Genomic DNA, 115,343 nt, shown 5'->3' on the forward strand with positions numbered 1-115,343 from the left:
CAGCGGAAGGAGGTGCAGCGAAGCAAACCGTAGCCGCTGCGCCCGGATCGATCCCGGAGCGAAGGGACCCGAGCTTGCGAGGGCCGTACGTAGGAGCAAAGCCTTTTGGGTTCCTTTTTGGCGTCTGAAAAAGGGACTCGCCGTAAGGGCGAAACCGCCAGCCGCAACCCCCGAAGCAACGGATATTCACCCAAAACCCCAAGAGCCTGGTCGGCCCAAAGGCCGCCAAGTCAAAAAGCCAAAAAAAAGGGGAGCACATGCCCCCCCGAGGTTTAAACCATTACATCGAAGCGCTAACTCACCCTTCGATCTCAATCAAAATCTCACCCGGATTCACCCGATCACCCTTGACCACATGAATCGCCGCCACCTTGCCGGCAATCGCTGCCTGAACCTCGGTCTCCATCTTCATCGCCTCGGTAATCAGCACCGCCTGACCCGCCTTCACAGTGTCGCCCTCCTTGACCAGCACATCGACGATATTGCCCGGCATGGTCGTGCTGACATGCCCCGGCGCCGACGCCTGCTTGCGCTTGCTGCTGCCACCACTGACAAACTCGTTGAGCGGCTCGAACACCACCTCTTCCGGCATGCCATCGATTGACAGATAGAAGTGCCGCTTGCCCTCGGCCTTGACGCCCACACCGGTGATATCGACGCGGTAGGTTTCGCCGTGCACATCGATAACGAACTCGGTCGGCACGCCCTCACCACCCGCAGAGGCAACAGCGCCCGCCTCAGGAATCGGCAAAAGCACTTCCGGCGTCAGGGTGCCGGCGGCACGTTCCTCAAGGAATTTGCGACCAATGTCCGGGAACATGGCGAAGGTCAGCACGTCTTCTTCCGAGGTCGCCAGAGCACCGATATCGGCACGCAGCTTGGTCATTTCCGGCTTGAGCAGATCGGCCGGACGTACGTCGATGACGTCTTCGCTGCCGATCGCCTGACGGCGCAGTTTTTCGTTGACCACACCCGGCGCCTTGCCATAACCGCCTTGCAGGTAAAGCTTCACTTCATTGGTGATGGTCTTGTAACGCTCGCCCGCCAGCACGTTGAAAAACGCCTGGGTACCGACGATCTGCGAAGTCGGCGTTACCAGTGGCGGGAAGCCGAGGTCTTCACGCACCCGCGGAATTTCCGCCAGCACTTCGCCCATGCGGTTCAACGCGCCCTGCTCTTTCAACTGATTGGCCAGGTTGGAAATCATCCCGCCCGGCACCTGGTTGACTTGCACACGGGTGTCTACCGCGGTGAATTCGCTTTCAAACTGGTGGTACTTCTTGCGTACGGCGTAGAAGTACAGGCCGATCTCTTGCAGCAATTCGAGATTCAGGCCGGTATCGAACTCGGTGCCCTTGAGCGCTGCGACCATCGACTCGGTGCCCGGGTGGCTGGTACCGGAGGCGAAGCTGGAGATCGCGGTGTCGATGTGATCGGCGCCGTTTTCAATGGCCTTGAGCTGACACATGGCCGCCAGGCCTGCGGTGTCGTGGGAGTGGATGAACACCGGCAGCGACTGTTCGGCTTTCAGTGCGCGGACCAGTTCGCCCGTGGCGTACGGAGTCAGTAGACCGGCCATGTCCTTGATCGCCACCGAGTCACAACCCATGGCTTCCATTTGCCTGGCCTGGGCGACGAAAGCCTCAATGGTGTGCACCGGACTGGTGGTGTAAGCGATGGTGCCTTGCGCATGTTTGCCGGCAGCCTTCACCGCTTCGATGGCCACGCGCAAGTTACGCACGTCGTTCATCGCGTCGAAGATACGGAATACGTCGATGCCGTTTTCTGCGGCTTTGGCGACGAAGGCCTGAACCACATCGTCGCTGTAATGGCGGTAGCCCAGCAGGTTCTGCCCGCGCAACAGCATTTGCAGACGCGTGTTGGGCAGCGCCGCGCGCAGTTGGCGCAGACGCTCCCACGGATCTTCTTTCAAAAAGCGTACACAGGCGTCGAACGTCGCACCGCCCCAGCATTCCAGCGACCAGTAGCCGACTTTGTCGAGCTTGTCGCAGATCGGCAGCATGTCCTCGGTGCGCATGCGGGTGGCGAGCAGCGATTGGTGAGCGTCGCGCAGGATGGTGTCGGTAACGAAGATCTTCTTGGTCATTGGTATCTCCTCATAGCGGCAAGCTTCAAGCGAAAAGCTGCAAGAAAAAGCCAATCTGCTCTTACTTGCCGCTTGCAGCTAAAAGCTCGCAGCTGTTTCATTCATAGGCCTGCGTGGGCGGCGATGGCGGCGGCGATGGCCAGGGCCAGCTCTTCGGGTTTGCGCTTGATCGAGTAGTTGGTCAGTTCCGGGTGGCTTTCAACGAAGCTGGTATTGAACTGGCCGCTGCGGAATTCCGGGTTGCGCAGGATTTCCTGGTAGTAGGCAGCTGTGGTCTTCACCCCTTGCAGACGCATGTCGTCCAGAGCGCGCAAGCCACGGTCCATAGCCTCTTCCCAGGTCAATGCCCAGACCACCAGTTTCAGGCACATCGAGTCGTAGAACGGCGGAATGGTGTAGCCGGTGTAGATCGCCGTGTCGGTGCGCACGCCCGGACCACCGGGCGCGTAGTAACGGGTGATCTTGCCGAAGCTTGGCAGAAAGTTGTTCTTCGGATCTTCGGCGTTGATGCGGAACTGCAAGGCGAACCCGCGGTGCTGGATGTCTTCCTGCTTCACCGAAAGCGGCAAGCCGGAGGCGATGCGGATCTGCTCGCGAACGATATCGATACCGGTGATTTCTTCGGTGATGGTGTGTTCCACCTGCACACGGGTGTTCATCTCCATGAAGTACACCTCGCCCTCGGCGAGCAGGAACTCCACAGTGCCGGCGTTCTCGTATCCCACCGCCTTGGCTGCGCGTACCGAAAGATCGCCGATGTAGGCGCGCTGTTCCGGAGTCAGTTGCGGGCTGGGGGCGATCTCGATGAGCTTCTGGTTGCGGCGCTGGATCGAGCAGTCACGCTCGAACAGGTGCACGACGTTGCCGAAGCTGTCGCCAAGAATCTGCGCTTCGATGTGCTTGGGATTGACGATGCATTTTTCCAGGAACACTTCCGCCGAGCCGAAGGCCTTGGTGGCTTCGGAAATGACCCGGGGGAAATTCTGTTCGAGTTCTTCGCGGCTGTTGCAGCGACGGATACCGCGACCGCCACCCCCGGAAGTGGCCTTGAGCATGACCGGGTAACCGATGCGGTCACCTTCGGCCAGGGCTTCTTCGATGCCCGAAACGTTGCCTTCGGTGCCCGGCGTGACCGGCACCCCGGCCTTGATCATGCTGCGGCGCGCTTCGGTCTTGTCGCCCATGCGCCGGATGACTTCCGCCGACGGGCCGATGAATTTGATTCCGCGTTCGGCGCAGATCTCCGCCAGTTCGGCATTTTCCGAGAGGAAGCCATAGCCGGGATGCAGCGCATCGCAGCCGGTTTCCACAGCCAGGTTCACCAGCTTGCGCGGGTTGAGGTAACCGGCCAATGGCTCGGCGCCAATGCTGTGAGCTTCATCCGCACGCTTCACATGCAAGGCATGGCGGTCGGCGTCGGAAAAAATCGCTACAGAGCGAATGCCCATCTCGGCGCAGGCTCGTACGATTCGTACGGCAATCTCACCACGGTTGGCGATCAGGATCTTTGTTATCACTTGGAGGTTCCCTTGAGCCGGTGGCACCACGACCTGCTAGACCCAGGTCGACGCGTGACCAAATGTTTCAATTCGGTCGCAGGTCCACACTAGCGCTCACAAGGGATTAACAAAAATGAATAAAAATTGGGTCATGCATAAGTAAAGACTTATAGTTGAAACATCGACCACACTTCAGAGCCTGCGAAAATGCGTAAGTCCTTGATGCGTATGACATTGCGTCAGTTGCAGATCTTCAACGAAGTGTGCGATCTGCGTTCCTATAGCCGCGCAGCTGACGAAATGTCCCTCACACAACCGGCCGTCAGCCTACAGATTCGTCAGCTTGAAGAGCTGATCGGCCAGCCTTTGTTCGATTATGTCGGCAAGAAACTCTACATGACCGAGGCCGCCGAAGCGCTGCAGCGTGCCAGTCGCGACATTTTCGGACGCCTGGAAAACCTCGACATGCAACTGTCGGACATGCAGGGCTCGCTGCAAGGTCAACTGAAACTGGCGGTGGAATCCAGCGCCAAATATTTCGTCCCGCACTTGTTTGCGGCGTTCAAGCGCCAGCACCCTGAGGTCAATCTGCAACTGACCGTGGTCAACCGCGGTCAGGTTATTCGACGGCTGTCAGACAACCGCGACGACCTGGTGATCATGTCGATGGTGCCGCAGGACATGGGCCTCGAATTTCTGCCGTTCCTGAACAATCCGATTGTTGCGGTCGCACGTCCCGATCACCCGTTGGCGCATCTGGGCCCGTTACGCCTGCAGGATCTTGAACCCTATACATTGCTGATTCGCGAGCAGGGCTCGGGCACGCGACTGGCGTGCGAAGAGTATTTCAAAGAGAAACGCGTTCACTTCACCCAGACTCAGGAAGTGGCCTCGGCCGAGGCTCAGCGCGAATGTGTGCTGGCGGGTCTGGGCGTGGCGCTGTTGACGCGTCACGCCCTGAACCTGGAGCTGGCGACCGGCGGGCTGGTCGAGTTGCCGGTCGAGGAATTGCCGCTGCTGCGTAGCTGGTGCCTGGTGCAGGCCAAAGCCAAACGTCTGTCACCGGTAGCGCACGCCTTCCTGGCGTTCATCCGCAGCGAGCGTGCGCAGATCAGCGCGCTGGTTGAGCGTTTCGACGGGAAGCTGCGGGTGCTGCCTGCCAAAGATTAACCTCGGGAAAATCGCCGATCTCGGCCTGAAGCTGGCGAAGTTCGAAACGATCTTCGATGGCGCGACGGAATTCCATGCGGCGCTGGTCTTCTTGCTGACGACGGGTTTTCGCGGCGCTGTTGCGTTCTTCGTAGGGCTGAGCCATTTCGATTCTCCCAAGGCGAGTACGGGAGTTTCACGATAGGCGTGGGGGATGACGGTTTGGCTGCGCGGGGATGACAGTGCGATGAAACTTGCTCAGGGTTGCGGTGCTTTTCAGGACGCCATCGCGAGCAGGCTCACTCCTACAAGGGATCTACAGCAACACAAATTGTGCGTCGCACCGAAATCCAATGAGCGAGCCTGCTCGCGATCAAGGTCGGAACGACCTTGGATCACTTCAGTCATCAAGGGCTTTCACGGCCTTGGGCGACAAGCGCAAGCTGCGCAAACTGCGCTTCACGCTCTTGAGGTGATTGACCAGGCTCGGCCCGCGCGCCATGGCCACGCCCATTGCCAGCACATCGATCACCACCAGGTGGGCGATACGCGAGGTCAGCGGCGTGTAGATTTCCGTGTCTTCGTGCACATCGATCGCCAGATTGACCGTCGACAGCTCGGCCAGCGGTGTCTGGCTCGGGCACAGGGTGATCAACGAGGCGCCGCTTTCGCGAACGAGGTTGGCGGTGATCAGCAGATCCTTGGAACGCCCCGACTGGGAAATGCAGATCGCCACATCGGTCGGTTTCAGGGTCACCGCCGACATCGCCTGCATGTGCGGGTCGGAATACGCCGCCGCGGTCAGCAGCAGACGGAAGAACTTGTGCTGGGCATCCGCCGCCACTGCACCGGACGCGCCAAAGCCATAGAACTCGACGCGCTGCGCCTGGGACATCAACGTGACCGCACGCTGCAATTCCACCGGATCGAGCTTCTCGCGAACCTCCATCAGCGTGTGCAGGGTGGTGTCGAAAATCTTCAGGCTGTAATCGGCGACCGAGTCATCTTCGTGGATCGCAAACTGGCCGAAACTGGCACCGGCGGCCAGGCTTTGCGCCAGTTTCAGTTTCAGGTCCTGAAAACCGGAACAACCGATGGCGCGGCAGAAGCGCACGATCGTCGGTTCACTGATGCCGACGCTGTGGGCCAGATCGGCCATGGAACTGTGCATCACCGCCGCAGGGTCAAGCAGCACGTGGTCGGCGACCTTGAGCTCCGACTTGCGTAACAGGTGACGTGACTGGGCGATGTGTTGCAGCAGATTCAAGGGGCTGGACTCTTCTTATGGGCAAGGATGTAGCACGCTTGTAGTTATACTACATGAATTGGCATTTTGCCTGCTCAATGCGTAACTCGATGTCCCGCTAGCTGGCGCGATGGCCTGCATGTAGCCCTTAAAGCGGTTTTCCCTGTTCGCGCAAAAGCCCGGCCAGCGCGCCGGCGTCAACCGGACGACTGATCAGATAACCCTGCACTTCATCACAACCTTCGCTGCGCAAGAACTCCAGTTGATCCGGGCACTCGACGCCCTCGGCGACGACTTTCAGCGACAAGCCATGGGCCATGGCGATGATCGCGCGCGTAATCGCCGCGTCTTCGCTGCCCTCATCCAAAGCGCGAATGAACGCCTGATCGATCTTCACGTAATCCACCGGAATGCGCTTGAGATAACTCAGCGACGAATAGCCGGTACCGAAATCGTCAATCGCCAGTTTTACCCCCAGATCGCGCAGTTGCTGGAACGTCGCGATGATGTGCTCGACGCTGTCGAGCAACTGGCTTTCGGTGAGCTCCAGTTCCAGGCAATGCGGCGCCAGTCCCGTCTCCTCCAGCACCTGCCGCACCAGACTGACCAGTTTGCCTTGGCGCAGCTGGTGCACCGACAGGTTCACCGACACGCGGATCGGCGCCAGGCCCTGCCGCTGCCATTCGCAAGCCTGCCAGCAAGCCTGACGCAGGACGAACTCGCCAATCGGCCCGATCAGCCCGGTTTCCTCGGCCAGTCCGATGAAGTCGGCCGGCGGCACCTGACCCATGCTCGGATGCTCCCAGCGCACCAGCGCTTCCGCCGCGTTCAGGCGGCCGGTTTGCAGGCACAGTTTGGGTTGATAGAAAACACTGAGCTGCTGCTCTTCGATGGCCCGGCGCAGATGGTTTTCCAACTGCAGGCGCTCGAGGGTGCTGGCCTGCAAACTGTCGGTGTAGAACTGGAAGTTGTCGCCGCCCAGATGCTTGGCGTGCTGCATGGCCATGTTCGATTGGCTGACCAGCGTGGAAATCTCCCGGGCGTTGTCCGGCAGCAGACTGATGCCCATCGACGCGCTAACCACCAGCTCGTGCCCCTCCACCGTCAGCGGCAAGCGCAGCTTCGATGACAAGCGCGTGGCAACGCGGGCCAGACTCGACAGGTTGCCGTAGGCATCGAACAGCACCGCAAATTCATCACCGGACAAGCGCGCAATCGTGTCGGCTTCCGGCAAGGCGTTGACCAGCCGCCGCGCCATTTTTTGCAGCAACTGGTCCGCCACCTCATGCCCGAGGCTGTCGTTGAGCAACTTGAAACGGTCCAGATTGATGTGCAGCAGGGCCAGACTGCGCCGGCTCTGCCGTGAGCGCTGATGCGCTTCGTGCAAGCGTTCGCGAAACAGCGAGCGGTTGGCCAGACCGGTGAGTTCGTCATAGTGAGTCAGATAACGCATGCGCTCTTCAGATTCGCGCCGCGCCGACAGATCGGCGAAGAAGCCGACGATATGGCTGACATTGCCGCGATTGTCGCGCACCGCATTCAATTGCAGCCATTGCGGATACAGCTCGCCGTTCTTGCGCGTTTCCACCAGTTCGCCCTGCCAACTGCCGTGCTGTTCCAGCGCGTGACGGATCGCCACGTAATGGCGGCGGGCATCGCGGCTGCACGGCAACTCAACGACATTGCGCCCGAGCATGTCGTCGATGTCATAACCGGTGACCCGGCTGAAGGCTTGGTTGATCGCGATCAGCGCGTAGTTCGGGTCGAGAATCACAATGCCTTCACTGGCCGCTTCGAACACCGTCGCCGCGAGCCGTTGCTGTTCTTCCAGACTTTTGCTGGCGCTGATGTCGCGACGGGTACCGACCATGCGGATCACTCGCCCGCTGTCGCTGCGCTCTACAGCGCGGCCACGGTCTTCGATCCAGACCCAATGGCCGTCGCCGTGACGCACACGATATTCAATCTGGTAGTCCTCGCTGCGCCCCTTCAAATGCTCGATCAACGCGTACTTGAGCGTCGGCAGATCCTCGGGATGCAAACGTGGCTTGAGATCGCGCAGCAGCGCAGTAACATATTCCGGAGCGAGGCCGAACAGCTCCTGAAGTTGCGTGTGGTGAACTTCATCGGTCTGCAGGTTCCAGTCCCACAGCCCCAGCTCGCTGGCCTTCAACGCCAGCGCCAGACGCGCCTCGCTTTTGCTCAGGGCCTGATTGGCCGCGTCCAGTTCGCGGCTGCGCTGGGCGACGCGGTCCTCCAGTTCGACCTGAGCCTCGCGCAGCTTGCCCTCGGCACAGCGACGCTGCTCGATTTCCCTGGCCAGTTCCTGGTTGAGCTGCTCGCCGCGCAGTTGGGTCCGCTGCAAGTGTTCGATCAGGTGCTGATTCTGGAAGCGCCGCAGCAAACCACGATCGATCAATCGATTGACCTGCCAGGCGACCACGCTCAGCGAGCCGAGCAGGATCAAGCCGAGCCAGCCCCAACCTCGCGCCTGCTCATCGCCACCCCAGAACAGGTAGCCGATCGCTGGCAGCAGGCAGGGCAAGGTGAACGACAGGAATGCCGGCAGGCTCACGGCGTAGGCGACGCTGGCTGACAGGGTCGCCGCGCCGATCAGGCCGAACACCCAGGCTTGTTGCATGAAGTTGTCGGCGGGCACCAGCGCGATGCCGGCACCGGCGAGGGTCAGGCCGGTCATGGTCGAACCGAGCAGAAACATGCGCCGCCAGATCGGCTGGGCCTGACGATCCGGTATCGCCGAATCGAACGCCGCGACCTGAATCACCCGCAACGCCACCAGCGACAACAGCCACACCAGCCAGACGCTGACCACGAAGTAACGCTGCGGGCTCCAGAGCAATGCCGCGCAGACCAGGCCGTTGATCAACATGAACAGCGTCGGCAGCAACGAGCCCTGATACAGCAGACGTGTGCGCTCGACCGCCATTTCGACGGCGTAGTGCTTGCGGATGACCCGGGGTTCCACGGAAGGTCCCGACAGTTCGGCGCTGAGGATCATGGGCTACGTTCTTGTTCTTATAAGGGGGGCGTGCGCCCGAAACGTCGACGGAGCATACACAAGCCGCTCCGGTTGCCAAACTGCTGCAGGTCAGAATTGCAGCGAAATTTGCGCGTGTCCCGGCACCGTCGCAACCGCTCAAGCGAGACGGGCCGAAGCCTGCAGCGGTGACCGACCGGTCGTCATCGGCAGCACTTTCATCGGCTAATGCAACGCGCGGTTTGCCCGGGCCTGCGGCGCACCCTAGAATGCCCCGATGCGCGATGATCTCTCCCTTCTGCTGAACTCTCTCAACGATGCCCAACGCCAGGCCGTAGCGGCCCCTGTTGGCCGTCAGTTGGTCCTGGCCGGTGCCGGCTCCGGTAAAACCCGAGTGCTGGTGCACCGTATCGCCTGGTTGATCCAGGTCGAAAACGCCTCGCCCCACTCCATTCTGTCGGTGACCTTCACCAACAAGGCCGCTGCCGAGATGCGTCACCGCATCGAGCAGTTGCTGGGCATCAACCCGGCTGGCATGTGGGTCGGCACCTTCCACGGCCTGGCGCACCGCTTGCTGCGGGCGCACTGGCAGGAAGCAGGCCTGAGCCAGACCTTCCAGATTCTCGACAGCGACGACCAGCAACGCTTGGTCAAGCGGGTGATCCGCGAGCTGGGTCTGGACGAACAACGCTGGCCGGCGCGTCAGGCGCAGTGGTTCATCAATGGGCAGAAAGACGAAGGTCTGCGGCCGCAACACATCCAGGCCAGCGGCGATCTGTACCTGGCGACCATGCGGGGCATTTACGAGGCCTACGAGGCTGCGTGCCAGCGCGCCGGGGTCATCGATTTCTCCGAATTGCTGCTGCGCGCCCTCGACCTGTGGCGCGATCATCCGGGTCTGCTGGCGCACTATCAGAAGCGCTTCCGGCACATTCTGGTCGACGAGTTCCAGGACACCAACGCCGTGCAGTACGCCTGGTTGCGTCTGCTCGGCAAGGGCGGCGACAGCCTGATGGTGGTCGGCGACGACGACCAGTCGATTTATGGCTGGCGCGGCGCGAAAATCGAAAATATCCACCAGTATTCTTCCGACTTCCCGGATTCCCAGACCATCCGTCTGGAGCAGAACTACCGCTCCACCGCCGGCATCCTCAAGGCGGCCAACGCGCTGATTGCCAACAACACCGGGCGCCTGGGCAAAGAGCTGTGGACCGATGGCGGCGACGGCGAAGCGATCAATCTGTACGCCGCGTTCAACGAACACGACGAAGCACGCTACGTTGTCGAAACCATCGAAAGTGCGCTGAAAACCGGCCTGGCACGCAGCGAGATCGCAATCCTGTACCGCTCCAACGCCCAGTCGCGGGTGCTCGAAGAGGCCTTGTTGCGCGAACGGATTCCGTACCGCATCTACGGCGGCCAGCGTTTCTTCGAACGCGCCGAAATCAAGAACGCCATGGCCTACCTGCGCTTGCTCGAAGGTCGCGGCAACGATGCGGCATTGGAGCGGGTGATCAACGTGCCGGCCCGCGGCATCGGTGAGAAAACCGTCGAAGCGATTCGTGAGCACGCCCGGCACAGCGATGTGTCGATGTGGGAAGCGATGCGCCAACTGGTTGCCAACAAAGGCCTGACTGGCCGCGCGGCCAGCGCACTGGGTGCGTTTATCGAGTTGATCGAAAACCTTGCCGCCAAGTGCTCCGAGATGCCGTTGCACTTGATGACCCAGACCGTCATCGAGCAGTCCGGCCTGATCGCCTATCACGAAGCGGAAAAAGGCGAAAAAGGCCAGGCGCGGGTAGAAAACCTTGAGGAACTGGTCAGCGCCGCGCGCAACTTCGAAAACACCGAAGAAGACGAAGAGCTCACGCCACTGGCGGCGTTCCTCGGCCACGCTTCGCTGGAGGCCGGCGACACCCAGGCCGACGAGCACGAAGACAGCATCCAACTGATGACGCTGCACAGCGCCAAAGGCCTGGAATTCCCTTACGTGTTCCTTGTGGGCATGGAAGAAGGCCTGTTCCCGCACAAGATGAGCCTCGAAGAACCGGGGCGTCTGGAAGAGGAACGGCGTCTGGCCTATGTGGGTATCACTCGGGCGATGCAGAATCTGGTGATGACTTACGCGGAAACTCGCCGCCTGTACGGTAGCGAGACCTACAACAAGGTGTCGCGTTTCGTCCGCGAGGTGCCGAAAGGTCTGATTCAGGAAGTGCGTTTGTCGAACAGCGTCAGCCGACCCTTCGGCGGCAACCAGTCGATGAGCGGCAGCAACCTGTTCAGCGGCAGCGAGATACCGGAGACCGGTTTCGTCCTCGGCCAGGCCGTGCGCCATTCAATTTTCGGCGAAGGCGTAATCCTCAACTTCGAAGGCTCCGGCGCGCAGGCCCGGGTGCAGGTGAACTTCGGCGAAGGCAGCAAGTGGCTGATGCTCGGTTACGCCAAGCTCGAGGCCATCTAACGCTGGTTTCGCTTGCTTTCTGTAGGAGTGAGCCTGCTCGCGATAGCAGTCTGTCAGTCATCAATGTGTTGACTGACACACCCTCGTCGCGAGCAGGCTCACTCCTACAAGAGACCCAAATCCCTCTGAACCTATCGCCTTTTCCTACACACAAAAGTACATCGGCTGATTGCCTCGCCAAGCTGAACGCAACCTGTCAGGCAAAAGCCGGAAACACTCTCTCGCTAGCCAGTAACACTTCAGCTGTGCAACATGGCGCGCGTGTCTCCACAAAACGGGAATACCCTTTATGAAACGTTTTCTTAGCATCGCCATGGCGTTGTGCATCGGCCTGACGATGAGCCTCGACGCCAACGCCAAGCGCTTTGGTGGTGGCAAAAGCGCCGGCGCTGCGCCGACGCACCAGACCAGCCAGATGGCTCCTTCTTCTCCAGGCGCGGGCGGCGCAGCTGCAACCGCTGGCGCTGCCGGTGCTGCGGGCGCTGCGGCCAAGGCCGGTGGTGCTTCCAAGTGGCTCGGCCCTCTGGCCGGTATCGCCGCCGGTGGCCTGCTCGCGTCCATGTTCATGGGCGGCGGCTTCCAGGGCATGCAGATCTTCGACATCCTGATCATGGCGCTGATCGCGTTCGTGATCTTCCGCTTCATCGCCGCCCGTCGTCGCAAGCAGCAGGAGCAGTTCGCTCCGGCCGGCGCGCCGATGCAGCGTGAAGTGTTCGAGCAGAAACCTGCTGCCATGGGTTCGATTTTCGGTGGTTCGGCCGCTCCGGCTGCTGCCCGCCCGGTGATCAACGCACCGGCCTGGTTCAACGAACAGCGCTTCCTCGAAGCTGCGCGCAGCCACTTCCAGTCGCTGCAGCAGCACTGGGACGCGAATGAAATGGACAAGATCGCCGAGTTCGTGACTCCGCAAATGCTTGAATTCCTCAAGCGTGAGCGCGCCGACCTGGGTGATGGCTTCCAGTCGACCTACATCGACAACCTGCAAGTGCAACTGGACGGCGTCGATGATCGCGCCGACAAGACCATCGCCACCCTGACCTTCACCGGCGTATCGAAGACCTCGCGCTTCGACCAGGGCGAAGTGTTCAGCGAAAGCTGGAACATGGAGCGTCCGCAGGGCGACAACCAGCCTTGGCTGGTCGCCGGTATCCGCCAGAACGGCTGATTGCCTGCTGCGCTCCACTTGCGGTAATAAAAAAACCCCAGCCTCGGCTGGGGTTTTCTATTTCGCAGTTGCATCTATAGCGAGCTACTGTATAAACCGGCCCCTATAAACCGCGCCATTCAAGCAAGAGGATCCCCGGACGTGGAAGAAATCATCGAACAACTACGCGAAGCCAACGAACCCGTACCGGTTCCCCTGGAGTTGCCTGACGAAGACCTGCTGGTCGAAATCGAAGAACAACTGTTCATCGACATTCCCTTTGTCTTCCGGGAATTTTTGCTGACCGTCAGCGATGTGGTCTATGGCAGTCTCGAACCCGTCACCGTCACCGACCCGCAATCCCACACCTATCTGCCGGATGTCGCGGCAAACGCATGGGATGCAGGAGTTGATCGCAGCCTGATCCCGATCTGTCAGGACGGCGATGACTACTACTGCGTCGAAGAAGACGGCACCGTGGTGCTTTGGCAGGCCGAAGAAGAACTGATTGCCGAAGAAACCTGGGAATCGGTGTGGCACTGGGCGCGGGACGTCTGGCTGGAAAGCTGATCGGCCAGCCGCCCCGGCAGCTTAGTGCCCTGACGACTCCTTGTGATTGTCGAGGGTTTCCAGCAACGCTACCTGCATCCGCGTGTGCACGCGGATGAACCAGCGCCAGAGCAGCGCCGCCACCGCGGCCGCCACCACGGCGATCAGCACCAGCAACTTGTTGGTCGGCAGAATACTGGCCGACAAGGCTGCCAGCAGCAGGAAAATCACCAGCAGCGAGATAATCGGGATCACCTCGGCGATCACCCGGCGCACTCGCTGCGTGTGTCGCCCGGCCATCTCCGGCTTGACGCCCATCTCCGCGAGCAACATCGACAGCGCCTTGAGCTTGCGATAAGCAGCGATCAGGAACGGCAGCGACACCAGTAACGCGCCGCCCCAGATCAACGCCTTCTGCCAGCTCGGATCACCGATCCAGTCCTGCAGCCACACCGACAGGCGTTCGGCGAAATAAGCCCCGGCGATGAAGATGGCAATCACCAGCGCCAGGTTGACCCCGACCTGCAACAGAATCCGCCGGATCATCGACGCCAGCATCGCGCCCTCGCCTTGCGGCTGGATGCTGCGCAGCCATTCACCGTACATGCCCAGTACCCGGCCGAGACGTTTGGGCATGGCGGCGGACAACTTGATCGACAGCGGATCGGCCGCGCGAATCAGATACGGTGTCAGCAACGTGGTAATCACCGATACCGCCACGGCGACCGGGTAGAGAAAATGGCTGGTGACCTGCAAGGTCATGCCCAGCGCGGCGATGATGAAGGAAAATTCGCCGATCTGTGACAGGCCCATCCCCACGCGCAGTGAGGTACGTCCGTCATTGCCGGCGATAAACGCACCGAGGCCGCAGGACAACATCTTGCCCAGCACCACGGCCACGGTGATCACCGCAATCGGCCAGGCGTATTCGAGCAGGATCATCGGGTCGAGCATCAGTCCGATGGCGACGAAGAAGATTGCGCTGAACAGATCACGCACCGGCTCGACCAGCCGTTCGATCTTCAGCAATTGCCGCGACTCGGCCATGATCGCGCCAATCAGGAAGGCGCCGAGGACCATGCTGTATTCAAGTTTCACCACCAGCAGGCAGAAGCCGAAACACAAGCCCAGCACGGTGATCAGGAGCATCTCGTTGCTGTCGAATTTCGCCACGTAGGCCAGCAGGCGCGGCACCAGCAGGATGCCGATGACCAGCGCAACGATCATGAACAGCGACAGCTTGCCGACGGTGGAAAACACTTCGCCGGAACTGACCGTGCCGCTGACCGCAATGCTCGACAGCAGCGCAATGATGCCGATGCCGAGGATGTCCTCGACGATCAGTACGCCGAAGATCAACTGCGCGAAGCGCTCGTTCTTCATCTTCAGATCATTGAGGGCTTTGACGATGATGGTGGTCGAGGAAATCGCCAGGATCGCGCCGAGGAACAGCGAGTCCATGGTGTTCCAGTCGAACCAGCGGCCGATTTCGTAACCGATCCAGATCATCAGGATGATTTCCAGAAACGCCGCGATAAACGCTGTGGCGCCGACCTTGAACAGCTTGCGCAGGCTGAACTCCAGCCCGAGGCAGAACATCAGGAAGATCACCCCCAGCTCGGCGAGGGTCTTGATGGTGTCTTCGTCGTGGATCAGGCCGAACGGTGGCGTATGCGGGCCGATGATGAAGCCGGCAACGATGTAGCCAAGTACCACCGGTTGCTTGAAACGGTGAAACAGCACGGTCACCACACCTGCAACCAACATGATCACTGCCAGATCCTGAATGAAGCTGATGGCATGCATGGTGTGGGGCTCCTTGATGACGAGGCCGCGGACAGACGTCAGAAGCATCTGCGCAGGCTGGGTAAAAATCCGCTTCGGCTGTAGGAATTGCCCTTGGGCAGGGCTTTTGCAGGTTAACACCGCGACTTCTTTCTGAAAGCCGGTGCAATATAAGGAAACAGATCGATTCCGGCGTGACGGCGAGCCTGCGCCCGGCGTCCCGATATCGGTGCTTTTGAAAAGCGACCAGGCACCCGCAGAGGTGCTTTCAGCCATCCGCCTTGACCCGTGAGAACGTTATGGAACCCGGAAACGCCCAGCTGTCGATGACGGTACTGATGACCCCCGACATGGCCAACTTCTCTGGCAATGTCCACGGCGGTACGCTGCTCAAATACCTCGACGAAGTGGCCTACGCCTGCGCCAGCCGGTATGCCGGCCGCTACGTGGTGACCCTGTCGGTGGATCAGGTGATTTTCCGTGAGCCGATCCATGTCGGCGAGCTGGTGACCTTCCTCGCGTCGGTCAACTACACCGGCAATACCTCGATGGAGGTCGGTATCAAAGTGGTCACCGAGAACATCCGCGAGCGCTCGGTGCGCCACACCAATAGCTGTTTCTTCACCATGGTGGCCGTGGACGACCAGCGCAAACCCGCCGCCGTTCCGCCGCTGCAACCACAGAATAGCGAAGACAAGCGTCGTTTCATGCAGGCGCAGCAACGTCGGCAGATTCGTCAGGAGCTGGAAAAGCGTTATCAGGAGATCAAGGGCGACGCTTGAGATTTGTAGCGTTAAGAAATCGCTATCGCGAGCAGGCTCACTCCTAGATTGAAATGCGTTTCCCTGTAGGAGTGAGCCTGCTCGCGATTGGATTTAACGCGGTATTACAAACTGATCGCCGTCGCCTCGAACTTTACCCGCGGATGCGCAATCCGGTCCTGCGCCCGCACCAGTTGCAACTCGTAACTGGCACACGCCTGGGTCTCCAGCAGCACCTCATGCACTGCCGCCGCGGTGAACTCGAACGCGGCCAGCAGACTGTCGCCCAATAGCACTCGCGCCAGGAACAGCCCCGAGGTCAGGTCACCGACACCCACCGGCTGACGCGGAAACGCCAGCAGTGGACGGCGCAAATGCCAACTGCCCTCAGCCGTCACCAGCAACATCTCGAAGCCATCGGCCGGTTTGCCTGGATAGTCCAGATGCTTGACCAGCACCGCTTTCGGCCCGCGTGCCAGCAGTGCCCGCGCCATCGCCAGGCAATCGAACAGCGATTGCGGCTTGCGCCCGGAAAAGCTGTCCAGCTCCAACTGGTTCGGGCACATGATGTCTGCCACTGCTGCCGCCTCATCCAACAGGAAGTCGCTGACTTCGGTCGGCACGCTGCAGCCTTTCTCCGGATGCCCCATCACCGGGTCACACAGATACAGCATCTTCGGATTGACCGCTTTGATGCGCGCCACACCGCTGAGAATCGCACGGCCCTGCGCGGCACTGCCGAGGTAGCCGGACAGCACCGCGTCGCAGTTGCCCAGCTCACCAATGGCGGCAATCCCTTCGATCAGCGCGGGAATCTGCTGCGGCGCCAGCACTTCACCCGCCCACTGACCGTATTGGGTGTGGTTGGAAAACTGCACGGTGTTGAGCGGCCAGACGTTGACGCCGACCCGCTGCATCGGAAAAACCGCGGCGCTGTTGCCGGCGTGGCCGAACACCACGTGGGACTGGATGGCGAGCAGATGAGGCGTGCGTTTCATTCGGGTCATTCCGTAAAACGATTGAAATTCAAGCCGCGCAGTATGCGACGAAACACAGCCTGTACGACAGACCGGCGACGCAGTTAAGCTGACGCCATCTTTTGGAGTTCGATGTTGATGCTGACCCTGGAAAACATCTTCGTGCTGATGCTGTTCGCCGCTGCCGGCGCCTGGTTGTGGCATAACCACGGCTTGCGCGAGCGCGCGCTGGAGCGGGTCAAGCAGCACTGCACCAACGTCGGCGTCGAATTGCTCGACGGCAACGTCGCGTTAAAGAAGATCGGCCTAATCAAGGATGCCAACGGTCGGCGGCGCCTGGCGCGGGTCTACAACTTCGAGTTCACCGTGACCGGCGAAACCCGGCACAACGGCACCATCACTCAGTTCGGTGCGCACAGTGCGCAGATCGAACTGGCGCCCTACCCCGCACCGTTTGACGATACCCCGCCAGTGGTGGAAGTCAGCAAGCCGCGCGCCGAAGTGATCGAGCTGAGTCAATGGCGTCAGGAGCATACCAAGTGGAAGCCTTGAGCTGACTTACGGCAGCCGACACCGCGCAAGTCCTGCCTGCAATTCATCAATATTTTGTGGCTCAGCAAAGATCAGCTCGATTCGCGAGTCTTTGCGCCATTCGCTGGTTTGCCATTCCAGACTGGCGTTATCCAGCGCATTCGTCGACACCCAGCCATCCGGGCTGTGGATCACCATTTTTGCCCGCCTCCACTGAAGCGCTTTAAGCCAGTCCGCGATGTCCTGTTTGCCGAACGTCTGGTCGGGATGCCAACGCCAACCGATGCTCCAGCCGCCCTCCTGCGCCTGACTCAGGCAGATCGGCGCGGTCGGATCGCTCCAGACTGCTGGAAGCCGCGCAGGTCCCCTGGGTATGAGCAGATTATCTGCGCCACTCATCGCTTGCGCGGCCAAGCCCGGCAGATCACCCAAAGACAATTGCGCCTGGCTGGTCCAGATCAGCCTGACCGGCGGCAATTGTCTGGCGATTGTCTGCCGTTGCTCCTCATCGAGGCCTTCGGCTTTGTTCATCAAGACCAGTCCGGTGCTGCTCAACGCCTGTTGTTGCGCTGCTGGCAATGCTTGTCTCGCATGCAGTGCCTGGGCATCGAGCACCAGCACACTCGGCTGCACCGCCAGCACGCCCTGCCAAGGCGCCTCGCGCAGTTGCTTGAGCAACTGCAGCGGATGGCCCAGCCCGGACGGTTCGATGAACAAGCGATCCGGCTTCGCTTTGCGCAGCAACCGGGCGAGGCCGATCTGGAATGGCGCGCCGTTGACGCAACACAGACAGCCGCCGGCGACTTCGGCCAAGTCGGTACCCGCTGCGTCGCGGCTCAGCAACGCGGCATCCAGGCCGATCTGGCCGAATTCATTGATCAGCACCGCCCAACGCTCACCTGCTGGACGCTGGGCCATGAGCTGGCGAATCAGACTGGTTTTGCCAGCGCCCAAAGGGCCAGCAATGACATGGGTGGGAATGTTCTGCAACATGGCGGCAAGCTTTTGGGAGATTCGAAGATGCGTTGGATGGGATGGTCGTTGCTGTTGGCGCTGGTGTCGAGCGAAGCGTGGGCTCAGGCCTGTGTGGTGCACAGTCAGGGCGAGCGGCTCGACGTCAAAGTCTGCCAGCAAAACCGTAATATCCCCGAGAAACTGTTCAATGACGGCTTTTGCCAGCCGACCCTGGTCGGGCAAAAAGTCGAAGTGCAATATGTCGATCAGTGCCCGAGCGGTGCGTTTGGCGTATGCAGCAACGCGCAAGTCGCCAATATGCCCTATCGCCAGGACATCCACTATTACGGTGTGGCCACTGATGCGGCGTACCTGAAGCCGTATTGTGAAGCTCAGAGCCAGGGGTCATGGCTCAGGCCTTGAAGCATCAGCCGAGCCAGTCGAGGGTCAGAATCAAGCGGCGCTCGCCCACTAACGGTTGCGGCGAGCGGTGGATCAAGCCGAAACCTTCGTTGCCATGCCATTTTTCGCCCTTCAACAACGCAACCTCGCCGCTGCTGAGTTGCTGAATATCCGCGTGGGGTTCGGCGTCGGCCTGGCCGAGTTGACGGCGATCCATCGCACCTTCCGCGAGCCATTGGCTGCCGACGCCGGCGTAGGTCGTGATCAGCCGCACCGGTACGTGATCAACGTGGAAGCGCGGACACATGGCTTTGTCCAGCGCCCGCAGGCGCAGGCCGATCCGCCGCGCACCGAGCAAGCAGGCAAAGGCGCTGACCAGCCATTTCAAATCGGCCGTAAAGCTTTCGTAACCCAGCACGTCGCCATACTCCGCGGCCAGCCCTGTGAGATCCGGCTCGGCGTCCTCTTCGGGCAACTCCAGACACAGCGACTGCGCCAAAGGCTGGTTGAGCGACAGCAGCACATCGGCAAACTCGCTGATGTGCAGTGGCAACTGTCGCTGCCAGACGGCCAGATTCACCTCGTCTTCGAAAATGCGCGTCAGTGCCTGTGGGGTCGGGCCTTGATGCTGTTGGCGGGTTTGGTTTCCCGGCAATTGGAGTGCAGGCATCAGGCGGCCTCTTCGTGCCAAGGACCAAATGGGTCCGCGAGCATTCGCCAGCCCTCGGCACCGAGCGCCATTTCATCATCAGTGAGCAGGCAGGCATCCAATTCAGCAGTGAGTTGTAGGAAATCGATGTTCTGGCCGATGAACACCAGCTCCTGGCGGCAATCTCCTACGCTCGGCGTCCAGTTTTCCAGGATGGCTGCGCTGCTTTCCTGATCCTGTGGCCATTGGTCTTTCGGTACGAACCGCCACCAGCGCCCGGCAAAACCGTGACGCATCAAGCCACCGGCCTGCGACCAGCTCCCGGCGTCGGTGGGCTTGCTCGCCAGCCAGAAAAAACCTTTGGAGCGCAGCAGTTTGCCGTTCAACCATGGGCGGTTGATGAAGTCGAAGAAGCGTTGCGGGTGAAAGGGCCGCCGCGCGCGGTATGCCGTCGAGGCGATGCCGTACTCATCGGTTTCCGGAACGTGCTCACCGCGAAGCTCCTTGAGCCAACCTGGCGCTTGCGCGGCTTTGTCAAAGTCGAAACGGCCGGTGTTCAGGAGTTTTTCCAACGGCACCTCGCCCATCACCATCGAAATGATTTCGGCCTGCGCGTTCAGGCGCTTGAGGATGGCGATCAGTTCTTCACGTTCTGGCTGGCTGATCAGGTCGATTTTGCTGATCAACAGCACGTCGGCGAATTCGATTTGTTCGATCAACAGATCGGTGATCGAACGTTCGTCTTCCTCCCCCAGGATTTCACCGCGAGAGGCGAGGCTTTCTGCCGCCTGGTAATCGGGGAGGAAATTCACGCCGTCGACTACCGTCACCATGGTGTCGAGACGGGCAATATCGCTCAGGCTTTGGCCGTTTTCGTCGCGGAATGTGAAGGTTTCCGCGACGGGAAGCGGCTCGGCAATGCCGGTGGACTCGATGAGCAGATAATCGAAGCGGTTTTCGCGGGCAAGCTTGCTGACTTCTTCAAGCAGGTCCTCGCGTAACGTACAGCAGATACAGCCGTTGCTCATTTCGATTATTTTTTCTTCAGCGCGACTAAGGCTGACATCACGCTGCACTTCGCTGCCATCAATGTTGATCTCGCTCATATCATTCACGATGACGGCTACGCGCATTCCGCTTCGATTACGTAGTACGTAATTCAAAAGCGTACTTTTTCCGGCGCCCAGAAATCCGGAAAGAACGGTTACGGGCAGTTTTTCTGACATTGGATAATCCTGTCTTTGAGCCAGCAATGGGCGAATTCCTCAGTGCCATGCATCCCATCGCTGCGTTGAGCCAACGCAGGAATCTGAAAAAGCAAAATCATGGGTCTGAGGCCGGGTCATTTTTATGTTATGTTATAACCCTAAAAACATACCAGCTTTTGTTTCGCCCTGAGGTGCTCGCTTGAAACGGTCCATGACGAAAAACGCCCTGCGCGGGGTTGTGCTGAGCTGTGCTCTGCTGCCCCTCGTAAGCATTCTGGCGCAGCCGGGCACAGCGGCAACCTGTACGCGCAGTGCGAATCTCTTGGCCTGCGCGGACGCCGTTGGCAACAGCTACAGCGTGAACACCGTGGGCAACACGCTTTATTTACGCGGCTTTGAAAAAGACGGGCATCGCTATTGGGCGCAAACCAACAGCCGCTTCGGTCAGCTCACCTTTTTCACAGGTATCGCTTCGAACGGAGAGGCCTGGGTGGGTTACACCCGTCGGGTGGGCTGGACCACGATCAACCGTTTTTCGAGCTCTGGCGGAGGTAGCGCGAAATTCACCTGTAGCCGAATGACCGGGTGCTAAGCAGTCCCGCGTCTCGCTTGGTAAAAATTCATTCATGAAACAAGCAACAGCGTGCGCATTGTTATACTGTAACATCCGATTCGTTCAAATCGACGGTTACAACCATGAACTCACTGACACTGCCGGATATTGCCGCAGAGGCGCTGCGCGAAAATGTGCCGCTTGAATGGGTAGGCATGCAGGGCATCGCTTTGCCGATCCACCTGCTAGGAAAGCCTCTGAGTGCCAAGGCAGACGCTGGGGTGAGCCTTGATGATGGCGAAGCGCGGGGCATACATATGTCGCGCCTGTACCTGGCGTTGGACGCACTGGAACAGAAGGAGCTTTCGCCTTCTTTACTGCGTCGTGTACTCAGCCAATTTCTCGACAGTCATGAGGGCTTATCCAGCTGCGCTTATCTCAATCTGCACACTGAATTACTGCTGAAACGCCCCGCGCTGGTCAGCCCTTTGGCCGGCTGGAAAGCCTATCCCGTGTGCATTTCTGCCACGCTGAAAAAGCAAATGTTCCACGTGGAACTAAAACTAGAGTTGCCCTATTCCTCGACCTGCCCCTGTTCAGCGGCGTTAGCCAGACAACTGATCCAGCAACAATTCATCGATGACTTCGCCAACCAAGCGTTGCAACACGCCGATGTGCTGGCATGGCTCGGCTCTTCCCGCGGCGTCGTCGCCACGCCTCACAGCCAGCGCAGTACTGCAAAACTGCATTTTCATCTTGAAGAATCCATCGATGAGTTACCGCTGAATACACTCATCAACGCTGCCGAAGCTGCGCTCGGCACAGCCGTGCAGACCGCCGTGAAGCGCGCCGACGAGCAAGCCTTCGCCCTCGCCAATGGGCAGAATCTGATGTTTTGTGAAGACGCTGCACGCCGCTTGAATCTGGCGCTGCGCCGCATCCCAGGGGTCAGCGCTTTCCACCTGCGCGTTGTTCACGCCGAAAGCCTGCACGCGCACGACGCTGTTGCCGAAAGCCAATGGCAGCGGGAGCCGGCATGATTCGTTGCCATTCATTGAGCTGGGGAGCCCCGGGCCAACCGCTGACATCGCCGCTGAACCTGCAACTCGACTGCGGCTCACTCACAGCAATTATCGGTGCCAATGGCTGCGGCAAAAGCAGCCTGCTGAAAGTCATCGCCGGCCTCCAGAAGCCACTCGCGGGCAAAGTCTCTCTCGGTGTTCCACGGCAAAGCGGATTGTCCTTTCTTCCGCAACAGCAGCATCTCGATCGGCAGTTTCCGATCAACCTGCAAGAGCTGGTTGCCGCCGGATTCTGGGGGCGCCGGTTATCAACGCAACTGCGCGCGCAACGGTTGCATGCCGCGCTGGAGAACTGGCACTTGCACGGACTCGAACAGCGCCCGTTGATGGCACTGTCCGGCGGCGAGTTGCAACGCGCTCTGCTCGCCCGTTTAAGCCTGACCGATGCGCCCGTGCTGCTGCTCGATGAACCCCACGCGGCACTCGATGAACTCGGTCAACAACTGCTCTGGCAGCATATCCATGCATGGCACGGCGAAGGCCGGACACTCGTCGTGGTGTGTCATGACCTCGCTGCGGTACGCCAGCACATTCCCAGCACATTGCTGATCAAGCATCGCGAGTGCCGCTTGGCGGCGAGCGCGGAGCTGATTGCACAAACTCCACACACGCAGGTGGCCTGATGCTCGCCGTCAGCCAACTATGGCAGCCGTTTCAGGAATTCATGTTCATGCGTCGCGCCCTGTTCGGCGGTTTGGTCCTGGCCTGCAGCACGGCGCCACTTGGGGTGTTTTTGATCCTGCGGCGTATGAGCCTGATCGGCGATGCGGTCGCCCATGGAATCCTGCCCGGTGCTGCACTGGGCTTCTGGTTCGCCGGGCTCAGTTTGCCGGCACTGACCTTCGGCGGCCTCGGTGCAGGCCTGGGCATGGCTGGACTGGCGGCCTGGATTACTCGGCGCACAGGCCTGCGCGAGGACGCCAGCCTCGCCGCGATCTATCCGATCTCGCTGGCCAGCGGCGTACTGATACTGGGTATCGCCGGAAAGCGCCTGGACCTTCTGCATCTGCTGTTCGGTTCAGCCTTGGCCGTCGACGGACCCACCTTGCAAGGCATGCTGTGGGTCTCGGCGTGCAGCCTGATCGCCATGGTGCTGATCTATAAACCGCTGGTACTCGACACCCTCGATCCACTTTTCCTGAGAACCGTCAGCCGTCTCGGCCCGCTGGCCCACGGTGTATTCCTGACCTTGGTGGTGCTGAATCTGGTCATCGGCTTCCAGGCCATCGGCGCCTTGATGGTGGTCGGCCTGATGATGCTGCCCGCTGCGGCTTCGCGATTCTGGAGCCGACGCCTGCCTGTGCTGATTGCCGTTGCGGCAGCAATCGGTTGCCTGTCGGTGTGGTTCGGATTGCTGCTGTCGTTCTATTACTCGCTGCCCAGCGGTCCGGCAATCGTGCTGGTCGCCGGCGCCGGTTATCTGTTGTCGGTGATCGTCGGGCCGGTCCATGGTCTGCTGCGCCGCCCGCCTTTGCTCACATCCCAATGAGGTGTTTCCCGATGCGCGCTCTACTCGTGCTGTTCAGCTTGTTGCTGTCGATGTCATTGTCGGCGGCGGAAAAAATGCCGGTGGTCACCAGCTTCAGCATCCTCGCCGACATGGTTCACCAGATCGGCGGCACCCATGTGCAGATCACCAGCATGGTCGGCCCGGACGCCGACGCGCACACTTACGAGCCAACGCCGGACGATGCCAAAGCCCTGCTCAAAGCCAGACTGATCATTAAAAACGGACTGGGCTTCGAGCCATGGCTGGATCGCCTGGTCAGCAGCACCGCCACTCAGGCAACGGTGATCAATGCCAGCCGCGGGGTGATTCCCCGATCTCTGGATGAGGATGGCGAAACCGTGCCCGATCCACACGCCTGGCACAATCTGGCCAACGCCGAGCTGTACGTCGCCAACATCACCAAGGCGTTGATTACGGCTGATCCGTCGAACAAGACCGACTACGAGCGCAACAGCCAAATCTATCTGAAGCAGATCTACGCCCTGCTCGCCGAGGCCAAAACCAGACTGGGTTCACTGCCTGCGGGCAACCGCAAGATCGTCACCAGTCACGATGCGTTCGGTTATCTCGGTCAGGCTTACGGCATCGACTTCATCGCGCCCCAGGGTTTGTCCACCGAGCGCGAGCCGTCAGCCGCCGAAGTTGCCGCGCTGATTACGCAGATCCGTCAGGCCAAGGTCAAAGCGGTGTTCATGGAAAACATCAAGGACGCGCGCCTGCTCAAGCAGATCGCCGATGAGAGCGGCGCGCATATCGGCGGCACGTTGTACTCGGACGCGCTCGCCGCGAGCGGACCGGCGAGCACGTTCACCGGCCTGTTCGAGTACAACCTCAACACGCTGTACAAGGCGTTGAGCCAGCCATGACGTGAAGCATCAAGCGCGGGGCTTCACCGTCCCGCAATCCTGACCCAACCACACCGCGCGGGTTTCCAGACTACCCTTCTGATTAATCCCGATGGCGTTGAACGTGCCGTTGGCGACGGTGGTGAACTCGCGATCACTGAGGAAGGTCGCGACCCCGGTGCCCTGCGCTTTCGGGCAGCTAAAACGGAATTTCCACTGGTTGCCGGTGCGCTCGGTGATCTGCTGTTTGCAGCCCGATTGCGGATCGGCCAGCGGGATATCGTTGGTCGCCACTTGCTGCGGTGTGAGGCAGGCACGAATGCCCTTGCCGCCGATGTTGATGCCGTTCTTCTCCAGCGCCGCGCGCTGTTGCGGCGTGATCTGGCCTTGAATCTGGCCGAGGATCGATTGCACATCCATCGCCTGATCGTCGACTTTCAAATTGCTCGAGGTCATTTCCCACAGCCCCGGCTGCAGCATCTGCGCTTGCGCAATCACCGGCAATGCCAAACCCAGGCCCAGCGCCAAACCCAGCAGACGAACGTTCATCGACAAACTCCTGATCAGTAGTGGCCGTTAGACGCCGGCCGCTTGCTTCGGTTCATGACCAATTAAATAGCGACATTCGCCGCCGAACATGGTCTGTTAAGCATTGCATCTTCCGGAGCAAGGCTGCCCCATGGATTATTTTGGACCGCACATTTTCGGTTATCTGATCGCGCTGATTCACACCCTCGGATCGATCGCCGCAATACATGCGGTACTCACCGTGCGCACTGCGCAGGGTTCGATTGCCTGGGCATTGTCGCTGATCTTCATTCCCTATCTCACGCTGATTCCCTATCTGGTCTTCGGCCGCAGCACCTTCGACGGTTACATCAAGGCGCGGCGCCAGGCCAACGAACAGATGCGCGTGGCCATCTCCGAGCTGAACTGGCGCCCGTGGGTCGAGGAAGCACTCGCCGCCCGCGCTTCCAACGCTTATGCCTCGTTGCGTGCGATGCCAAAACTTGGGCGGATGCCGTGCCTGGCCAATAATGAAGTGCAGCTATTGATAAACGGTGCGGCGACGTTCGAGGCGATCTTCAGTGCGATCGAGCAGGCCAAAGAAGCCGTGCTGGTGCAGTTTTTCATCATCCACGACGACCGCCTCGGGCAACGCTTGCGTGATCTGCTGCTGAAAAAAGCCGCGGAAGGCGTGACGATTCACTTGCTGTACGACCGCATCGGCAGCCACGCCCTGCCCCATAGCTATGTGCAGGCATTGCGCGACGGCGGTGTTGCGGTGAAAGCATTTGCCACGCGCAGTGGCTGGCTCAACCGCTTCCAGGTCAACTTTCGTAACCACCGCAAGATTGTCGTGGTCGACGGCATCGTCGGGTTTGTCGGTGGGCACAACGTCGGCGACGAGTACATGGGCGAGAAACCACCGCTGGCACCGTGGCGCGATACCCATGTACAAGTCCGTGGCCCAGTCGTCGCGAGCATGCAGGAATCCTTCGCCGAAGACTGGTTCTGGGCGGCACGCTCCCTGCCGCCGCTGATCCTGCCGGATGCTTATCCGGACGATGGCGTACTTTGCCAGTTGCTCGCCAGCGGCCCGGCCGATGCCTATGAAACCTGCTCGCTGTTTTTCGTCGAGGCGATCCACGCCGCCACCGAGCGGGTGTGGATCACCAGCCCGTATTTCATTCCGGATGAAGCGGTATTTGCCGCGCTGCGACTGGCCGTGCTGCGCGGCGTCGATGTGCGCTTACTGCTGCCGTCGCGCGCGGACCATCGCATCGTCTACGCCGCTTCCAGTCTGTATGCGTTCGAGGCGGTGCGCGCCGGGGTGCGAGTGTTCCGTTACGAGCCCGGGTTCCTGCATCAGAAAGTGGTGTTGATCGACAGCGAGATCAGCGCGATCGGCAGCGCCAACCTCGACAACCGCTCGTTCCGTTTGAATTTCGAGGTCATGCTGCTGACCGTCGACAGTGCCTTTGCCGCCAGCGTGGAACACATGCTCGAAGCAGACTTCGCCCAGGCTTACGAAGTCGCCAAGGAAGAGAGCCGGGAAATCCACCGCCTGCAACAGGTCGGCATGCGGATCGCCCGGCTGATATCACCGATCCTGTAAGGCGTCCCGTGAAGACGCCTGCGATCACGGGTTATAAATGTCGTCGCGGGTCCAGGGCAATTCATGGCTGCCGTCGGGATGCGCCTTCACCGCAAGGATCTGGTGCAGATTGATCCAGCCACGGGCAAACGCATAGGCGCAGCCGGCCAGATACAGGCGCCAGATACGCAACGCCTGTTCCGGTACCAGTTTGCCAGCGGCTTCGAGGTTGTCCTCAAGTCGCTCGCTCCAATGGTCCAGCGTACGCGCGTAATGCAGGCGCAGGCTTTCCACGTCGACAATCTCCAGCCCGGCTTCACTGATCTGCGCCGAGATCATGGAAAGGTGCGGCAACTCGCCGTTAGGGAAAACGTATTTCTCAATGAAGTCGCCCGCACCACGCCCGACCGGCCGGCCATCGGTATGCTTGGCAGTGATGCCGTGGTTCATCACCAGGCCACCCTCCTTCACCGCGCCAAACAGGGTTTTGCAGTATTCGGCGAGATTGGCATGGCCGACGTGTTCGAACATGCCGACACTGACCACCTTGTCGAAGCGCCCGTCCTGAGGCAGATCGCGGTAGTCGAGCAATTGCAGTTCTATCTGATCTTCCAGCCCCTCAGCCTTGACCCGCTCACGTGCCAGCTTCAGTTGCTCCTGACTCAGCGTGATGCCGAAGACCCTGGCGCCGAATTCCCGTGCGGCGAATCGCGCCAGCCCACCCCAGCCGCAGCCGACATCCAGCAAATACTCGCCCGGCTGCAAGCGCAGCTTGCGGCACAGATGGCGGAATTTGGCCTGTTGCGCCTGCTCGAGGGTTTCGCTGCCGGTCTCGAAATACGCGCAGGAATAGACCATGTCGCTGTCGAGCCACAGCTGGTAGAAGGCATTGGAAAGGTCGTAATGGTACGAGATGGCCTTGGCGTCGGTTTCCTTGTCATGCACGGAACGCACCGGCTGACTGCCTTCGTCTTCGTCGAGCAAGGCGCTGCTCAGTTCATCGCAGACGCGGATGACCTCGCTGATCGAGCCCTCCAGTTCAAGTTTACCTTCAACGAACGCCGCTCCCAGCGCATCGAGGCTTGGGTGAGTGAACTGGGTGACCATCTGTGGGTCCTTGACCACGATGGTGACGCTGGGCGTCGGCCCCAGATTGAATTCATGGCCGTCCCAGAGTCGCAGGCGAAGCGGAAGCTGCAGGTTCTGTAAGGCCGGTGGAAGTTGCGCGAGCATGGAAATTCCCCCCTTGTTTCAGACGTCAGATCTGAGGGTAGACCATCGCGGAAAAATAGCAGGCTATCGAATTGATTAGCCGAAGCTATCGTCGCAGACGCTCCAACAGGCCATCCTGCACCCACGTCTTCCAGCCGATGACGGCTTGAAATGGAGCGCCCTCTCTACCAATGACTGCTAACTTCGCCGGCAGTTCGTTACAAATCGTTTCGAAGCTCATCATCCATTTTCGCCAATGGTTCCTGAAACCGCAGCAAGCGCCCAGCATTACCGAGCACTAGCAAGGTGCTGAGGTTGTGCAGCAGCGCAGCGATCATCGCCCCGGCTACACCGAGCCAGCCAAATGCTGCAAAGACGACGATTGCCAGCGTCCACCCCAATCCGATGATCACGTTGACCTGCAAGGTCTTGCGGCACTGGCGGCTGAGTCGCACACAGGTGCCGAGCCGGCGCAGGTCGCTACCGATCAACACGATATCGGCCGAGGCCAGCGCGATGTCCGCGCCGCCCGCGCCCATCGCCACGCCAACTACGCCAGCCTTAAGTGCGAGCGAGTCATTGATTCCGTCGCCAACCACCATTGGTCGGAAGCCGCTGTCGATTTCCTTGAGCACGCGATTGAGTTTGTCTTCGGGCAAGGCCTGCGCTTCGACCTCGTGCAAGCCGACCTCCTGGGCCAGCGAGTTTGCGACGCTCTGACGATCGCCGGTCAACAAAAGCTGCCGGCCGAGACCCAACTCACGCAATTCACTGAGGGCAAAGCGAGCCTCCGGTTTCACGCTGTCGGCCAACAGTAGCCAGGCAAGAAACTCACCGCTCAAGGCCAGCCCGGCAATCGGCCCATCGTGCTCTGGGACGGGCGTGGTGCTGATGCCCAACTGCGCGAACAGCTCCGGGCGCCCGAGTGCCGCTTCGCCCTGCGCGGTCATGGCAACAACGCCGAGACCCTGCCGCTCCTGAATATCGCTCAAAGGCAGATAATCTTGCGCAGTGACGAGGCCGGCCAGGGCGCGGCTGACCGGATGACTGCTGGCGGCGCCGAGGCTGGCCGCCAAGGTCTTCGCCGCCGCATGATCCGCTGCTGCGCCGGTGATCGATTGCAGACGCAAAGTGCCGTAGGTCAGCGTTCCGGTCTTGTCGACCACCAAGGACGTCAGATCCGCCAGTTCCTCAAGGAACGCCGAGCTGCGGATCAATATGCCGTGACGCGCCGCTACTGCGACGCCGGCAATCGCTGTGGCAGGTGCCGACAACACCAGTGCGCATGGGCAAGCGGCAACCAGCACTGCAAGCATCGCCTGTGCATCGTTGGTGATGAACCAGGTCACAGCGGCCAGCAGCAATACCAGGATCATGTAGCTGCCAGCGTAACGTTCAAGCAGTCGAGTGATCGGCGGTTTCGAGCGTTCGGCGTTCTGCATCAGTGCGATGACTTTGCCCAAGGTCGACTCGTCACCGGTGCGCGTCACCTCGATACGCAGTAATCCGTCGAGGTTGATCGCGCCACCAAACACGCTCATGCCGACGCCCGCCTCGACCGGCACCGATTCGCCAGTGATCGACGCGGTATCGAGACTGGCCTGACCGGAGAGAACCCGACCATCCGCTGGAACGCGATCACCGGCCCGCACCTCAACGGTATCGCCGGGCTTGAGGGTGCCGTTGTCGACTTCGATGACCGAGCCGTCTGCCTGGATTTTGCGCGCATGGCTGCGCGTCAGTTGCCCTAGCGCGTGAATCGCTTCCTGCGAACCAATGACGCTGCGTTCCTCCAGCACATGGCCGAAGATCATGATGATCGGCAACAACGCCGCCGTGAGCAGATCGCCTGTTGCCCAAGCGCCAAGCATGGCCAGCGCAATCAATTGATCGGTAATGCCATGCAGGCTCGGATAGCGCAGGCTGTACCACGCCGAGCGCATCACCGACACCCCGACCATCAATGACGCAAAGCCCAACAGCAATTGGCTGACCCCGGTTTGCTCCGGCAACCACCAACGCCAGATCAGGCCGAGCCCGAGCAAACCGAGCGCAAGCATGGCCAGGGTCAGTTGTCGTGCGGCGCGGCGTTGTTCGGCCGAGGACAACAGGCTCGGCGTGGCGGTGGTCGCAGTCATTGGCTGGCTCCCTGAATGATCAGGCGGGAATCGTCTTTCGGGTTAACCGTGGTCACCGAACCGGCCTGGCCGAGAATCTTCGACATGCGCTCGCGATACAGACGCAAGAGCAACTGCGGGTCGGCACTTTTGGCCAGGCTCGCAACCGTGGCGGTATCTGCCGACGCCTTGGCCAAGCGCTCGCCGGCCTGGGCGTGGGCAATCTGCAGCGTACGGTCGGCTTGTTCGTTGGCGGTCTGGGTGAGTTTTTCCGCCTCGGTGCGCGCGTTGGCAACGGCTTTGTCAGCTTGCTGGCTGGCGGTCAGGACCGCATTGAAAGCGCTCACCGCCGGCTCCGGCAAGCTCGATTGCACATCGACCCGCGCCGCTTCGACACCAATCCCCTGCCCGCTCGCTTTCAGTTCAGCCAGGCGCTGATTGATCGCTCTAACCAGATCACCGCGCAACCGCTCACGGCGCTCGGCGGCCTGGCTGTCCGCACCGATCAGCTCCGGACGCGCAACCAGAATGGTGTCCAGATCGCGCGCGGCGGTCAGTGCCAACGCACTACGAGTCACCAGCCGATCCAGTGCCGGCAAGACATGATCGCCTTGCAGAACGAAATCATACGGGTCGCTGACTTTGTAAAACACCCGCACATCCAGCTGTACGACACCGGCATCACCGGTCAATAAATAACCAGAGCCCGCCAGCGCATCGCTCAACGGCGTGGCAAACGAAGCGACCCGATCTGCCTTTAAGGCCTCATCGCTGCGCAACAGGTTTTCCACGCGCCGTTCGATCACCCGATCCGCTGCCGGCAGCAGGATCACCTGTTCGAACGGCCGTGGCCAAGCCAATAGCAGGCCGGCATTCTGAATGCGATCCAGCGCCCCGAAATGCAAAACCACCGCGCGATTTTGCGGGTCGATCTGCCGCACATTGGAAAACACCCAAGCCAGCGCAGCCAGCACCGTCACCGCGTACAAGGCAAGAAATGCCAGGCGCCCAGCCTGAATCCATGGACTGTTCAATGTTTGTGTTCCACGTGGAACGTCATCAGTCATGGCTGTAATCCGGCTTTATTGTCGAGTGCCGGCGGCCCGTCGACTAACACGCGAAACGGCGCCGCATCGGTCCGCAAAATCAGTTTGGTTTCTGGCGTGACGATCGTTCCAAGGGTGTCGAGCGAGCGCAGCAAGTTGTAGAGCTGCGGTGAACTGGCGTAGGCGCGGCCATAAATCTGCGCTGCTTCGACGCGGGATTGCGCTTCGATGTCGGCGGCTTTCACCGTCGCATCAGCCTGTACGATGCGTGCGTCGCGTTCGGCGGCGGAACGGATTTGCGCGGCTTCACGTTTACCGATCGCTGTGCGTTCGGTGGCAATCGTTTCACGCTCCGCACGCATGCGATCGACCGTGGCGGTGAGTGTGACGGATGGCAAGGTCAAACGCTCGATGCCGACTTGCACGACGCGCACGCCGTAAGTAGCGAGTAGCTGCTGATCGATCTGTTGGCGCAACTGCGCCTCGAAATCGGCGATGCGCACCTGGCTGGCATCGGTGTTGACCAGACTCGCCAAGTCAAAGCTGCTGGCAGTGGTTTCCAGCGCCGAGCCGACAAAAGTGCGAATTTGTCGCGCGGCTTCATCCGGCTGGTTTTGCACGGCGCGCATGAAACGCTGCACATTGTCCGCGTCGCCCTGCACCTGCCACGCCACGTAAGCCTGAACGATGATGCGCAAGCCGTCACGGGTACCGACATCCTGCAAACCGCTGGACGTAGTACGCAAACGCAGATCCACCGGAATGGCCGCCTCGAAGGGTGCCGGCCAGCGCCAGCTCAGGCCGGGATCCAGCAACACTCGCGCTGGATTGCCGAAGCGTGTGATGACTGTGGCTTCGCCGGAGCGCACTTGCACAAGGCTCGCCGCTGCAACCGCAAACGCGACCAACAACGCTGCCCAGCCCATGCGCCGCCACGGAAACGGTCCAGCCTCTCGCGGCGCGCCGTGGTGGTGATGGTGATGCCCGTGATGCTGGTGATGCCCGTCATGGCCGTGATCGTGGCCGCTGTGGTCATGCGAATCGTGAGTAGGCGACTGGCTCAATGGGCAACTCCTGGTTGAGCGTTGGTGCGTGCGGGCGTCGGGTCAGCCGGCAACGTGAAATGACGCAGGTCGATGGTTGGGGCGTTGGTGGTGCCGCCCAGTCGGTGATCAAGGATCAGCAGCGGCGCTTTACTGAGACCTTGGCTGAGCTGACTGAGATATTGCTCGAGCACAAAGGCTTGGCCGGCATTCGCGAAGGCCTTCCGTTCGGCGCCGAATTTCAAATCCGCTGCCTGCGCTGTGGCACTGGTTTCCCGCGCGTTGGCAGTGGCTAGATCGCGCGCCAGGCTGGCCTGCAATTGCGCCTGGTTGCTTGCTTCGGCGGCGGCACCCCGCTCGCGGGCAATCAACGCCTGCGCGCCGATTTGTGCGGCTTGCACGCTGTGATAGGCATTCGCTGCACCGGCCGGCGGATGAATCGCTTCGACCACCGTGGCGAGCATTTCTACGCCGCTGTTGAGTGAATCCAGATCGCTTTGCACCGCGCGACCGATCTCCTCGGCCAGGTCGACGCGGTCCTCACCGAGCAAACCGTCCAGCGTGCGCGAGGCAAAGTCGTGCACCAGAATCCGGCTGGCGGTGCTGCGAATCAGCGTCGGCACGTCGGCGCTGTTATAGGTAGCGGCCAACGCGGCCTGATCGCTCAGGCCGATGCGATAGACGAAACGCACATCCATGTTGACGATCTGGAAGCTTTGCTGCTCACCGCGACGGCTGGCGATGACTTGCGACTTGTCATTGACGTGACTGGCGTCCCACAAACGGTTGGCTGTCGCCGGTGCCGGGCCTTCGGCAGGGTCGGCCTGCAGCGGTGCGGGGTTCTCGCCGACGCTGGTCGCCAGTTCATGAACCACGCCGTTTTCAACGCTCAACACGCGCCCCAGCGGCCAAGGCAACCCCACCTGTAAACCGGGGCCGAACACCTGCACAGGTTTGCCGAAACGTTCGTAGATACCCCGGCCCTGCAAGGGAATTTCATGAATGCCGGTAAGCAACCAACCCACCACCGCCACCAGGGCCAACACCGGAAACAATGCCCGGCGCATGAAACTGAACGCCCAGATCTGCCGCAGATCGATGCCAAATCGGTTGTGCAACTCATGCTGCAAAGCGAGCAAGGGTTGCGGCGGCCAGCGCAGCATATCGGCGACGAAACTGCGCGCCAGCAGCGTCGGTTCGAGCTGCTCGCGGCGTGGGCTGAACAGCGAAAGCACCGCACGCAACAAAAATTCAACAGCAACGAGACCCGGCAAGAGCCCGCTCAGCACGGCGACACGCACCGGCCAGACCGCATTTTCTCCAGCGAACAACAAACACAGCGCGCTCAATATCAGCGTGATGATCGTTACCCGCGTCAGTTGCGCCAACGACCCTGCTTCCGGCCATTGCGCCGGGTTCTCCTGGGCCAGTTGCCGTTCGAACACCAGCAAACCGAACGCCAACAGCAACCCTAGCGCTGCCGCCACGGTGGCAGACAGGCCCACCGCCACGCTCGGCAATTTCAAATTCCACGCTTGTTCAACGCTGAGCAGCGTCAGCAACGCCCAGCCGGATAACCACAACGTCGCTGCGCCAATCTGGCCGAGCAGATGCAGACCGCGCTGGCTCAGGCGATCGAGCAATCGCTCGTACCAGCCATCTGCTGGTGAAACTCCTTCGTCTGCAAGCGCAGTCGAGGGCGTTGGATTGATCGCTCGTGCACGCCATTGCGTCAGCCACCACGCCGATTGCAACCCCGCGACCAACACCAGCAACGCGGCACTTTGATTGAGCAATAACGGTTGCCACAAGGACTGTGGCGCGAACAACCCGACAAACAGCGCCAGCACCACGCCCGCCCCTGCCAACCCGCCAAGACCCAACGCCCAACGTCGTAGCCGCCGGCCCTGTACGGCTGCCTGCTGGAACCGTGGCAGTCCGGCCACTTGCGTGCCCTCAACCTGCAGATCGACCTGCATATCACCCCAAACTGATTGGCCCGCGTTCGTGTCGTTACGATATAACGAAAAGCGTGAAATATTCGTCCACAATTGCGTTCATTCAAAGACGCCAGACCTGTCGCTTGCCTGAAGCCTTGACCGAAATGTCAGAACGCGCACATATTACGCCCGTAATTTTATTTCATGACTAACGTCAACGATCCTTATCCATCGGGCAGGAGCAAACGCATGAGCAACTATGACGTAGTGATTCTGGGCGGCGGTCCCGGCGGATATAACGCAGCGATTCGTGCTGGCCAGCTGGGTCTCAGGGCCGCTTGCGTGGAGGGGCGCGCAACGCTCGGCGGCACCTGCCTTAATGTCGGCTGCATGCCGTCAAAAGCCTTGCTGCACGCCTCGGAACTGTACGACGCGGCGATGGGTGCGGAATTCGCCAACCTCGGCATTGAGGTCAAACCGACGCTGAACCTCGCGCAGATGATGAAACAGAAAGACGAAAGCGTCGCTGGCCTGACCAAGGGCATCGAGTTTCTCTTTCGCAAAAACAAAGTCGACTGGATCAAGGGCTGGGGCCACATCGACGGCCCTGGCAAAGTCAGCGTGACTGATCATCAGGGCAACAAGGTCGAACTGACCGCCAAAGACATCATTATTGCCACCGGCTCAGAGCCCACTCCCCTGCCCGGCGTCGAGATCGACAACCAGCGCATCCTCGATTCCACCGGCGCGTTGTCCTTGAGTGAAGTGCCCCGCCATCTGGTGGTCATCGGTGCCGGCGTGATCGGTCTGGAACTCGGATCTGTCTGGCGACGCCTCGGCGCGCAGGTAACGGTGATCGAATACCTCGACCGCATCTGCCCCGGTGTCGACGCTGAGGCCGGTAAAACCCTACAACGCGCGCTGAGCAAGCAGGGCATCAGCTTCAAACTGGGCTCGAAAGTCACCGGCGCCACGCCCTCCGCCAGCGGCGTGCAACTCACTGTCGAGCCCGCCGCCGGCGGCAGCGCCGAGTCGCTGGAGGCCGATTACGTGTTGGTGTCCATCGGTCGTCGCCCCTACACGCACGGTCTGGGCCTGGAAAACGTCGGCTTGAGCACCGACAAGCGCGGCATGCTCACCAACAAACAACACCGCACCGAAGCGCCCGGTGTCTGGGTGATCGGCGACGTGACGTCCGGGCCGATGCTCGCGCACAAGGCCGAAGACGAAGCCATGGCCTGTATCGAGCAAATCCACGGCAAGGCCGGCGAGGTCAATTACGAGCTGATCCCCAACGTGATCTACACCCGGCCGGAACTGGCCAGCGTCGGCAAGACCGAAGAGCAACTGAAAGCTGAAGGTCGCGCCTACAAGGTCGGCAAATTCCCCTTCACCGCCAACAGCCGGGCGAAGATCAATCACGAAACCGAGGGCTTTGCCAAAGTCCTCGCCGACGAGCGCACCGATGAAGTGCTTGGCGTACATCTGGTCGGCCCGAGCGTCAGCGAGATGATTGGCGAGTTTTGCGTGGCGATGGAATTCAGCGCCTCGGCTGAAGACATTGCCCTGACCTGTCACCCGCATCCGACCCGCTCAGAGGCGTTACGCCAGGCGGCAATGAATGTTGAGGGGATGGCGACACAGATGTAAGCGTTGAACGGCTATCGCCATCGCCAGCACGCTGGCTCCCACAGTGGTTATCAAGCGAACAGCCATTTTGTGGTTGACCGAAACCTGTGGGAGCTAGCTGTGCTAGCGATGAAGGCACCCCGTTCTCAGGCCGGCAGATGCCCCAGCGGTAAAGGCCCGGGCGTCTTCACCGTATGAATAGCGAAGTTGCTGCGAATGTCACTGACTCCCGGCAGTTTCAGCAGATGACTGCTGACAAAACGGTCGTAGGCTCGCAGGTCCGGCACCACCACCTGCAACAGAAAATCCGACTCGCCCGACACCAGAAACGCCGAAATCACTTCAGGCAATGCGGTGACGGCGGCATAGAACGCATTGGCCCGTTCTTCGTTGTGCCGCTCGACCTTGACCCCGACAAACACCGTCAGCCCCAGGCCGACTTCATCGCGATCAACATTGGCCTGGTAACCACGAATCACCCCTGCCTCTTCCAGCATGCGCACCCGACGCAGGCACGGCGAGGCTGACAGGCCGATTTCCTCCGCCAGTTCGACATTGCTCAGCCGGCCGTTGCGTTGCAGCGCGGCGAGAATCTTGCGATCGAAAGCGTCAAGTTTCATGGTTGGCAGATCCCGATTGTTATAGCGTAGAAAATCAGCAGATTATGCCAACGCACGCTGATTTTGAAGTGAACTACGCAACCACCTGCGCCAGTCTTCGGCCCTAGAATTGGCCGATCGAATCAACTGCGCAAGGGCTGCAACATGACAAACCTCTGGCTGTTTTTCCTGGCTCTGGCTGTGGTTCTTTTACTGCCCGGCCCGGACATGATTCTGTTGCTGCAGACCGGCGCCCGTCAGGGTCGCGGGCCGGCGCTGGCCACCGCCATCGGTCTGGGCATCGCTCGCGCTTGCCATGTAGCGCTCGCCGCATTGGGACTGGCGGCGTTGTTCAAGGCAGCACCGTGGACCTTCGAGGTGGTGCGCCTGGCCGGCGCGGCGTATCTGCTATGGATCGGCCTGCAATGCCTGCGCAGCACCTTGCTGCCGCCGCTGAACACTGAAGCAGGCGCCGATCGAAACGGGCAGTGGCGCACGGCCATTCGCCGAGGCCTGCTGACCAACCTGCTCAACCCCAAGGCGCTGCTGTTCTGCTCGGTGCTGTTGCCGCAATTCATCGTCAATGACGGTACGCCGGTGCTCAGCCAGTTCGCCGTGCTTGGCGCATTGCTGGTCGGCATCGGCTTCATGTTCGATAGCGCGTATGCCCTGACCGGAGCTGCACTGGGTCGTTGGTTACAACATCATCCAACGGCCCAGCGCGTACAGCAGTGGCTGTTCGGCAGCCTGTTGATCGGCTTCGCCGTACGCCTGACCTTTGTCCAGCAAGCCTAGCCTTTGCCTGCCTTGCGCCGGCGGCGACTGATCAGCAGCAACGCCGCAGCGACAACGAGCCCCAGCGCGCCGATCTGCACTGGCCACTTGTACGGCCGCAGCGACGCGCGTACGGCATCGGTAAACTGCGTCACGTAACGCTTGTCGGCGTTCTCGAAATCCGGGTACGGGCATTGATTGCCGAAATCCACCGCCCACGGCACGTACGGGCCTTGCCTGACGTAACGCTGATACAGCGCGCTCTGGTCTTCCAGGCTGCTGTTCCAGCCGGCCGCATTGCACAACACCGCGGCAAAGGCCTGACTGGTATGCGGCAGGTTATCGGCGGCGCGGCCAGCCAGTTCGGTGGCGACAAAACGATAGTGGTAACGCTGATCCGGCTGCGCAGCGCTGGCCTGCTGGCGTTGCACTTCTGCTTCGGAAACCAGCGGCCCGACCTTCAGCTCGGCGCGTTCCAGGCTGTAATTGCCGCCGAACGTGGCGTAGTCCGGGGCCATTTCGTAGCCGAGAATGTCCATGCCCCATTCGCGGGCCGTCCACGCGGCGTTGTACAAGGCACTCGCGCGTTTGGTCGGCCACCACGCGGCGTCGGCCTTGAGGCGTTGTTCGCCGTAAAGACGCGCCTTGTTCTGCAGGTCCGGGTTGTCGAAATAAGCCACCGCCTCCTGGTAATGGCCTTCGCGCAGCAGGCGCCGACCGAGCAGATTGCGCAGGCTGGCCGCCACCGGCAGCGGCACATAGTTGTCGCGCTCCTGCTGGGTCAACACGGGCGGCGCAGGGACGTTGTCATCGACGTAGCGTTTCAGCTCATCGACCGTCAGCACGCGCTCGGCCACAGTGGCCGCGTCGAACCAATAGACACTGTTGCTGCGATACAACTGCACGAACGCTTGCAGGTACTCGCCGCGTTGCAACGCCAGGATCGCGCTCTCGCCCTCAACCCGGCACTTCGGCTGCACGGTTTCATAGGCCCAGTCCGGTGTGCGCCGGTAACCCCAATCCTCAGTCTGCGGAAAGGCTTGCGCGGCTTTCGAATACGCTGCGGCAGCGGCCGTTTTATCGCCGTCACGCACGGCCAGTTTGGCTCTTAACCACCACGCGAGCCCCCCGTCTCCAGCATTCACCAGAAAGGCTTTGGCGCTTGCGTAATCACCCTGTTGATAACTCATCGCCGCCAGACGATCGGCATTGTCCAGGCTGCCTCGGGTGCTGTTTTGCAACAGCGTCACCAGTTTCTTTTCGTTCGGTGGCTGATCGCCAAATGACCAACCCTGACGGCTGACCAGCGATGCCGTGACCAGTTGCTGCACCGCTTTATGCTCGAGCAGTTTCGCCAGCTCAGCCTCGGGCAGCTCCGCCAGTTCATTCATCAATTGTTTCAGCGAGGTGTAACCCACCGCCGAGCCGTGCAGGTTCTGCGCTTCGTACAATTCGATGGCGCCGCTCCAGTCACCGGCGCTGCGCAGCACCCGTGCTTCCTCGCCGAGGCTGGCCACGCCCAGTTCCAGCGGATCACTGAAGCCATCGACGCTCAGTTGCCGTGTCTGGCGGTACGCCGCACGCGCCTGCTCCAGTGCGGAGATTGCATCAGTGGCCTCGGCGCTCGCCGCCAGCCATGTGCGGCCCAGCGAATAGGCCGCCCAGGTGCTGCGCAGCGGACGCTGATCGGCTGGCAGCGCCAGCACTTTGTTGAAATACTCGACAGCCTGTTGATGCTCACCGGTCGCAAAGGCTACGGCACCAGCAACGTACCAACGGATTTCCGCGGGCAGACTGGCGCCCTGTGCTTCGACCTGGCGCGCATCGGTCAGACCGCGCAGTCGTTTGACCAAGGCTTGCTGCTCGGCGCTCAGGCCTGCCTGCTCGGCTTGTTCCCGAGCAATGGCGGCAGCGTTTTCTTCGCCGTACATATCGTTGGGATTGTGCGTGATAGCGGTCGCGTTTTTCAGCCCGGCGATGGTTTTACCCAGACGACTGAGCTCGAAATTGAAGTTGCCTTCGGGCAGATCGGCCAAGGTCTGACCGCGATCGTCGAGCAGGCGCATCGGAAAATCCGGCCCGCAGGCCAGCGCCGAACCCAGCGGCAGGCTGAGGCTCAGGCAAAGCAGATGACGCGGCCAGTTACGGGACAACATGCGAACCTCCTTGATCAATATTGGCGCAACGCGCCCAACCGATGGCGCGTTGTCCGCCCGCCGGCAAGCGGCCGTCGCGCAGGCGGGTGAAGGTAAGCAGATCGGCACTTTGTTGCAACGAGTAACCAACGAGCGCATCGGCGCCTTCGCAGTTTTTTGCCTTCAGGGTAATTTGCGCAGGCCAGGCACTGTCGAGATTGCCCGAGTTGACGAGCTGGATGTCGTAGAGGCCGGCGTGTTCGCTGAGCGTCACGCTGAGCCGACTGTTCAGTTGATTGCCACGGGCAACCGCCGCCAGCGTAGTCAGGCTCCAGGCGCGACGGTCATTGGCCAGCGGCAGGCGGAACCAGATCAGCCCGGCCAGGTGCTTCGGCGGATCATCGCGTAATGTTTGGCCGAGCCGGCTGAGTTGCAGCGGATCGGCAAGCAGTTCCCGACGCTGACCGCCCCGCTCCAGTCGTACTTCGCTTTCCACCACCGGTGCCCCACCGTCATCCGCCAACAACGCCACGCCATAGGCGGGCAGTGCCAGATAGAACTGCTTGTCAGTGATGCGCGCCCAGGCCCTGGTCCACTTCAGCGCTTGCTCGGGATCGAACAGACCGCGCCGAGGATCGCTGACTGCGTGCACTTGCAGCACGCTGCTGTCGACCTTTTGCAGCAGCGCCGGCAGTTGAAGGCTGTCGAGCCAGGCCGGCAGCGCGGTGATGCTCAGCTGTAACGTCGCCGGCAATGCCGAGCGCAGCTGTTGGAGGAATTCAGCGTAGGCCGGCAAGCGCGCGTTGCCGGCATCGTGATCGATCTCGATGCCGCTCAATGTCAGGCCCTGCGCCTGCCAATCGGCGAGCACGTGCAGAATCTGTGCGGTGACCTGTTGCTGATCCAGCGCCTTGAGCTGGCCGTCGAGGCGCACTACCGCAATCAACGCCCGGCCATCGGCCTTCAGCAACGGCGCATCGACCCGCGCCCGGCTCCAGCCTGCGTTCGGGAAGGCTTGCAGCGCCAGCACCCGCAGCGTGGAAAAATCCGCGCGGCTGTCACGCAGCGCCGCCTCGTGGGCGGCCGTCCACTGGCGTTGCCAGACATACAGTTGCTGGTCGAGGGGCGGGGCATCCTGCGGTTTGCAGGCACACAGCAGCATCAAAATACATAGACCGACGAGACGCCGCATACCTTGCAGATCCTGGAGAACGAGGCCGCAAGGTTACACAAAACCCCTGGAGCGAGCCTGCTCGCGATAGCGGTGCGTCAGTTAAAACTGTTTCGACTGACTCAACGCTATCGCGAGCAGGCTCACTCCTACAGGAATGTGTCAGGGCTTGCGCGCGATGATGACCTGACTTTTCGCTACGACCGCATCCAGCGCCTGCTTGATCTGTGCGCCACGCGGCGAATCCAGCAGCGCTTGCCAGGTTTCGGCCCAGTGGTTGAGCAACGGATGGTCCGGATTGCTGAAATCGACTTTGGCTTCCCAGAACAGCAGCATCCACATCGACCAGTAAAAACCGTACTGGCTGTGACTGATGATCTCCAGCCCGGCGTCGCTGACCAGCGTCTTGAACTGCTCTTCGCTGAGGATGCGGATGTGGTTGGGCTTCTGGAAATACTCGGCGGCGGCGATGTCTTTTTGCAGGTCTTCAGAGCTGGGATGCGGCACGCTCAACAGGTACAACGCACCCGGTTTGCCGACGCGCACCAGCTCGGCGAGAAACTGCGCCGGGTCGTCGACGTGTTCGATCACCTCGGTAGACACCACGCGCGTGGCCGTCGCATCGGCAATCGGCAGCGGGTTGCAATCGGTGACGTGGCATTCGACGTCCCGCGCCGGAGTATCGCTCAGGCGTTGACGGGTAGCTTCGACCTTGGCCGCGTCGATGTCAGCGATGATGATCCTGGCCCCGCGCATACCGCAGAAATGCACGTTGCCGCCGTCGCCACAGCCGACGTCGAGCAAGGTGTCTTCGGCGGACACCACGAAGCCTTTGAACAGCTCGTTGGTCTCCTGGTTGAACCAGCCACTGAGCTTGGCATCGTACAAGCCAAGCATGTACGGATCGACTTTGCTGGCGGCTGGCGCAACCGGTTGCGTCGACGCCGGGGCTGGCGTGGCCGCCGTGAGTTTTTTCAACAGGCTCAACATGAGGTGGCTCCAGTGGCAGGGGCGGCGGATCGCGCGGTACCGAGGCGTCGCAGCAGTGCGGCACCGCGGTTGCGCATGGGCATTTCGACCAGACGGTAATTCAGTTCACTGAGCAGCACGATCAGGCCGAAGGCGATCAGCAGCGTCAGGATCGGGTGGCCGGCGGAGCTGGGCAGACCGGCGCTTTGCAAGCGAAAGATCAGCTCTCGCACCAGTTGATAGGCCGGGATGTGGATCAGATAGATGCCGTAGGAACGGCTGCCGACCCATCCCAGCAGGCGCTGCACCGCACCGGCCGGCATTAGATAGTTTTGATCGTACGAAGCGATCCACACCAAAATGGCGCTGAGAACGGCGATCGAACCGATGCGATACCAGGCGAAGGTGAAGCGGTCGGTGGCCATGAAACTCAGCAGCGCAGCGATCAGGATCAGCGCGCCGATTCCCAGCCAGGGCCGGCGCAAAACATCCGGTCGCCAGCGTTGATAGCCCGGCTGCGCACTCCACATCGCCAGCAGCACGCCGAGGGCCAGCGCATCGGTACGCACCACCATCAGCAACGGCGTACGCAGCGTAAAAATCTGCACCGCGATCAGCGCCAGCAGCACCCACACCAGATGCTTGCGACAGAGCACGATCAGCAGCGGAAACAGCAGGTAGAACTGCTCCTCCAACGCCAGACTCCAGTAGACGAAACTGCTGCCATATTCATAGCGGAAGAAGCTGTCGGCGAAGCGAAAGTTGGCGTACTGAAAGACCCCGGCAAGGGTCGCTTGCCAGTTGGCCGACAGCGTACCGAACGCTCCCGAACGGTTGACGAACAGGCACGCCAGCAACATCAGCGCCAGCCACAGCCAGGCCGAAGGCAACAAGCGAAAGGCGCGGCGCAGCCAGAAATTGCGCGTCTGCTGCCAGTATTGCTGGCGACTGGTGCAGTCTTGCAAGGCCGGGATCAGGCTGCGCGCGATGACAAAACCGGAAATGGCGAAAAACAGGTCGACGCCCCACCACGGCTGCGCCCAGGCATGGATTTCTGTCAGCAGCGGCACAGCATCGGTGAACAGGCTGCCTTGCAAGTGGTGAAACAGCACGCCCAAAACCGCGATGGCGCGCAGCACTTCGATGTCCATGATGCGTTTGCCGCTCATGGCGCATCCCCGGCATCGAGTGGCTTTCGAGCGATGATCACCTGGCTCTTGGGCAGGAAGCTGTCGAGGGTTTGTTTGATCGCCAGTCCGCCAGGCTGCGTGAGCAAGTCCTGCCAGGTTCGCGCCCAGCTCTCCATTAACGGCATGAACGGCGGCTGAATGCGGTCCCGCACCGCGCCGCCCGGATCACGTCCGGCGGCGCGTTCGCCGGCCCAGAAAAAGATCATGCCCATCACCCAGAAGAAGCCGCTGGCCTGACGATGCTCGATCACCAGGCCCGCCTCCTCCACCAACGCGGCGAAGCGCTCTGCGCTGAAAATCTGCACATGGTTGGGTGACTGGTAGTAGCTGGCCGGGGCGATGCCTTTCTGCAGATGTTCACCGGCAGGTGCCGGGACGCTGAGCAGATACTGCGCGCCGGGACGTCCCATGCGCACCAGCTCGGCCATGAACGGCTCGGGTTCGGCGATGTGCTCCAGCACTTCCATGCACACCACCTTGCTCGCGCAGCCGTCCGCCAGCGGCAACGGCAAACTGTTGCTGACCAGACCAAGACTGGCTTTTGCGCCGTGTGCCTCGACTTGCCGCGCAAGGTCACGCACCTTGTCGTGCTCGCTGTCGGTGAAGATCACCGAAGCCCCCTGACGCACGGCGAACAGCGTCGCCACGCCTTCGCCGCAACCGACGTCAAGCACACTGTCGTCGGCGGTTATCGCAAAGCCCTTGAGCAACTCGCCGCTGTCGTTGAGGAACCAGCCGTCGAGCACCGCGTCGTGTAAACCGACATCGCGCGGCGACAGCGTTGCCGGCGGTTCCGCCACAGGTTGCGCGGCAGGTGCCGGCAGCCATCGCGCGAGCAGTCGCCGTATCATGCGAGCGACGCTTGCGCAGGCACCGGCGCGACCGCGGGCAACGGCGACTCGAGAAAGGCGCGCAAGCGCTGCTCGGTGCTGGCCTGGCTGCAGAAGCGTTGCAGGCTTTGCACCGCTGCGGCGGACATGGCGGCGTAACGCTGCGGATCGTCTTTCGCCACCGCGTAGCTGTCGCGATAGGCCACGCACAATGAATCCCAATCGGTCATGTAACGCAAGGTTCGGTAGGCGGCGCGCGGGTCGTGCGGCCAGGCCGTGAGTTCTTCAGTGAAGTCGACCAGAAAGGCGTTGTCGCCGCTGACGTAATCGGCCATCGCCGTGTTGACCGGGGCAATCGCCGGTTTGCCGCAGGACATGAATTCCATCAGCGGCAAGCACTGGCCTTCGCCATAGGAACTGTTGACCACATAACTGGTGGCCTGAACCAGCGCCTCGTAGTCGGCATCGGCCAGATAGCCGTGGATCAGCACGATCCGGCACTGATAAAACTGGTTCTTGTACAAGTGATGGAGCATGTCGGTCAGTGCATTGGCGATGTCGTGATGCGTCAGTTTCAGCACCAGCGTCGCATCGCTGACCTCGCGAAACGTGGTGCAGAACGCACTGATCATGTCCTGCCAGTTCTTGCGTCCGTCGTAAGGGTTGAACACCGAGGTGTAGACCACGCCGTCCAACTGCAACGGGCAATCCTGCGCCGGTGCGTCAAACGATATGGGCGTGCCCTCGCACAGCCCCGGTGGGCCATACGGACGCAGATCCGTCTCGCGACTGTCGATCAGCAATCCGCGCAGATTGAGCGTTACGCCCTCCACCACCGGTCGCTTGAGCAATGCCTCACCGCGCGCGGCAAAACGGTCCCACACCGGCGCGGGAATCGCGCACACCGGATAGTCGGCCCCCATCACATCGCGCACCGCGTTGACGGTGAACATCGAATGGGTGATCGCCCGGCCGCACGCCTGCAAGACCACCCTCCAGTCATGCCGTGGTTCACCCTGCCAGCTCTCGGTGGGGATGGTGCTGAACTCCCAGGCGAACACTGGAATGGTCGGGCATGCGTAATGAATCGGCGTGCGATGCGGTGGCGAGAACGACAGAAAAACGCAGTCTTCGCCGCGACTCTGGCAGTCGAAATACAAGCGGTCGACCAGTTCGTCAGGGTTGCTGACTTCGATCACCTGACCAATCCGCTCCAGCACCGGGCGGAACTCCTTGAGCACGAAGTAATAGCTGTACTCGGGCCGTCCGAGGTTCTGCTGGATGTTGCTCTTGTTGGTTTCCGAATGAATGATGATCAGCATGAGGCCGCCCCGCTCTTGATTGCTACGGGCGTAATTTCACCTGGCGCCTGCAGGTCGAAAAACGTTTTTACGCGCTGCTGCACCGGCGCGAAACCGCAATATTCACGCATGCGTTCACTGGCCGCGGCCGCCATTGCCTGATAGGCCTCTGGTTGCTGTTTGGCCATGGCATAGCTGTTTTCATAAGCGGCTTTCAATGAGCCCCAATCAGGGCGATGGCGCAGGGTGCGATAGAGAATGCGCAGGTCTTCCGGCCAGATGGTCGGCTCGCGGCTAGATTTGACGATGAAGCCGACACGTTCGTCGATGTAATCGCCCATGGCGGTGTGGTCAGGCGCAATCACCGGTCGTGCGCAGGACATGAATTCCATCAACGGCAGGCACAACCCTTCGCAGCGCGATGCGTTGACGTAAAAACTGGCGGCGCCATACAGGCGGGCAAACTCCTCGTCCTCGAGATAGCCGTGCATCACCACCACCCGGCAGGCAAACGGCGACAGTTGCGAAAGCAACGTGATCAGATGAATGTAGTAACTCGACAGATCGTTCTGGGTGATTTTCAGCACCAGCGTGGCGTCTTCGACATCGCGCATGGCCCAGCAGAACGCGGTGATCAGGTGATGCCAGTTCTTGCGTCCGTCCTCGGGGTTGAACACGCTGACATACACCACACCGCTGACGTCGACCTGCACCTGAGTGTCGGTGTCGGGCAGTACGGCTTGCGGGTGTTCGGTCTGCTCTTGCGCTTGTTCCACCGTGATGGGCAAGCAATCGACAGCAGGCGTGGGCGCATCGGCGAGCGCCTGCCGGTCAGCCCTGGTGAATAGATCACTGAGCGCTTCGCGATACCACTGCAACAGGTTGTGCTTGAGCAGAAACAGCGGCCGGTGCTCGGAAGGCGTCGTCAGTGCCCGGTAGCCCTCACGCAAATAATGCTTGCTGATCAAAAGCCTTCGCCGCAGGGTCAGCTCGGGCGGGGGTTCCGGCTCGGGCGGCGGCTCATCGGCTGGTTCCGCGAGGCCCCGGATCTCCAGCTCCTGTTCATTGTGAATCGGTGCGATCAAGCCATCGGCCGACAGGCCCAATGCGCGGCTGTCGATGATGCAGCCCTTGATCTGCAAGGTACTGCCGGGGTTTACCGGGACACTGGGGTAGTCCTGGCGCACTTGAGCGAAGCGCTCCCATAGCGGCGTGGGCAATACCAGTACCGGGAAATCTGCACCGAGGCTGCGGCGAATGGCCTGCGCGGTGTGGGTGGACAAGGTGATTACCCGGCCATGGCGTGCGAGCATCGGGCGCCAGTCCTGGCGTTCATCGCCGGCGGCGAATTCGCTGGGGATCGAGTCATACTCCCAGGCAATCACGCAGACCATCGGGCATTGCAGCCCGGTCGGGGTTTTGTGTGGCGGCGCAAACGACAGGAACAGGCAGTCTTCACCGGCCTGACGCAATTGCAGATACAACGGATCGACGTCGTCAGGCGAGGCCACCATATGCACCTGGCCAAGGCTTTCCAGCACCGGGCGATAGGCCTTGAGTACGAAATAGTAACTGTATTCCGGCCGCCCCAGACTTTGACTAATGGAGCGATCGTTGACGTCCGAGTAAAGAATGAAATTCATGGCATCCCACGATGAAGCAGCCGTCCCGGCAACCTCATGCTGTGACGGCCGGGCACGGGTTTCAGCCGGCATTGCCGCTGCTGATCCCCAACTACCTCAGACACGTCTTCGTTCTTGTTTTAGTGGTCGGTTTCACCCTGTTGCGCAATACCCGCAGCGAACCTGGGGAATGGCGACGAGGGCCATTCTAAACACATCCATCGCAGCTCCGGGAACCGCCCGCCGAGAATAAATCCGGCTACGCTGACGAGAACTGACCGGTCACGGTTTGCCCTGTTGAAATTGCCGCGCAATTGGCACAGATTGGGCACAAACAACTACAACAACGGACTTCGCCCGTCTTTCAACCGGTTTTTCCATCGGTCTGACAGACCTCTCCTTAAACTCTGTGGGAAAGTGCGCAAGTTCAAGACCAAGGGGTCGCTGCTTGAAAAAACGTCTGTTCGTCACGGGCCTTACCGGTTTCGTGGGACAACATCTTCAGTCTCGTCTGGCCTCGCCTGATTCGACATGGGAGTTGCTGCCTGCCGCAGCGCCCTACGACCTGACGGATGCCGAGAGCCTCAGTGATCTGTGGCCGCAAATGCCCGACGCGGTGATTCATCTGGCCGGACAAACTTTCGTTCCTGAAGCCTTCCGCGATCCGGCACGCACCCTCGCCATCAATCTGTTCGGCACCCTCAATCTGTTGCAGGCGCTCAAGGCCCGTGGCTTCACTGGCACGTTTCTGTATGTCAGCTCCGGCGATGTCTACGGACAGGTCGGCGAAAGCGCTTTGCCAATTACCGAACAGCATCCGCCCTGCCCGCGCAACCCGTATGCCGTAAGCAAATTGTCCGCCGAGTTTCTCAGCCTGCAATGGGGCCTGAGCGAAGGCTGGCCGGTGCTGGTCGCGCGGCCGTTCAATCACATCGGCAGCGGGCAGAAAGACAGCTTTGTCATCGCCAGTGCCGCGCGCCAGATCAACCGCATCAAACTTGGCCTGCAAGGGCCACAACTGGAAGTCGGCGACATCGACGTCACCCGTGATTTTCTCGATGTCGGCGATGTGATCTCGGCCTATCTGGCGCTGCTTGAAAGCGGTACGGCCGGGCAGGTCTACAACATTTGTTCAGGCCGCGAGCAAAGCATTCGCAGCCTGATCGAACAGCTGGGCGACCTTGCCGAGGTCGAGTTGCAACTGGTTCAGGACCCGGCGCGGATGCGCCGTGCCGATCAGCGTCGCGTTTGCGGCAACCACGCAAAACTGGCCACAGCCACCGGATGGGCGCCGGCCATCACCACACAACAATCCCTGCGGACGATCCTGTCCGACTGGGAGACGCGAGTACGACAAGAATGACCAAAAGTGCACTGATCACAGGGATCACCGGCCAGGACGGCGCGTATCTGGCCAAATTGTTGCTCGACAAGGGCTACACGGTTTACGGCTTCGTCGCCCGACGCAGCAGCGATTCACGCTGGCGTCTGCGCGAAATGGGCGTCGAAGCCGACATTGTCTATCTGGACGGTGATATGGCCGATGCGTGCTCGGTACAGCGTGCAGTCATTCAAGCCAAACCCGACGAAATCTATAACCTCGCCGCGCAAAGCTTCGTCGCCGCCTCGTGGAATCAGCCGGTGACCACCGGCATCGTCGACGGCCTGGGGGTCACCCATCTGCTCGAAGCGATCCGCCAGTTCAGTCCGCACACGCGCTTTTATCAGGCCTCGACCAGCGAAATGTTCGGCTTGATCCAGGCGGAGCAGCAGGACGAAAACACCCCGTTCTACCCACGCAGTCCGTATGGCGTGGCCAAGCTCTACGGCCACTGGATCACCGTCAATTACCGCGAAAGTTTCAACCTGCACGCCAGCAGCGGCATTCTGTTCAACCATGAATCACCGCTGCGGGGCATTGAGTTCGTAACGCGCAAGGTTACTGACGCCGCAGCACGCATCAAGCAGGGCAAACAGCAGGAGCTGGCTCTGGGCAACATCGATGCGAAACGCGATTGGGGCTTTGCCGGTGATTACGTCGAAGCCATGTGGTTGATGCTGCAACAGGACAAGCCCGACGATTTCGTGGTCGCCACCGGCGTCACCACCACGGTGCGGGAAATGTGCCGGATCGCCTTCGATCACGTCGGCCTCGACTACCGCGACTTTGTGAAGATCGACCCGGCGTTCTTCCGCCCGGCCGAAGTCGAAGTGCTGCTCGGCAATCCGGCCAAGGCTCAGCGGGTGCTGGGCTGGAAGCCGAAAACCGACCTGGATACCTTGATCCGCATGATGATGGATGCGGACATGAAACGCGTCGCCAAGGAGTAGGCCATGCTGATCCCCGTGATTCTGTCCGGCGGTGCCGGCACCCGTTTGTGGCCGGTGTCCCGCGAGGGTCACCCGAAGCCGTTCATGACCCTGCCCGACGGTCAGTCGCTGCTGGGCAAGACCTACCAGCGTGCGGCCGCGTTGCTGGACGGCTGGGGCGATATCGTCACGGTGACCAACCGCGAATACTACTTCCAGAGCAAGGATCACTATTGCGCCGCGCAGGTGTCGCGCCATCGCGGGCATTTCCTGCTGGAGCCGAGCGGGCGCAACACGGCGCCGGCCATCGCCGCTGCCGCACTGGCCCTGCAGGCACTGCACGGTGACGAGGCAATCATGGTGGTGATGCCCGCCGACCATCTGATCGTCAATCAGGACGCACTGAAAAGCGCGGTCGAACACGCCGTGAACCTGGCGAAGGACGGCTATCTGGTGACTTTCGGCGTGGTGCCGACCGCGCCCGAAACTGGCTTCGGCTATATCGAAACCGGCGCACCACTGGACGCCAAAGGCGCCGCCAAGGTGCAGCGCTTCGTCGAAAAGCCCGATCTACAGACTGCCACGCACTATCTGGAAAGCGGCAATTTCCTCTGGAACTCAGGCATGTTCTGTTTCACCACCGCCGCGGTGATTGCCGAATTGCAGCTGCACGCACCAGAGTTGCTGGAACAGACTCGCGCCTGCATGGCCGCCAGCGCCCCGGTGGAAACCGTCGGCGGCCTGCAACAGGAACTGTCGCCAGCCCTGTTCGCCGAGATCACCGACATCTCTATCGACTACGCGCTGATGGAGCGCTCGGAAAAAGTTGCGGTTGTACCGGCCGGTTTCGACTGGAGCGACATCGGTTCGTGGAGCGCCGTCGCCGCGCTGATTCCGGCCGATGCCGACAACAACCGCGCCAGCGGCGAAGCAATCTTCGTCGACAGCCACAACAACTTTGTCCAAAGCGAAGGCCGCCTGGTGGCGGCCGTCGGTGTGGATAACCTGATCGTCGTCGATACCGCCGACGCCGTGCTGATCGCCCATGCCGACCGTGCGCAGGACGTGCGGCGCGTGGCCAGACAGTTGAAAGACAAAGCCCACGAAGCCTATCGCCTGCACCGCACCGTCAGCCGGCCGTGGGGCACCTACACCGTGCTCGAGGAAGGCCCGCGCTTCAAGATCAAGCGCATCGTGGTCAAGCCCGGCGGCAAGTTGTCATTGCAGATGCACCACCACCGCAACGAGCACTGGGTGGTGGTCGAAGGCATGGCCAAGGTCACCAACAACGGTACGGGCACCCATCTGGTGGCGAAAAACGAATCGACCTTCATCGCTGCCGGCCACCGCCATCGCCTGGAAAACCCGGGGGTGATCGATCTGGTCATCATCGAGGTGCAAAGCGGCGAGTACCTGGGCGAGGACGATATCGTCCGCTTCGAAGACCAATACGGCAGGACCGTTTGAATGCTGCTTTCCCTGTACCGCTCGATGCGCAGCTACCGTGGATTCATCCTCGGCAGCGTCAAGCGCGAGTTTCAGTCGCGCTATCGCAACTCGCTGTTCGGCGCCCTGTGGACGGTGCTCAATCCGTTGTCGATGATCGTGGTCTACACGGTGATCTTTTCGCAGATCATGCGCGCGCGCTTGCCGGGGGTGGAGGATGGTCTGGCGTACAGCGTTTATCTGTGTGCCGGCCTGTTGACCTGGGGCCTGTTCGCCGAAATCACCACGCGCAGCCAGAGCATGTTTCTGGAAAACGCCAACCTGCTGAAGAAAATCAGCTTCCCGCGCATCTGCCTGCCGGTGATTACCCTGCTCAATGCCGGGATCAACTTCGCGATCATTCTCGGGCTGTTCTTCGGCTTCCTGCTGATCAGCGGGCGCCTGCCCGGCATGGCCTTGCTGGCACTGATACCGCTGCTCGTCGTGCAAGTGATTTTCGCCGCCGGACTGGGGATGCTGCTGGGCATGCTCAATGTGTTCTTTCGCGATGTCGGGCAAATGTTCGGCATCTGCCTGCAGTTCTGGTTCTGGCTGACGCCCATCGTTTATCCGTTGTCGATCCTGCCACCGGGCATTCAGCACATCATCAGTCTCAACCCGATGACCGCGCTGATGACCAGCTATCAGAACGTCTTCCTTTACAACCAATGGCCGCACTGGCCTGCCCTGCTGCCGTTACTGATCATCGGACTGCTGCTCTGCGCCATGGCATTGCGCCTGTTCCGTCAGCGAGTCGGTGAAATGGTGGACGAACTCTGATGGGACACCTACGCGTCACCGGGCTGGCCAAAGCCTACAAGCAATACCCGAACCGCTGGAGCCGCCTGCTGGAATGGCTGGTGCCGTTCTCCCGCGCTCGACACAACCTGCACTGGGTACTGCGCGACGTCGACTTCGAGATCCAGCCCGGAGAAGCCGTGGGCATCGTCGGCGTCAACGGTGCGGGCAAGAGCACCCTGCTGAAGATGATCACCGGCACCACCCAACCGACCTGCGGGCAGATCCATCTGCAGGGCCGCGTGGCTGCGCTGCTGGAGTTGGGCATGGGCTTTCATCCGGACTTCACCGGGCGGCAGAACGCCGTGATGGCCGGGCAACTGCTGGGCATGCAGGTCGAAGAGATCGCCGCGCTGATGCCGCAGATCGAGAGTTTTGCCGAAATTGGCGAGGCCATCGATCACCCGGTGCGCACCTACTCCAGCGGCATGCAGATGCGCCTGGCGTTCAGCGTCGCAACGGCGCGGCGCCCGGACATTCTGATTGTCGACGAAGCGCTGTCGGTCGGCGACGCCTATTTCCAGCACAAGAGCTTCGAACGCATTCGCAGCTTCCGCAAGGCCGGCACCACCCTGCTGATCGTCTCCCATGACCGCTCGGCCATCCAGTCGATCTGCGACACAGCGATCCTGCTGGAAAACGGCCGGCTGGCGATGCGCGGCAAACCCGAAGAAGTCATGGACTACTACAACGCCATGCTCGCTCAGCGCGAAGGCCAGATCGTGCGCCAGGAGATGCTTGCCAACGGTCAGGTACAGACCATTTCCGGTACCGGCGAAGCTGGGATTCTCAGCGTGCGCCTGCTCGATGCACAGGGGCGCAGCCTCGAAGTCGCCGAGGTCGGTCAACCGGTGGTGCTGGAGGTGCAGACCGAAATCCGCGAAGACATCGAACGGTTGATTCTCGGCTTCATGATCAAGGACCGCCTCGGTCAGGCGATCTATGGCATCAACACCCATCGGCTGGATAAAGCCGTCACCGATTTGCGCGCGGGCGAGCGCGTGACGTTCCGTTTCGCCTTCGACATGCGCCTGGGCAAGGGCAACTATTCGGTGGCCCTGAGCCTGTCCCGGCTGGACTCGCACCTGGATCGCAACTTCGAATGGCGCGACTACGGCTTGATCTTCCATGTGATCAACAACCGTCAGGAGGACTTCGTCGGCTGCTCCTGGTTGCAGGCGCAGACCGACATCACCCGTTCCAGCGAAAAACTCGTCCAGTTGCCTGACACGGAGAGCCTGCGATGACCCGCCTGTTGGTCGAATGCACCTACGTTTTTGAACACCCGGACGCCAATTCGGGGATTCAACGGGTGGTGCGCAATGTCATTCAGCAATTGCCGGCTGCTGACGAAAACATTGAATGCATCCCGGTGGTGATGATCGACGGCGGCCTCTATGAAGTGAAAAGCCTGGCGCCGCTGAAATCACTCAAGCTCGACTTGATCGGCCTGCGGGTGAAACTGGAGCAATGGGCCAATGCGTTCTGGCTGCGTCATCGTGCGGTGGAACGGCGCTGGCCGTTCAACCGCTCGCATTTCACCCGCAGGGTTCTTTACGTTGGCTGCCGACTCACGGCGTTCGCCTGTTTCAGCTTGCCGATGCGCCTGCTGGAACGCGCGCTGAAGGGCAAACACATACCCGAGCGCTGCGTGCCGCTGGCGCACCGCGCTGGCGATCAACTGGTGCTGCTCGACTCCTCATGGCACGCCAATTTCTTTCCCCTCGCCGAACAACTCAAGCGTGACGGCGTGGGCATTGTTTCGGTGATCTACGACCTGATCCCGCTGACCCATCCGCAGTTTTGCGACGCCGGGCTGGTCAAGGTCTTCAACGACTGGTTCGACTGGATCGCGCGGACTGCCGACGGCTATGTGGCGATCTCGACGACCATCCGCGATCAGGTGCGCGAGGAAATGCAGCGCCGGATCGGCTCACACCAGGTCGGTCAACGCTGGTTCGACTATTTCCATCTGGGCTCCGAACTGGACCTGAGCGAAGCCAATGCTGAGGTTGATCGCGGCTTGCAGCAATTGTTCATATCGGCCGAACCGGTGTTCCTCATGGTCAGTACCATCGAGCCGCGCAAGAACCATGCTTACCTGCTCGATGCCTTCGAACGCGCCTGGGCCGGCGGTTCGAAAGCCCGGTTGTGCATCGTCGGCAAGATCGGCTGGAAGTACGAGGCATTGATCGAACGCATCCGCAAACACCCCGAGCTGAACCGGCGCTTGTTCATGTACAACGCGCTGTCCGACAAAAGCCTTGAACACGCTTACTCCCATGCCACCGCGCTGGTGTTTCCGTCCTACGTTGAAGGTTTCGGTCTGCCGCTGGTGGAAGCCATGCAACGCGGACTGCCGGCCATGGCCAGCGACATCCCGGTATTCCGTGAAATCGGTGGGGATTACATGGCCTATTTCGATCTGGCGAACCCGCAGAGCCTGACTGACCTGGTGACCGGCCTGGAGCACTCCGGTGTGTTCCCGGCAGCGCTGAGCCTTGAACACTGGCGTTGGCTGAGCTGGCGCGAGGCGAGCGCGCAACTGGTCGAACGCATCTCGCGCCATCTGGATGCATCCCTCCTGCCTGCCCCCGAGAGTCAGCATGCGCATTGCTCTTAACGCGCGCATTCTGCAGGCACCGCGCACCGGCATCGGCCATTACGTGGCTGAGCTGGTCAGCGCCTTGCGGCTCGAACCCGATGTCGAACTGACGCTGTTTCACGGCTGGGGCTGGAGCTCTGCGTTGCCGCAGGCCGCCTTGCCCGGTTACTCACGTCTGACTCCGTTACTGCGGCAGATCCCCGGCGCGTATCAGGCGCGACGCTGGCTGGAGCAGAAGCGCTTTGATCAGGGCCGCGCGCAAGGCATCGACCTTTATCACGAGCCGAGCCTGTGGCCGCTGGTGTTCGACGGTCCGACGGTCATCACTCTGCATGACCTGACGCATCTGCATTTTCCCGATACCCAGCCAGCGGCGCGGATCAAGGAAATCGAGCGCCGACTGGAAACCGGGGTGCAACAGGCGCGTTTGATCCTCACCGACTCCCAGGCGATTGCAGACGAAGCCCAGGCGTATTTCGGCCTGCCTGCGGAGCGCTTTGTCGTGGCGCCACTGGGCGTCGCCGAGCGTTTCTATCCGCGCGAGGCGAGCGCCATCGACGCCGTGCTCAAAGCCCACGGCGTCGAAGCACGTCAGTATTTTCTGTGTGTCGGCACGCTGGAGCCGCGCAAGAACCTGAGTCTGGCCTTGCGCGCGCATGCCTTGCTGCCGCAGGCCCTGCGCGAACGCTTCCCGCTGCTGATCGTCGGCATGGCCGGCTGGCAGCGCGAGCAGTTGAGCGACGAGCTGCGCCAGGCGCTGGCCAGCGGGCATGTGTGTTTGCTCGGCTATCTGCCGGACGAGGATGTCGCGCAATTACTGGCGGGCGCACGGGCGCTGATTTTCCCTTCGCGTTATGAAGGTTTCGGGTTGCCGGTACTGGAGGCGATGGCCAGTGGCACGCCAGTCGTGATTACGCGGTCTTCGGCGATGCCGGAAGTCGCTGGCGCTGCCGGCAACTATATTGAAGCTGACGATGCACCAGGCCTGCGCGATGCAATGAGCCTTCTGATCGACGATCAAACGCATTGGCAGGAATGCCGAGCGGCCGGCCTGCAGCAGGCACGGCTTTTTTCCTGGCAACGTTGTGCACAGGCTACGGCCGGTGCCTACCGCCAGGCCATGGGAGGTTGAATGCGCGTTCTTCATTTTTTCAAGACGTACCTGCCTGACTCGGTCGGCGGCATCGAGCAAGTGATCTACCAGCTCTGCGAAAGTGGTGCGCAACATGGCATCGACGGGCAGGTGCTGACACTCAGTGCCGACCCGACACCGCCCGTGGTTCAACTCGGCCGGCACGAAGTGCACCGGGCCCGACTGGACATTCAGTTCGCCTCCACCGGTTTTTCCTGGAGCGTGTTCAAACAGTTCCGCGAACTGGCCGCCGAGGCAGACGTGGTCAATTACCACTTCCCGTGGCCGTTCATGGACCTGGTGCACTTCGCCAGCGCGCTGAACAAACCGAGCGTGGTCACCTACCACTCCGACATCATTCGCCAGAAGCACCTGCTCAAACTCTACCGGCCGCTGATGAACCGCTTCCTCGCCAGCGCCGACCGCATCGTCGCCGCTTCGCCCAACTACCTGCACACCAGCGATGTGCTGCAGCGGTTTCAGGACAAGACCCGGGTCATCCCCTACGGCTTGAACAAGGCCGGTTATCCACAGGCCGACAGCGAGCGCATGAATCGCTGGCGCCAGCAGCTTGGGGATAAGTTTTTCCTGTTCGTCGGGGTGATGCGCTACTACAAGGGCCTGCATATTCTGCTCGATGCCCTCAAAGACGTGGACTATCCGGTGGTGATCGTCGGTGCCGGGCCACTGGAGCTGGAACTGCATGCACAGGCGCAGGCATTGGGCCTGCGCAACATTCATTTCCTCGGGCGCCTCAGCGATGAAGACAAAGTCGCCCTGCTGCAACTGAGCTACGCGATTGTCTTCCCCTCCCACCTGCGCTCCGAAGCCTTTGGCATTTCGCTGCTCGAGGGCGCGATGTACGGCAAACCGATGATTTCCAGCGAGATCGGCACCGGCACCAGTTACATCAATATCCACAACGAAACCGGGCTGGTGGTGCCACCGAGTCAGCCGCTGGCGTTTCGCGAGGCCATGCGCACGCTCTGGGACGATCCGCAACGTGCGGCGGCCATGGGCGTCAAGGCCGAAGCGCGCTATCGGCAGCTGTTCACCGCCGATGACATGGGTCGCAAGTGGACGAAGCTGTATCAGGAACTGCTGGAGGAAAAGGCCCTGTCCTACGCCTGATTCGGATTCACCCGAATCCGAATCAGGCGTGAGCCTGCTCGCGATAGCGTCAGAACAGCCTACCCTGTGCCAACTGAGAAATTGCCATCGCGAGCAGGCTCACTCCTGCAGGGTGCGTTTTAGAGATCCAGCACCAGCGGCTGCGCACTCTGCGCCGGCACCGCACAGCAAATCAGCACATGCCCTGCTTCGGGAATTTCGGCCGGCGCCTGTGGATAATTTACCGCGCCACTGACCAGGCGGGTCTTGCAGGTGCCACAGGAACCGCCGCGGCAGCTGAATTCCGGGCGCAATCCGCGGCTCTCCGCCAGTTCCAGCAGACTGCCGCCCTCTGGCTGCCAACGCGCCTCTTTGGCCGAGCGTTCGAACACCACCGCCACCGAACTGGTCGCCGCTGGCGGTTGTTCGATGACGATCGCATCCGCATCCGCTTGGCGTTTCAAGGTCGATGGGCCGAAGGTTTCCGCATGAATCTGTGCGTCCCGCACATCCAGTTCACGCAGGCTGTCGTACAGCCCCTGAGTGAAGCCGCCGGGGCCACAGAGCACGAAGTCGATCTGGTCGAAATCGTCGACGTCGAGCAGATTGCGCAACACGGCGCCATCGATGCGCCCGGTCAGATCGAAATCCTCGCCCGCGCGCGCATCGGCCTCCGGTTGGCTGAGCAAGCGCAGGACCCGCACGGCCTCACCGGAGCGCTTGAGCAAGCGGTCCAGCTCCTGACGAAACGGCTGGTCGGCGAGGCTACGCGAACTTTGCAGCAATAATGTCGGGCGGATGCCGCGCGTGCGCAGCCCTTGATAGACCACCTCGCGCAACATCGACAGCAACGGCGTGATGCCAACACCCGCGGCCAACAACACCAATGGCCTGCGCGCCAGTGGCGCCACGGTGAAATGCCCTTGCGGCGCCCGCGCTTCCAGCACATCGCCGACCCGTATCTGCTGATGCAGGTGCGATGAAATCAGGCCTTCGCGCTTGACGCTGATGCGGTAGAAACCGTCCGACGGCGCACTGGACAAGCTATAGGTGCGGATATGCACCTCGCCATCGAGGGTAAAACGCAACGGCAAATGCTGGCCGGCAAGAAATACCGGCAGCCCGGCGCCATCGACCGGCTCCAGATAGATCGAACGAATGTGACGGCTCTCCGCTTCGATCTTCGCCACGCGCAACGGCCGCCACTGATTGCCCAGTGCCTGGGCCTGCAGACGCGCATCAGCCTCAGCCCAATTGCCGGTGAGCAGGCTGGTCGGCGACATGCCGTCGAAGCGCCAGCGCAACGCCAACGCCGCCGGACGTCGCACGACCTGTTCCACCTCGAATGTCCACAGCCGCTCCGCACCTTGAAACGCTTCGATCTGCGGGTCTTCGAGAAGGATCTCGGTTCGCCCGCTCAGGTGCAGCAGATCGCCTGTGGAAAAGTCGATGAACAGCAAGCCAGCCTTGGGGTTGAGCAGCAGATTGCCCAAGGTGTTGAAGTGCAGATTGCCGGCGAAATCCGGGATGGTCAGGCGATTGCCTTCTAACCGCACGAATCCGGGCTGACCGCCGCGATGGGACACATCCACCGAACGCTGACCGTCGAAATCGACGTAACTGGCGACGAAAAACGTATCGGCACTCGTGATCAGTGCGCTGGCCGCCTCATCGAGACTGTTCAGGTGCTGAGCCGGGCGCGTTTGCGGATCGCTCAGCGGTACACGCTGAAACTGGCGCAACTGAATGTATTGCGGGCAGTTGCCGAACGCTTGGTCGACGCTCAGCTCGAAACCATCAGCCGTGAGGTTGGCAACGTGCCCATTGAGGCGATTGCGCCGCCGCGTGTGCAGTTCGATACCGAGCAGACCGACCGGCTCGCCGTCGCGCAGTTGCGCCGGGTCGTCAGCGGCCGGCTGGCTGGTGAAATGCAGATGCTCGGGGTCCGGCGAATCGGCAAAACCCGGCTCGCCCTCCAGCACACTGGCCCACGGCCGCCCCTGCGCATCGACCGCGCCGAGCAGCATGAATGGCAATTGCCGGTAGAATTCGCGGTGCTGATCCGGCATCCAGTTGCGAATGACTTTGCGCCCGAACGCTTCCATGCGTTCAGCCACCCCTACGTGGGCCTGCAACTGTTGTTCGCCGGCGTGCCAAGGTGAACGTTCCATCACGATTCTCCCCTGCGCCAGCGGCGCAGTCTGGTTGCGCCTGTCAGGCTGAAGTTTGCAGACCGGCAATCGTGCGCGGCATGCCGACGAAACCGGGCAAGGCTTCGACCCGGGCCAGCCATGCGCGAACGTTGCCATAGTCGTCCAGCGAGACATTGCCCTCCGGCGCGTGAGCGATATAGCTGTAGGCGGACACGTCGGCAATGCTCGGTTCGGCGCCGGCCAGGAAAGCGCTTTGGCCCAACTCGACATCCATGACCTTGAGCAGGTTGTGCGCACGAGCGATCGCTTCTTCAGCGTTCAACTGGGCGCCAAACACTGTCACCAATCGCGCGGCCGCGGGGCCGAAGGCAATCGGGCCGGCGGCGGCGGACAACCAGCGCTGCACGCGCGCCGCGCCGACCGGGTCAGCCGGCAACCAACGCCCGTTGCCGTATTTTTGCGCCAGGTACACCAGAATCGCGTTGGAGTCGGCGAGCACCACGCCGCCGTCATCGATGGCCGGTACCTGGCCAAAACTGTTGATCGCCAGATACGCCGGCTGCTTGTGCTCACCTTTGGCCAGATCGACGAAAATCAGCTCGGTCGGCAGCTGCAACAGGGACAACATCAGCTCGACACGGTGGGCATGGCCGGAGCGTGGAAAGTTGTAGAGTTTGATCGCTTGCATGGTCGACTCCGCTGAATGAGGGTGTCGTCCGAATTGACGTCACCGATGGCAGCGATCTTCCACGGATATGCAAAACAACAGAATAACCAGCAAACGCAATCAATTATTTCACTAGGTGCAATAACGCTGCGTTCTGCAGGGCCGGATGCTCGCGCAAGGCCTGCACGGTGAAGTCGACAAAACTGCGCACCCGCGCCGCTGCCTTGCGCCCGCCCTGATACACCACGTGAATGGGCAATGCCGGCAGTTCGAACTCGGCGAGGACGATCTCCAGTTCGCCGGCCGCGACCTTGCTCGCCACTTGATACGACAGCACCCGCGTCAATCCGAGGCCGAGACTGGCGGCCGTGATCGCCGCCTGATTGGCGGTCACCACCAGTCGCGGCTCGGGGCGCACGAACAACGGTTCGCCGTGTTCCTGAAACGGCCAGTTGCGTGGCTGCCAGGCAGCAGAAGTTGCCACCACCGGCATTGCGGACAGCGCCTGCGGATGTTGCGGCCGGCCATGTTGCGCCAGGTATTGCGGCGAACCACACACCACGCGCCGCACCTCGCCGACGCGGATCGCGTGCTGGCTGCTGTCCGGCAGTTCACCGATGCGCACCGCGACATCAATGCCCTCCTCGACCATGCTCACCACCCGATCAAGCAACAGCGCATTGATCTTAACGTCCGGATACTGCGTCAGATACGCCGCCATCAGCGGCGTCACGAACAACTCGCCGAACAACACCGGCGCCGTGACCGTCAACTGCCCACGCGGCTGCGCATGACTGCCCGCCGCCGAATCCTCAGCCTCCTGCACCTCCAGCAGAATCCGCCGACAGTCGTCCAGATAACGCTGACCGGCTTCGGTCAGATGCACGCTGCGCGTGGTCCGCACCAGCAACTGCGTACCGATCCGCTGCTCCAGCGCCGCCACCGCCCGCGTCACACTCGCCGCCGACAACCCCAGCCGCCGCGCAGCGGCAGAGAAGCCCTGCTCTTGGGCGATGGTGGTGAAGATGTGCATTTCCTGGAAGCGGTCCATGAAATTCCCCGGTTCGGATATCGGAAGGCAGATACCAAAATCGCAGCCGAAGCTGCGATTTCCTTGTGCTGGATTACACGATAAGAGCGTTCGCGGCAAACAGCCTGTTACTCAGGCTTTAGCCGATGCTGATACTACTGCCAGACTCAGCGATAGACCGGAAAACGACGGCACAGCGCGACAACCTGTTCGCGCACGTGGTGCCCGACCTTGTCGCTGCTTCCGTTTTCCAGGGCGTCCAGTATGTCGCATAACCAGCCGGCCACTTGCTCGCAGGCTTCCACGCCAAACCCGCGGGTGGTCACTGCCGGTGTACCAATACGAAGGCCGGATGTCACAAACGGTGAGCGCGGGTCATTCGGTACCGAGTTTTTGTTGGCGGTGATATAGGCATTGCTCAGGGCCGCGTCTGCCTCCTTGCCGGTGTAGGGCTTGTCGGACAGGTCGATCAGCATCATGTGGTTGTCGGTGCCGCCCGAGACGATTTTGTACCCGCGCTTTTGCAACACCCCGGCCATGGCCCGGGCGTTGATGACCACTTGGGTCTGATAGATGCTGAACTCAGGCGCAAGCGCTTCCTTGAACGCCACGGCCTTGGCTGCGATCTGGTGCATCAGCGGCCCGCCCTGCACGCCGGGAAACACAGCGGAATCGAGCTTTTTGTAGAAGGCTTCATCCTGCCCCTTGGACAAAATCAAACCGCCGCGTGGCCCGCGCAGGGTTTTGTGTGTGGTGCTGGTGACCACATGCGCATGGGGCAGCGGGTCTGGGTATTCGCCTGCGGCAACCAGCCCGGCGACGTGGGCCATATCGACCCAGAAAATAGCCCCGACCTTGTCGGCAATGCTGCGCATGCGTGCCCAATCCTTGTACCGCGAATACGCGGAGAAACCACCGATCAACATTTTTGGGCGTGTCTGCAGTGCGATTCGCTCCATCTCGTCATAGTCGAGAAAGCCGGTTTTCGGGTCCAGTCCGTAAGGCACGATGGTGTAGTGACGCCCCGAAAAGTTGGCCGGGTTGCCGTGGGTCAAGTGACCGCCCTGGGCCAGGTTCATGCCCATCACCGTATCACCGGGATTGATCAGTGCGAGGAAGACCGCCGCGTTGGCCTGGGCACCCGCATGGGGTTGTACGTTGGCGTAGTCGCAGTCGAACAGGGCCTTGACCCGCTTGATGGCCAGCCGCTCGGCTACATCGACGTACTCGCAACCGCTGTAATAGCGCTTGCCGGGGTAGCCTTCGGCGTACTTGTTGGTGAGTACCGTGCTCTGGGTTTTCATGACCAGCGGGCTGGCATAGTTTTCCGAGGCGATCAGCTCGATATGGTCTTCCTGGCGATGCTCTTCGTTGTGAATCGATTCATACAGCTCAGGATCGAAAGCGTTGAGGGTCAGCGTCGAGTCGTACATGGGCAAAGTGTCCTTGGTCAAGAATTCAAGCGGCGGGTGACAGCAGGCGGGTGATGCGCGCGGCGATGTCGTCGATCTGTGCGTCATCGCAAATCAGCGGCGGCAACAGGCGCACGGTGTTGCCCCGTGTGACGGTGATCAGCAGGCGTTGTTCTTCACGGGCCCGACCGACCAGTTCGGCGCATGGGCCATTGAGCTCAATGCCGATCATCAAGCCGATGCCGCGAACGGACACCACCTCGGGATGGTTGCCCAGCGCCAGCTTCAAGGCCGCCAACAAGCGGCGGCCCGAGGCAGCGGCGCGTTGCGGTATGTGATCGCGCTGCATGATGTCGAGCACTGTGCAGCCGACGCGGCAAGCCAGCGGGTTACCGCCGAACGTGGACGCATGGTGGCCGGGGGAAAACAGCTGGGCGGCCTTGCCCCGCGCCAGGCATGCGCCGATGGGGAAACCGTTGCCCAGCGCTTTGGCCAGGGTAATGACGTCCGGCTTGATGTCCGCATGCTCAAAGCCAAACCAGGTACCGGTGCGGCCCAGCCCGGTCTGCACTTCATCGATCATCATCAGCCAGTCGTGTTCATCACACACTTGGCGCAGGGCCTGCAGGTAGCCGGCAGAGGCGGCGTGCACGCCCCCCTCACCCTGCACCGGCTCGACGAGCACCGCGACGATATCGGGAGACTGCGCCGCGACCTGGCGAATCGCCTCGATGTTGTCGAAAGGCACCCGCACAAAGCCCGGCATCAGCGGCTCGAAGCCGCGATGCACGGCGGGGTTGCCGGTGGCGGCGAGAGTGGCCAGGGTGCGCCCGTGAAAACTGTTTTCCATCACCAATACTTGCGGCTGGGCCACCTGCCGAGTGTTGGCATGCAGGCGGGCCAGTTTGAGCGCCGCCTCGTTGGCCTCCGCTCCGGAGTTGCAGAAAAACGCCCGTTGCATGCCCGATAACAGGCACAGTCGTTCGCCCAATTGCTCCTGCCATGGGATGCGAAACATGTTGGTCGTGTGCAGTAACACCGAGGCCTGTTCGGCGATGGCCGCGGCAATTTCGGGGTTGGCATGGCCCAGGCTCGTCACCGCCACACCGGCGATGGCATCCAGATATTCAACACCCTCGGTGTCCCACAACGAGGCGCCCTGGCCTCGGCTGAACGAAACCGGTTGGCGGGCTGAGGTGTGCATGAGGTAAGCGGGTGCAGCGGACATTGCGGGCCTCCTGTAGAGGGGGATCAGCGGCTGGGTGTGATCGACAACAACGTGTCTTCAATGAGAGGGCGGACATCGGCGGTCGGCCAGTAATACGCATCCGGCATGGCTCGGGCACCGAAGATCGCCTGCCCGACGCGCACCACGGTCGAGCCCTCTTCGATGGCGACTTCAAAGTCACCCGACATGCCCATCGACAGCTCTTGCAGCGACACCCCGTCAGGGGCGCAATGACGCAAGCGATCGCGCAATTCACGCAGCCGGACGAAGCAAGGGCGTACGCGCAGCGCGTCGGCCGAGAACAGCGCCAGCGTCATCAATCCGCGGACCCGCAGTGTCGGGAATGCTGGCATTGCCTCGAGGAAAGCCGCCACGTCATCGGGCGCCAGCCCGTACTTGCTGGCTTCGCCGGAGGTATTGACCTGGACGAACACGTCCATCTGCCGATCCAGAATGCGCAGGCGACGGTCCAGCGCCTCGGCCACCCGCAGGCTGTCCAGGGCCTGGAACTCACTGGCGAAGCGTGCAACCTGCTTGGCCTTGTTGGTCTGCAAGTGGCCGATCACCGACCATTGCAGGTCTTGCAGGTCGGTCATGGCTTCCCACTTGCGCTGGGCTTCCTGCACCTTGTTCTCGCCCAACAGGCGGCAACCGGCGGCATAGGCCAGACGCAGATGAGGTTCATCAAAGGTTTTGCTGACCGGCAGCAAGCGCACACCGGCCGGGTCTCGCCCAACCCGATGGCACGCCTCGACAATGCGTTGCTGCACGGCGGCCAGGTTGCGGCGAAAGTCTTCGACACTGTCGGCCTGTGGGTAACGACCATGGCGCGCATGCAGGATGAGGTCTTCGGTTTGAGCAGGCATCAGTTGGCCGCTCCCTTGGTGGGCACTGCAACCGGTTCGGCCTGTGGGCCTGCAGACTTTTCACGACGCGGCAACTGCCCATTGAGTACGACATAGGCGGCCAGGCCGATGACCAGGCCCCAGAACGCGCCACCGATGCCCAGCAAGGTGATATTGGCTGCGCAGGCGAGGAATGTGATCAACGACGCTTCGCGCGATTTCACGTCCGCCATGGCATTGGCCAGGCTCGCGCCGAGTGTGCCCAACAGGGCCAGCCCCGCCAGGGTGGTGATGAAGGTCGCCGGGAAAGCCATGAACACCGCCGCCAGGGTCACGCCGAAGATCCCCACCAGGATGTAGAAGATGCCCGCAGCCACGCCCGCGATCCAGCGCTTGGACGGGTCTTCCGACGCTTCCTTGCCCGTGCAGATGGCGGCGGTGATGGCCGCGATGTTGAAGGCATGGGAACCGAACGGCGCCATCAGCAGAGAACCCAGCCCGGTCACGCTGAGGATCGGGTTGGCGCTGGTGTTGAAGCCATCACTGCGCAGCACCAGCATGCCCGGCATGTACTGCCCGGTGAGGGTGATCAGAAACAGCGGCAATGCCACGCTCAACAACGCATTGACCGAGAACTCCGGGCGGGTGAACACCGGCGTCGCAAACTCCAGCGTCAGCCCCGTGAAATCCACGCGTCCCTGCATCAGCAGAAAGCCAAGCCCCAGCACCAGAATGCCGACCACCGCGTAGCGCGCACTCAAACGCTTGAACAGGATGTAGGCACCGATCAACACCCCGACCAAAAGCGGGTCGAGGCTCATGCTGGCAAACGCACCGATGCCGAACTGCAGCAAGATGCCGCCCAACAAGCCCGCTGCTACACCCGGCGGGATCAGGCGAACGGCTTTTTCAAAGTAACCGGATACGCCCAGCAGCACGAACGCTGCAGCCGAAATCATGTACGCCCCAATGGCCTCGGCGTAGGGCGTGGTCGCCAGGGCGACGATCAAAAATGCCGCCGCCGGGGTCGACCAGGCAGTGATGATCGGCTCGCGGCTCATCCAACTGAGGAACAGCCCGGTCACCCCTACGCCGATCGACACAGACCAGACCCACGAAGCCGTCAACTCGGGGCTGAGCCCTGCGACCTTGGCGGCCTGAAACACCAGGATGAAGGTGCCGCCGTAATTGACGATCACCGAAATCAAACCGGCAACCACCGGGTGCAGCAGGTCCCGCAGACGCAGGGACGAGAGGGATTGAGTAGATGACATAGGTCTTGGCTCCTTGCTGGACGATTGCATCCGGCCGCTGGTAAGCGGTCATTTATAGCGATTGAATGGCGGGTTTTACCCCTACGCTTTAACGCAGCAGACCAGACCACTTTTTGTGGTCGGCTCAGCCGTGCTGACGCGCAAAGGCGCTCATGAAATCGCACAGCGCCTCGACCGCGGGCACTGAAACGGCGTTGTAGAGGCTGGCGCGCAGGCCGCCGACGCTGGCGTGGCCCTTGAGGCCGTTAAGGCCGGCCTGCTCCGCTTGCCGCAAAAAAATCTTCTCCAGCGCCACTTCGGCCAAGCGCAAGGGCACGTTATTGATGGAGCGATACGGTGCCTGCACTGAGTTGCGATAAAACCCGTCACTTTCATCGATGGCGCGGTACAGCATTCGCGCCTTGGCCTGATTGCGCTGATGCAGGGCCTGCAGACCGCCACTGCGCTTGATCCACTTGAGCGTCAGGCCTGTGAGGTACCAGGGGAAAGTCGCAGGGGTATTGAGCATCGACTGCGCTTCGCTGATGCGCGCGTAGTTGAGAATGTCCGGGGTAAAGGCATGGGAGCGCTCCAGCAACGCCGGGTCCACGATGACCACCGTCAACCCGGCCACACCCATGTTTTTCTGCGCGGCGGCATACACCAGCCCGTGCCTGGCGATGTCGATCGGCTTGGACAGCAGGCTTGAACAGGCATCGCACACCAGCGGCGCGTCGCTCGCAGGCGTGTCGATGAACTGCACGCCGTGTACCGTCTCGTTCTCGGTGTAGTGCAGGTAGGCCGCGTCGGCGTTAAGGCGCCAGTCCGAGGCGGGGGGGACATGGTCGAAACCGGACGCGTGGGCGCTGGCAACCACGCGCACATCGCAGTAGCGCCGCGCGGCCTCGATCGCCTTGCCTGACCAGAGGCCGGTGTGCAGGTAATCCGCCGTGCCTTTATCGCCCATCAGGTTCATCGGCACTTGAGCGAACTGCAACGAGGCGCCGCCTTGCAGGAACAGTACTTTGTAGGCGGGCGGCACCCCGAGAATATCGCGCAGGTCCTGTTCGGCATCACGGGCCACCGCCATGAACACCTGCGAACGATGGCTGATTTCCATCACGGACATGCCGGTGCCGGCAAAATCGAAAAACTCCTCGTGCGCCTGAGTGAGGACGTCCAACGGCACCGCGGTGGGGCCTGCACTGAAGTTGTATGACCTGGCCATGGTTGAGTAACTCCTGTTCGAGAACGCTCGCCTTCGCGTCATCAATCGAGGTAAAGGCGCAGTAGCGAGGGCCAGAGTCTACGGATAAACTGGCCTGCCTTTACCTGCCAGTTCATGGAAAGAGAGCAGACCACATGACCAAGACCTTCGAGCTGGAAACGCTGAAGATGCGCCTCAACGACGCTGAGTTTCAGCTGCTGGATCTGCATCAGCGGATCCAGCGTGCATTGCGTGCGCTGATTCTCGACGGCGCGCTCGGCCCCGGCTTGAAACTGCCCGCCACGCGGGTGCTGTCCAAATCACTGGGCTGCGCCCGCGATACCGTTGAGAACGCCTATGTGCAGTTGCATCGGGACGGGTTTATCGTGCGCCGCGAAGGCGCCGGCAGTTACGTCTGCGACACGGTGGGTGTCGAATTGCGCGGTGCTGGCCGCCGACGCCTCAAGGCTCAGGAGATCAGGAGCAGCGTCGCCGCACCGGGCGCAGCACTCAGTCAACGCGGGCGGATGATCTTCGACACCGGCGGCGTGCGCGATCAGCAAGTCATCAAGGCATTCGCCACCGGCCTGCCGGAAACCCGCAGTTTCCCGACGGATGTCTGGGAGCGTTTGCAACGCCAGGTCATGAAGGACTATCGCGCAAGCGTGCTGCTGCATGGCGATCCACAAGGGGCTGAGCCCCTGCGCAAAGCGATCGCCACCTACCTGAACCTCGAACGCGGCGCCAAATGCTCCCCCGACCAGATACTGGTCTTGAGCAGTACGCGCCAGGCGTTGTATCTGTGCGCGCAATTGCTGGTAGACGCCGGCAAGCCGATCCTGATGGAAAACCCCGGCTACTATGGCGCGCGCAAGGCCTTCCAGATCGCTGAAACCAAGGTGATGCCCATTGATGTCGATGAGCAGGGCATCCGTACCGACCTGTTGTACGCCGACCGCAGCGGCGCCAATTGCGTGTATGTCACGCCCTCTCACCAATACCCCACTGGCGCAACATTGCCGCTGGAGCGGCGTCTTGAGTTGATCAATTGGGCGGCGCAAAAAGGCAAGTGGATCATTGAGGACGACTACGACAGCGAGTTCCATTACGACGGGCAACCCACGGCGTGCGTGCAAGGCCTGGACAAGTACCAGCGCACGCTCTACATCGGCACGTTCAGCAAAACCCTCTATCCCGGACTGCGTATGGGGTACATGGTGCTGCCCTGCGAACTGGTGAAGCCCTTTGCCTATGCGCGCAGCATGATGGACGGCCATACTCCGCAAACGCTGCAACTGACGCTGGCGCGCTTTATGGAGGACGGCCATTACAACGCGCATGTCCGGGCCATGCGCAAGCTGTATGCCGGACGCCGGTCGATCATGCACGACGCCATCGGCAAGTACTTGAGCACCGTGGTTACCGCCGAACTGCCGCCGGGCGGGTTGCAAATTCCCTGCGTGCTGAAATCCGGATGGTCCGAGGAAAAAACCATCCGCCAGGCTGCCACTGCCGGCGTGCAACTGTCCGGCCTCAGCGGCTTGTACGCGGGCGAACCGAAGCAACAGGGCTGGCTGCTGGGTTACTCCTCCCTGACCGCGTATGAAATAGAAGCCGCCATGTTGCGTCTGGCCAATGCCCTGAAAATCTAATGGCCCAGCGCATAGTTCATCAGCAGCTGCTGGGCCTGGACGACCATCCGTGAGCGCCGGGGCAGCCTGGAATGTTCAACCGTGATGACGGGTTGCGGCTTGGCGGTGGTGAACAAGCTGCGGGCAGCCGCCAGGCGGCCGGTGGGGATGATGTCGGACATCGGAATTCCTTTGCAAAAAAGCGCAGACGGTTAATACGGCAGCCGGAAACGCTTGGTCAGGTCGCTGATACCTTCACGAATCGAGCGTTCAGTGCGGCCGTCGAGGGCACCGCTGCGTACGCCACCGAGCATGGCCAGAATCATGTCGCCGATCTCTCTGAATTCATCGACCCCCATGCCACGCGAAGTGCACGCCGCACTGCCGAGACGAATCCCGGACGTCACGGTAGGCTTGACCTCATCGCCGGGCACGACATTTTTGTTCACGGTAATACCGATTGCCTCCAGCGCACGCTCGGCGATATTGCCCACCAGGCCCCACGGCCGCAGGTCAATCACCCCCAGGTGACAGTCGGTCCCTCCCGACACCACCAACAACCCACCTTCAGCCAATCGGCCGCACAAGGCTTGGGCGTTGGCGACCACAGCGTGGGCATATGCGCCGAAGGCCGGCTGCAATGCCTCGCCCAGCGCCACGGCCTTGGCTGCAACGATATGCATCAGTGCTGCGCCCTGCAGGCCGGGGTACACCGCCGCATTGATCTTCTGCGCAATGGCCTGCTCATTGCTCAGGATCATCCCGCCACGCGGGCCGCGCAATGTGGCATGGGTACTGAGGGTGGTGACATGAGCGAACGGCACGGGAGACGGATACGCACCACCCGCGACCAGCCCGGCAACGTGGGCAATGTCGGCCATCAGGTACGCACCCACCTCGTCGGCAATCGCGCGAAACCGGGCGAAATCCAGCGCCCGTGAGTACGCCGAGGCCCCTGCGATGATCAGGCGTGGACGTTCTTGTCGGGCGATCTGCTCGACCTGATCCATGTCGACCCTGTGGGTCACCGGGTGCACGCCATAGCTGAGGGCCTGAAACCAGCGCCCGGACAAGTTGAACGCTGCGCCATGGGACAGGTGCCCACCGGACTTGAGGTCCAGGCCGAGGATCTTGTCTCCTGGCGCCAGCAGCGCCAGAAACACCGCCTGGTTGGCCTGGCTGCCCGAATGAGGTTGCAGGTTGGCATAGGCACAGCTGAACAACTGCCTGGCCCGTTCGATGGCGAGCTCTTCAATGGCATCGACATTACAGCAACTGGCGTAATAGCGACGCCCTGGGTAGCCCTCGGCATATTTGTTGGTCAGCACCGACCCTTGGGCCTCGAGCACCGCACGACTGACCACGTTCTCAGCGGCGATCAGCTCGATTGACTGCACCTGGCGCTGACGCTCGGCGTCAATGGCGCGCCACACCTCCCCGTCCACCTGCGGCAGCGCAACGCCACTGACCCCTGGCAGCGCGTGGCCCTCCTGATAAGCGAAATGCGGCATGGTCACTCCCTGTGTAAACGCCCGGATAACACGCCGCACTACCCTAGCCGCCCACGGGCCGGCCGACCATACCAGTTCGCTCGGATGTTGCAGACCACTGCACCCAAAGTCCTTGCCACGCGTCTGCGCGGGGGCAGCCGTGAGGAAATCGCCGCCATTTAAAGTGGTCTGGTGGCCTTATGGGTAATGGACTATCGCGCAAGACCATCGCCTCATTAAGCTCTGCGCCGGATTTGCCATGCTCACTACACGGGTTTCGCCATGACGATTCGTATCGGGTTGCTGCCTCAGGTGGCCGCCGCACACTTTGTCAGTCATTTGCACATCATGGTGCTGGCGGCGCTATTCCCCCTGCTTCCGGCTTTTTTCAACGTGGAATATGTGGAACTGGGCCTGGCGTTGAGCCTGTTCAATATCGTCACGGCGTTGGTGCAGGCACCCATGGGGTTTGCCGTGGACCGCTACGGTGCCAGACGCTTGCTGTGCGTCGCGCTGGCACTGGGCAGCAGCAGTTTCCTGCTGATTGCGCTCCTGCCCGGCTACACCTGTTTGTTGATCGGCATGGCGCTGGCCGGTGTCGCCAACGCCATTTATCACCCGGCCGATTACGCCCTGCTGTCGCGCCACATTGACCCCGCCCACATCGGTAAGGCGTTCTCCGTGCATACCTTTGCCGGGTTCCTTGGCGCGGCCGTGGCCCCGGTGTTTTTGCTGAGTATCGCGGTGGCGAGCAACCTGCCCATGGCCTTCGCGGCGGCCGCCCTGGTGGGCTTTTTCGTGCTGGCGCTGTTGTTGATCCCAGGCTCCGCACTGGCCCGAGTCACTCGCGAGTATCGCGCCGCAGACCCGACACCCAGCGGCGCCAGTCGCCTGTCGCTGCTCTCGCCTATGGTGCTCAGCCTGACCCTGTTGTTCGTGCTGCTGAACCTGAGCACCGGCGCGATCGAGAAGTTCTCGGTCGCCGCCCTGATGCAAGGCCAGGGCGTGGCCTTGACCTGGGCCAACTCGGCGTTGACTGCCTTCCTCTTTGCCAGCGCTTTCGGCGTGCTGGCAGGGGGAGCCTTGGCCGACCGGACTCGCCGCCATGGCGTAGTCGCAGCCAGCGCGTTTGCCTTGGCCACCGTGCTGATGCTGCTGGTCGCCACCGCACGCTTGAGCGAGCCCGCGCTGCTGATCGTGCTGGGGGCTGCGGGCTTCCTGACCGGGGTAATCGCACCGTCCCGCGACATGCTGGTACGGGCGGCTGCTCCGAAGGGTGCCGAAGGCAAAACCTTCGGCATCGTCTCCACCGGCTTCAACATCGGTGGCGCCATCGGGCCAGTCGGGTTCGGCTGGCTGCTCGACCAAGATCAGCCCAACGCCATTTTCTGGGCCAGCGCCGCCTTCATGTGCCTGACCGTTGTACTGACCCTGATACAGGAGCGGTCCATGGCCAGGACCCGAAAAATGGCGGCCCTCCAAGTGGCATTCAAGTGACCTGAATCAATAACCGCCAGGTGTTTTTGCCGCAGACTTGAAGGGCGCCGTCCCGCATTTATTGCGCTGCACCCCTCGCTTGTGCGGACTCGTTATTTTTGCAAGGACTGCACGGTAAACCCCAACACCAACAGCCGATTCCCTTGGAGTTAAAACATGGAACGTTTGAATTGTGGTACCGATGACGTAGTAAAAAACATGCTGGCCAAACTCTCCACGCTCTGGAAAACCCGCGCGGCCGTCAACAACCCGCAACCGAACTACTGGGGCCTCGCCTTCGATGCCGACAAGCACGACTTCAGTCTGTCGCTGTTACCGTTTCGTCATCACCAGGCCTGGCTCGAAGCCCCTCAGGACCTGCAATCCAAATGCCTGTCCTATGCGTGGGGCATCTACAACCTCAAGACTATCTACATCGAATGCAATGTGGTCGTGCCGGCCTGCGAGGACATTATCAAGACCCCGCCGCCGAGCAACAACCGCGCCCTGCTGCAAGACGTGATGTCTCAGGCACTGCTCGACGAAGCCCTGCACACGCGCATGTCCATCATGGCCTGCAACTATATCTATGACATGCGCAAACTCACCCCGCTGGACTTCAGCGCGTTCAACCTGGTGACCTGGCGCGAGGCGCTCCTGGCCAACTGCACTGCCGAATGGGAGCGACGCCTGACCCGTTTCGGCGTCGCGTGTGCCAGCGAAACGCTGATCACCGACTACCTCAAGACCATGGCCGAGGACGCCAGCACTCAGGCGGTGTGCCATGAGGTCACGCGTACCCACGCCATGGACGAGTGGAGCCATTCCAGCGTCTTCAGCTTCGTCGCTTCCGACATCGTCAATGGCCTGAGCCGCAAGGAACGCGAGTACCTGCGCGCGATCATCCTGCGCACGGTGCAGATGTTCGCCAATAACGAAATGGGCGCATGGTCCACCGTGTTTTCGATGCTGGATTTCCCCCACGCCGGCGAGATCGTGCGTGACGTGGGCGATAACAACGAAATCAGCGTCTACACCGACTCGCTCGAAGCCCTGATAGACCGGATCGGCTTGACCGGCAACGGCCTCAGCAGTGCCGAGCATGCCATTGAAACCCTAGGCGAGAAGGCCCGCGCATGAACGGCATGGCATCCTTCACGGCCCTGTGCGAACACGTAAGCACTGAAACGGCCAACGTAAAAGTCTTCACCCTGCGCGCGGTGGACGCCCCCGTCGAATTCCTCGACAGCCTGGAGGCAGGCAGACACGTGGCCCTGCACGCCGCGGACATGGCGGGCATCTATCACCAACGGTTGTATTCGATCACGCGCAAGCATGGCGTTGACCGGTTCGACATTGCGGTCAAGCGTGAAGGCCATGGCGGGGTTTCGGACCAGTTGCACGCTACGCTGCAAGCCGGCTCAACCACCGCGATGCAGTTTGTCGCAGGTGATATTTCGCTGGAGTCGGTTCTGGGTTGCCGCCAGGTCGGCATGCTCGCCGGCGGCATCGGCATCACCTTGCCGATTGCATTGCTGCGGGGTCTGGCCGTGCGCGCGCAGCGTGGATTGGCGGTGCCCGATGTGAGCCTGCTGCTGTGTGTGCCGTCCATCGCCGAGATTTCGTTTCTACAGGAGTTGCTGGAGCTTGAGCTGACCACATCGTGGTTCTCCTTGCGGGTGTTCGTAACCCGCGAAGCGGTTAACAACAACGGACACTTCATCGCCGGTCGCCCCGAGGTCCAGGACCTGAGTCGGCTGGGTAACCCCGACCGCGTGGTGATCTGCGGCAGCCATGGCTTCGCCCAGGGCATGCGCGAGCACACCCTGGGCATGTTCCCCGCGAGCCGCTTGCTCATCGAGTCATTCACGCCACCAGCCGCGCCGGCCTTCGCCGCTCAGCCGCAGGCTCAAGCCGACGCGACGCTGCGCCTGCATTTGAACCACAACGACCAGGTGCTGGAGCCGGCCGCCGGCAAGAGTTTGCTGGAGATGCTCGAAACCGGTGGCATCGAGGTACGCAGCCTTTGCCGCGCCGGCATCTGCGGTCACTGCCGGCTGAAAGTATCGGAGGGTCACTACACCCTTGAACCCGACTTTTGCCTGACGGAGAAAGACAAGGACGACGGCTACGCCCTCGCCTGCTGCACCTTCCCGCAATCCGGGACGATCAAGGTCGACCTCTCCACCACGGTATGAACACGTAACCTCCTTACTTCAACAACTGGTTTTTTCCATGAAAACTGCCATTGCATTGCGCCACATTCACTTCGAAGACGTTGGCACCCTGGATACCGTTCTCGCCGAAGCAGGCTATACGCTGATTTACCTCGACCCCACGGTCGACGCCATCTACAGCGAGCCGGTGCTGCAGGCCGACTTGTTGATCGTACTCGGCGGCCCGATTGGAGCCTATGACGAGCAGCTGTATCCGTTTTTGCACGACGAATTGAAACTGGTGCGCCAGCGCGTTGCGTCCGGCAATCCCCTGCTGGGCATCTGCCTCGGTGCGCAATTGATCGCCCGGGCCATGCAGGCCGACGTCTACCCGATGGGGGTCAAGGAGATCGGTTTTGCACCGCTGACCCTGACCGCGGCCGGTCAAGACTCGCCGCTCGCCGCACTGATGGACACCCCCGTGCTGCACTGGCACGGTGACCAGTTCGATGTGCCAGAAGGCGCTGTGCTGCTGGCCAGTACCCCGGTAGGTGCGCATCAGGCATTCGCCGTGGGCAACACGATTCTCGGCCTGCAATTTCACCTCGAAGCCGATACCGCCAACATCGAGCAATGGCTGGTCGGCCATGCCAGCGAGCTGGCACAAGCCGGCATCGACCCTGTTGCGTTGCGCAGCGAGGCCCTTCACCTCGGCGACCGCCTGACCCGCGCCGCGAGCCACGTCATGCGGGCCTGGCTGAACAACCTGGGCACCCCGATAAAACACTGATAGCGATCGGGCACCTGCCCAGCGCATTTGCACCGTGTAAACCACCTGAAAAATATCAAGGATGAGGAATCAAAAATGATCGTCGTTTTGTTTGAGTTACAGGCACTGCCAGGCCAGGGCGAGACCTATGTTGACCTGGTCAACAAGCTGACCCCGCTGCTTGAACCCATGGAGGGGTTTATCTCCGTCGAGTGCTTTCAAAGCACGCTCAACCCCAAGAAGGTGATGTCGGTCACCACCTGGCGCGATGAGGAGGCCGTGGTGCAGTGGCGCAACGTGACAGCCCACCTGTCGGCACAGCGCGCCGGACGCGACAAAATCTTCGATGACTACCGCGTGCGCGTGACATCGGTGATTCGCGATTACGGTCTGCGTGATCGCGAACAGGCACCGTACAACGTAGTGGTCGATGGTGAACCCGCCACGGCTGGCGCGGTGGTTTAACGGAGTATCTTTGCCACCTGCCCAACTGCGAGAGATTTATTGTCGGTGGTTGTGGTGAGCCGGGCTCACCACAACCCGCTCTTCGCCATCGATAATCGCGCAACGCCTGTTCGGTCATCCGGTGGACGCCTTTAAATAGAAAAAGCCCCTGAAATCAGGGGCTTTGGCATTGCTGGGAAATCTGTTTTTTAGCGGTGGATAACTTATTCCACTGTCACCGACTTCGCCAGATTGCGCGGCTGATCCACATCCGTGCCCTTGAGCACCGCAACGTAGTACGACAGCAACTGCAGCGGGATCGTGTAAAGGATCGGCGAGAGGATGTCGTGGATGTGCGGCATCTGTACCACGTGGGTGCCTTCGCCATTGGTCATCCCGGCCTTCTCATCGGCGAAGACGACCAGTTCGCCGCCACGGGCGCGGACTTCCTGCAGGTTGGATTTGAGCTTTTCCAACAGTTCGTTGTTCGGCGCAACGGTGACCACCGGCATGTCGTTATCCACCAGCGCCAGCGGGCCGTGTTTGAGCTCGCCGGCCGGGTAGGCTTCGGCGTGGATGTAGGAGATTTCCTTGAGTTTCAAGGCGCCTTCCATCGCCACCGGGAATTGCGCACCGCGACCGAGGAACAAGGTGTGGTTCTTCTCGGCGAACAGTTCGGCGATTTTTTCCACGGTGCTGTCCATCGCCAAGGCTTCGCCCAGGCGGGTTGGCAAGCGACGCAACTCTTCCACCAGCGTGGCCTCAACGCCTTTGGCCAACGTCCCGCGAACCTGGCCCAAAGACAGGGTCAGCAGCAGCAGGCCGACCAATTGCGTGGTGAAGGCTTTGGTCGACGCGACGCCGATTTCGCGGCCGGCCTGGGTCAGCAGGGTCAGGTCGGATTCGCGCACCAGCGAGCTGATGCCGACGTTGCAGATCGCCAGGCTGGCGAGGAAGCCCAGTTCTTTGGCGTTGCGCAGTGCGGCCAGGGTGTCGGCGGTTTCACCCGATTGCGAGATGGTCACGAACAGCGTATCCGGCTGCACCACCACCTTGCGGTAGCGGAATTCGCTGGCGACTTCGACCTGGCACGGGATGCCGGCCAGTTCTTCCAGCCAGTAGCGCGCAACCATGCCGGCGTGATAACTGGTGCCGCAGGCGACGATCTGCACATTGCGCACCTTGGCAAACAGCTCGGCGGCTTGCGGCCCGAACGCTTGCACCAGTACCTGATCATTGCTCAGGCGGCCTTCGAGGGTGCGCTGCACCACTGCTGGCTGCTCGTGAATTTCCTTGAGCATGTAGTGGCGGAACTCGCCTTTGTCGGCGGCTTCGGCACCGTCGGTGTACTGCACGGTCTGACGCTCGACGGCGTTACCGTCGACGTCCCAGATCTGCACGCTGTCGCGTTGAATTTCGGCGATATCGCCTTCTTCCAGGTACATGAAGCGGTCGGTGACCTGGCGCAGCGCCAGTTGATCGGAAGCGAGGAAGTTTTCCCCCAGACCCAGGCCAACCACCAATGGACTGCCACTGCGCGCAGCGACCAGACGATCCGGTTGTTGCGCATTGATCACGGCCAGACCATAAGCGCCGTGCAGTTCCTTGACGGTGGCTTTGAGCGCAACGGTCAGGTCTGGCTGCTGCTTGAGCTTTTCGGTGAGCAGGTGGGCGATGACTTCGGTGTCGGTGTCGGAAGTGAAGACGTAACCGAGCGCCTTCAGTTGTTCACGCAGCGCTTCGTGGTTTTCGATGATGCCGTTGTGCACCACCGCAATGTCACCGGAAAAATGCGGGTGAGCATTACGTTCGCAAGGTGCGCCGTGGGTTGCCCAGCGCGTGTGAGCGATGCCCAGACGACCGGCCAGAGGATGCTCGGTCAGCGCCGCTTCGAGCTCGCTGACCTTGCCCGGCCGGCGCATGCGCGCAAGCGTTGCGTCGTTGGTGTACACCGCCACACCGGCGCTGTCATAGCCGCGGTATTCAAGGCGCTTGAGGCCTTCGAGCAGGATCGCGGTGATATTACGTTCTGCCACTGCGCCGACAATTCCACACATGTTTATTTCTCCTGACTGACAGCCGCGCTAATCACGGTGATACCGCGGGCCTGAAGGTGATCGCGGGCCTCATCGGGCAGGCGATCGTCGGTAATTAGGGTATGGACGCTGCTCCACGGCAGCTCCAGGTTGGGGATCTTGCGGCCGATCTTGTCGGCCTCGACCATGACGATGACTTCGCGCGCCACTTCAGCCATTACCCGGCTCAGACCGAGCAGTTCGTTGAAGGTGGTCGTCCCGCGCACCAGATCAATGCCATCGGCGCCAATGAACAACTGATCAAAATCGTAGGAGCGCAGTACCTGCTCGGCGACCTGCCCCTGAAAGGATTCCGAATGCGGATCCCAGGTGCCGCCGGTCATCAGCAGCACGGGCTCGTGTTCAAGCTCGCTCAAGGCATTGGCGACGTGCAGGGAGTTGGTCATCACCACCAGACCCGGCTGCTGGCCGAGTTCAGGAATCATTGCGGCGGTGGTGCTGCCGCTGTCGATGATGATCCGCGCGTGTTCGCGGATGCGCTGAACCGCGGCGCGAGCAATCGCCTGCTTGTATCTGGAGACACTTTGCGCGGTTTCCGCGACCAGTTCCTGAGGCATGGTGATTGCTCCGCCGTAACGGCGCAGCAATAAACCATGACTTTCGAGCGCGGCCAGATCCTTGCGGATCGTAACTTCGGAGGTTTCGAAGCGCTTGGCCAGTTCATCCACACTGACTTCGCCCTGCTCGGTGAGCAAGGCGAGGATGTTGTGGCGGCGCTGGGGCGTATTGCGTTTCGACATGGCGGCTTATGTTTCGATTCGAAAGATAACGTAAGCAATCAAAACCTATCGAAACAATGTCGTCAAGCCGTTGCGAGAAAAATTCAGAAAAAGACGTGTGGGAGCGAGCCTGCTCGCGAAGGGGTCTCTCAGGCTAGTGAGTACACCTGATCAAACGCTTTCACGAGCGGGCTACCTGAGAACTGTGGATAACTCAGGATTTTTCGATTTTTACTGGCCGCTTCCAGCCATCGATATTTTTCTGCCGCGCCCGACCGACAGCCAGCTGCGCGTTATCCACATTTTGCGTGATCGTCGAACCGGCTGCCGTGGTTGCACCGCTGGAGATATCCACAGGCGCAACCAGCGAATTGTTTGAGCCGATGAACACATCCGCACCCAACACGGTTTTCCACTTGTTGGCGCCATCGTAGTTGCAGGTGATGGTGCCGGCGCCGATGTTGGTGCGCGCACCGATTTCGGCATCGCCCAGATAGGTCAGATGACCCGCCTTCGCGCCCTCGCCCATGTGGGCGTTTTTCAACTCGACGAAGTTACCCACATGCGCGCGAGCTTCAAGCACGGTGCCAGGACGCAGACGCGCGAACGGTCCGGCATCGCTGCCTTCGCCGAGAATCGCACCTTCGATATGGCTGTTGGCTTTGATCACCACGCCTTTGCGCAGGGTGCTGTCCTTGATCACGCAATTCGGGCCAATGACAACATCGTCTTCGATCACCACATTGCCTTCGAGGATCACGTTGATATCGATCAACACGTCTCGACCGACAGTGACTTCACCACGCACATCAAAACGTGCCGGATCACGCAGGGTCACGCCTTGTGCCATCAAACGACGACCGGCGCGCATCTGGTAATGACGCTCGAGTTCGGACAGTTGCTTGCGATCGTTGGCGCCCTGCACTTCCATCGGGTCATGTGGTTGTTCGGTGGCTACCACCAGACCATCGCTGACCGCCATTTCGATCACGTCGGTCAGGTAGTACTCGCCTTGGGCGTTGTTGTTCGACAGGCGGCTCATCCAGTCCGCGAGGCGATTGGCCGGCACGGCGAGAATGCCGGTGTTGCCTTCGGTTATCACGCGTTGGGCTTCGCTGGCATCTTTGTGTTCTACGATGGCGGCCACCTTGCCGTCGGCATCACGCACGATGCGGCCATAACCGGTCGGGTCGTCGAGTTCGACGGTGAGCAAGCCCATCTGACCAGGCACCACGTGCTTGAGCAAACGCTGCAAGGTTTCGACTTCGATCAACGGCACGTCGCCGTAAAGGATCAACACGGTGTCGGCAGTAATGAACGGCACCGCTTGTGCCGTGGCGTGGCCGGTACCGAGTTGTTTGTCCTGGAGGACGAAATTCAGATCGTCGGCCGCCAGGCGCTCACGCACCACATCGGCGCCGTGACCGATCACCACATGAATACGTTGCGGGTCCAGTTGACGGGCGCTGTGGATAACATGACCCAGCATGGAGTCGCCGGCAATCGGGTGCAGCACCTTCGGCAAGGCAGAACGCATGCGGGTGCCTTGGCCGGCCGCGAGGATAACGATTTCAAGAGACATGACTGGCTACCAATCCTGGGTGGTCAGCGACTGCGACCGGTTTACGGGAATTCGGAAAAGAAAAAAGGGTAGCCGAGGCTACCCTTTTTTATCAATCGCACAACAAGCGGCTGACGGATTAACCGCCAAACTTCTTGCGGATCTGCTGGACGGTGCGCAGTTGAGCTGCAGCCTCGGCCAGACGTGTGGCAGCGGCGCCGTAATCGAAGTCCGCGCCTTTTTCGTTCAGGGCATTCTCGGCAGCCTTGAGAGCTGCCTGAGCCTGAGCTTCATCCAGGTCGGCGGCACGTTGCACAGTATCGGCAAGCACCTTGACCATGTTCGGCTGAACCTCGAGGAAACCACCGGAGATGTAGAACACCTCGGCTTCCCCGCCTTGCTTGATCAGGCGGATCGGACCCGGCTTGAGATTAGTGATCAGCGGCGCGTGACCCAGAGCGATACCAAGATCACCCAGTGCACCGTGCGCAATCACCATCTCGACCAGGCCGGAAAAGATTTCCCCTTCCGCGCTGACGATATCGCAATGGACTGTCATAGCCATCTGATTGCCTCAACCTAAATTAGCGCCCGTTGCCGGGCGCCGGGATTACAGTTTCTTGGCTTTCTCGATCGCTTCTTCGATGCCGCCAACCATGTAGAACGCTTGTTCTGGCAGGTGGTCGTAGTCACCGTTGAGGATGCCTTTGAAGCCAGCAATGGTGTCTTTCAGGGAAACGTATTTACCCGAAGCACCGGTGAAGACTTCAGCCACGAAGAACGGCTGCGACAAGAAGCGCTGGATCTTACGAGCACGGTTAACCAACTGCTTGTCGGCTTCCGAAAGCTCGTCCATACCCAGGATCGCGATGATGTCCTTCAGCTCTTTGTAACGTTGCAGAACGTACTGAACGCCGCGAGCGGTGTCGTAGTGGTCCTGGCCGATCACGTTCGGGTCCAGCTGGCGCGAGGTCGAATCCAGTGGATCTACCGCCGGGTAGATACCCAGGGAAGCGATGTCACGGGACAGAACGACGGTGGCGTCCAGGTGAGCGAAGGTGGTCGCTGGCGACGGGTCGGTCAAGTCGTCCGCCGGTACGTATACCGCCTGGATCGAAGTGATCGAACCTTCCTTGGTCGAAGTGATACGTTCCTGCAGAACGCCCATCTCTTCAGCCAGGGTCGGCTGGTAACCTACTGCCGAAGGCATACGGCCCAGCAGTGCGGATACTTCAGTACCGGCCAGGGTGTAACGATAGATGTTGTCGACGAACAGCAGAACGTCGTTACCTTCGTCACGGAACTTCTCGGCCATGGTCAGGCCGGTCAGGGCTACGCGCAGACGGTTTCCCGGCGGCTCGTTCATCTGACCGTAAACCAGTGCCACTTTGTCCAGAACGTTGGAGTCCTTCATCTCGTGGTAGAAGTCGTTACCCTCACGAGTACGCTCACCCACACCGGCGAACACGGAATAACCGCTGTGCTCGATGGCGATGTTACGGATCAGTTCCATCATGTTTACGGTTTTGCCTACACCGGCACCACCGAACAGACCGACTTTACCGCCCTTGGCGAACGGGCAAACCAGGTCGATAACCTTGATGCCGGTTTCCAGCAGGTCGTTGCCGCCCGCTTGCTCGGCGAACGAAGGTGCAGGACGGTGAATGCCCCAGCGCTCTTCGGTGTCGATCGGGCCAGCTTCGTCGATCGGGTTGCCGAGGACGTCCATGATCCGGCCCAGGGTCGCTTTACCGACCGGTACGGAGATGGCTGCGCCAGAGTCGCTGACTTCCAGACCGCGCTTCAAGCCCTCGGTGGAACCCATCGCAATGGTACGAACCACGCCGTCGCCCAGCTGCTGCTGAACTTCCAGAGTGGTTGCGGCCGCGCTTTGTACAGTCAGCGCGTTGTAGATGCTCGGTACGCTGTCGCGTGGAAATTCCACGTCGATAACGGCGCCGATGATTTGAACGATACGTCCGCTACTCATAGCTGGATCCTCTGAATATTTGAACCGTTAAACCGCGGCAGCGCCGCCGACGATTTCCGAGATCTCTTGGGTGATCGCAGCCTGACGCGCCTTGTTGTAGATCAGCTGCAAATCGCTGATCAAATCACCGGCGTTGTCGGTAGCGTTCTTCATCGCGATCATCCGCGCAGCCTGTTCAGCCGCGTTGTTCTCGACCACCGCCTGGTAGACCTGCGACTCGACGTAACGGACCATCAAGCCGTCAAGCAGCTCTTTGGCATCCGGTTCGTAGAGATAGTCCCAGTGGTGTTTGAGATCCTGATCCGGGGTGGCCACCAGTGGAATCAACTGCTCCACGGTAGGCTGTTGCGTCATGGTGTTGATGAACTTGTTGGACACCACGGACAGGCGGTCAATACGGCCGTCCAGGTAGGCATCCAGCATCACCTTGACGCTGCCGATCAGATCATTGATCGACGGCTCTTCACCCAGGTGGCTGATAGCTGCAACGACGTTACCGCCGAAGTTGCGGAAAAAGGCCGCACCCTTGCTACCAACGACACACAGATCGATCTCGACGCCGTTTTCGCGGTTTACCGCCATGTCCTTGACCAGGGCCTTGAACAGGTTGGTGTTCAAGCCGCCGCACAGACCACGGTCACTGCTCACGACGACATAACCGACGCGCTTGATTTCGCGGTCGATCATGAACGGGTGGCGGTATTCCGGGTTGGCGTTGGCCAGATGCCCAATTACCTGGCGGATACGCTCCGCATAAGGACGGCTAGCAGCCATGCGCATTTGTGCCTTGCGCATTTTGCTGACCGCCACTTTTTCCATGGCGCTGGTAATCTTTTGCGTGCTTTTGATGCTCGCAATCTTACTGCGAATCTCTTTTGCGCCTGCCATGTAACACCTATCAGGTTAGCAAGCGGGAGCCTCGCGGCTCCCGCTGCGGCTTACCAGGTTTGGGTGGCCTTGAACTTCTCGATACCGGCTTTCATGCCAGCGTCGATTTCGTCATTGAAGTCACCTTTAACGTTGATCTTCGCCATCAAATCGGCGTGATCGCGGTTGAAGAAAGCAATCAGCGCTTGTTCGAAGCTGCCGACCTTGGCGATTTCAATGTCAGTCAGGAACCCACGCTCAGCGGCATACAGCGACAGCGCCATGTCAGCGATCGACATTGGTGCGTATTGCTTCTGCTTCATCAGCTCGGTAACGCGCTGACCATGCTCAAGTTGCTTGCGGGTCGCTTCGTCCAGGTCAGAAGCGAACTGGGCGAATGCCGCCAGTTCACGGTACTGAGCCAGAGCGGTACGGATACCACCGGAGAGCTTCTTGATGATCTTGGTCTGAGCGGCACCACCCACACGGGATACCGAAACACCGGCGTTCACTGCAGGGCGGATGCCCGAGTTGAACATGGCCGATTCCAGGAAGATCTGACCGTCGGTGATGGAAATCACGTTGGTCGGAACGAACGCGGAAACGTCGCCAGCCTGGGTTTCGATGATCGGCAGTGCGGTCAGGGAACCGGTTTTGCCGGTCACTGCGCCGTTGGTGAACTTCTCTACGTATTCTTCCGAAACGCGGGATGCGCGCTCCAGCAGACGGGAGTGGAGATAGAACACGTCGCCTGGGTAAGCTTCACGGCCTGGTGGACGGCGCAGCAGCAGGGAGATCTGGCGGTAAGCCACTGCCTGCTTGGACAGATCGTCATAAACGATCAGCGCGTCTTCACCGCGGTCGCGGAAGAATTCACCCATGGTGCAACCGGAGTACGGTGCCAGGAATTGCAGCGCAGGAGATTCCGAAGCACTGGCAGCCACGATGATCGTGTTGGCCAGGGCGCCGTTTTCTTCCAGCTTGCGAACCACGTTGGCGATGGTCGATTGCTTCTGACCGATCGCTACGTAGACGCAGAAAATGCCGCTGTCTTTCTGGTTGATGATCGCGTCGATCGCCAGAGCGGTTTTACCGATCTGACGGTCACCGATGATCAGCTCACGCTGGCCACGGCCGACCGGGATCATGGCATCGACAGCCTTGTAGCCAGTCTGTACAGGCTGGTCTACCGACTTACGCCAAATCACGCCTGGAGCAACTTTCTCGACCGCGTCGGTCTCGGTGTTGCCCAGTGGACCTTTGCCGTCAACAGGGTTACCCAGTGCATCGACTACGCGGCCCAGCAATTCCTTACCAACAGGAACTTCGAGGATGCGGCCGGTGCACTTGGCGCTCATGCCTTCAGCCAGCGACTGGTAGGAGCCCAATACCACGGCACCTACGGAGTCCTGCTCCAGGTTGAGGGCCATACCGTAGACGCCGCCCGGAAACTCGATCATCTCGCCGTACATGACGTCGGCCAGACCGTGAATCCGCACGATGCCGTCAGATACGCTGACGACAGTGCCTTCGTTACGGGCTTGGGAGGTCACATCGAGCTTGTCGATGCGGCCCTTGATAATTTCACTTATTTCGGAAGGATTGAGTTGCTGCATTGCTCTGCTGCCCCTTCAAACTCAAGATTTCAATGCTTCGGCAAGTTTCGCGATTTTGCCGCGAATCGAGCCATCGATAACCAGGTCGCCGGCGCGGATCACGACACCACCAATCAAGGCAGCGTCCTCCGCAACTTGCAGGCGCACTTCCCGGTTGAGTCGTGCACTGAGAACCTTGGCGAGTTTGTCTTGCTGTTCTTGGTTCAATGCGAAAGCACTGGTCACTTCAACGTCTACCGATTTCTCTTGTTCGGCCTTGTACAGGTCGAACAGAGCGGCGATCTCCGGCAGAAGCAGGAGACGGTCGTTTTCGGCAACGACGTTGATGAAGTTGCGTGCCTTTTCATCAAACTTGTCGCCGCACACGTCAATGAACGTGGCGGCCTTTTCTGCGCTCGTCAGTCGCGGGGCCTTGAGCACGCGCTGCAGGGTGTCGTCTTGCGACACCGCTGCTGCCAGGCCGAGCATGGCTGACCAATTGGCCAGTTGCTGGTGGGCCTGAGCGTGCTCGAAGGCCGCCTTAGCGTAAGGTCGGGCCAACGTGGTCAGTTCTGCCATGATCGCCCTCGCTTAGATTTCAGCAGCCAGTTGGTTAACCAGCTCTGCGTGCGCGTTTTGATCGATTGTGGCACCCAGGATCTTCTCGGCGCCGCCAACAGCCAGCAAGCCCACTTGGGCACGCAGCTTGTCTTTGACGCTGTTCAGTTCCTGTTCGATCTCGGCTTGAGCCTGAACCTTCACACGGTCAGCGTCGATACGGGCTTTTTCAACAGCCTCTTCGACGATCTGGTTACCGCGTTTCTTGGCTTGCTCGATGATTTCAGCTGCCTGAGCTTTCGCTTCGCGCAGTTGCTGACCCGCTTTTTCTTGGGCCAACTCCAGGTCGCGAGCTGCACGGCTGGCAGCGTCCAGACCATCAGCGATCTTCTTTTGACGTTCGTGCAGAGCAGCGATGACCGGAGGCCATACATACTTCATGCAGAACAGTACAAAAATCAGGAACGCAACGGACTGGCCAATCAGGGTCGCATTAATGTTCACGCCAACACCTCGCAGTTACGTTGTCCATCACACCAGATTACTCGGAAGAATCCGGGTAATCAGCCAGCGATCTGACCAACGAACGGGTTCGCAAAGGTGAAGAACAGAGCGATACCAACACCGATCATGGTTACGGCGTCGAGCAGACCGGCAACGATGAACATCTTAACTTGCAGCATTGGAACCATTTCTGGCTGACGCGCTGCGCCTTCCAGGAACTTGCCGCCCAACAGGCCGAAACCAATTGCGGTACCCAGTGCGCCCAGGCCGATCAACAGTGCAACAGCGATAGCGGTTAGACCAACTACAGTTTCCATCTTTCCTCCCGACTTTTACGTCGTATGGTTTAGGTTTTTTAGATTAAAGCGGTAAAACAAATCGTTTCAGGTGCCCTGTGAAGAGCCCCCTCCCGTTTGACCGGGAGGGACATCAGACTAGTCGAGACTGGCCTTAATGGTTTTCTTCGTGCGCCATCGACAGGTAGACGATGGTCAGCATCATGAAGATGAACGCCTGCAGCGTGATGATCAGGATGTGGAACACAGCCCACGCCCACTGCAGAACAACGCCCAGGCCGCTCAGCCAGAGCAGGCCGCTGCCGAACATCACAGCGATCAGAATGAACACCAGCTCGCCGGCATACATGTTGCCGAACAGACGCAGAGCCAGAGAGATCGGCTTGGCAATCAGGGTCACGAATTCCAGCAGGAAGTTCACCGGGATCAGCAGGGCTTGAACGAAGATGTTCTTGCTGCCGAACGGGTGCAGGGTCAGTTCGCCGATGAAGCCGCCGATGCCCTTGACCTTGATGCTGTAGAAAATGATCAGCGCGAACACCGAGAACGCCATGCCCAGGGTCGCGTTCGGGTCGGTAGTCGACACGGCGCGGAACGGGATGTGCGCATCACCGGAGATCAGGATGGCCAGTTGAGGAATCCAGTCGACCGGTACCAGGTCGACGGCGTTCATCAGGAACACCCAGACGAAGATGGTCAGTGCCAGCGGTGCGATCACCGGGCTACGACCATGGAAGCTGTCTTTCACGCTGCCATCGACGAATTCGACCAATACTTCAACGAAGTTCTGCAAAGCACCCGGCTGACCCGACGTTGCCTTCTTCGCCGCCATGCGGAAAAGAAGAACGAAGATCAGACCCAGCGCGACCGACCAGCCGAGGGTATCGACGTGGAAAGCCCAGAAGCCCATTTCCTTGGCCTCTGCTGCGGTGTGGGCAAAGCCCCAGCCGCCGTTGGGTAGCTGACCGAAGGTCAGGTTCTGCAAGTGGTGCTGGATATAGCCCGAAGCGGTTGTTTCTGCCATGGTTGCCTCAAACGCCCTAAGGTCTCGAAAGTCTTGTTCTCATCAGCAGGGGAGCGAACCAGCTGACCGACTGCGTCAGCACGAACACGCCGAATACTGCGATCGGCGCCAGTGGCTTCACACCTGCGAACACCAGTGCAAACAGCACTGCCGTCAAAATCAGTTTGCCTGCCTCGCCGGCATAAAAAGACCGGACGATGGACTGGGCTGCTCGGGCGCCGGAAAACCGAAATGCCCTGTGAGCGAAATAAACATTGGGCAGCAAGGCTATCAGGCCTCCGCAAAGTCCCGAGTATCCGGCAACGACTCCATGCCATTGCCAGAGCGCCAACGCGGCAATCAGCAAAACGACAAATTGAGCCATCAGCACCGGAAAAACCGCCAGGCGATGGAACGGCAGGCGGTTTGGCTTGCGGGTTTCCATCACGTTTGCTCTCCAATGGTCGGCTGCCAGAATTCACTAACTTGGCATAATTTGTGCCGACAAAATGCGCGCAGAGTATAGGGGCGGTTCTGCCCCTATTCAACTGTCAGGTAGTGATTTCCGACTGCGCGCTACATGAGGAAATGTTTCAGCGGATGTGTGCGAGCACACCTTGAAGCTCATCGAGCGAGTTGTAACCAATCACCAATTGGCCCTTGCCCTTCTTCCCGTGGCGAATCTGCACCGCAGAGCCTAGGCGCTCGGCCAGCCGCTGTTCGAGGCGAGCGATGTCCGGATCGGGTTTGGCGGCTTCGACAGGCTCGGGTTTGCCACTCAACCACTGGCGAACCAGTGCCTCAGTTTGGCGCACGGTCAGCCCTCGTGCGACAACATGTCGCGCCCCTTCGACCTGCTGATTGTCCGGCAGACCGAGTAATGCACGGGCATGACCCATTTCCAGATCGCCATGAGACAGCATGGTCTTGATGACTTCAGGCAATGCAATAAGTCGCAACAGGTTAGCCACAGTCACGCGAGACTTACCCACAGCCTCGGCCACCTGCTGCTGGGTCAGCTGAAATTCCTGCTGCAGCCGTTGCAAGGCCACGGCCTCTTCGATCGGACTCAAGTCTTCGCGCTGGATGTTCTCGATCAGCGCGATGGCGATTGCGGTTTCATCAGGCACATCGCGGACCATGGCCGGGATGGTTTCCTGGCCAGCCTGTTGACTGGCGCGCCAGCGACGCTCACCGGCGATGATTTCGAAGCGGCCACCACCAATCGGACGCACCACGATCGGTTGCATCACGCCTTGGGCTTTGATCGAAGACGCCAGTTCTTCCAGCGCCTGCGGATCCATGTCCCGGCGCGGCTGGTATTTGCCGCGCTGAAGCAGGTCCAGCGGCAAATGCTGCAATTCCCGGGTATCAGCCTGCGCGGCCTGTTCTTCCAGGGCGCTGACTGTCGGACCGCTCAGCAGTGCATCCAGTCCACGTCCGAGACCTCGTTTCTTGACGGCCATGGGGATTCCTTAAGTTGGCTGGGCAGCGGCGATGCGTGAATTTTTGCGCTGACGGCGAACCATCTCGCCCGCGAGGGCCAGATAGGCCAGCGCGCCGCGCGACTGCTTGTCGTAGGCCAGTGCCGGCATGCCGTAGCTTGGCGCTTCGGCCAGACGGATGTTGCGCGGAATCACCGTGTCGTAAAGCTGCTCGCCGAAGTGTTCCTTGAGCTGCGCCGACACATCGTTCATCAGGCTCAGGCGCGGGTCGTACATGGTCCGCAACAGACCTTCGACTTTCAGGTTCGGATTCAGCAGTTCAGCGATGCGCTTGATGTTATCCACAAGGTCGCTCAAGCCTTCGAGCGCGAAATACTCGCACTGCATGGGGATAATTACCCCGTCGGAGGCGACCAGCGCGTTCAGCGTGAGCATCGACAGCGACGGCGGGCAGTCGATCAAAATGTAATCGTAGTTGTCGCGGATCGGCGCCAGCGCGCTACGCAGACGGCTTTCCTTCATCTGCATTTCCAGCAGCACCACTTCGGCCGCCGTCAGATCGCGGTTGGCCGGCAGCAGTTGATAACCGCCATGCTCGGAAAAATGCATGGCCTGGCTCAGATCGCATTCACCGATCAGCAGGTCGTAGACCGAATTTTCCAGGCCGTGTTTATCCACACCGCTACCCATGGTGGCGTTGCCCTGTGGATCGAGATCGATCAGCAGCACCCGGCGCTTGGTCGCGACCAGCGATGCTGCGAGGTTGATACAGGTGGTGGTCTTGCCCACACCACCCTTCTGGTTCGCTATCGCGAATACCTTAGCCATTCTTGCTTGTGTTCCCAATCATGCCGTGCGGCGCAGTATCAGCAGATGGCGTTGGCCTTGGCAACCGGGTACGGCCAGGGCGTGTTCGCTATCGAGTTTGAAGTCTGCCGGCAATGCTACCAGCTCATCGGCCGGATGAACGCCCTTCATTGCCAGCCAGCGTGTATCAGCATCGCCCAGGTGACGAGTCCAGTTACTGAAATTCTCCATGCTGCTGAACGCCCGGGAAATGATCCCGTTAAATGGCTGCGCAGGCTGGAACGCCTCTACACGACTGTGGATAACTTGCAGGTTATCCAGTTTGAGTTCGAGTTTGACCTGTGTCAGGAAGCGGGTTTTCTTGCCGTTGCTGTCCAGGCAGGTCACCTGCGAATCCGGAAACAGGATCGCCAACGGAATCCCCGGCATGCCGCCGCCACTGCCGACGTCGAGCCAGCGGCCGTTTTCGATGAACGACATCACGCTCAGACTATCGAGTAAGTGACGCGAGACCATTTCATCCGGATCGCGCACAGCGGTGAGGTTGTAGGCCTGGTTCCATTTAATCAACAGGGCCAGATAACCCAGCAGCAACTCATGCTGGGCTTGCGTGAGCTCGACACCGAGCGCGCGGGCTCCTGTGGATAACTCTTCGGCGTGCTGCGAAGTGACCTTAGAACTCAAGCGCTTTGCTCCAACTGACGGCCCGCGCCGCGTTTTTTCAAATGAATCATCAACAGCGAAATGGCTGCCGGGGTCACACCCGGGATCCGCGAAGCCTGGCCGAGCGTCTCGGGGCGAGTCGCGCCCAGCTTGCTCTGGATCTCCTTGGAGAGACCGGAAATATTGGTGTAATCGATATCCACAGGCAGTTTGGTGTCTTCGCTGGCGCGCAAACGGGCGATTTCATCCTGCTGACGATCAATGTAACCGGCGTACTTGGTCTTGATTTCGACCTGCTCGGCAACCTGCGGATCTTCAGCGCCGTTGCCGGTTACCTCGACCAGACCCGCGTAATCGATTTCCGGTCGGCTCAGGAGGTTGAGCAAGTTGTATTCGTGGGTCAGTGGCGTGCCGAATTTCTCGGCAATTGCATCGCCCTGTTGCGTATTGGGTCGCACCCAGGTGCTTTTCAGGCGCTGTTCTTCCAGATCAATGCTTTCGCGCTTCTTGCAGAACGCCGCCCAACGCGCGTCATCGACCAGGCCCAGCTCCCGGCCTTTTTCGGTCAGACGCAGGTCGGCGTTGTCCTCGCGCAGGATCAGGCGGTACTCGGCGCGGGAAGTGAACATGCGGTACGGCTCTTGAGTACCCAGGGTGATCAGATCGTCGACCAATACACCGATGTACGCTTCATCGCGGCGCGGGCACCAGGCTTCTTTGCCCTTGGCGCGCAGCGCCGCGTTGGCGCCAGCGAGCAAACCTTGTGCACCGGCTTCTTCGTAACCGGTAGTGCCGTTGATCTGACCGGCAAAGAACAGACCGCCAATCACCTTGGTTTCCAGACTGTACTTGAGGTCGCGAGGATCGAAGTAGTCGTACTCGATCGCATAACCCGGACGCACGATGTGCGCGTTTTCCATGCCGCGGATCGATTGCACGATCTGCAATTGCACATCGAACGGCAAGCTTGTGGATATCCCGTTCGGGTACAGCTCATGAGTGGTCAAACCTTCCGGTTCGATGAACACCTGATGGCTTTCCTTGTCGGCAAAGCGGTGGATCTTGTCTTCGATCGACGGGCAGTAACGCGGGCCGATGCCCTCGATTTCGCCGGCAGCGGAATACATCGGCGAACGATCGAGGTTCGCCGCGATGATTTCGTGGGTGCGAGCATTGGTGTGGGTAATCCAGCAGCTGACCTGGCGTGGATGCTGTTCCTTGTTGCCCATGAACGACATCACCGGGATCGGCGTATCGCCTGGCTGCTCGGTCATCACCGAGAAATCCACAGACTTGCCGTCGATACGCGGCGGGGTGCCGGTTTTCAAGCGGCCGACGCGCAGAGGCAGTTCACGCAAACGGTGCGCCAGCGCGATCGACGGCGGATCACCGGCGCGACCGCCGGAAAAATTCTGCAAACCGATGTGGATAAGTCCACCGAGGAACGTACCGGTGGTCAACACCACGGAATCGGCCAAGAAGCGCAGACCCATTTGCGTGACAACACCACGGACCTGTTCCTGCTCGACGATCAGGTCATCAGCCGCCTGTTGAAATATCCACAGGTTCGGTTGGTTTTCCAGGATTTCGCGGACAGCCGCTTTGTACAGAAGTCGGTCGGCCTGCGCACGGGTCGCCCGTACGGCCGGGCCTTTGCGGCTGTTCAACACGCGAAACTGGATACCACCCAAATCGGTAGCCATGGCCATCGCGCCGCCGAGGGCATCGATTTCCTTGACCAGATGGCTTTTGCCAATGCCACCGATGGCCGGGTTGCAACTCATGGCACCGAGGGTTTCCACGTTATGCGTCAGCAACAGGGTTTTTGCCCCCATACGTGCTGAGGCCAGTGCTGCCTCGGTACCGGCATGACCGCCGCCGATGACGATCACTTCAAAACGGGAAGGGAAATCCACCACGCACCTCGTGCCTGCTTAATAGGTCATTCAGGAAATAGTTTGAGCTCAGGTTTCTGGACCTGGTCGGCAAGTATAGGGACTTCGCCCTTTCTAAAGAACCCTTTGCACAAAATTTAACCAGCTGTGGAGAACTCGCGGTTAAAAGAATAAAAAAGAGAGAAATTTATAAAACTTTGTTTTTATGTTTATTCTTACTGACCATGGTTTCTGTGGATAGATCGCTACAGGCCATTATTTACGTGCTGTACAGAGATTCAAAACCCTGTGCTCATGTGCCAATGAGGGCATTGGATAAGCCTCGTAAGCCTGTGGATGAAAGGGTGTGTTATCCACAGAGGGGTTTATATCCAGTTTCGAAGCCCTGTTATCAACCGATCTCAGGGGCAGTTATTCACAGGGCTTAATCCACAGAAAACGTCCAAACGATGCATACAGAACGCAAAAAAAAGGCGCCACCAAGATAGCGGTGACGCCCATGCAAGCATTGGAGAGGAAATGAAAGGGCTATTGTGAGAGAACGTAACAGGGGCTAATAATAGGCATTATCATTAACTCACCACTTTCTCCCATGTCCCTACTCGCCCATACCGCTGCGATCGAGCAAATCTACGAGCAACACCATTCGTGGCTCTACGGCTGGCTCAAGGGCAGATTAAATGACGCGGGCGATGCGGCGGACGTCGCGCATGACACGTTTGTGCGGATTCTGGCGGCCCGCAATGCGGCGCATATCCGCGAGCCGAGGGAGTATCTGGCCACCATCGCGCGCGGCCTGGTGATTGACCGATATAGAAGAAGCGCCATCGAGACTGCCTATCTGCAGGCTCTGGCAACCAGACCTGAGGCCAGCGCAATCAGTGAAGAAGACCGAGCGTTGATCATCGAAACCCTGATGGCTGTGGATAAAGCCCTGGCAGGCCTCGGTGCGCGAACCCAGCGGATCTTTATGCTTTCCCAGATTGAAGGCCTGACTTATCAACAGATTGCCGTGCAACTGCAGGTTTCGCTGACAACGGTGAAGAAGCACATGATTCGCGCCCTGACAGAATGTGCCCTGATCATGGCGCAGCATTGATGGCCATCGCACCCGACCGCCAGGTTTTCGAAGCGGCCGCCAGCTGGTACGTGCAATTTCAGGCAGAGCCGCCAACGCTTGCCGAAAAAAACGCTTGGCAGTTGTGGATAGATAGCGATCCTGCGCATCTGGCGGCATGGAACCAAGTGGAACAACTGCAGCGTCACCTCGGCACCCTTCCGCAGGACTTGAAACGTCGCGCCCTGAGTACCGGACAACAACGACGCCAGGTGGTGAAGCTATTGCTGCTCGCTGCAGGAACCGGGTTCGTTGGCTGGAATGTTCAGCAACACACTTCCTTGGGGAATGTCTGGGCCGACTATAAAACCGAGGTCGGTCAGCGTCGCAACCTGCCATTGGCCGACGGCAGCCAGATTCAGCTCAATACCGACACCGCGATCGATGTGTCTTTCACTGCGACACAACGGCTGATTCGCCTGCGCTCGGGCGAGATCCTGATTCAAACCGGCAAGCTTGGCGATCAACGGCCGTTTTGTGTCGAAACCCAGGATGGTCGGATACAAGCGCTGGGCACGCGTTTTTCGGTTCATCAGTTACCGGGCGCAACCCGGGTGGGTGTGCTCGAAGATCGGGTCAGCGTTCAGCCCGCTGATGTCTCAGCGGCCGCGAGAATCTTGCAGGCAGGCGAAGGTGCAGATTTCGACCGTCGGCATATCGGACTCATTCAGCCCTTCACCTCATCACAAGTGGCATGGAGCAACGGCCAGTTGATCGTCCTCGATGCGCGGCTGGGCGATGTGATCGATGAGCTGCAACGCTATCGTCGCGGTGTCCTGCATTGCGACGCTCGTGCCAGGGATCTGCGCGTGTCCGGTACATTTCGGCTTGATTCCACCGATGCCGTGTTGGCCAATCTACAGGCTTCGTTGCCGATCAACGTGCGTTACTTCACTCGTTACTGGGTCTCGCTCAGCCACCGCGCTTGATCGACACCAGACCTTGGGAAAAATAAATCGACACCGGGGTTATCTTTTTTTGCCCTGAACCGGCCCTACAGGTAATCGCGATCAACGCGGCTCGTTGCCACCTTCAGGGCTTATCCACACATGCGTCTTCCTACGTATCGTCAGCGCTTCTCCTGCCACTATCTTGCTTACAGCCTATTGATGACCAGTGCCGCGTCTTGTCTGGTGATGCCCGCTGGCGCCTCCGCGGCGAGCAGCACTCAGCGTTATGTCATTGCCGCAGGCCCGCTGGATAAAGCCCTCAGCCAGTTCGCCTCCGCTGCGAATGTGATTTTGTCCTTCTCGCCGCAACAGACGCAGCGCTTGTCCAGTGCCGGGCTGAACGGCAGTTTCAGCATCGAACAGGGTTTTGCCCAACTGCTGCAAGGCTCCGGACTGCAAGCCGTGCCGCAGGTACCGGGCAGCTACATTCTGCAAGCGTTGCCAAGCGCTGATTCGCTGGAACTGGCCCCGACCAACATCAACGCTCAGTTGGCCAACCCGATGGACCTGGATTACGCCGCTGACGTCGGCTACAAGGCGCAGAACAGCCGGATCGGTACGAAAACCAGTACGCCGCTGTCGGAAACGCCGCGCTCTGTGTCTGTCGTCACCGCCCAGCGCATGAAAGATCAGAAATCTCAGACACTCACCGAAGTGCTTGGCTACGTACCCGGAATCTTTGCCCCGCCGTTTGCGGCAGGCGACAGTCTGGCGGGAGACCTGTTTTTCATTCGCGGTTTCAACGCCACCGATTACGGCTACGGTCTGCTGCGTGATGGACTGCGCGTACAGGGCAATCGGTATGACACCAGCACTGAGCCTTACGGACTGGAGCGGGTCGAAGTATTCCGCGGCCCGTCGTCGCTGTTGTATGGCGAAAACGCCCCCGGCGGTCTGGTCAATCTGGTCAGTAAACGCCCGACCGCTGCGCCTCAAGGCGAAGTGCAACTGGGCTATGGTTCGAACAATCGCCGGCAGATCGGCGTCGACGTGTCGGGGCCGCTCAACGACAGCGGCAACATTCTCGGGCGCGTGGTGATGCTTGGGCGCAAATCCGACACCCAGACCGATCATGTCCCGGATGACCGAATCTACATCGCTCCTTCGCTGACCCTGAACTTTGACGATTTCAACACGCTGACGCTGCTGGCCAACTACCAGAAGGATCACACCAACATGGAACTCGGCCTGCCGGCGGCCGGGACATTGCTGAGCAACCCCAACGGCCGGTTACCCAAAGACACGATGCTCGGCGATCCGGACTGGAATACCTTCGAACGGGAAACCTGGAGTACCGGTTACGAGTTCAGCCATTCCTTCAACGATGACTGGCAGTTCCGCCAGAACTCGCGCTATATGCAGTCGCGTATTACTCGGCATGAAACCTGGCCAGGCAACCTGAACAATGGCGGGTACGGCACGCGATTGAACATGACCGCATACGATCGCTTCAACAAGTCGATGGTCTATTCGCTGGATAACCAGTTGGAAGGAAAATTCCAGGTCGGGGGGCTGGAGAACACCATGCTGTTCGGCGCCAGCTACGACCGCACCTCGTTCAATCAGGACTGGAACGCCGGCATCGTCGGGCCGATCAATGTGTATAACCCGGTTTATCTGCGCGACCCGACCACGCCGATTGCGGTGCAAAACACCTTGCTCGAGCAACAGATGAAAGGCGTTTATGCACAGATCCAGAGCAAGTACGACCGTTGGCTGTTTTTGCTCGGTGGCCGGCAGGACTGGGTCGACAGTGATTTCCGCGACAAGGTGGCCACAGGCAGCAACACCAGTTCCGAGGACAAGAAGTTCACCTATCAGGGCGGGGTGATGTATCAGTTCGACAACGGCATGACGCCGTATGTCAGCTATTCCACCTCGTTCGTGCCGGTACAGCAGATTTCCAACGCCGGCACACCGCTCGATCCGATCACCAGCAGCCAATACGAAGTGGGCCTGAAGTACGAGCCGATCGGCTGGGATACCGCATTCACCGCGTCGGTGTATGACCTGCGCAAAAAAGACGACACCTACTTCGACTCGACGACGTCGAGCTATCGCCAGGTGGGCGAAAGCCGTTCCAAAGGTGTCGAGTTGGAGCTCAACAGCAATCTGACCCAAAACCTCAATGTTACGGCTGCTTACACCTACACCGATGCGCGCATCACCAAAGATGCAGCAACCTCACTGGTCAAAGGTCAGCAGATGACAGGCGTGCCGCGCAATCAGGCGTCGGTCTGGGCCAAATACCGCTTCCTTGATGGCGATCTCAAAGGCTTGTATGTGGCGGGCGGCGTGCGTTACTTCGACAGTGCGTTCGCCTACACCTCGCCGTCTCTCTACGCCAAGCTGGATGCCGGCGATGTCACGCTGGTCGATGCAGCGATCGGTTATCAGATCGATAGCCACTGGAGCGTGGATCTCAACGCGAAAAATCTTTTCGCCAAGGACTATGTATCGGGCTGCAACGATGCCGGGCGCTGCTATTGGGGCGAAGACCGCACCATGCTCGGTACAGTGTCTTACAACTGGTAAAACCAAAAAGGCCTGTGGATAAATTGTCCACAGGCCCTTTTTATTTACCAATGCAGAAGCTGGAAAAGATCCGTCCCAACAAGTCATCGGAGCTGAACGCCCCGGTGATTTCACCCAACGCATGCTGGGCCTGGCGCAAATCCTCGGCGAGCAATTCGCCGGCGCCCGCCAATGTCAGCTGGGCACGGCCGTGTTCCAATGCCGCGCTGGCATGGCGCAGGGCTTCGAGATGCCGACGTCGCGCACTGAAACTGCTTTCCGATGTTTGCTCGTAACCCATGCAGGCTTTGAGATGGTCACGCAGTAAATCCAGGCCGTCACCGGCAGATTTGGCACTCAGACTGATGGTCACATGGCCGTCTTCACTGGTTTCCAGAGCAATTGCTTCCCCGGTCAGGTCGGCTTTATTGCGAATCAGGGTGACTTTGGCCGGATCCGGCCGGGTTTCGAGGAATTCCGGCCACAGGGCAAACGGGTCCTGCGCTTCCGGTGCGGTCGCATCAACCACCAACAACACGCGATCAGCCTCACCGATCGCCTTTAATGCCCGCTCGACGCCGATCTTTTCCACATGATCATCGGTATCACGCAGACCGGCAGTGTCGACAACGTGCAGCGGCATGCCATCGATGTGGATATGTTCGCGCAGGATATCCCGGGTAGTGCCAGCAATCTCGGTGACGATGGCGGCTTCCCGACCGGCCAGTGCATTCAACAGGCTGGATTTGCCGGCATTGGGTCGACCGGCGATCACGACTGTCATGCCATCACGCAACAGTGCACCTTGTCCGGCCTCGCGCAGTACTGTGGATAACTCGTTGCGCACTTTATCGAGCATGCTCAACACATGGCCATCGGCGAGAAAGTCGATTTCCTCTTCAGGGAAATCGATAGCGGCTTCGACGTAGATGCGCAGACCGATCAGTTGCTCAGTCAGGTTATGCACACGCTGGGAAAATGCTCCCTGCAATGAACGCAGGGCATTACGTGCGGCTTGAGCAGAACTGGCTTCGATCAGATCGGCAATCGCCTCGGCCTGGGCCAGATCGAGCTTGTCGTTGAGAAACGCGCGCTCACTGAATTCCCCTGGACGCGCCAAGCGGCAACCCAGTTCCAGACAACGCTTGAGCAGCATGTCGAGAACGACCGGGCCGCCGTGTCCCTGCAGTTCCAGCACGTCTTCGCCGGTAAATGAGTTCGGCCCCGGGAAATACAGTGCCAGACCTTCGTCCAGCACCTGCTGATCATCACTGAAAAACGGCCCGTAATGGGCAAAACGTGGTTTCAGTTCGCGACCGCTGATGGCTTTCGCCGCCACGCTGGCCAACGGCCCGGAAATACGAACGATGCCCACACCGCCGCGACCTTGTGCGGTGGCGACGGCGGCGATGGTTTCACGCGGTGTGCTCATAAACCGGAATCCAGACAAAAGTGGCAGATAGCAAAACGCCCCACTAGGGGGCGTTTTGAGTGGTGTTATCCACAGTGCAAGTTACGCCTCGGCTTTTTTCGTCGCCGCTTCGATCTTACGCGTGATGTACCACTGTTGTGCAATCGACAGGCAGTTGTTCACAACCCAGTACAGCACCAGACCAGCAGGGAACCACAGGAAGAAGAAGGTGAAAATGATTGGCATCATTTTCATGACCTTCGCCTGCATCGGATCCGGAGGTGTAGGGTTCAGCTGCTGCTGGATGAACATGGTCGCGCCCATGATGATCGGCAGAATGAAGAACGGATCCTTGATCGACAGGTCGGTGATCCACAGCATGAACGGCGCTTGACGCATCTCCACGCTTTCCAGCAGAACCCAGTACAGCGAAAGGAAAACCGGCATCTGCACGAGGATTGGCAAGCAGCCGCCCAGCGGATTGATCTTCTCTTTCTTGTACAGCTCCATCATGGCTTGCGACATTTTCTGCCGGTCGTCGCCATGTTGCTCTTTCAGCGCAGCCAGTTTCGGCGCAACGGCACGCATACGCGCCATCGATTTGTAGCTGGCAGCCGACAACGGGAAGAAGATCCCTTTGATCAGCATGGTCAGGAAGATGATCGACCAGCCCCAGTTGCCAACAATCGCGTGGATATGTTGCAGCAGCCAGAAGATTGGCTGGGCAATGAACCACAGAATGCCGTAGTCGACGGTCAGTTCCAGACCAGGGGACAACTCTTTCAACACGGCCTGGCTTTTCGGACCGGCGTACAGCACTGCGCTGGTTTCAACCTTGGCACCTGGTGCAGCGGTCAGAGTAGGACCGGTGTAACCGATGATGTAGTTGCCTTTGCTGTCTTTACGGGTCTGGACGATGTTGTTTTCGCCCTTGGCCGGAATCCACGCAGTCACGAAGTAGTGTTGCAGCCAGGCTACCCAGCCACCGGTGACGGTTTCTTTGAGCTGCGCCTTGTCCATGTCCTTCATGGACACTTTCTTGTACGGCTCCGAACTTGTCCACAGGGCAGCGCCCAGGTAAGTCGCGGTGCCAGTCGCTGTTGTGGACGAAGGGTCCGCGCTTGCGTCGCGTTTCAGCTGAGCGAACATCGCGCCATTCCAGGGCTGAGCGCTCTGGTTATCCACAATGTAGGAAACGGCTACGTCATACAGGCCGCGTTTCAGCGTGAAACGCTTGATGTAGTTGACGCCATCCTTGCTGAATTTCAGGTCAACGACGAGTTGATCCTGACCATCAGCCAGTTGATAGGTCTTCTTCTCCGAGGAGTAGACCGGACGACCGGCCGGATTTGCGTCCGGGCCATTGGTGCCGATCAGACCGCTTTGGGCCAGATAAACACGTTCGCCGCCGTTATCGAACAGCTGGAACGGCACATCAGGACGATCCTGACGACGCGGATACAGAGGCAAGGTCAGTTGGGCAACATCGCCACCTTGTGGATCGATCGCGAGATCGAGCACGTCGGTTTTGATCTGGATCAGATCCTTGCTGGCGGCTACCGGTGTTTCGGCAGGTGCGCTGGTATCGCTGGCGGCACGCGGAATATCGTCACTGGCGGCAGCATTGGTGCCAGTGGCGGTGTCCGGCAAACCGGATGTAGTCGTACTGGAAGCAACATTCTGAGTCGGCAGGGCAGCCTGGCCATAGTCCTGGTTCCATTTAAGAACCATAACGTAGGACACGATTGCCAGGGCGACGATCAGGATCGTGCGTTTGATATCCATGATTACTCGGCCATCGAAGAAGAACGGGAGGTAGGGATAGGCGGAACCGGGTCATAACCACCGGGATTCCACGGATGACAGCGACCTAAACGACGAAAGGTCAGCCAGCCACCGCGCAGAAGGCCATGATTTTCAATGGCTTCATACGCGTAGCAGGAACAACTGGGGTAGAAACGACAGTGGCTGGCCATCAAAGGACTAATGGCATAGCGATAAAACTGGATCGGAACGAGGGCCAGTTTACGCATCTGGACTGTCTACCCCTACAGTTTCGGTTTTGACTGCCGGAACCGGCTTGTTACGAGCCAGACGCTTCCAGAGTTTGCCGAAATGCTGAATCAATTCGGGGTTTTCTACATCGCCCAGACCTTTGCGCGCGACGATAACGATGTCCCAGCCGACCAGTGAATCCTGGTGCAGACGGAACGATTCGCGCATCAAACGTTTGAGGCGATTGCGCTCAACGGAGAGCTTGACGCTCTTTTTCCCGATAACCAGCCCGAGACGGGGGTGATCGAGATCGTTGTCGCGTGCAAGGAGCAGGAGATTTTTCCCCGGAACCTTGCCGGTAGGGGAGTCAAAGACTGCCTTGAAATGCCGGGGGGTAAGCAGACGCTTTTCCCGACTGAAGTCCTGACTCACCTCCAGTACCGGATTATCAAACTGCCAGACGCGCACGACCTTTGGCGCGACGACGCGACAGGACTGCGCGGCCGTTCTTGGTAGCCATGCGAGCACGGAAACCGTGGGTACGAGCGCGTTTGATAGTGCTTGGTTGGAAAGTACGTTTCATGTCGTGTTACCTGGTTCGTCCACAACGGGCCGGAATGGCCCCCGTTTTAAGAGACCGGGGATTCTAGAGAAAGCAAGCCTTCAGGTCAATTTCCAACCAGCGTTTCCTTATAAATAGATCTCCCGGAGGTTTCCGTCTGAAAGACTGTCCGCCAGACATAAAAATAAAGAAGGGAATTATTTAAAGCTTTTCTGTAAAGCTTGTTAAAGCTAGGCGATGCCTCCTCTGTGGATAAGTGGCAGGGCACCTTTATTTACCTGGTGTACAGAGAATGACAACTACAGTGGAAAACCGTGTTCAGCCTGTGCTGCGCTGTCGGATAACCTGTGTGTGGAATGGTTGGTTATCCACAGGCGCGTTATCCACCGAGTTCAACCCCCAGTTGTCCAGTGCCCTCAAGGGCGGTTATCCACAGAGCTTATTCACTAACCGTTGGTCGCCTTTTATCGATCCAGACTGCTGACAATTGATGAATGCCGGGCAACCTGCGTGTGGATAAGTGGACGGCTCGCCGCTACAATGGCCGCTTGTTTTTGCCTCACCGGCTTTCAACTTAGGGGATATCCGTGTCAGTGGAACTTTGGCAGCAGTGCGTGGAGCTTTTGCGCGAGGAGCTGCCTGCCCAACAATTCAACACCTGGATCCGTCCACTACAGGTCGAAGCCGAAGGCGACGAGTTGCGCGTCTACGCACCGAACCGTTTCGTGCTGGACTGGGTCAATGAAAAGTACCTGGGCCGGGTCATGGAACTGCTGGATGAGCATGGCAATGGCATGGCGCCAGCGCTGTCCTTGTTAATAGGCAGCAAACGCAGCTCGGCGCCGCGTGCCGCCCCGAATGCACCGCTGGCTGCGGCGCAGGTTTCTCAGGCACAGGCGAATGCAGCGCCTGCCAACGCGCCGGCCCCTGCTCCGGCGCGTGCGTCGACCAAGCGTGCAACGCAGAAAACCGAGGAAATCAGTGAAGAGCCGTCTCGCGACAGCTTTGACCCGATGGCCGGTGCTGCGTCGCAACAAGCCCCGGTTCGCGCCGAACAGCGCACCGTGCAGGTCGAAGGTGCGCTCAAGCACACCAGCTATCTGAACCGCACCTTCACCTTTGAAAACTTCGTCGAAGGTAAATCCAACCAGCTCGCCCGTGCGGCGGCGTGGCAGGTCGCGGACAACCCCAAGCATGGCTATAACCCGCTCTTCCTTTATGGTGGCGTCGGTCTGGGTAAAACCCACTTGATGCACGCGGTGGGTAACCATCTATTAAAGAAGAACCCGAATGCCAAGGTCGTTTACCTGCATTCCGAGCGTTTCGTGGCCGATATGGTCAAGGCGCTGCAGTTGAACGCCATCAACGAGTTCAAGCGTTTCTACCGATCGGTGGATGCATTGCTGATCGATGACATTCAGTTCTTCGCCCGCAAAGAGCGCTCGCAGGAAGAATTCTTCCACACCTTCAACGCCCTGCTTGAAGGTGGCCAGCAGGTCATTCTCACCAGTGACCGCTACCCGAAAGAGATCGAAGGGCTTGAAGAGCGTCTCAAGTCGCGTTTCGGCTGGGGCCTGACGGTCGCCGTCGAGCCGCCGGAGCTGGAAACCCGCGTGGCCATCTTGATGAAGAAGGCTGACCAGGCCAAAGTCGAGTTGCCGCATGACGCGGCGTTCTTCATCGCCCAGCGTATTCGCTCCAACGTCCGTGAGCTGGAAGGCGCGCTGAAACGCGTAATCGCCCACTCGCACTTCATGGGCCGCGACATCACCATCGAGCTGATTCGCGAATCGCTGAAGGACCTGCTGGCGTTGCAGGACAAGCTGGTTTCTGTGGATAACATTCAGCGCACGGTCGCCGAGTACTACAAGATCAAGATTTCCGATCTGCTGTCCAAGCGCCGTTCGCGCTCGGTAGCGCGCCCGCGTCAGGTGGCCATGGCGTTGTCCAAGGAACTGACCAACCACAGCTTGCCGGAAATCGGCGATGTGTTTGGCGGCCGCGACCATACGACCGTGTTGCACGCCTGCCGCAAGATCAACGAACTTAAGGAATCCGACGCGGACATCCGCGAGGACTACAAGAACCTGCTGCGTACACTGACCACTTGATGAACACCAGCGCAGCTTATTAAGGCAAGGGACTAGACCATGCATTTCACCATTCAACGCGAAGCCCTGTTGAAACCCCTGCAACTGGTCGCAGGCGTCGTCGAGCGCCGACAGACCTTGCCGGTACTCTCCAACGTGCTGTTGGTTGTCGAGGGCCAGCAACTGTCGCTGACCGGTACCGACCTTGAGGTCGAGCTGGTCGGTCGTGTGCAACTTGAGGAGCCGGCCGAAACAGGTTCCATCACCGTGCCTGCGCGCAAGCTGATGGACATCTGCAAAAGCCTGCCCAACGATGCGCTGATCGACATCAAGGTCGACGAGCAGAAACTGGTGGTCAAGGCCGGCCGTAGCCGTTTCACCCTGTCGACCCTGCCAGCCAACGATTTCCCGACCGTTGAAGAAGGTCCGGGCTCGCTGACCTGCAGCCTTGAACAAAGCAAACTGCGTCGTCTGATCGAACGCACCAGCTTCGCCATGGCCCAGCAGGACGTGCGCTACTACCTCAACGGCATGCTGCTGGAAGTTTCTGCTGGCATCATCCGCGCGGTGGCAACCGACGGTCACCGTCTGGCCATGTGCTCGATGCAGGCCGATATCGGTCAGCCGGATCGTCATCAGGTGATCGTCCCGCGCAAAGGTATCCTTGAACTGGCACGTCTGCTCACCGAGCCGGACGGCAATGTCAGCATTGTTCTCGGTCAGCACCATATCCGCGCTACCACCGGCGAATTCACCTTCACTTCGAAACTGGTCGACGGCAAATTCCCGGATTACGAGCGTGTGTTGCCCAAAGGTGGCGACAAGCTGGTGCTGGGCGATCGCCAGGCCCTGCGTGAAGCATTCAGCCGTACCGCGATTCTGTCCAACGAGAAGTACCGCGGCATCCGTCTGCAACTGGCCAGCGGGCAGTTGAAGATCCAGGCCAACAACCCGGAACAGGAAGAAGCGGAAGAAGAAGTGGGCGTTGAATACAACGGCGGCGCGCTGGAAATCGGCTTCAACGTCAGCTACCTGCTTGACGTATTGGGCGTGATGACCACCGAGCAGGTTCGCCTGATCCTGTCCGACTCCAACAGCAGTGCGCTGGTGCAAGAGTCCGACAATGACGACTCGGCTTACGTTGTCATGCCGATGCGTCTGTAATCAGCTAACTCTGAATGTCGTTAAGTCGTGTTTCGGTCACCGCGGTGCGCAATCTGCACCCGGTGACCTTCTCCCCCTCTCCCCGCATCAACATTCTTTACGGCGCCAACGGCAGCGGCAAAACCAGTGTTCTGGAAGCCATTCATCTGCTCGGGCTTGCCCGTTCGTTTCGTAGCACGCGCTTGTTGCCGGTCATCCAGTACGAGCAACTCGCCTGTACGGTATTCGGTCAGGTTGAATTGGCCGAGGGCGGACACAGTGCGCTGGGGATTTCTCGTGATCGCCAAGGCGAGTTCCAGATTCGTATCGATGGGCAGAACGCCCGTAGCGCTGCGCAACTGGCGGAAATCCTGCCGCTGCAGTTGATCAACCCCGACAGCTTCCGCCTGCTCGAAGGCGCGCCGAAGATTCGCCGGCAGTTTCTCGACTGGGGCGTGTTCCACGTCGAACCGCGGTTCATGGCGACGTGGCAGCGTTTGCAGAAGGCCTTGCGCCAGAGAAACTCCTGGCTGCGGCATGGTACACTTGACGCCGTTTCGCAAGCGGTTTGGGACAGGGAACTGTGCCAGGCCAGCGCTGAAATCGATGAATACCGCCGCGCTTATATCACAGCCTTGAAACCGGTCTTCGAACAGACCTTGAGCGAACTGGTTGAGCTCGAGGGTTTGACGCTCAGCTATTACCGAGGCTGGGATAAAGACCGGGAGTTGAGCGCCGTACTTGCCGGTTCCGTGCAACGGGACCAGCAGATGGGGCATACCCAGGCCGGACCGCAACGGGCTGATTTGCGTCTTAGATTGGGCGCACACAATGCCGCGGACATATTGTCTCGGGGTCAGCAGAAGTTGGTGGTCTGTGCACTGCGGATTGCCCAAGGGCACCTGGTCAGCCAGGCCCGCCGCGGTCAGTGTATTTATCTGGTGGATGACTTGCCGTCCGAGCTGGACGAGAGCCATCGCCGCGCGCTGTGCCGCTTGCTGGAAGACTTACGCTGCCAGGTGTTCATCACCTGTGTAGATCACGAATTATTGAGGGAAGGCTGGCAGACGGAAACGCCAGTCGCTTTGTTCCACGTGGAACAGGGCCGTATCACCCAGACCCACGACCATCGGGAGTGAAGGCATTGAGCGAAGAAAATACGTACGACTCATCGAGCATTAAAGTGCTGAAAGGCCTGGATGCCGTGCGCAAACGTCCCGGTATGTACATTGGTGACACCGACGATGGCAGCGGTCTGCACCACATGGTGTTCGAGGTGGTCGACAACTCGATCGACGAAGCCCTCGCCGGCCATTGCGACGACATCAGCATCATCATTCACCCGGATGAATCCATCACCGTAAAAGACAACGGTCGTGGCATCCCGGTAGACGTGCATAAAGAGGAAGGCGTTTCCGCCGCCGAGGTCATCATGACCGTCCTCCACGCAGGTGGTAAATTCGACGATAACTCCTACAAGGTATCCGGCGGTCTGCACGGTGTCGGTGTATCGGTAGTGAACGCACTGTCCGAAGAGCTGGTACTGACCGTTCGCCGCAGTGGCAAGATCTGGGAACAGACCTACGTCCACGGCGTACCTCAGGCTCCGATGGCTATCGTTGGCGACAGCGAAACCACCGGCACCCAGATCCACTTCAAGGCTTCCAGCGAAACCTTCAAGAACATTCACTTCAGCTGGGATATTCTCGCCAAGCGGATTCGTGAACTGTCCTTCCTCAACTCCGGTGTCGGCATCGTCCTCAAGGATGAGCGCAGCGGCAAGGAAGAGCTTTTCAAATACGAAGGCGGCCTGCGCGCGTTCGTTGAATACCTGAACACCAACAAGACCGCGGTCAATCAGGTGTTCCACTTCAATATCCAGCGCGAAGACGGCATCGGCGTGGAAGTTGCGCTGCAGTGGAACGACAGCTTCAACGAGAACCTGTTGTGCTTCACCAACAACATTCCGCAACGCGATGGCGGTACTCACCTGGTGGGCTTCCGTTCGGCGCTGACGCGTAACCTGAACAACTACATCGAACAGGAAGGCCTGGCGAAGAAACACAAAGTCGCCACCACTGGCGATGATGCCCGTGAAGGCCTGACTGCGATCATCTCGGTGAAAGTACCGGATCCGAAGTTCAGCTCGCAGACCAAAGACAAGCTGGTGTCTTCCGAAGTGAAGACCGCCGTCGAGCAGGAGATGGGCAAGTACTTCTCCGATTTCCTTCTGGAAAACCCGAACGAAGCCAAACTGGTCGTCGGCAAGATGATCGACGCTGCCCGTGCCCGTGAAGCGGCACGCAAGGCTCGTGAAATGACCCGCCGTAAAGGCGCGCTGGACATTGCCGGCCTGCCGGGCAAACTCGCTGACTGCCAGGAGAAAGACCCGGCGCTGTCCGAACTGTACCTGGTGGAAGGTGACTCCGCGGGCGGCTCTGCCAAGCAGGGACGTAACCGCAAGACCCAGGCGATCCTGCCGTTGAAGGGCAAGATCCTCAACGTCGAAAAAGCACGCTTCGACAAGATGATCTCGTCCCAGGAAGTGGGCACGCTGATCACCGCGCTGGGCTGCGGCATCGGCCGCGACGAGTACAACATCGACAAGTTGCGTTATCACAACATCATCATCATGACCGATGCTGACGTCGACGGTTCGCACATCCGTACCCTGCTGCTGACCTTCTTCTTCCGTCAGTTGCCGGAACTGATCGAGCGGGGCTACATCTACATCGCCCAGCCACCGCTGTACAAGGTCAAGAAAGGCAAGCAAGAGCAATACATCAAAGACGACGACGCCATGGAAGAGTACATGACGCAGTCGGCCCTGGAAGATGCGAGCCTGCACCTGAACGAAGACGCACCGGGCATTTCCGGCGAAGCGCTCGAGCGTCTGGTGAATGACTTCCGCATGGTGATGAAGACCCTCAAGCGTCTGTCGCGCCTGTACCCACAGGAACTGACCGAGCACTTCATCTACCTGCCTGCGGTGAGCCTGGACACGTTGGGTGACCATGCAGCGATGCAAGATTGGCTGGCTCAGTACGAAGTTCGTCTGCGCACCAATGAGAAGTCCGGCCTGGTCTACAAGGCCAGTCTGCGCGAAGACCGCGAACGTGGTGTCTGGCTGCCAGAGGTCGAACTGATCTCCCACGGCCTGTCGAACTACGTCACGTTCAACCGCGACTTCTTCGGCAGCAACGACTACAAGACCGTCGTAACCCTCGGCGCTCAGCTGAGCACCCTGCTCGACGAGGGCGCGTACATCCAGCGCGGCGAACGCAAGAAAGCCGTCACCGAGTTCAAGGAAGCCCTCGACTGGCTGATGGCCGAAAGCACCAAGCGCCACACCATCCAGCGATACAAAGGGCTGGGCGAAATGAACCCGGATCAGCTGTGGGAAACCACCATGGACCCAAGCGTGCGCCGCATGCTGAAAGTCACTATCGAAGACGCTATCGGCGCAGACCAGATCTTCAACACCCTGATGGGTGATGCGGTTGAACCTCGCCGAGACTTCATCGAGAGCAATGCGCTGGCGGTTTCGAACCTGGATTTCTAATCCAGGTTGTCGTCAACGAAAACGGCCAACGCATTGCGTTGGCCTTTTTATTTCCGGTGCCTGGTGATTCTGCTCGCCCCGGTTCACTCGACAACAGATGCGACACTCTCCAACCGATATCCGTACCCATAAATCGTCAACAACTGCCAACCTCGATCTGCCGTCAGCCCAAGCTTGTTCCTTAGACGATAGATATGCGTGTCCAGCGGTCTTGACGATGCAATTTCCTCATGCGGCCAGAAACGCTCATACAGATAGTCGCGCGACAGCGGCCGCCCCAGATTGCTGAACAGGCACCGGGCGAGCCGGTACTCGCGCTCGGTCATGACGATAGGCTTCCCCTCACGCGTGACAGTCAGTTCGGCATCATCAAACGTCAGGTCATTGAAGCTCAGCACTTCGTTGGCAGCCGCGCGTTGCTGGCTATGTCGGCGCAGTACCGCAGCGACTCGCGCCTTCAGTTCATTGGGTCGAAACGGCTTGCTCACATAATCATCTGCGCCCGCGTTCAACGCCTGGACGATATCGCTCTCACCGTCGCGGCTGGTCAGCATGATCGCCGCCGGTGGCGCCTCCATGTGTTCGCGGGTCCAGCGCAGCAGCGCCAGGCCGGTGAGGTCGGGCAATTGCCAGTCGAGGATCAGCAGGTCGAAGGTTTCCCGGCGCAGTTGGCGCAACAGGTCTTCACCGCGCTCGAAGCTGTGCAGCGCCCAAGGTTGTTCGCCAGCCTCGGCCATCTGTTGCAGGGTTTGCTCGACCCTGCGCAGTTCGGCGGGTTCGTCATCCAGTATCGCAACACGCATACGCAGGGTTCCTTGTCGCTTGGGCAGTTGGGGCAACTGTAGTCGCTTGGCCTGTGCGATGAAAGTAAGCGGCCCTCGTCGGTCGACGTCCGCTATGATTCTTCGGATCTACGTCCCAGACCAGTGGCCCATGAAACCATTCACCCTGCCCTATTCCCATGAACAATAATCGTCGACTCGAAAGTCGAGTGCCCAGCCAAGTGCAACGACTGTTTCGCCAGTTGGTGCGCGAATGGCTGTGGATAAGCCTGGTGCTGTTACCGCTGACTGCGGTGCTGTCCTATCGCGCGCAGACCAGTTTGCAGGGTATCTCGCCGACGACGGGGGCGTCGTTATCGGTTGGGCTGGTGGCCGCCGTTCTCAGTCTATTGTTATGGCGTCCACGCTGGGCGCTGTGGATTTCCCTGATGGGCATGGCCTGCGCACTGTTGATCAGTGCCGGTCTGGCGCAGGCGCAACACTGGTGGTCGCCGACGCCGGCGGTGCTGGGCATGTTGTTCGGTTATCTGATCTGGAACTGGCGCCGCCTGAGTGTGGTGCTGACCTATTTCGGTTGGGAACTGGCGCGCCTGGACAGCGAGCCAAAGGTGTTTCCGGAGCGTCGGCGTTCGCAGTTCACCGGTGCCGATCGCTTGCAGGGCCAGATCATGGCGCTGGAACAAGCCATGAGCCGCACCCGCGATACGCGCAGATTCATTGCCGATGGCTTGGAATACCTGCCCGTCGCCACGTTGATCAGCGACCCCAAGGGCCAGATTCTGTTGGGCAACCGCAAAGCACGCGAACTCTTCGATAACGATCTCGTGGGCAATGATGTGCTCGATCAGCTAGCCAGCCTGGGCTATCCGGAGTTATCCCCAACGCCACGCCCGCCATTGTCAGCTATGCCGCTGCTGGAATTTCGCGACCACAAGGAGCGCAGCCTGCGTCTGGACCGTGCGGCATTGCTGACCGCCGATGGCGATACGCCCATCGGTTGGCTGCTCAGCCTCACCGACCTCAGCGCCGAACGCGCTGCCGAAGAACAACGCAGTGTGTTGCTGCGCTTCTTGTCCCACGATTTGCGCGCGCCCCACTCGGCCATCCTTGCGCTGCTGGATGTGCATCGCCATCAGGCTGGCGCTGATTCGCCTTTGTTTGACCAGATCGAACGTCAGGTCCGCCGTGCACTGGACCTGACGGACGGCTTTGTCCTGTTGGCCCGGGCGGAGTCCGAGGCCTACCAGTTTCAGCCAAGCCTGTTCGCAATGCTGGTGCTGGATGTGCTCGATCAAGCGCTGCCCATCGCTCAGCAAAAACGTATCGAACTGCGGCATGCCATGGATGAGCAAACTCAGGAGCGCCTCGTCATGGCCGACCAGGGCTTGCTGACCCGCGCGTTGTTCAATCTGTTGGAAAACGCGATCAAATACAGCCCGGCTGGCTCTACGGTTCAGTTGCGGGTGAGCTGTCACGAGCAGTGGCTGCGTTGCGAACTGATCGATCAGGGCAAGGGTATCGCCGAGCACGAGTTGCCGGAGCTGTTTAGCCAATACCGGCGCTTTTCCTCAGCGCAGGGCATTGACGGCATAGGGCTGGGCCTGTCAATGGTCAAAGCGGTGATCGATCATCACGGTGGCAGCATTGAATGTCGCAGCGAGGTCGACCGAGGCACGACGTTCATGCTGCAGCTACCGTTGATTGCCGAATGAACAGGTACAAAAAACCGGCTATATCAGCCGGTTTTTTTACATCGAAAATAAACTTATGCACGGTTTGCCAGATTACAGGGTCTTAAAAAAACCAGTTTTAAATCAATCAGTTGCATCGAATCCGATGGCAATTTAGAACAATCCGTACACAGGTTATCCACAAAATGTCAGGCAGGCACTTGCTCATTGGCAACCGGCGCTTGCGGCGCTGGTGGCAGCGAGCCCATTTCCTGCTGCATCTTTTCATTCCAGGCCTGGACCCGGTCGTTCAGCTCGGCAATCGCTCGGGGACCAGTGCCCTCAGCGTACATAGGCTCACCGATGACTACGGTAATGACGCCAGACTTTTTGCCCCAACCGACTTTCGGCCAGAATTTGCCGGCATTGTGTGCAATCGGTAGCACCGGAAGCGCCGCATTTACCGCCAACGCACTGCCGCTGCGGGAGAATTTGCCGATGGTGCCGAAAGGTACCCGAGTGCCTTCCGGAAAGATCAGCACCCAGACGTTGTCCTTGAGCAGCTCATCGCCCTTGGCCGCGACTTGCTTGAGGGCGGCTTTCGGGTTGTCGCGATCGATCGCGATCGGTCGCAGCATGGCCATGGCCCAGCCGAAAAACGGCACGTACAGCAATTCGCGCTTGAGCACTTGGCTCAAGGGCGAGAAATAGGCGGAGAGAAAGAACGTCTCCCAGGTGCTCTGGTGGTTGGATTGAATCACGCAGGGCCGGTCAGGCACGTTTTCCGCGCCTTTGATCTCGTAGCGGATACCGAGGAAGACCTTGGTCAACCACAAGGCGCAACGGCACCAGAACACATTGATGAAACGATAGCGCGCCTTGAACGACAAAAACGGCGCGATAAAAAAACTCAAGCTGCACCACAGCAGGGAGGTGGTGCCCAGCAGCAGGTAAAAGAGAAAAATCCTGATGGCCCGCAGTATCGACATAGTGACGTTTACCGTTACGGGACAATGCCCGTCTGTTCAAGCGCACCCCCGATCAATCCCTGGTCAGGAATTCAGAAGTACTCTAGTTGTGGATAAGTTCTGCGGCAATCGCCGCCAGATCGTCGAAAATCAAAGTGCCCACCGGCAGGGTTTTGCCCTGAGTCTTTGCGCCTTTCCCGGTCTTCACCAAAACTGGCTGTGAATCGACGGCTTTGGCGGCCTCCAGGTCACCAAGGCTGTCGCCGACGAACCAGACGTTGGTCAACGACACCTGGTAATGCGCGGCGATGGTTTTCAGCATGCCCGGTTTCGGTTTGCGGCAATCGCAACCTTCGTCCGGTCCATGCGGACAATACACAATCAGCCCGACTTCACCGCCCTGCTCCGCCACCAACCCGCGCAAACGCGCGTGCATGGCGTCGAGGGTGGCGAGGTCGTAATAGCCGCGAGCAATGCCCGACTGGTTGGTGGCCACTGCCACCGTCCAGCCGGCCTTGCTCAACTGCGCAATCGCTTCGATCGAACCGGGGATCGGAATCCACTCTTGCACCGATTTGATGTAAGCGTCGGAGTCGTAATTGATCACCCCGTCCCGATCGAGAATCAGCAGTTTCAACAACAAGCCCTCAACCCAGCAGCGAAATGTCGGCAACGCCGAGGAACAGGCCGCGTAGACGCGCGAGGAGCGCGTAACGGTTGGCCCGCACATTGGCGTCGTCGGCATTGACCATCACGGCGTCGAAGAACGCATCCACCGGCTCACGCAATGCTGCAAGGCGTGCCAGCGTTTCGTTGTACTGACGCGCCGCGGCCATTGGCTGCACCGCCTGATCCGCTTGCTGGATCGCCGAGTACAGCGAGAACTCGTTGGCATTGTCGAAGTACTTGGCTTGCACCTCGGTCGGCACCGAGCCTTCGACTTTGCTCAACAGGTTCGACACACGCTTGTTGACGGCCGCCAGTGCTGCGGCTTCCGGCAGTTTGCGGAACGCCTGCACCGCTTGCACACGCTGGTCGAAGTCCAGCGCCGAACCCGGTTTCAAGGCACGAACCGACAAATAGGTGGCAACATCAACGCCTTCGTCTTCATAACGCGCACGCAGACGGTCGAAGATGAATTCCAGTACCGATTCGTTGAGGCCGGCCGCTTTGACCTTGGCGCCGAACGCGTTCACCGCGAAAGCGACGGCGTCGTTCAGGTCCAGGTCCAGTTGTTTCTCGATCAGGATACGCAGCACGCCGAGTGCCGCACGGCGCAGGGCATACGGGTCTTTGCTGCCGGTTGGCAGCATGCCGATACCGAAGATGCCGACCAGGGTGTCGAGCTTGTCGGCGATCGCCACCGCTGCACCGGTCAATGTCGCCGGCAATTCAGCCCCGGCACCGCGTGGCATGTACTGCTCGTTCAATGCCAGCGCGACGTCCTGCGGCTCGCCGTCATTGAGGGCGTAGTAGTAACCGGCGACGCCTTGCATCTCCGGGAACTCGCCGACCATTTCGGTGGCCAGGTCGCACTTCGACAGCAGGCCGGCACGGGCCGCCCACGAAGCGTTGCCGCCAATGCGCGCGGCGATGTACGCCGCCAGTTTCGAGACGCGCTCGGCCTTGTCGTAGACGCTGCCGAGTTTTTCCTGGAACACCACGTTCTGCAGGCGCAGGTTGAAATCTTCGAGCTTCTGCTTCTTGTCCTGCTTGAAGAAGAACTCGGCGTCGGTCAGACGTGGGCGAACCACTTTCTCGTTACCGGCGATGATCTGCTGCGGATCTTTGCTTTCGATGTTGGCCACAGTGATGAAACGTGGCAGCAACTTGCCGTCGGCATCCAGCAGGCAGAAATACTTCTGGTTGTCCTGCATGGTGGTGATCAGCGCTTCCTGCGGCACGTCGAGGAAACGCTCCTCGAACGAGCACACCAGCGGCACCGGCCATTCGACCAGCGCGGTCACTTCGTCGAGCAGCGCTGGCGGAACGATTGCCGTGCCTTCCTGACGGGTAGCCAGCTCTTCGGTGCGCTTGCTGATGATCTCGCGACGCTCGTTGGCATCGGCCAGCACGTAGGCGGCACGCAGGTCAGCGAGGTAGCTCGATGGCGAACTGATGCGCACGCTTTGCGGGTGATGGAAACGGTGGCCACGGGAGTCACGGCCTGCCTTCTGCGCAAGGATCGTGCAATCGATGACCTGGTCACCGAGCAGCATCACCAGCCATTGGGTCGGACGGACGAACTCTTCCTTGCGCGCACCCCAACGCATGCGTTTCGGGATCGGCAGGTCGTTCAGCGAATCTTCGACGATGGTCGGCAGCAGGCTCGCGGTCGGCTTGCCGGCGATGTTCTGGCTGTAGCGCAGTTTCGGTCCGCTCTGATCGATCTCGCTCAGCTCGACGCCACACTTCTTGGCGAAGCCCAGCGCGGCCTGGGTTGGATTGCCATCAGCGTCAAACGCCGCCTGACGTGGCGGGCCGTCGAGGTTGATGCTGCGATCCGGCTGCTGAGTGGCCAGCGCGGTGATCAGCACAGCCAGACGCCGTGGCGCGGCGTAGACGGTTTTGCTCTCGTAGCTCAGGCCAGCGGCTTGCAGGCCTTTGTCGATACCGGCGAGAAACGCCTCAGCCAGGGTATTCAGGGCTTTGGGTGGCAGTTCTTCGGTGCCCAGTTCGACCAGAAAATCTTGCGCACTCATTGTGCAGCCTCCAGCTTGGCCAGTACTTCGTCACGCAGGTCCGGGGTCGCCATCGGGAAGCCCAGCTTGGCGCGCGCCAGCAGGTAGGCTTGCGCAACGGAACGCGCCAGGGTGCGCACGCGCAGAATGTATTGCTGACGCGCGGTCACCGAGATCGCCCGGCGCGCATCCAGCAGGTTGAAAGTGTGCGAGGCCTTCAGGACCATTTCGTAGCTCGGCAACGGCAGCGGCTGGTCGAGCTCGATCAGGCGCTTGGCTTCGCTTTCATAGAAGTCGAACAGCTCGAACAGTTTTTCGACGTTGGCGTGTTCGAAGTTGTAGGTGGACTGCTCCACCTCGTTCTGGTGGAACACGTCGCCGTAGGTAACTTTGCCGAACGGGCCGTCAGCCCAGACCAGGTCGTAGACCGAATCCACGCCTTGCAGGTACATCGCCAGACGCTCGAGACCGTAGGTGATCTCGCCGGTTACCGGGTAGCACTCGATGCCGCCCGCCTGCTGGAAGTAGGTGAACTGAGTGACTTCCATGCCGTTGAGCCAGACTTCCCAGCCCAGACCCCAGGCGCCGAGGGTCGGCGATTCCCAGTTGTCTTCGACGAAGCGGATGTCGTGCACCAGCGGGTCGAGGCCGACATGCTTGAGCGAGCCCAGATACAGTTCCTGGAAGTTGTCCGGGTTCGGCTTGAGGACGACCTGGAACTGGTAGTAGTGCTGCAGACGGTTCGGGTTTTCGCCGTAGCGGCCATCAGTCGGACGGCGGCTTGGCTGCACGTACGCGGCGTTCCAGGTTTCCGGGCCGATGGCGCGCAGGAAGGTCGCGGTGTGGAAAGTGCCGGCGCCTACTTCCATATCGTAGGGCTGAAGTACCACACAACCTTGCTCGGCCCAGTATTGCTGGAGCGCGAGGATCAAGTCTTGGAAGGTACGCACGGCTGGCGTAGGCTGGCTCACGAAATTCACCTGTTTCTTGGGCTGCGATTTAAAGAGCGGGAGTATACCCGATTCGTTGCTGCGCACGCCCCCTGGAGCCTTATGCCACGCTGCTTTTGGTGTACCGAAGATCCGCTGTACATGGCTTATCACGATCAGGAGTGGGGCACGCCGCTACGCGATGCGCAGGGTTTGTTCGAGTTGCTTTTGCTCGAAGGGTTCCAGGCCGGGCTGTCGTGGATCACCGTGTTGCGCAAGCGCGAGCGTTATCGCCAGGTGCTGTTCGGCTTCGACGTGCAGCGTGTCGCGCAGATGAGCGACGCCGAAATCGACGAACTGATGCTCGATCCGGGGATCATCCGCAATCGTCTCAAGCTCAATGCAGCGCGGCGTAACGCGCAGGCCTGGCTGGCGCTGGAAGACCCGGTGGCGTTGCTCTGGTCGTTCGTTGGCGGTCAGCCGATCGTCAATCATTTCAAGGATCGCAGCGAAGTCCCGGCGATTACCCCCGAAGCGCTGGCGATGAGCAAGGCCCTGAAAAAAGCCGGGTTCACCTTCGTCGGCCCGACCATTTGCTACGCGTTGATGCAGGCCTCGGGCATGGTCATGGACCACACCCAGGACTGCGACCGCTACGCGCAGTTGGTCAACGCCGGGTAGAATGCCCGCCTCGCGCACAGCACAAAGATCAGGAGTGACCTGTGGAAAAGTTTAAAGGCGCCTTGCTGGTAGGCGCTCTGCGGCTGTTTGCCCTGCTGCCATGGCGGGCCGTGCAGGCCGTGGGTTCGGCGATTGGCTGGATCATGTGGAAGACCCCCAACCGTTCCCGCGACGTGGTGCGGATCAACCTCGCCAAATGTTTTCCAGAGATGGACCCGGCCGAACGCGAGCGTCTGGTCGGTCAGAGCCTGAAGGACATCGGCAAGTCGCTGACCGAAAGTGCCTGCGCGTGGATCTGGCCGGCTCAGCGCTCCATCGATCTGGTTCGTGAAGTTGAAGGACTCGACGTTTTGAAAGAGGCGCTGGCCTCGGGCAAAGGCGTGGTCGGCATCACCAGCCACCTGGGTAACTGGGAGGTGCTCAACCACTTCTATTGCAGCCAGTGCAAACCGATCATTTTCTACCGCCCGCCCAAGCTCAAGGCGGTCGATGAACTGCTGCGCAAACAGCGGGTACAACTGGGCAACAAAGTGGCCGCATCGACCAAGGAAGGCATCCTCAGCGTCATCAAGGAAGTGCGCAAAGGTGGTGCAGTGGGCATTCCGGCCGACCCGGAACCGGCCGAATCCGCCGGGATCTTCGTGCCGTTCTTCGCCACCCAGGCGCTGACCAGCAAGTTCGTGCCGAACATGCTCGCCGGTGGCAAAGCAGTCGGCGTTTTCCTGCATGCCCTGCGTCTGCCCGACGGTTCTGGCTACAAGGTGATCCTCGAAGCAGCGCCCGAAGCCATGTACAGCACCGATACCGCTGAATCCTGCGCGGCGATGAGCAAAGTGGTCGAGCGCTACGTCGCGGCGTATCCGAGCCAGTACATGTGGAGCATGAAACGCTTCAAAAAGCGTCCACCGGGTGAAGCACGCTGGTACTGAGTAACCGACGAAATTGGCATGATCTGTGGATAACCAATCACTGAAGTTATCCACAATCGTTCATTCAAGGGCGCAGCAGATGTCCGAACAGCGCAAATCGTTTCGTATCAAGATCACCCACGACAGCCTGGGCGAATGCCTTGGGCAGACGCGCAATCTGTCGCCCACCGGCGTTTACGTTCAGCATCCGCGTCTGGCGTCGTTGCCCGAAGGGGCGGTGGTGTATGGTCAGGTGCAGGACTTACCCACAGGTGCGCCGCGGGTGCGTATGGAAGTGGTCACGGTGGATGCTGAAGGCATCGGCTTGCGCTATTTGTAAGATTTACCGGGCCTGACGCTCGAGCTTCTTCAGAAACACCGACATTTCCTTTTCGGCCTGCTTGTCGCCATGGGCGCTGGCCGCTTCCAGCCCCTGTTCCCAGGCTTGCCGCGCGGCAGCAGAATCACCCAGCGCCAATCGGGCCTTGCCCAATAATTTCCACGCCGCCGAGTATTTCGGATCGAACGCCACGCAGTGCTGAAAATGCTCGGCAGCCTTGGCATGCTCGTTCAGATCCAGATAACCCTTGCCCAGGCCGAAGCGCAGCAGAGCGTTATCCACACCCTTGGCGAGCATTTTTTCCAGAGATTCAAGCATCAGTGGATTCCTTTTCAGAGACTGTCAGCTATTGATGAGTGGACGCTGGATCGCCATCGCTAGCTCCCACAGTTGGAATGCGTTTCACCTGTGGGAGCTAGCCTGCTAGCGATGGCGCCAGTCTGATCAGCCGATAATCCGGATCAGAAGAAGCTCAACCCCACATGAAACAGCTTCTCCACATCGCGAATATGCTTTTTATCCACAAGGAACAGAATCACATGGTCGCCCGCTTCGATCACCGTGTCGTCGTGAGCGATGATCACCTGTTCGTTGCGGATCACCGCGCCGATGGTGGTGCCCGGTGGCAGGCCGATTTTCTCGATCGGTTTGCCGATGACCTTGCTCGACTTGGCATCGCCGTGGGCGATCGCCTCGATGGCTTCCGCCGCGCCGCGGCGCAATGAGTGCACGCTGACGATATCGCCACGGCGCACGTGCGCCAGCAAGGTACCGATGGTCGCCAGTTGTGGACTGATAGCGATGTCGATGTCGCCGCCCTGGATCAGGTCGACGTAAGCCGGATTGTTGATGATTGTCATGACCTTCTTCGCCCCCAGCCGTTTGGCCAGCAGCGAAGACATGATGTTGGCTTCGTCATCGTTGGTCAGGGCGAGGAAGATGTCGGCATCGGCGATGTTCTCTTCCAGCAGCAGGTCGCGGTCCGAAGCGCTGCCCTGCAGCACCACGGTGCTGTCGAGCGTGTCGGAGAGATAACGGCAACGCGCCGGGCTCATCTCGATGATCTTCACCTGATAACGGCTTTCGATGGCTTCGGCCAGGCGCTCGCCGATCTGCCCGCCACCGGCGATGACGATGCGTTTGTAGGTTTCGTCGAGGCGGCGCATTTCGCTCATCACCGCGCGAATATCCTCACGGGCGGCGATAAAGAACACTTCGTCGTCGGCCTCGATCACCGTGTCGCCCTGCGGCAGGATCGGCCGGTCACGGCGGAAAATCGCGGCGACGCGGGTTTCGACGTTCGGCATGTGCTCGCGTAGCTGGCGCAGTTGTTGGCCGACCAGTGGCCCGCCGTAATAGGCGCGCACCGCCACCAGTTGCGCCGCGCCTTCGGCGAAGTCGATCACCTGCAAAGCGCCGGGATGCTGGATCAGGCGCTTGATGTAGTTGGTCACCACCTGCTCGGGGCTGATCAGCACGTCGACTGGAATTGCCTCGTTCTGGAACAGCTGTTCTTCGCGATTGAGATACGACGCTTCACGCACCCGGGCGATTTTCGTCGGGGTGTGGAACAGCGTGTGGGCGACCTGGCAGGCGACCATGTTGGTCTCGTCACTGTTGGTCACCGCGACCAGCATGTCGGCGTCGTCGGCGCCGGCCTGACGCAGTACCGAAGGCAGCGAGCCACGGCCCTGCACGGTGCGGATGTCGAGGCGATCGCCGAGGTCGCGCAGACGCTCGCCGTCGGTGTCCAC

Annotated in this window: 102 protein-coding genes (1 of these 102 running past the window's edge); 40 read left to right on the plus strand and 62 right to left on the minus strand. The window is 60.2% G+C overall.

The window, feature by feature from the left end; translation table 11 throughout:
• Positions 1-298: 298 nt before the first annotated feature.
• Both oadA and ACYYKW_RS03725 read right to left on the minus strand, forming a co-directional pair.
• Positions 299-2,107 (minus strand): sodium-extruding oxaloacetate decarboxylase subunit alpha, encoded by a 1,809-nt coding sequence (gene oadA / locus ACYYKW_RS03720; RefSeq protein ID WP_090287700.1) that lies wholly within the window; start codon positions 2,105-2,107, stop codon positions 299-301.
• 101 nt (positions 2,108-2,208) lie between these two features.
• Positions 2,209-3,624: an acetyl-CoA carboxylase biotin carboxylase subunit gene (locus tag ACYYKW_RS03725; protein ID WP_090287702.1), complete on the minus strand. Its 1,416-nt coding sequence runs from the start codon at positions 3,622-3,624 to the stop codon at positions 2,209-2,211.
• Between the two features lie 189 nt (positions 3,625-3,813).
• On the opposite strand from ACYYKW_RS03725, the gene ACYYKW_RS03730 reads away from it, so the two are divergent.
• Positions 3,814-4,776, plus strand: coding sequence for a LysR family transcriptional regulator (locus ACYYKW_RS03730; RefSeq protein WP_093096707.1), 963 nt, complete (start codon positions 3,814-3,816; stop codon positions 4,774-4,776).
• Here the strand turns inward: ACYYKW_RS03730 and ACYYKW_RS03735 are convergent.
• The 3 genes from ACYYKW_RS03735 to ACYYKW_RS03745 all read right to left on the minus strand — a co-directional run bounded on the left by ACYYKW_RS03735 (position 4,718) and on the right by ACYYKW_RS03745 (position 9,020).
• Entirely contained in the window at positions 4,718-4,921 is a 204-nt protein-coding gene (locus ACYYKW_RS03735; protein ID WP_090287706.1) for a PA3496 family putative envelope integrity protein, read from the minus strand. The two genes, ACYYKW_RS03730 and ACYYKW_RS03735, sit on opposite strands and share 59 nt — an antisense overlap.
• A 234-nt stretch (positions 4,922-5,155) precedes the next feature.
• The gene (hexR, locus tag ACYYKW_RS03740; protein ID WP_007962240.1) at positions 5,156-6,022 is read right to left on the minus strand and encodes a transcriptional regulator HexR; all 867 of its coding nucleotides are present in this window, start codon (positions 6,020-6,022) and stop codon (positions 5,156-5,158) included.
• A gap of 127 nt (positions 6,023-6,149) precedes the next feature.
• Positions 6,150-9,020 (minus strand): putative bifunctional diguanylate cyclase/phosphodiesterase, encoded by a 2,871-nt coding sequence (locus ACYYKW_RS03745; protein WP_464989449.1) that lies wholly within the window; start codon positions 9,018-9,020, stop codon positions 6,150-6,152.
• A gap of 256 nt (positions 9,021-9,276) precedes the next feature.
• Here ACYYKW_RS03745 and uvrD point away from each other — a divergent pair, with 256 nt between their 5' ends.
• The 3 genes from uvrD (at position 9,277) to ACYYKW_RS03760 (ending at position 13,174) form a co-directional block, all read left to right on the plus strand.
• The gene (uvrD, locus tag ACYYKW_RS03750) at positions 9,277-11,460 is read left to right on the plus strand and encodes a DNA helicase II (RefSeq protein WP_464989450.1); all 2,184 of its coding nucleotides are present in this window, start codon (positions 9,277-9,279) and stop codon (positions 11,458-11,460) included.
• A 289-nt stretch (positions 11,461-11,749) separates the two neighbouring features.
• Positions 11,750-12,625: a Tim44 domain-containing protein gene (locus ACYYKW_RS03755; protein WP_093096689.1), complete on the plus strand. Its 876-nt coding sequence runs from the start codon at positions 11,750-11,752 to the stop codon at positions 12,623-12,625.
• Positions 12,626-12,766: 141 nt separating this feature from the next.
• Positions 12,767-13,174, plus strand: coding sequence for an SMI1/KNR4 family protein (locus tag ACYYKW_RS03760; RefSeq protein WP_003187120.1), 408 nt, complete (start codon positions 12,767-12,769; stop codon positions 13,172-13,174).
• Between the two features lie 21 nt (positions 13,175-13,195).
• On the opposite strand, the gene ACYYKW_RS03765 is transcribed toward ACYYKW_RS03760, so the two are convergent.
• Positions 13,196-14,959 carry a cation:proton antiporter gene (locus ACYYKW_RS03765; RefSeq protein WP_093096686.1) on the minus strand — a complete coding sequence of 588 codons (1,764 nt, stop codon included), beginning with the start codon at positions 14,957-14,959 and terminating at the stop codon, positions 13,196-13,198.
• A gap of 278 nt (positions 14,960-15,237) precedes the next feature.
• Here ACYYKW_RS03765 and ACYYKW_RS03770 point away from each other — a divergent pair, with 278 nt between their 5' ends.
• On the plus strand, positions 15,238-15,720 hold the full coding sequence (locus ACYYKW_RS03770; protein WP_016772447.1) for an acyl-CoA thioesterase: 483 nt from the start codon (positions 15,238-15,240) through the stop codon (positions 15,718-15,720).
• Between the two features lie 104 nt (positions 15,721-15,824).
• Here the strand turns inward: ACYYKW_RS03770 and pdxY are convergent, their stop codons facing one another.
• Positions 15,825-16,697, minus strand: coding sequence for a pyridoxal kinase PdxY (gene pdxY, locus ACYYKW_RS03775; RefSeq protein ID WP_090287716.1), 873 nt, complete (start codon positions 16,695-16,697; stop codon positions 15,825-15,827).
• Between the two features lie 117 nt (positions 16,698-16,814).
• Between pdxY and ACYYKW_RS03780 the strand changes: the two genes are divergently transcribed.
• Positions 16,815-17,228: a DUF3301 domain-containing protein gene (locus ACYYKW_RS03780; RefSeq protein WP_093106359.1), complete on the plus strand. Its 414-nt coding sequence runs from the start codon at positions 16,815-16,817 to the stop codon at positions 17,226-17,228.
• 6 nt (positions 17,229-17,234) lie between these two features.
• On the opposite strand, the gene ACYYKW_RS03785 is transcribed toward ACYYKW_RS03780, so the two are convergent.
• The gene (locus tag ACYYKW_RS03785) at positions 17,235-18,200 is read right to left on the minus strand and encodes a CobW family GTP-binding protein (protein WP_464989451.1); all 966 of its coding nucleotides are present in this window, start codon (positions 18,198-18,200) and stop codon (positions 17,235-17,237) included.
• A 27-nt stretch (positions 18,201-18,227) separates the two neighbouring features.
• On the opposite strand from ACYYKW_RS03785, the gene ACYYKW_RS03790 reads away from it, so the two are divergent.
• The gene (locus tag ACYYKW_RS03790) at positions 18,228-18,584 is read left to right on the plus strand and encodes an NADH:ubiquinone oxidoreductase (RefSeq protein ID WP_093096679.1); all 357 of its coding nucleotides are present in this window, start codon (positions 18,228-18,230) and stop codon (positions 18,582-18,584) included.
• Between the two features lie 4 nt (positions 18,585-18,588).
• Here the strand turns inward: ACYYKW_RS03790 and ACYYKW_RS03795 are convergent, their stop codons facing one another.
• Positions 18,589-19,233: a DUF1826 domain-containing protein gene (locus ACYYKW_RS03795; protein ID WP_464989452.1), complete on the minus strand. Its 645-nt coding sequence runs from the start codon at positions 19,231-19,233 to the stop codon at positions 18,589-18,591.
• On the minus strand, positions 19,233-20,438 hold the full coding sequence (zigA, locus tag ACYYKW_RS03800) for a zinc metallochaperone GTPase ZigA (protein WP_464989453.1): 1,206 nt from the start codon (positions 20,436-20,438) through the stop codon (positions 19,233-19,235). Before zigA ends, ACYYKW_RS03795 begins: the two co-directional genes overlap by 1 nt.
• Before the next feature lie 193 nt (positions 20,439-20,631).
• Here zigA and ACYYKW_RS03805 point away from each other — a divergent pair, with 193 nt between their 5' ends.
• From ACYYKW_RS03805 to ACYYKW_RS03825, 5 genes are all read left to right on the plus strand, one after another.
• Positions 20,632-21,012: a glutamine synthetase gene (locus ACYYKW_RS03805; protein WP_464989454.1), complete on the plus strand. Its 381-nt coding sequence runs from the start codon at positions 20,632-20,634 to the stop codon at positions 21,010-21,012.
• A gap of 104 nt (positions 21,013-21,116) precedes the next feature.
• Positions 21,117-22,013 carry a GTP cyclohydrolase FolE2 gene (gene folE2, locus ACYYKW_RS03810; protein WP_093096667.1) on the plus strand — a complete coding sequence of 299 codons (897 nt, stop codon included), beginning with the start codon at positions 21,117-21,119 and terminating at the stop codon, positions 22,011-22,013.
• Entirely contained in the window at positions 22,010-22,678 is a 669-nt protein-coding gene (locus tag ACYYKW_RS03815) for a metal ABC transporter ATP-binding protein (protein WP_336356559.1), read from the plus strand. Before folE2 ends, ACYYKW_RS03815 begins: the two co-directional genes overlap by 4 nt.
• Complete coding sequence (locus tag ACYYKW_RS03820; RefSeq protein ID WP_464989455.1) at positions 22,678-23,544, plus strand: metal ABC transporter permease; 867 nt, start codon at positions 22,678-22,680, stop codon at positions 23,542-23,544. Before ACYYKW_RS03815 ends, ACYYKW_RS03820 begins: the two co-directional genes overlap by 1 nt.
• Positions 23,545-23,555: 11 nt before the next feature.
• Positions 23,556-24,431: a metal ABC transporter substrate-binding protein gene (locus tag ACYYKW_RS03825; RefSeq protein WP_464989456.1), complete on the plus strand. Its 876-nt coding sequence runs from the start codon at positions 23,556-23,558 to the stop codon at positions 24,429-24,431.
• A 9-nt stretch (positions 24,432-24,440) separates the two neighbouring features.
• Here the strand turns inward: ACYYKW_RS03825 and ACYYKW_RS03830 are convergent, their stop codons facing one another.
• On the minus strand, positions 24,441-24,959 hold the full coding sequence (locus ACYYKW_RS03830; protein ID WP_332763978.1) for a DUF3617 domain-containing protein: 519 nt from the start codon (positions 24,957-24,959) through the stop codon (positions 24,441-24,443).
• Positions 24,960-25,089: 130 nt separating this feature from the next.
• Between ACYYKW_RS03830 and cls the strand changes: the two genes are divergently transcribed.
• Positions 25,090-26,529: a cardiolipin synthase gene (cls, locus tag ACYYKW_RS03835; protein WP_093096651.1), complete on the plus strand. Its 1,440-nt coding sequence runs from the start codon at positions 25,090-25,092 to the stop codon at positions 26,527-26,529.
• Positions 26,530-26,553: 24 nt separating this feature from the next.
• Here cls and cfaB read toward each other — a convergent pair whose 3' ends face one another.
• The 5 genes from cfaB to hflK (ACYYKW_RS03860) form a co-directional block, all read right to left on the minus strand.
• Entirely contained in the window at positions 26,554-27,741 is a 1,188-nt protein-coding gene (gene cfaB / locus ACYYKW_RS03840) for a C17 cyclopropane fatty acid synthase CfaB (protein WP_093096646.1), read from the minus strand.
• 197 nt (positions 27,742-27,938) lie between these two features.
• The gene (locus tag ACYYKW_RS03845; protein WP_093096641.1) at positions 27,939-29,858 is read right to left on the minus strand and encodes a cation-translocating P-type ATPase; all 1,920 of its coding nucleotides are present in this window, start codon (positions 29,856-29,858) and stop codon (positions 27,939-27,941) included.
• Complete coding sequence (gene hflK, locus ACYYKW_RS03850; protein ID WP_464989457.1) at positions 29,855-30,904, minus strand: protease modulator HflK; 1,050 nt, start codon at positions 30,902-30,904, stop codon at positions 29,855-29,857. The genes ACYYKW_RS03845 and hflK (ACYYKW_RS03850) overlap by 4 nt, the downstream gene beginning before the upstream one ends.
• Positions 30,901-31,947, minus strand: a complete 1,047-nt coding sequence (gene hflC, locus ACYYKW_RS03855; RefSeq protein ID WP_464989458.1) for a protease modulator HflC — start codon at positions 31,945-31,947, stop codon at positions 30,901-30,903. Before hflC ends, hflK (ACYYKW_RS03850) begins: the two co-directional genes overlap by 4 nt.
• Positions 31,944-33,905: a protease modulator HflK gene (gene hflK, locus ACYYKW_RS03860; protein ID WP_464989459.1), complete on the minus strand. Its 1,962-nt coding sequence runs from the start codon at positions 33,903-33,905 to the stop codon at positions 31,944-31,946. Before hflK (ACYYKW_RS03860) ends, hflC begins: the two co-directional genes overlap by 4 nt.
• A gap of 210 nt (positions 33,906-34,115) precedes the next feature.
• Between hflK (ACYYKW_RS03860) and lpdA the strand changes: the two genes are divergently transcribed.
• Positions 34,116-35,516 (plus strand): dihydrolipoyl dehydrogenase, encoded by a 1,401-nt coding sequence (lpdA, locus tag ACYYKW_RS03865; protein ID WP_464989460.1) that lies wholly within the window; start codon positions 34,116-34,118, stop codon positions 35,514-35,516.
• A gap of 125 nt (positions 35,517-35,641) precedes the next feature.
• Here lpdA and ACYYKW_RS03870 read toward each other — a convergent pair whose 3' ends face one another.
• Entirely contained in the window at positions 35,642-36,115 is a 474-nt protein-coding gene (locus ACYYKW_RS03870) for an Lrp/AsnC family transcriptional regulator (RefSeq protein WP_332763964.1), read from the minus strand.
• A gap of 144 nt (positions 36,116-36,259) precedes the next feature.
• On the opposite strand from ACYYKW_RS03870, the gene ACYYKW_RS03875 reads away from it, so the two are divergent.
• Positions 36,260-36,889: a LysE family translocator gene (locus ACYYKW_RS03875; RefSeq protein WP_093096615.1), complete on the plus strand. Its 630-nt coding sequence runs from the start codon at positions 36,260-36,262 to the stop codon at positions 36,887-36,889.
• Here ACYYKW_RS03875 and ACYYKW_RS03880 read toward each other — a convergent pair.
• The 7 genes from ACYYKW_RS03880 to ACYYKW_RS03910 form a co-directional block, all read right to left on the minus strand.
• Positions 36,886-39,024 carry a hypothetical protein gene (locus ACYYKW_RS03880; protein ID WP_464989461.1) on the minus strand — a complete coding sequence of 713 codons (2,139 nt, stop codon included), beginning with the start codon at positions 39,022-39,024 and terminating at the stop codon, positions 36,886-36,888. The genes ACYYKW_RS03875 and ACYYKW_RS03880 overlap by 4 nt on opposite strands.
• Entirely contained in the window at positions 39,011-40,195 is a 1,185-nt protein-coding gene (locus ACYYKW_RS03885) for a DUF3142 domain-containing protein (RefSeq protein ID WP_464989462.1), read from the minus strand. Before ACYYKW_RS03885 ends, ACYYKW_RS03880 begins: the two co-directional genes overlap by 14 nt.
• 141 nt (positions 40,196-40,336) lie before the next feature.
• Positions 40,337-41,164, minus strand: coding sequence for a class I SAM-dependent methyltransferase (locus tag ACYYKW_RS03890; RefSeq protein WP_093096606.1), 828 nt, complete (start codon positions 41,162-41,164; stop codon positions 40,337-40,339).
• Positions 41,158-42,312, minus strand: a complete 1,155-nt coding sequence (locus tag ACYYKW_RS03895; protein ID WP_464989463.1) for an acyltransferase family protein — start codon at positions 42,310-42,312, stop codon at positions 41,158-41,160. Before ACYYKW_RS03895 ends, ACYYKW_RS03890 begins: the two co-directional genes overlap by 7 nt.
• Positions 42,309-43,184: a class I SAM-dependent methyltransferase gene (locus ACYYKW_RS03900; protein WP_336356571.1), complete on the minus strand. Its 876-nt coding sequence runs from the start codon at positions 43,182-43,184 to the stop codon at positions 42,309-42,311. The genes ACYYKW_RS03895 and ACYYKW_RS03900 overlap by 4 nt, the downstream gene beginning before the upstream one ends.
• Positions 43,181-44,485, minus strand: coding sequence for a glycosyltransferase (locus ACYYKW_RS03905; RefSeq protein ID WP_464989464.1), 1,305 nt, complete (start codon positions 44,483-44,485; stop codon positions 43,181-43,183). Before ACYYKW_RS03905 ends, ACYYKW_RS03900 begins: the two co-directional genes overlap by 4 nt.
• Positions 44,479-46,107: a glycosyltransferase gene (locus ACYYKW_RS03910; RefSeq protein ID WP_464989465.1), complete on the minus strand. Its 1,629-nt coding sequence runs from the start codon at positions 46,105-46,107 to the stop codon at positions 44,479-44,481. The genes ACYYKW_RS03905 and ACYYKW_RS03910 overlap by 7 nt, the downstream gene beginning before the upstream one ends.
• Before the next feature lie 427 nt (positions 46,108-46,534).
• Here ACYYKW_RS03910 and ACYYKW_RS03915 point away from each other — a divergent pair, with 427 nt between their 5' ends.
• From ACYYKW_RS03915 to ACYYKW_RS03950, 8 genes are read left to right on the plus strand one after another with little or no spacing between them, the layout of a single operon-like run.
• Entirely contained in the window at positions 46,535-47,449 is a 915-nt protein-coding gene (locus tag ACYYKW_RS03915; RefSeq protein WP_258451090.1) for a GDP-mannose 4,6-dehydratase, read from the plus strand.
• Positions 47,446-48,417, plus strand: coding sequence for a GDP-mannose 4,6-dehydratase (gene gmd, locus ACYYKW_RS03920; protein WP_093096591.1), 972 nt, complete (start codon positions 47,446-47,448; stop codon positions 48,415-48,417). Before ACYYKW_RS03915 ends, gmd begins: the two co-directional genes overlap by 4 nt.
• Positions 48,418-48,420: 3 nt before the next feature.
• Positions 48,421-49,863: a mannose-1-phosphate guanylyltransferase/mannose-6-phosphate isomerase gene (locus ACYYKW_RS03925; RefSeq protein WP_464989466.1), complete on the plus strand. Its 1,443-nt coding sequence runs from the start codon at positions 48,421-48,423 to the stop codon at positions 49,861-49,863.
• Entirely contained in the window at positions 49,864-50,661 is a 798-nt protein-coding gene (locus ACYYKW_RS03930) for an ABC transporter permease (protein ID WP_093096584.1), read from the plus strand. It abuts the gene before it with no gap.
• Entirely contained in the window at positions 50,661-51,926 is a 1,266-nt protein-coding gene (locus ACYYKW_RS03935; protein ID WP_464989467.1) for an ABC transporter ATP-binding protein, read from the plus strand. Before ACYYKW_RS03930 ends, ACYYKW_RS03935 begins: the two co-directional genes overlap by 1 nt.
• A complete protein-coding gene (locus ACYYKW_RS03940) occupies positions 51,923-53,302 on the plus strand; it encodes a glycosyltransferase family 4 protein (RefSeq protein ID WP_464989468.1) in 1,380 nt (459 codons plus the stop codon). The genes ACYYKW_RS03935 and ACYYKW_RS03940 overlap by 4 nt, the downstream gene beginning before the upstream one ends.
• Entirely contained in the window at positions 53,286-54,416 is a 1,131-nt protein-coding gene (locus tag ACYYKW_RS03945) for a glycosyltransferase family 4 protein (protein WP_090287780.1), read from the plus strand. The genes ACYYKW_RS03940 and ACYYKW_RS03945 overlap by 17 nt, the downstream gene beginning before the upstream one ends.
• A complete protein-coding gene (locus tag ACYYKW_RS03950; RefSeq protein ID WP_464989469.1) occupies positions 54,417-55,547 on the plus strand; it encodes a glycosyltransferase family 4 protein in 1,131 nt (376 codons plus the stop codon).
• 119 nt (positions 55,548-55,666) lie between these two features.
• Here ACYYKW_RS03950 and ACYYKW_RS03955 read toward each other — a convergent pair whose 3' ends face one another.
• The 8 genes from ACYYKW_RS03955 to serC all read right to left on the minus strand — a co-directional run bounded on the left by ACYYKW_RS03955 (position 55,667) and on the right by serC (position 65,342).
• The gene (locus ACYYKW_RS03955; RefSeq protein ID WP_464989470.1) at positions 55,667-57,697 is read right to left on the minus strand and encodes a pyridoxamine 5'-phosphate oxidase family protein; all 2,031 of its coding nucleotides are present in this window, start codon (positions 57,695-57,697) and stop codon (positions 55,667-55,669) included.
• A 43-nt stretch (positions 57,698-57,740) separates the two neighbouring features.
• A complete protein-coding gene (locus ACYYKW_RS03960; protein WP_093096568.1) occupies positions 57,741-58,367 on the minus strand; it encodes a glutathione S-transferase family protein in 627 nt (208 codons plus the stop codon).
• A 103-nt stretch (positions 58,368-58,470) separates the two neighbouring features.
• Positions 58,471-59,397, minus strand: coding sequence for a LysR family transcriptional regulator (locus ACYYKW_RS03965; RefSeq protein WP_464989471.1), 927 nt, complete (start codon positions 59,395-59,397; stop codon positions 58,471-58,473).
• Between the two features lie 146 nt (positions 59,398-59,543).
• Positions 59,544-60,809, minus strand: a complete 1,266-nt coding sequence (glyA, locus tag ACYYKW_RS03970; protein WP_093096561.1) for a serine hydroxymethyltransferase — start codon at positions 60,807-60,809, stop codon at positions 59,544-59,546.
• A gap of 25 nt (positions 60,810-60,834) precedes the next feature.
• Positions 60,835-62,016, minus strand: coding sequence for an acetylornithine/succinylornithine family transaminase (locus ACYYKW_RS03975; RefSeq protein ID WP_464989472.1), 1,182 nt, complete (start codon positions 62,014-62,016; stop codon positions 60,835-60,837).
• Between the two features lie 23 nt (positions 62,017-62,039).
• Entirely contained in the window at positions 62,040-62,882 is an 843-nt protein-coding gene (locus tag ACYYKW_RS03980) for a YggS family pyridoxal phosphate-dependent enzyme (RefSeq protein ID WP_464989473.1), read from the minus strand.
• Positions 62,882-64,135, minus strand: a complete 1,254-nt coding sequence (locus ACYYKW_RS03985) for a benzoate/H(+) symporter BenE family transporter (protein WP_093096547.1) — start codon at positions 64,133-64,135, stop codon at positions 62,882-62,884. The genes ACYYKW_RS03980 and ACYYKW_RS03985 overlap by 1 nt, the downstream gene beginning before the upstream one ends.
• Before the next feature lie 124 nt (positions 64,136-64,259).
• The gene (serC, locus tag ACYYKW_RS03990) at positions 64,260-65,342 is read right to left on the minus strand and encodes a 3-phosphoserine/phosphohydroxythreonine transaminase (protein WP_464989474.1); all 1,083 of its coding nucleotides are present in this window, start codon (positions 65,340-65,342) and stop codon (positions 64,260-64,262) included.
• A gap of 134 nt (positions 65,343-65,476) precedes the next feature.
• On the opposite strand from serC, the gene pdxR reads away from it, so the two are divergent.
• Positions 65,477-66,973, plus strand: coding sequence for a MocR-like pyridoxine biosynthesis transcription factor PdxR (gene pdxR, locus ACYYKW_RS03995; protein ID WP_464989475.1), 1,497 nt, complete (start codon positions 65,477-65,479; stop codon positions 66,971-66,973).
• Here pdxR and ACYYKW_RS04000 read toward each other — a convergent pair.
• A complete protein-coding gene (locus tag ACYYKW_RS04000) occupies positions 66,970-67,134 on the minus strand; it encodes a hypothetical protein (RefSeq protein WP_172833232.1) in 165 nt (54 codons plus the stop codon). The genes pdxR and ACYYKW_RS04000 overlap by 4 nt on opposite strands.
• A 30-nt stretch (positions 67,135-67,164) precedes the next feature.
• Positions 67,165-68,463 carry a serine hydroxymethyltransferase gene (locus tag ACYYKW_RS04005; RefSeq protein WP_093096534.1) on the minus strand — a complete coding sequence of 433 codons (1,299 nt, stop codon included), beginning with the start codon at positions 68,461-68,463 and terminating at the stop codon, positions 67,165-67,167.
• Positions 68,464-68,724: 261 nt separating this feature from the next.
• Here ACYYKW_RS04005 and ACYYKW_RS04010 point away from each other — a divergent pair, with 261 nt between their 5' ends.
• From ACYYKW_RS04010 to ACYYKW_RS04030, 5 genes are all read left to right on the plus strand, one after another.
• A complete protein-coding gene (locus tag ACYYKW_RS04010) occupies positions 68,725-69,939 on the plus strand; it encodes an MFS transporter (RefSeq protein ID WP_464989476.1) in 1,215 nt (404 codons plus the stop codon).
• 156 nt (positions 69,940-70,095) lie between these two features.
• On the plus strand, positions 70,096-71,058 hold the full coding sequence (locus tag ACYYKW_RS04015) for an AurF N-oxygenase family protein (RefSeq protein ID WP_464989477.1): 963 nt from the start codon (positions 70,096-70,098) through the stop codon (positions 71,056-71,058).
• 5 nt (positions 71,059-71,063) lie between these two features.
• Positions 71,064-72,116, plus strand: a complete 1,053-nt coding sequence (locus ACYYKW_RS04020) for a 2Fe-2S iron-sulfur cluster-binding protein (protein WP_464989478.1) — start codon at positions 71,064-71,066, stop codon at positions 72,114-72,116.
• A gap of 37 nt (positions 72,117-72,153) precedes the next feature.
• The gene (locus tag ACYYKW_RS04025; protein WP_464989479.1) at positions 72,154-72,864 is read left to right on the plus strand and encodes a glutamine amidotransferase; all 711 of its coding nucleotides are present in this window, start codon (positions 72,154-72,156) and stop codon (positions 72,862-72,864) included.
• 75 nt (positions 72,865-72,939) lie between these two features.
• Positions 72,940-73,308: an antibiotic biosynthesis monooxygenase family protein gene (locus tag ACYYKW_RS04030; protein WP_090287817.1), complete on the plus strand. Its 369-nt coding sequence runs from the start codon at positions 72,940-72,942 to the stop codon at positions 73,306-73,308.
• A 203-nt stretch (positions 73,309-73,511) separates the two neighbouring features.
• Here the strand turns inward: ACYYKW_RS04030 and glmS are convergent, their stop codons facing one another.
• The 16 genes from glmS to mnmG all read right to left on the minus strand — a co-directional run bounded on the left by glmS (position 73,512) and on the right by mnmG (position 89,307).
• Positions 73,512-75,344: a glutamine--fructose-6-phosphate transaminase (isomerizing) gene (glmS, locus tag ACYYKW_RS04035; protein WP_336356589.1), complete on the minus strand. Its 1,833-nt coding sequence runs from the start codon at positions 75,342-75,344 to the stop codon at positions 73,512-73,514.
• A 2-nt stretch (positions 75,345-75,346) separates the two neighbouring features.
• The gene (locus ACYYKW_RS04040) at positions 75,347-76,123 is read right to left on the minus strand and encodes a DeoR/GlpR family DNA-binding transcription regulator (RefSeq protein ID WP_464989480.1); all 777 of its coding nucleotides are present in this window, start codon (positions 76,121-76,123) and stop codon (positions 75,347-75,349) included.
• A 193-nt stretch (positions 76,124-76,316) separates the two neighbouring features.
• The gene (glmU, locus tag ACYYKW_RS04045) at positions 76,317-77,684 is read right to left on the minus strand and encodes a bifunctional UDP-N-acetylglucosamine diphosphorylase/glucosamine-1-phosphate N-acetyltransferase GlmU (protein WP_464989481.1); all 1,368 of its coding nucleotides are present in this window, start codon (positions 77,682-77,684) and stop codon (positions 76,317-76,319) included.
• A 118-nt stretch (positions 77,685-77,802) separates the two neighbouring features.
• The gene (locus tag ACYYKW_RS04050) at positions 77,803-78,228 is read right to left on the minus strand and encodes a F0F1 ATP synthase subunit epsilon (protein ID WP_016772407.1); all 426 of its coding nucleotides are present in this window, start codon (positions 78,226-78,228) and stop codon (positions 77,803-77,805) included.
• A gap of 45 nt (positions 78,229-78,273) precedes the next feature.
• Positions 78,274-79,653, minus strand: a complete 1,380-nt coding sequence (gene atpD / locus ACYYKW_RS04055; RefSeq protein WP_090287822.1) for a F0F1 ATP synthase subunit beta — start codon at positions 79,651-79,653, stop codon at positions 78,274-78,276.
• A 27-nt stretch (positions 79,654-79,680) separates the two neighbouring features.
• Entirely contained in the window at positions 79,681-80,541 is an 861-nt protein-coding gene (gene atpG, locus ACYYKW_RS04060; protein ID WP_007911960.1) for a F0F1 ATP synthase subunit gamma, read from the minus strand.
• 50 nt (positions 80,542-80,591) lie between these two features.
• A complete protein-coding gene (gene atpA / locus ACYYKW_RS04065) occupies positions 80,592-82,136 on the minus strand; it encodes a F0F1 ATP synthase subunit alpha (protein WP_016772405.1) in 1,545 nt (514 codons plus the stop codon).
• Between the two features lie 21 nt (positions 82,137-82,157).
• The gene (locus ACYYKW_RS04070; protein WP_016772404.1) at positions 82,158-82,694 is read right to left on the minus strand and encodes a F0F1 ATP synthase subunit delta; all 537 of its coding nucleotides are present in this window, start codon (positions 82,692-82,694) and stop codon (positions 82,158-82,160) included.
• Between the two features lie 12 nt (positions 82,695-82,706).
• Entirely contained in the window at positions 82,707-83,177 is a 471-nt protein-coding gene (locus ACYYKW_RS04075; protein ID WP_016772403.1) for a F0F1 ATP synthase subunit B, read from the minus strand.
• A gap of 59 nt (positions 83,178-83,236) precedes the next feature.
• Entirely contained in the window at positions 83,237-83,494 is a 258-nt protein-coding gene (atpE, locus tag ACYYKW_RS04080) for a F0F1 ATP synthase subunit C (RefSeq protein WP_003097235.1), read from the minus strand.
• 133 nt (positions 83,495-83,627) lie between these two features.
• The gene (gene atpB / locus ACYYKW_RS04085; protein WP_016772402.1) at positions 83,628-84,497 is read right to left on the minus strand and encodes a F0F1 ATP synthase subunit A; all 870 of its coding nucleotides are present in this window, start codon (positions 84,495-84,497) and stop codon (positions 83,628-83,630) included.
• A 16-nt stretch (positions 84,498-84,513) separates the two neighbouring features.
• Positions 84,514-84,921, minus strand: a complete 408-nt coding sequence (locus ACYYKW_RS04090) for a F0F1 ATP synthase subunit I (protein WP_090287824.1) — start codon at positions 84,919-84,921, stop codon at positions 84,514-84,516.
• A gap of 148 nt (positions 84,922-85,069) precedes the next feature.
• Positions 85,070-85,942 (minus strand): ParB/RepB/Spo0J family partition protein, encoded by an 873-nt coding sequence (locus tag ACYYKW_RS04095; protein ID WP_090287826.1) that lies wholly within the window; start codon positions 85,940-85,942, stop codon positions 85,070-85,072.
• A 9-nt stretch (positions 85,943-85,951) separates the two neighbouring features.
• Positions 85,952-86,749, minus strand: a complete 798-nt coding sequence (locus ACYYKW_RS04100) for a ParA family protein (RefSeq protein ID WP_090287828.1) — start codon at positions 86,747-86,749, stop codon at positions 85,952-85,954.
• Positions 86,750-86,767: 18 nt separating this feature from the next.
• Complete coding sequence (gene rsmG, locus ACYYKW_RS04105) at positions 86,768-87,412, minus strand: 16S rRNA (guanine(527)-N(7))-methyltransferase RsmG (RefSeq protein ID WP_203420126.1); 645 nt, start codon at positions 87,410-87,412, stop codon at positions 86,768-86,770.
• On the minus strand, positions 87,409-89,307 hold the full coding sequence (gene mnmG, locus ACYYKW_RS04110) for a tRNA uridine-5-carboxymethylaminomethyl(34) synthesis enzyme MnmG (protein ID WP_464989482.1): 1,899 nt from the start codon (positions 89,305-89,307) through the stop codon (positions 87,409-87,411). The genes rsmG and mnmG overlap by 4 nt, the downstream gene beginning before the upstream one ends.
• Positions 89,308-89,878: 571 nt before the next feature.
• Between mnmG and ACYYKW_RS04115 the strand changes: the two genes are divergently transcribed.
• The 3 genes from ACYYKW_RS04115 to ACYYKW_RS04125 all read left to right on the plus strand — a co-directional run bounded on the left by ACYYKW_RS04115 (position 89,879) and on the right by ACYYKW_RS04125 (position 93,888).
• Entirely contained in the window at positions 89,879-90,385 is a 507-nt protein-coding gene (locus ACYYKW_RS04115; RefSeq protein WP_093096486.1) for a sigma-70 family RNA polymerase sigma factor, read from the plus strand.
• A complete protein-coding gene (locus tag ACYYKW_RS04120) occupies positions 90,385-91,332 on the plus strand; it encodes a FecR domain-containing protein (RefSeq protein ID WP_464989483.1) in 948 nt (315 codons plus the stop codon). The genes ACYYKW_RS04115 and ACYYKW_RS04120 overlap by 1 nt, the downstream gene beginning before the upstream one ends.
• Positions 91,333-91,452: 120 nt before the next feature.
• The gene (locus ACYYKW_RS04125; RefSeq protein ID WP_464989484.1) at positions 91,453-93,888 is read left to right on the plus strand and encodes a TonB-dependent siderophore receptor; all 2,436 of its coding nucleotides are present in this window, start codon (positions 91,453-91,455) and stop codon (positions 93,886-93,888) included.
• Between the two features lie 40 nt (positions 93,889-93,928).
• Here the strand turns inward: ACYYKW_RS04125 and mnmE are convergent, their stop codons facing one another.
• From mnmE to rpmH, 5 genes are all read right to left on the minus strand, one after another.
• Complete coding sequence (mnmE, locus tag ACYYKW_RS04130) at positions 93,929-95,299, minus strand: tRNA uridine-5-carboxymethylaminomethyl(34) synthesis GTPase MnmE (protein WP_336356597.1); 1,371 nt, start codon at positions 95,297-95,299, stop codon at positions 93,929-93,931.
• A gap of 81 nt (positions 95,300-95,380) precedes the next feature.
• Positions 95,381-97,063 carry a membrane protein insertase YidC gene (yidC, locus tag ACYYKW_RS04135; protein WP_093096467.1) on the minus strand — a complete coding sequence of 561 codons (1,683 nt, stop codon included), beginning with the start codon at positions 97,061-97,063 and terminating at the stop codon, positions 95,381-95,383.
• Positions 97,064-97,065: 2 nt separating this feature from the next.
• The gene (gene yidD, locus ACYYKW_RS04140) at positions 97,066-97,311 is read right to left on the minus strand and encodes a membrane protein insertion efficiency factor YidD (RefSeq protein ID WP_010465488.1); all 246 of its coding nucleotides are present in this window, start codon (positions 97,309-97,311) and stop codon (positions 97,066-97,068) included.
• Entirely contained in the window at positions 97,304-97,705 is a 402-nt protein-coding gene (gene rnpA / locus ACYYKW_RS04145) for a ribonuclease P protein component (protein WP_197677837.1), read from the minus strand. Before rnpA ends, yidD begins: the two co-directional genes overlap by 8 nt.
• Positions 97,706-97,721: 16 nt before the next feature.
• Complete coding sequence (gene rpmH, locus ACYYKW_RS04150) at positions 97,722-97,856, minus strand: 50S ribosomal protein L34 (RefSeq protein WP_003213577.1); 135 nt, start codon at positions 97,854-97,856, stop codon at positions 97,722-97,724.
• Between the two features lie 566 nt (positions 97,857-98,422).
• Between rpmH and dnaA the strand changes: the two genes are divergently transcribed.
• The 4 genes from dnaA to gyrB are packed head-to-tail and all read left to right on the plus strand — an operon-like array spanning position 98,423 to position 104,630.
• A complete protein-coding gene (dnaA, locus tag ACYYKW_RS04155; RefSeq protein WP_093096459.1) occupies positions 98,423-99,946 on the plus strand; it encodes a chromosomal replication initiator protein DnaA in 1,524 nt (507 codons plus the stop codon).
• Positions 99,947-99,985: 39 nt separating this feature from the next.
• Complete coding sequence (dnaN, locus tag ACYYKW_RS04160) at positions 99,986-101,089, plus strand: DNA polymerase III subunit beta (RefSeq protein WP_090287849.1); 1,104 nt, start codon at positions 99,986-99,988, stop codon at positions 101,087-101,089.
• Between the two features lie 14 nt (positions 101,090-101,103).
• A complete protein-coding gene (gene recF / locus ACYYKW_RS04165; protein WP_016772389.1) occupies positions 101,104-102,207 on the plus strand; it encodes a DNA replication/repair protein RecF in 1,104 nt (367 codons plus the stop codon).
• A gap of 5 nt (positions 102,208-102,212) precedes the next feature.
• The gene (gyrB, locus tag ACYYKW_RS04170) at positions 102,213-104,630 is read left to right on the plus strand and encodes a DNA topoisomerase (ATP-hydrolyzing) subunit B (protein ID WP_464989485.1); all 2,418 of its coding nucleotides are present in this window, start codon (positions 102,213-102,215) and stop codon (positions 104,628-104,630) included.
• An 83-nt stretch (positions 104,631-104,713) separates the two neighbouring features.
• On the opposite strand, the gene ACYYKW_RS04175 is transcribed toward gyrB, so the two are convergent.
• Positions 104,714-105,433, minus strand: a complete 720-nt coding sequence (locus ACYYKW_RS04175) for a response regulator transcription factor (protein ID WP_090287851.1) — start codon at positions 105,431-105,433, stop codon at positions 104,714-104,716.
• A 158-nt stretch (positions 105,434-105,591) separates the two neighbouring features.
• On the opposite strand from ACYYKW_RS04175, the gene ACYYKW_RS04180 reads away from it, so the two are divergent.
• Complete coding sequence (locus ACYYKW_RS04180) at positions 105,592-107,124, plus strand: sensor histidine kinase (protein ID WP_336356599.1); 1,533 nt, start codon at positions 105,592-105,594, stop codon at positions 107,122-107,124.
• Between the two features lie 167 nt (positions 107,125-107,291).
• Here the strand turns inward: ACYYKW_RS04180 and ACYYKW_RS04185 are convergent, their stop codons facing one another.
• From ACYYKW_RS04185 to glyQ, 4 genes are all read right to left on the minus strand, one after another.
• Positions 107,292-108,071, minus strand: coding sequence for a lysophospholipid acyltransferase family protein (locus ACYYKW_RS04185; protein ID WP_336356600.1), 780 nt, complete (start codon positions 108,069-108,071; stop codon positions 107,292-107,294).
• Positions 108,072-108,153: 82 nt separating this feature from the next.
• Positions 108,154-108,693 (minus strand): D-glycero-beta-D-manno-heptose 1,7-bisphosphate 7-phosphatase, encoded by a 540-nt coding sequence (gene gmhB, locus ACYYKW_RS04190; RefSeq protein WP_203420139.1) that lies wholly within the window; start codon positions 108,691-108,693, stop codon positions 108,154-108,156.
• A gap of 4 nt (positions 108,694-108,697) precedes the next feature.
• On the minus strand, positions 108,698-110,752 hold the full coding sequence (gene glyS / locus ACYYKW_RS04195; protein WP_090287857.1) for a glycine--tRNA ligase subunit beta: 2,055 nt from the start codon (positions 110,750-110,752) through the stop codon (positions 108,698-108,700).
• Positions 110,749-111,702 (minus strand): glycine--tRNA ligase subunit alpha, encoded by a 954-nt coding sequence (glyQ, locus tag ACYYKW_RS04200; protein WP_003213601.1) that lies wholly within the window; start codon positions 111,700-111,702, stop codon positions 110,749-110,751. The genes glyS and glyQ overlap by 4 nt, the downstream gene beginning before the upstream one ends.
• Before the next feature lie 81 nt (positions 111,703-111,783).
• Here glyQ and tag point away from each other — a divergent pair, with 81 nt between their 5' ends.
• The 3 genes from tag (at position 111,784) to ACYYKW_RS04215 (ending at position 113,589) form a co-directional block, all read left to right on the plus strand.
• Positions 111,784-112,341 (plus strand): DNA-3-methyladenine glycosylase I, encoded by a 558-nt coding sequence (gene tag, locus ACYYKW_RS04205; RefSeq protein WP_336356602.1) that lies wholly within the window; start codon positions 111,784-111,786, stop codon positions 112,339-112,341.
• Between the two features lie 41 nt (positions 112,342-112,382).
• Positions 112,383-113,270: a lysophospholipid acyltransferase gene (locus ACYYKW_RS04210; RefSeq protein WP_093096440.1), complete on the plus strand. Its 888-nt coding sequence runs from the start codon at positions 112,383-112,385 to the stop codon at positions 113,268-113,270.
• Between the two features lie 79 nt (positions 113,271-113,349).
• Positions 113,350-113,589: a PilZ domain-containing protein gene (locus tag ACYYKW_RS04215; protein ID WP_093096436.1), complete on the plus strand. Its 240-nt coding sequence runs from the start codon at positions 113,350-113,352 to the stop codon at positions 113,587-113,589.
• 3 nt (positions 113,590-113,592) lie between these two features.
• Here the strand turns inward: ACYYKW_RS04215 and ACYYKW_RS04220 are convergent, their stop codons facing one another.
• A complete protein-coding gene (locus ACYYKW_RS04220; RefSeq protein ID WP_464989526.1) occupies positions 113,593-113,910 on the minus strand; it encodes a hypothetical protein in 318 nt (105 codons plus the stop codon).
• Between the two features lie 140 nt (positions 113,911-114,050).
• Positions 114,051-115,343 carry the 3' portion of a Trk system potassium transporter TrkA gene (gene trkA, locus ACYYKW_RS04225; RefSeq protein ID WP_090287869.1) on the minus strand. It continues 84 nt past the right edge of the window, so only the last 1,293 of its 1,377 coding nucleotides appear in the window; its start codon lies off the right edge, out of view; the stop codon is at positions 114,051-114,053.

This window comes from Pseudomonas sp. 15C (assembly GCF_055484735.1).

What these genes read in the sequence shown, in the direction of transcription:
- ACYYKW_RS04185 (WP_336356600.1), bottom strand. Translation starts at nt 108,071, where the DNA reads ATGTCGATACTGCGGGCCATCAGGATTTTTCTCTTTTACCTGCTGCTG.
- ACYYKW_RS03925 (WP_464989466.1), top strand. Translation starts at nt 48,421, where the DNA reads ATGCTGATCCCCGTGATTCTGTCCGGCGGTGCCGGCACCCGTTTGTGG.
- ACYYKW_RS04015 (WP_464989477.1), top strand. Translation starts at nt 70,096, where the DNA reads ATGGAACGTTTGAATTGTGGTACCGATGACGTAGTAAAAAACATGCTG.
- ACYYKW_RS04000 (WP_172833232.1), bottom strand. Translation starts at nt 67,134, where the DNA reads ATGTCCGACATCATCCCCACCGGCCGCCTGGCGGCTGCCCGCAGCTTG.
- ACYYKW_RS03815 (WP_336356559.1), top strand. Translation starts at nt 22,010, where the DNA reads ATGATTCGTTGCCATTCATTGAGCTGGGGAGCCCCGGGCCAACCGCTG.
- ACYYKW_RS04005 (WP_093096534.1), bottom strand. Translation starts at nt 68,463, where the DNA reads ATGCCGCATTTCGCTTATCAGGAGGGCCACGCGCTGCCAGGGGTCAGT.
- glyS (WP_090287857.1), bottom strand. Translation starts at nt 110,752, where the DNA reads ATGAGTGCGCAAGATTTTCTGGTCGAACTGGGCACCGAAGAACTGCCA.
- atpE (WP_003097235.1), bottom strand. Translation starts at nt 83,494, where the DNA reads ATGGAAACTGTAGTTGGTCTAACCGCTATCGCTGTTGCACTGTTGATC.
- atpG (WP_007911960.1), bottom strand. Translation starts at nt 80,541, where the DNA reads ATGGCAGGCGCAAAAGAGATTCGCAGTAAGATTGCGAGCATCAAAAGC.
- ACYYKW_RS03935 (WP_464989467.1), top strand. Translation starts at nt 50,661, where the DNA reads ATGGGACACCTACGCGTCACCGGGCTGGCCAAAGCCTACAAGCAATAC.
- mnmE (WP_336356597.1), bottom strand. Translation starts at nt 95,299, where the DNA reads ATGAGCACACCGCGTGAAACCATCGCCGCCGTCGCCACCGCACAAGGT.
- ACYYKW_RS03735 (WP_090287706.1), bottom strand. Translation starts at nt 4,921, where the DNA reads ATGGCTCAGCCCTACGAAGAACGCAACAGCGCCGCGAAAACCCGTCGT.
- cfaB (WP_093096646.1), bottom strand. Translation starts at nt 27,741, where the DNA reads ATGCTCGCGCAACTTCCACCGGCCTTACAGAACCTGCAGCTTCCGCTT.
- ACYYKW_RS03820 (WP_464989455.1), top strand. Translation starts at nt 22,678, where the DNA reads ATGCTCGCCGTCAGCCAACTATGGCAGCCGTTTCAGGAATTCATGTTC.
- rpmH (WP_003213577.1), bottom strand. Translation starts at nt 97,856, where the DNA reads ATGAAACGTACTTTCCAACCAAGCACTATCAAACGCGCTCGTACCCAC.
- oadA (WP_090287700.1), bottom strand. Translation starts at nt 2,107, where the DNA reads ATGACCAAGAAGATCTTCGTTACCGACACCATCCTGCGCGACGCTCAC.
- glmU (WP_464989481.1), bottom strand. Translation starts at nt 77,684, where the DNA reads ATGTCTCTTGAAATCGTTATCCTCGCGGCCGGCCAAGGCACCCGCATG.
- ACYYKW_RS03890 (WP_093096606.1), bottom strand. Translation starts at nt 41,164, where the DNA reads ATGTTGAGCCTGTTGAAAAAACTCACGGCGGCCACGCCAGCCCCGGCG.
- glmS (WP_336356589.1), bottom strand. Translation starts at nt 75,344, where the DNA reads ATGTGTGGAATTGTCGGCGCAGTGGCAGAACGTAATATCACCGCGATC.
- ACYYKW_RS03745 (WP_464989449.1), bottom strand. Translation starts at nt 9,020, where the DNA reads ATGATCCTCAGCGCCGAACTGTCGGGACCTTCCGTGGAACCCCGGGTC.
- ACYYKW_RS03780 (WP_093106359.1), top strand. Translation starts at nt 16,815, where the DNA reads ATGCTGACCCTGGAAAACATCTTCGTGCTGATGCTGTTCGCCGCTGCC.
- ACYYKW_RS04100 (WP_090287828.1), bottom strand. Translation starts at nt 86,749, where the DNA reads ATGGCTAAGGTATTCGCGATAGCGAACCAGAAGGGTGGTGTGGGCAAG.
- pdxR (WP_464989475.1), top strand. Translation starts at nt 65,477, where the DNA reads ATGACCAAGACCTTCGAGCTGGAAACGCTGAAGATGCGCCTCAACGAC.
- atpD (WP_090287822.1), bottom strand. Translation starts at nt 79,653, where the DNA reads ATGAGTAGCGGACGTATCGTTCAAATCATCGGCGCCGTTATCGACGTG.
- ACYYKW_RS03905 (WP_464989464.1), bottom strand. Translation starts at nt 44,485, where the DNA reads ATGCTGATCATCATTCATTCGGAAACCAACAAGAGCAACATCCAGCAG.
- ACYYKW_RS03795 (WP_464989452.1), bottom strand. Translation starts at nt 19,233, where the DNA reads ATGCCTGCACTCCAATTGCCGGGAAACCAAACCCGCCAACAGCATCAA.
- tag (WP_336356602.1), top strand. Translation starts at nt 111,784, where the DNA reads ATGCCACGCTGCTTTTGGTGTACCGAAGATCCGCTGTACATGGCTTAT.
- ACYYKW_RS03955 (WP_464989470.1), bottom strand. Translation starts at nt 57,697, where the DNA reads ATGGAACGTTCACCTTGGCACGCCGGCGAACAACAGTTGCAGGCCCAC.
- hflK (WP_464989457.1), bottom strand. Translation starts at nt 30,904, where the DNA reads ATGACTGATGACGTTCCACGTGGAACACAAACATTGAACAGTCCATGG.
- ACYYKW_RS03875 (WP_093096615.1), top strand. Translation starts at nt 36,260, where the DNA reads ATGACAAACCTCTGGCTGTTTTTCCTGGCTCTGGCTGTGGTTCTTTTA.
- pdxY (WP_090287716.1), bottom strand. Translation starts at nt 16,697, where the DNA reads ATGAAACGCACGCCTCATCTGCTCGCCATCCAGTCCCACGTGGTGTTC.
- ACYYKW_RS03900 (WP_336356571.1), bottom strand. Translation starts at nt 43,184, where the DNA reads ATGATACGGCGACTGCTCGCGCGATGGCTGCCGGCACCTGCCGCGCAA.
- ACYYKW_RS03765 (WP_093096686.1), bottom strand. Translation starts at nt 14,959, where the DNA reads ATGCATGCCATCAGCTTCATTCAGGATCTGGCAGTGATCATGTTGGTT.
- hflK (WP_464989459.1), bottom strand. Translation starts at nt 33,905, where the DNA reads ATGCAGGTCGATCTGCAGGTTGAGGGCACGCAAGTGGCCGGACTGCCA.
- ACYYKW_RS04180 (WP_336356599.1), top strand. Translation starts at nt 105,592, where the DNA reads ATGAACAATAATCGTCGACTCGAAAGTCGAGTGCCCAGCCAAGTGCAA.
- serC (WP_464989474.1), bottom strand. Translation starts at nt 65,342, where the DNA reads ATGGCCAGGTCATACAACTTCAGTGCAGGCCCCACCGCGGTGCCGTTG.
- atpB (WP_016772402.1), bottom strand. Translation starts at nt 84,497, where the DNA reads ATGGCAGAAACAACCGCTTCGGGCTATATCCAGCACCACTTGCAGAAC.
- dnaN (WP_090287849.1), top strand. Translation starts at nt 99,986, where the DNA reads ATGCATTTCACCATTCAACGCGAAGCCCTGTTGAAACCCCTGCAACTG.
- ACYYKW_RS03755 (WP_093096689.1), top strand. Translation starts at nt 11,750, where the DNA reads ATGAAACGTTTTCTTAGCATCGCCATGGCGTTGTGCATCGGCCTGACG.
- ACYYKW_RS04090 (WP_090287824.1), bottom strand. Translation starts at nt 84,921, where the DNA reads ATGGAAACCCGCAAGCCAAACCGCCTGCCGTTCCATCGCCTGGCGGTT.
- ACYYKW_RS04050 (WP_016772407.1), bottom strand. Translation starts at nt 78,228, where the DNA reads ATGGCTATGACAGTCCATTGCGATATCGTCAGCGCGGAAGGGGAAATC.
- cls (WP_093096651.1), top strand. Translation starts at nt 25,090, where the DNA reads ATGGATTATTTTGGACCGCACATTTTCGGTTATCTGATCGCGCTGATT.
- folE2 (WP_093096667.1), top strand. Translation starts at nt 21,117, where the DNA reads ATGAACTCACTGACACTGCCGGATATTGCCGCAGAGGCGCTGCGCGAA.
- ACYYKW_RS03770 (WP_016772447.1), top strand. Translation starts at nt 15,238, where the DNA reads ATGGAACCCGGAAACGCCCAGCTGTCGATGACGGTACTGATGACCCCC.
- ACYYKW_RS03870 (WP_332763964.1), bottom strand. Translation starts at nt 36,115, where the DNA reads ATGAAACTTGACGCTTTCGATCGCAAGATTCTCGCCGCGCTGCAACGC.
- glyA (WP_093096561.1), bottom strand. Translation starts at nt 60,809, where the DNA reads ATGTACGACTCGACGCTGACCCTCAACGCTTTCGATCCTGAGCTGTAT.
- yidC (WP_093096467.1), bottom strand. Translation starts at nt 97,063, where the DNA reads ATGGATATCAAACGCACGATCCTGATCGTCGCCCTGGCAATCGTGTCC.
- ACYYKW_RS03825 (WP_464989456.1), top strand. Translation starts at nt 23,556, where the DNA reads ATGCGCGCTCTACTCGTGCTGTTCAGCTTGTTGCTGTCGATGTCATTG.
- zigA (WP_464989453.1), bottom strand. Translation starts at nt 20,438, where the DNA reads ATGTCAGAAAAACTGCCCGTAACCGTTCTTTCCGGATTTCTGGGCGCC.
- ACYYKW_RS03845 (WP_093096641.1), bottom strand. Translation starts at nt 29,858, where the DNA reads ATGACTGCGACCACCGCCACGCCGAGCCTGTTGTCCTCGGCCGAACAA.
- ACYYKW_RS03730 (WP_093096707.1), top strand. Translation starts at nt 3,814, where the DNA reads ATGCGTAAGTCCTTGATGCGTATGACATTGCGTCAGTTGCAGATCTTC.
- ACYYKW_RS03945 (WP_090287780.1), top strand. Translation starts at nt 53,286, where the DNA reads ATGCGCATTGCTCTTAACGCGCGCATTCTGCAGGCACCGCGCACCGGC.
- ACYYKW_RS03940 (WP_464989468.1), top strand. Translation starts at nt 51,923, where the DNA reads ATGACCCGCCTGTTGGTCGAATGCACCTACGTTTTTGAACACCCGGAC.
- ACYYKW_RS03885 (WP_464989462.1), bottom strand. Translation starts at nt 40,195, where the DNA reads ATGCGGCGTCTCGTCGGTCTATGTATTTTGATGCTGCTGTGTGCCTGC.
- ACYYKW_RS04010 (WP_464989476.1), top strand. Translation starts at nt 68,725, where the DNA reads ATGACGATTCGTATCGGGTTGCTGCCTCAGGTGGCCGCCGCACACTTT.
- ACYYKW_RS03980 (WP_464989473.1), bottom strand. Translation starts at nt 62,882, where the DNA reads ATGCCTGCTCAAACCGAAGACCTCATCCTGCATGCGCGCCATGGTCGT.
- ACYYKW_RS03960 (WP_093096568.1), bottom strand. Translation starts at nt 58,367, where the DNA reads ATGCAAGCGATCAAACTCTACAACTTTCCACGCTCCGGCCATGCCCAC.
- ACYYKW_RS04040 (WP_464989480.1), bottom strand. Translation starts at nt 76,123, where the DNA reads ATGTCGAAACGCAATACGCCCCAGCGCCGCCACAACATCCTCGCCTTG.
- ACYYKW_RS04030 (WP_090287817.1), top strand. Translation starts at nt 72,940, where the DNA reads ATGATCGTCGTTTTGTTTGAGTTACAGGCACTGCCAGGCCAGGGCGAG.
- yidD (WP_010465488.1), bottom strand. Translation starts at nt 97,311, where the DNA reads ATGCGTAAACTGGCCCTCGTTCCGATCCAGTTTTATCGCTATGCCATT.
- ACYYKW_RS03985 (WP_093096547.1), bottom strand. Translation starts at nt 64,135, where the DNA reads ATGTCATCTACTCAATCCCTCTCGTCCCTGCGTCTGCGGGACCTGCTG.
- ACYYKW_RS04175 (WP_090287851.1), bottom strand. Translation starts at nt 105,433, where the DNA reads ATGCGTGTTGCGATACTGGATGACGAACCCGCCGAACTGCGCAGGGTC.
- recF (WP_016772389.1), top strand. Translation starts at nt 101,104, where the DNA reads ATGTCGTTAAGTCGTGTTTCGGTCACCGCGGTGCGCAATCTGCACCCG.
- ACYYKW_RS03965 (WP_464989471.1), bottom strand. Translation starts at nt 59,397, where the DNA reads ATGGACCGCTTCCAGGAAATGCACATCTTCACCACCATCGCCCAAGAG.
- uvrD (WP_464989450.1), top strand. Translation starts at nt 9,277, where the DNA reads ATGCGCGATGATCTCTCCCTTCTGCTGAACTCTCTCAACGATGCCCAA.
- ACYYKW_RS03895 (WP_464989463.1), bottom strand. Translation starts at nt 42,312, where the DNA reads ATGAGCGGCAAACGCATCATGGACATCGAAGTGCTGCGCGCCATCGCG.
- lpdA (WP_464989460.1), top strand. Translation starts at nt 34,116, where the DNA reads ATGAGCAACTATGACGTAGTGATTCTGGGCGGCGGTCCCGGCGGATAT.
- ACYYKW_RS03910 (WP_464989465.1), bottom strand. Translation starts at nt 46,107, where the DNA reads ATGAATTTCATTCTTTACTCGGACGTCAACGATCGCTCCATTAGTCAA.
- ACYYKW_RS03785 (WP_464989451.1), bottom strand. Translation starts at nt 18,200, where the DNA reads ATGTTGCAGAACATTCCCACCCATGTCATTGCTGGCCCTTTGGGCGCT.
- atpA (WP_016772405.1), bottom strand. Translation starts at nt 82,136, where the DNA reads ATGCAGCAACTCAATCCTTCCGAAATAAGTGAAATTATCAAGGGCCGC.
- ACYYKW_RS04025 (WP_464989479.1), top strand. Translation starts at nt 72,154, where the DNA reads ATGAAAACTGCCATTGCATTGCGCCACATTCACTTCGAAGACGTTGGC.
- ACYYKW_RS04215 (WP_093096436.1), top strand. Translation starts at nt 113,350, where the DNA reads ATGTCCGAACAGCGCAAATCGTTTCGTATCAAGATCACCCACGACAGC.
- ACYYKW_RS03830 (WP_332763978.1), bottom strand. Translation starts at nt 24,959, where the DNA reads ATGAACGTTCGTCTGCTGGGTTTGGCGCTGGGCCTGGGTTTGGCATTG.
- ACYYKW_RS04095 (WP_090287826.1), bottom strand. Translation starts at nt 85,942, where the DNA reads ATGGCCGTCAAGAAACGAGGTCTCGGACGTGGACTGGATGCACTGCTG.
- ACYYKW_RS04020 (WP_464989478.1), top strand. Translation starts at nt 71,064, where the DNA reads ATGGCATCCTTCACGGCCCTGTGCGAACACGTAAGCACTGAAACGGCC.
- ACYYKW_RS03930 (WP_093096584.1), top strand. Translation starts at nt 49,864, where the DNA reads ATGCTGCTTTCCCTGTACCGCTCGATGCGCAGCTACCGTGGATTCATC.
- ACYYKW_RS03975 (WP_464989472.1), bottom strand. Translation starts at nt 62,016, where the DNA reads ATGTCCGCTGCACCCGCTTACCTCATGCACACCTCAGCCCGCCAACCG.
- ACYYKW_RS03880 (WP_464989461.1), bottom strand. Translation starts at nt 39,024, where the DNA reads ATGTTGTCCCGTAACTGGCCGCGTCATCTGCTTTGCCTGAGCCTCAGC.
- gmd (WP_093096591.1), top strand. Translation starts at nt 47,446, where the DNA reads ATGACCAAAAGTGCACTGATCACAGGGATCACCGGCCAGGACGGCGCG.
- ACYYKW_RS03790 (WP_093096679.1), top strand. Translation starts at nt 18,228, where the DNA reads ATGCGTTGGATGGGATGGTCGTTGCTGTTGGCGCTGGTGTCGAGCGAA.
- ACYYKW_RS04125 (WP_464989484.1), top strand. Translation starts at nt 91,453, where the DNA reads ATGCGTCTTCCTACGTATCGTCAGCGCTTCTCCTGCCACTATCTTGCT.
- ACYYKW_RS03805 (WP_464989454.1), top strand. Translation starts at nt 20,632, where the DNA reads ATGACGAAAAACGCCCTGCGCGGGGTTGTGCTGAGCTGTGCTCTGCTG.
- ACYYKW_RS04120 (WP_464989483.1), top strand. Translation starts at nt 90,385, where the DNA reads ATGGCCATCGCACCCGACCGCCAGGTTTTCGAAGCGGCCGCCAGCTGG.
- ACYYKW_RS04070 (WP_016772404.1), bottom strand. Translation starts at nt 82,694, where the DNA reads ATGGCAGAACTGACCACGTTGGCCCGACCTTACGCTAAGGCGGCCTTC.
- ACYYKW_RS04115 (WP_093096486.1), top strand. Translation starts at nt 89,879, where the DNA reads ATGTCCCTACTCGCCCATACCGCTGCGATCGAGCAAATCTACGAGCAA.
- ACYYKW_RS03950 (WP_464989469.1), top strand. Translation starts at nt 54,417, where the DNA reads ATGCGCGTTCTTCATTTTTTCAAGACGTACCTGCCTGACTCGGTCGGC.